Annotated in this window: 112 protein-coding genes, 1 tRNA gene and 1 pseudogene (1 of these 114 only partly in view); 67 read left to right on the top strand and 47 right to left on the bottom strand. The window is 71.6% G+C overall.

The annotated features are described in order from the left end of the window. Positions 1–65: 65 nt before the first annotated feature. Both ACGFZF_RS09105 and ACGFZF_RS09100 read right to left on the bottom strand, forming a co-directional pair. On the bottom strand, positions 66–269 hold the full coding sequence (locus ACGFZF_RS09105; RefSeq protein ID WP_030939356.1) for a cold-shock protein: 204 nt from the start codon (positions 267–269) through the stop codon (positions 66–68). A 318-nt stretch (positions 270–587) separates the two neighbouring features. Further along, positions 588–1,169, bottom strand: a complete 582-nt coding sequence (locus ACGFZF_RS09100) for a DUF5994 family protein (RefSeq protein ID WP_393552305.1) — start codon at positions 1,167–1,169, stop codon at positions 588–590. Between the two features lie 240 nt (positions 1,170–1,409). Between ACGFZF_RS09100 and ACGFZF_RS09095 the strand changes: the two genes are divergently transcribed. Together ACGFZF_RS09095 and ACGFZF_RS09090 are read left to right on the top strand one after the other, a co-directional pair. Further along, positions 1,410–2,678 carry an ATP-binding protein gene (locus tag ACGFZF_RS09095; RefSeq protein WP_393552302.1) on the top strand — a complete coding sequence of 423 codons (1,269 nt, stop codon included), beginning with the start codon at positions 1,410–1,412 and terminating at the stop codon, positions 2,676–2,678. Positions 2,679–3,175: 497 nt separating this feature from the next. After that, entirely contained in the window at positions 3,176–4,384 is a 1,209-nt protein-coding gene (locus ACGFZF_RS09090) for an NAD(P)/FAD-dependent oxidoreductase (protein ID WP_393552299.1), read from the top strand. Positions 4,385–4,493: 109 nt separating this feature from the next. On the opposite strand, the gene ACGFZF_RS09085 is transcribed toward ACGFZF_RS09090, so the two are convergent. From ACGFZF_RS09085 to ACGFZF_RS09070, 4 genes are all read right to left on the bottom strand, one after another. Beyond that, positions 4,494–4,841 carry a MerR family transcriptional regulator gene (locus ACGFZF_RS09085; RefSeq protein ID WP_393552296.1) on the bottom strand — a complete coding sequence of 116 codons (348 nt, stop codon included), beginning with the start codon at positions 4,839–4,841 and terminating at the stop codon, positions 4,494–4,496. Between the two features lie 754 nt (positions 4,842–5,595). Next, positions 5,596–5,868, bottom strand: a complete 273-nt coding sequence (locus tag ACGFZF_RS09080; protein ID WP_393552293.1) for a hypothetical protein — start codon at positions 5,866–5,868, stop codon at positions 5,596–5,598. A 106-nt stretch (positions 5,869–5,974) separates the two neighbouring features. Further along, a complete protein-coding gene (locus tag ACGFZF_RS09075) occupies positions 5,975–6,184 on the bottom strand; it encodes a hypothetical protein (protein WP_393552290.1) in 210 nt (69 codons plus the stop codon). 4 nt (positions 6,185–6,188) lie between these two features. After that, entirely contained in the window at positions 6,189–6,743 is a 555-nt protein-coding gene (locus ACGFZF_RS09070) for a DUF5994 family protein (protein ID WP_393552287.1), read from the bottom strand. A gap of 274 nt (positions 6,744–7,017) precedes the next feature. Between ACGFZF_RS09070 and ACGFZF_RS09065 the strand changes: the two genes are divergently transcribed. Continuing rightward, positions 7,018–7,248 (top strand): DUF5994 family protein, encoded by a 231-nt coding sequence (locus tag ACGFZF_RS09065; RefSeq protein ID WP_393552284.1) that lies wholly within the window; start codon positions 7,018–7,020, stop codon positions 7,246–7,248. 217 nt (positions 7,249–7,465) lie between these two features. Continuing rightward, a complete protein-coding gene (locus tag ACGFZF_RS09060) occupies positions 7,466–7,681 on the top strand; it encodes a DUF6243 family protein (protein ID WP_393552281.1) in 216 nt (71 codons plus the stop codon). A gap of 152 nt (positions 7,682–7,833) precedes the next feature. Here the strand turns inward: ACGFZF_RS09060 and ACGFZF_RS09055 are convergent, their stop codons facing one another. Further along, entirely contained in the window at positions 7,834–8,457 is a 624-nt protein-coding gene (locus ACGFZF_RS09055) for a TetR/AcrR family transcriptional regulator (RefSeq protein WP_393552278.1), read from the bottom strand. 133 nt (positions 8,458–8,590) lie between these two features. Between ACGFZF_RS09055 and ACGFZF_RS09050 the strand changes: the two genes are divergently transcribed. Beyond that, a complete protein-coding gene (locus ACGFZF_RS09050) occupies positions 8,591–9,394 on the top strand; it encodes an alpha/beta fold hydrolase (protein WP_393552275.1) in 804 nt (267 codons plus the stop codon). Then, complete coding sequence (locus ACGFZF_RS09045) at positions 9,391–10,008, top strand: dihydrofolate reductase family protein (RefSeq protein ID WP_393552272.1); 618 nt, start codon at positions 9,391–9,393, stop codon at positions 10,006–10,008. Before ACGFZF_RS09050 ends, ACGFZF_RS09045 begins: the two co-directional genes overlap by 4 nt. Positions 10,009–10,027: 19 nt before the next feature. On the opposite strand, the pseudogene ACGFZF_RS09040 reads toward ACGFZF_RS09045, so the two are convergent. From ACGFZF_RS09040 to ACGFZF_RS09030, 3 genes and pseudogenes are all read right to left on the bottom strand, one after another. Then, positions 10,028–10,549 (bottom strand): annotated as a pseudogene (locus ACGFZF_RS09040) (nucleotidyl transferase AbiEii/AbiGii toxin family protein); the annotation flags it as partial. Then, positions 10,546–10,893 carry a transcriptional regulator gene (locus ACGFZF_RS09035; protein WP_393552269.1) on the bottom strand — a complete coding sequence of 116 codons (348 nt, stop codon included), beginning with the start codon at positions 10,891–10,893 and terminating at the stop codon, positions 10,546–10,548. The pseudogene ACGFZF_RS09040 and the gene ACGFZF_RS09035, both read right to left, overlap by 4 nt. 248 nt (positions 10,894–11,141) lie before the next feature. Continuing rightward, positions 11,142–11,212 (bottom strand) — tRNA-Gly (locus ACGFZF_RS09030). 392 nt (positions 11,213–11,604) lie between these two features. Here ACGFZF_RS09030 and dcd (ACGFZF_RS09025) point away from each other — a divergent pair. Further along, on the top strand, positions 11,605–12,180 hold the full coding sequence (dcd, locus tag ACGFZF_RS09025; protein ID WP_383555364.1) for a dCTP deaminase: 576 nt from the start codon (positions 11,605–11,607) through the stop codon (positions 12,178–12,180). Between the two features lie 13 nt (positions 12,181–12,193). After that, complete coding sequence (locus ACGFZF_RS09020) at positions 12,194–12,691, top strand: phosphoribosyltransferase (RefSeq protein WP_356776177.1); 498 nt, start codon at positions 12,194–12,196, stop codon at positions 12,689–12,691. A 74-nt stretch (positions 12,692–12,765) separates the two neighbouring features. Here ACGFZF_RS09020 and ACGFZF_RS09015 read toward each other — a convergent pair whose 3' ends face one another. From ACGFZF_RS09015 to ACGFZF_RS09005, 3 genes are all read right to left on the bottom strand, one after another. Then, the gene (locus tag ACGFZF_RS09015; protein WP_393552264.1) at positions 12,766–13,641 is read right to left on the bottom strand and encodes a Yip1 family protein; all 876 of its coding nucleotides are present in this window, start codon (positions 13,639–13,641) and stop codon (positions 12,766–12,768) included. A gap of 174 nt (positions 13,642–13,815) precedes the next feature. Continuing rightward, complete coding sequence (locus ACGFZF_RS09010; protein WP_393552261.1) at positions 13,816–16,068, bottom strand: (Fe-S)-binding protein; 2,253 nt, start codon at positions 16,066–16,068, stop codon at positions 13,816–13,818. 180 nt (positions 16,069–16,248) lie between these two features. Then, positions 16,249–16,734: a sugar transferase gene (locus ACGFZF_RS09005; RefSeq protein ID WP_393552258.1), complete on the bottom strand. Its 486-nt coding sequence runs from the start codon at positions 16,732–16,734 to the stop codon at positions 16,249–16,251. A gap of 234 nt (positions 16,735–16,968) precedes the next feature. Between ACGFZF_RS09005 and dnaK the strand changes: the two genes are divergently transcribed. The 4 genes from dnaK to ACGFZF_RS08985 are packed head-to-tail and all read left to right on the top strand — an operon-like array spanning position 16,969 to position 21,162. After that, on the top strand, positions 16,969–18,822 hold the full coding sequence (gene dnaK, locus ACGFZF_RS09000) for a molecular chaperone DnaK (protein WP_393552254.1): 1,854 nt from the start codon (positions 16,969–16,971) through the stop codon (positions 18,820–18,822). Then, the gene (gene grpE, locus ACGFZF_RS08995; RefSeq protein ID WP_356603507.1) at positions 18,822–19,484 is read left to right on the top strand and encodes a nucleotide exchange factor GrpE; all 663 of its coding nucleotides are present in this window, start codon (positions 18,822–18,824) and stop codon (positions 19,482–19,484) included. Before dnaK ends, grpE begins: the two co-directional genes overlap by 1 nt. A 30-nt stretch (positions 19,485–19,514) precedes the next feature. After that, positions 19,515–20,705 carry a molecular chaperone DnaJ gene (dnaJ, locus tag ACGFZF_RS08990; protein ID WP_393552250.1) on the top strand — a complete coding sequence of 397 codons (1,191 nt, stop codon included), beginning with the start codon at positions 19,515–19,517 and terminating at the stop codon, positions 20,703–20,705. A gap of 4 nt (positions 20,706–20,709) precedes the next feature. After that, on the top strand, positions 20,710–21,162 hold the full coding sequence (locus ACGFZF_RS08985) for a heat shock protein transcriptional repressor HspR (RefSeq protein WP_147978884.1): 453 nt from the start codon (positions 20,710–20,712) through the stop codon (positions 21,160–21,162). An 83-nt stretch (positions 21,163–21,245) separates the two neighbouring features. Here the strand turns inward: ACGFZF_RS08985 and ACGFZF_RS08980 are convergent, their stop codons facing one another. Next, a complete protein-coding gene (locus tag ACGFZF_RS08980) occupies positions 21,246–21,719 on the bottom strand; it encodes a hypothetical protein (protein WP_393552245.1) in 474 nt (157 codons plus the stop codon). Between the two features lie 2 nt (positions 21,720–21,721). Then, positions 21,722–22,708 (bottom strand): helix-turn-helix transcriptional regulator, encoded by a 987-nt coding sequence (locus ACGFZF_RS08975; protein ID WP_187282711.1) that lies wholly within the window; start codon positions 22,706–22,708, stop codon positions 21,722–21,724. 128 nt (positions 22,709–22,836) lie between these two features. On the opposite strand from ACGFZF_RS08975, the gene ACGFZF_RS08970 reads away from it, so the two are divergent. Continuing rightward, the gene (locus ACGFZF_RS08970) at positions 22,837–23,088 is read left to right on the top strand and encodes a hypothetical protein (RefSeq protein ID WP_356603513.1); all 252 of its coding nucleotides are present in this window, start codon (positions 22,837–22,839) and stop codon (positions 23,086–23,088) included. Continuing rightward, a complete protein-coding gene (locus ACGFZF_RS08965; RefSeq protein ID WP_147978887.1) occupies positions 23,085–23,405 on the top strand; it encodes a (2Fe-2S)-binding protein in 321 nt (106 codons plus the stop codon). The genes ACGFZF_RS08970 and ACGFZF_RS08965 overlap by 4 nt, the downstream gene beginning before the upstream one ends. A 155-nt stretch (positions 23,406–23,560) precedes the next feature. Here the strand turns inward: ACGFZF_RS08965 and ACGFZF_RS08960 are convergent, their stop codons facing one another. Further along, positions 23,561–23,974, bottom strand: a complete 414-nt coding sequence (locus ACGFZF_RS08960) for a pyridoxamine 5'-phosphate oxidase family protein (protein ID WP_147978888.1) — start codon at positions 23,972–23,974, stop codon at positions 23,561–23,563. A gap of 115 nt (positions 23,975–24,089) precedes the next feature. On the opposite strand from ACGFZF_RS08960, the gene clpB reads away from it, so the two are divergent. Continuing rightward, complete coding sequence (gene clpB, locus ACGFZF_RS08955; RefSeq protein WP_393552239.1) at positions 24,090–26,690, top strand: ATP-dependent chaperone ClpB; 2,601 nt, start codon at positions 24,090–24,092, stop codon at positions 26,688–26,690. Positions 26,691–26,732: 42 nt separating this feature from the next. On the opposite strand, the gene ACGFZF_RS08950 is transcribed toward clpB, so the two are convergent. Next, positions 26,733–27,194 (bottom strand): hypothetical protein, encoded by a 462-nt coding sequence (locus tag ACGFZF_RS08950; RefSeq protein ID WP_393552236.1) that lies wholly within the window; start codon positions 27,192–27,194, stop codon positions 26,733–26,735. Between the two features lie 106 nt (positions 27,195–27,300). Here ACGFZF_RS08950 and ACGFZF_RS08945 point away from each other — a divergent pair, with 106 nt between their 5' ends. Beyond that, positions 27,301–27,843, top strand: coding sequence for a YbjN domain-containing protein (locus ACGFZF_RS08945; RefSeq protein ID WP_356603520.1), 543 nt, complete (start codon positions 27,301–27,303; stop codon positions 27,841–27,843). A gap of 19 nt (positions 27,844–27,862) precedes the next feature. Here the strand turns inward: ACGFZF_RS08945 and ACGFZF_RS08940 are convergent, their stop codons facing one another. After that, complete coding sequence (locus ACGFZF_RS08940) at positions 27,863–29,014, bottom strand: hypothetical protein (protein WP_393552233.1); 1,152 nt, start codon at positions 29,012–29,014, stop codon at positions 27,863–27,865. 321 nt (positions 29,015–29,335) lie between these two features. Here ACGFZF_RS08940 and ACGFZF_RS08935 point away from each other — a divergent pair, with 321 nt between their 5' ends. Further along, on the top strand, positions 29,336–29,821 hold the full coding sequence (locus ACGFZF_RS08935; RefSeq protein WP_393552230.1) for a prevent-host-death family protein: 486 nt from the start codon (positions 29,336–29,338) through the stop codon (positions 29,819–29,821). Then, positions 29,818–30,168 (top strand): hypothetical protein, encoded by a 351-nt coding sequence (locus ACGFZF_RS08930; RefSeq protein ID WP_393552227.1) that lies wholly within the window; start codon positions 29,818–29,820, stop codon positions 30,166–30,168. The genes ACGFZF_RS08935 and ACGFZF_RS08930 overlap by 4 nt, the downstream gene beginning before the upstream one ends. Positions 30,169–30,242: 74 nt before the next feature. Here ACGFZF_RS08930 and ACGFZF_RS08925 read toward each other — a convergent pair whose 3' ends face one another. Next, positions 30,243–31,424 (bottom strand): pyridoxal phosphate-dependent aminotransferase, encoded by a 1,182-nt coding sequence (locus ACGFZF_RS08925; protein ID WP_393552224.1) that lies wholly within the window; start codon positions 31,422–31,424, stop codon positions 30,243–30,245. Positions 31,425–31,545: 121 nt separating this feature from the next. Here ACGFZF_RS08925 and ACGFZF_RS08920 point away from each other — a divergent pair, with 121 nt between their 5' ends. The 18 genes from ACGFZF_RS08920 to ACGFZF_RS08835 all read left to right on the top strand — a co-directional run bounded on the left by ACGFZF_RS08920 (position 31,546) and on the right by ACGFZF_RS08835 (position 49,359). Continuing rightward, on the top strand, positions 31,546–31,788 hold the full coding sequence (locus ACGFZF_RS08920; protein WP_393552221.1) for a hypothetical protein: 243 nt from the start codon (positions 31,546–31,548) through the stop codon (positions 31,786–31,788). 53 nt (positions 31,789–31,841) lie between these two features. Continuing rightward, positions 31,842–32,054 (top strand): hypothetical protein, encoded by a 213-nt coding sequence (locus tag ACGFZF_RS08915; RefSeq protein ID WP_393552218.1) that lies wholly within the window; start codon positions 31,842–31,844, stop codon positions 32,052–32,054. A 309-nt stretch (positions 32,055–32,363) separates the two neighbouring features. Continuing rightward, a complete protein-coding gene (locus tag ACGFZF_RS08910; RefSeq protein ID WP_147978896.1) occupies positions 32,364–32,882 on the top strand; it encodes a DUF2617 family protein in 519 nt (172 codons plus the stop codon). A 75-nt stretch (positions 32,883–32,957) separates the two neighbouring features. Continuing rightward, the gene (locus ACGFZF_RS08905) at positions 32,958–34,607 is read left to right on the top strand and encodes a polyamine aminopropyltransferase (protein ID WP_393552214.1); all 1,650 of its coding nucleotides are present in this window, start codon (positions 32,958–32,960) and stop codon (positions 34,605–34,607) included. A gap of 107 nt (positions 34,608–34,714) precedes the next feature. Continuing rightward, on the top strand, positions 34,715–35,635 hold the full coding sequence (locus ACGFZF_RS08900; protein WP_393552211.1) for an SRPBCC family protein: 921 nt from the start codon (positions 34,715–34,717) through the stop codon (positions 35,633–35,635). A gap of 21 nt (positions 35,636–35,656) precedes the next feature. Then, positions 35,657–36,448, top strand: a complete 792-nt coding sequence (locus ACGFZF_RS08895) for an aldose 1-epimerase (protein ID WP_393552208.1) — start codon at positions 35,657–35,659, stop codon at positions 36,446–36,448. A 90-nt stretch (positions 36,449–36,538) separates the two neighbouring features. After that, positions 36,539–37,078 (top strand): orotate phosphoribosyltransferase, encoded by a 540-nt coding sequence (gene pyrE, locus ACGFZF_RS08890; RefSeq protein ID WP_393552205.1) that lies wholly within the window; start codon positions 36,539–36,541, stop codon positions 37,076–37,078. Between the two features lie 209 nt (positions 37,079–37,287). After that, a complete protein-coding gene (gene fbaA, locus ACGFZF_RS08885) occupies positions 37,288–38,310 on the top strand; it encodes a class II fructose-bisphosphate aldolase (RefSeq protein ID WP_147978901.1) in 1,023 nt (340 codons plus the stop codon). A gap of 90 nt (positions 38,311–38,400) precedes the next feature. Then, a complete protein-coding gene (locus ACGFZF_RS08880; RefSeq protein WP_393552201.1) occupies positions 38,401–39,573 on the top strand; it encodes a MalY/PatB family protein in 1,173 nt (390 codons plus the stop codon). A gap of 145 nt (positions 39,574–39,718) precedes the next feature. Continuing rightward, on the top strand, positions 39,719–41,206 hold the full coding sequence (locus ACGFZF_RS08875; protein ID WP_393552199.1) for an MFS transporter: 1,488 nt from the start codon (positions 39,719–39,721) through the stop codon (positions 41,204–41,206). A 75-nt stretch (positions 41,207–41,281) separates the two neighbouring features. After that, entirely contained in the window at positions 41,282–41,695 is a 414-nt protein-coding gene (locus ACGFZF_RS08870; RefSeq protein ID WP_147978903.1) for a DUF3151 domain-containing protein, read from the top strand. A 200-nt stretch (positions 41,696–41,895) separates the two neighbouring features. Beyond that, positions 41,896–42,780, top strand: a complete 885-nt coding sequence (locus tag ACGFZF_RS08865) for a DUF3152 domain-containing protein (protein WP_393552196.1) — start codon at positions 41,896–41,898, stop codon at positions 42,778–42,780. Positions 42,781–42,891: 111 nt separating this feature from the next. Then, positions 42,892–43,740 (top strand): tryptophan 2,3-dioxygenase family protein, encoded by an 849-nt coding sequence (locus tag ACGFZF_RS08860; protein WP_393552194.1) that lies wholly within the window; start codon positions 42,892–42,894, stop codon positions 43,738–43,740. Further along, complete coding sequence (kynU, locus tag ACGFZF_RS08855) at positions 43,733–44,959, top strand: kynureninase (protein WP_393552192.1); 1,227 nt, start codon at positions 43,733–43,735, stop codon at positions 44,957–44,959. The genes ACGFZF_RS08860 and kynU overlap by 8 nt, the downstream gene beginning before the upstream one ends. Positions 44,960–45,062: 103 nt before the next feature. After that, positions 45,063–45,932, top strand: coding sequence for an alpha/beta hydrolase (locus tag ACGFZF_RS08850; RefSeq protein WP_393552189.1), 870 nt, complete (start codon positions 45,063–45,065; stop codon positions 45,930–45,932). Between the two features lie 233 nt (positions 45,933–46,165). Next, complete coding sequence (locus ACGFZF_RS08845) at positions 46,166–47,473, top strand: sensor histidine kinase (RefSeq protein WP_393552187.1); 1,308 nt, start codon at positions 46,166–46,168, stop codon at positions 47,471–47,473. Further along, complete coding sequence (locus tag ACGFZF_RS08840; RefSeq protein WP_147978908.1) at positions 47,470–48,132, top strand: response regulator transcription factor; 663 nt, start codon at positions 47,470–47,472, stop codon at positions 48,130–48,132. Before ACGFZF_RS08845 ends, ACGFZF_RS08840 begins: the two co-directional genes overlap by 4 nt. 9 nt (positions 48,133–48,141) lie before the next feature. After that, positions 48,142–49,359: a cytochrome P450 gene (locus ACGFZF_RS08835; RefSeq protein ID WP_393552184.1), complete on the top strand. Its 1,218-nt coding sequence runs from the start codon at positions 48,142–48,144 to the stop codon at positions 49,357–49,359. 113 nt (positions 49,360–49,472) lie between these two features. On the opposite strand, the gene ACGFZF_RS08830 is transcribed toward ACGFZF_RS08835, so the two are convergent. Then, a complete protein-coding gene (locus ACGFZF_RS08830; RefSeq protein WP_393552182.1) occupies positions 49,473–51,053 on the bottom strand; it encodes an ABC transporter permease in 1,581 nt (526 codons plus the stop codon). After that, complete coding sequence (locus ACGFZF_RS08825) at positions 51,050–51,982, bottom strand: ATP-binding cassette domain-containing protein (protein ID WP_393552180.1); 933 nt, start codon at positions 51,980–51,982, stop codon at positions 51,050–51,052. Before ACGFZF_RS08825 ends, ACGFZF_RS08830 begins: the two co-directional genes overlap by 4 nt. 63 nt (positions 51,983–52,045) lie before the next feature. Between ACGFZF_RS08825 and ACGFZF_RS08820 the strand changes: the two genes are divergently transcribed. Further along, entirely contained in the window at positions 52,046–52,525 is a 480-nt protein-coding gene (locus tag ACGFZF_RS08820; protein WP_393552178.1) for a GbsR/MarR family transcriptional regulator, read from the top strand. 112 nt (positions 52,526–52,637) lie between these two features. On the opposite strand, the gene ACGFZF_RS08815 is transcribed toward ACGFZF_RS08820, so the two are convergent. Further along, the gene (locus ACGFZF_RS08815; RefSeq protein ID WP_393552176.1) at positions 52,638–53,456 is read right to left on the bottom strand and encodes a diacylglycerol kinase; all 819 of its coding nucleotides are present in this window, start codon (positions 53,454–53,456) and stop codon (positions 52,638–52,640) included. Positions 53,457–53,599: 143 nt separating this feature from the next. Between ACGFZF_RS08815 and ACGFZF_RS08810 the strand changes: the two genes are divergently transcribed. After that, entirely contained in the window at positions 53,600–54,883 is a 1,284-nt protein-coding gene (locus ACGFZF_RS08810) for an adenylosuccinate synthase (RefSeq protein ID WP_393552174.1), read from the top strand. 81 nt (positions 54,884–54,964) lie between these two features. Here ACGFZF_RS08810 and ACGFZF_RS08805 read toward each other — a convergent pair whose 3' ends face one another. Beyond that, positions 54,965–56,815: a serine/threonine-protein kinase gene (locus tag ACGFZF_RS08805; RefSeq protein WP_393552171.1), complete on the bottom strand. Its 1,851-nt coding sequence runs from the start codon at positions 56,813–56,815 to the stop codon at positions 54,965–54,967. A 58-nt stretch (positions 56,816–56,873) separates the two neighbouring features. Further along, positions 56,874–58,412, bottom strand: coding sequence for a substrate-binding domain-containing protein (locus ACGFZF_RS08800; RefSeq protein WP_393552169.1), 1,539 nt, complete (start codon positions 58,410–58,412; stop codon positions 56,874–56,876). Between the two features lie 155 nt (positions 58,413–58,567). Here ACGFZF_RS08800 and ACGFZF_RS08795 point away from each other — a divergent pair, with 155 nt between their 5' ends. Next, positions 58,568–59,521, top strand: coding sequence for an NADP-dependent oxidoreductase (locus ACGFZF_RS08795; RefSeq protein ID WP_393552166.1), 954 nt, complete (start codon positions 58,568–58,570; stop codon positions 59,519–59,521). Between the two features lie 45 nt (positions 59,522–59,566). Here the strand turns inward: ACGFZF_RS08795 and ACGFZF_RS08790 are convergent, their stop codons facing one another. Continuing rightward, a complete protein-coding gene (locus tag ACGFZF_RS08790; RefSeq protein WP_393552164.1) occupies positions 59,567–62,968 on the bottom strand; it encodes a hypothetical protein in 3,402 nt (1,133 codons plus the stop codon). A gap of 362 nt (positions 62,969–63,330) precedes the next feature. Here ACGFZF_RS08790 and ACGFZF_RS08785 point away from each other — a divergent pair, with 362 nt between their 5' ends. Further along, on the top strand, positions 63,331–64,221 hold the full coding sequence (locus ACGFZF_RS08785; RefSeq protein WP_393552162.1) for a glycoside hydrolase family 19 protein: 891 nt from the start codon (positions 63,331–63,333) through the stop codon (positions 64,219–64,221). Between the two features lie 111 nt (positions 64,222–64,332). On the opposite strand, the gene ACGFZF_RS08780 is transcribed toward ACGFZF_RS08785, so the two are convergent. Together ACGFZF_RS08780 and ACGFZF_RS08775 are read right to left on the bottom strand one after the other, a co-directional pair. Further along, complete coding sequence (locus ACGFZF_RS08780; protein ID WP_393552160.1) at positions 64,333–64,815, bottom strand: MarR family winged helix-turn-helix transcriptional regulator; 483 nt, start codon at positions 64,813–64,815, stop codon at positions 64,333–64,335. Beyond that, positions 64,812–65,495, bottom strand: a complete 684-nt coding sequence (locus ACGFZF_RS08775; protein WP_393552158.1) for a DJ-1/PfpI family protein — start codon at positions 65,493–65,495, stop codon at positions 64,812–64,814. Before ACGFZF_RS08775 ends, ACGFZF_RS08780 begins: the two co-directional genes overlap by 4 nt. A 199-nt stretch (positions 65,496–65,694) precedes the next feature. Here ACGFZF_RS08775 and ACGFZF_RS08770 point away from each other — a divergent pair, with 199 nt between their 5' ends. The 3 genes from ACGFZF_RS08770 (at position 65,695) to ACGFZF_RS08760 (ending at position 68,701) form a co-directional block, all read left to right on the top strand. Then, positions 65,695–67,056 (top strand): aspartate aminotransferase family protein, encoded by a 1,362-nt coding sequence (locus ACGFZF_RS08770; RefSeq protein ID WP_393552156.1) that lies wholly within the window; start codon positions 65,695–65,697, stop codon positions 67,054–67,056. Positions 67,057–67,144: 88 nt separating this feature from the next. After that, complete coding sequence (locus ACGFZF_RS08765; RefSeq protein WP_393552154.1) at positions 67,145–67,843, top strand: GntR family transcriptional regulator; 699 nt, start codon at positions 67,145–67,147, stop codon at positions 67,841–67,843. A 207-nt stretch (positions 67,844–68,050) separates the two neighbouring features. Further along, a complete protein-coding gene (locus ACGFZF_RS08760) occupies positions 68,051–68,701 on the top strand; it encodes a hypothetical protein (RefSeq protein ID WP_356603579.1) in 651 nt (216 codons plus the stop codon). Positions 68,702–68,822: 121 nt separating this feature from the next. Here ACGFZF_RS08760 and ACGFZF_RS08755 read toward each other — a convergent pair whose 3' ends face one another. Next, positions 68,823–69,530 (bottom strand): SLATT domain-containing protein, encoded by a 708-nt coding sequence (locus ACGFZF_RS08755; RefSeq protein ID WP_356603846.1) that lies wholly within the window; start codon positions 69,528–69,530, stop codon positions 68,823–68,825. 269 nt (positions 69,531–69,799) lie between these two features. Here ACGFZF_RS08755 and ACGFZF_RS08750 point away from each other — a divergent pair, with 269 nt between their 5' ends. From ACGFZF_RS08750 to ACGFZF_RS08720, 7 genes are all read left to right on the top strand, one after another. Next, on the top strand, positions 69,800–70,135 hold the full coding sequence (locus ACGFZF_RS08750) for a YbaB/EbfC family nucleoid-associated protein (protein WP_158994433.1): 336 nt from the start codon (positions 69,800–69,802) through the stop codon (positions 70,133–70,135). A gap of 84 nt (positions 70,136–70,219) precedes the next feature. Then, positions 70,220–70,819, top strand: coding sequence for a recombination mediator RecR (gene recR / locus ACGFZF_RS08745; protein ID WP_147978922.1), 600 nt, complete (start codon positions 70,220–70,222; stop codon positions 70,817–70,819). Between the two features lie 56 nt (positions 70,820–70,875). Next, on the top strand, positions 70,876–71,538 hold the full coding sequence (locus ACGFZF_RS08740) for a DUF5063 domain-containing protein (protein WP_393552151.1): 663 nt from the start codon (positions 70,876–70,878) through the stop codon (positions 71,536–71,538). Positions 71,539–71,696: 158 nt separating this feature from the next. Then, a complete protein-coding gene (locus ACGFZF_RS08735) occupies positions 71,697–72,977 on the top strand; it encodes an aspartate kinase (RefSeq protein WP_356603583.1) in 1,281 nt (426 codons plus the stop codon). After that, positions 72,974–74,062, top strand: coding sequence for an aspartate-semialdehyde dehydrogenase (locus tag ACGFZF_RS08730; RefSeq protein WP_393552148.1), 1,089 nt, complete (start codon positions 72,974–72,976; stop codon positions 74,060–74,062). The genes ACGFZF_RS08735 and ACGFZF_RS08730 overlap by 4 nt, the downstream gene beginning before the upstream one ends. A gap of 414 nt (positions 74,063–74,476) precedes the next feature. Then, positions 74,477–75,064 (top strand): SigE family RNA polymerase sigma factor, encoded by a 588-nt coding sequence (locus ACGFZF_RS08725; protein WP_393552953.1) that lies wholly within the window; start codon positions 74,477–74,479, stop codon positions 75,062–75,064. Next, a complete protein-coding gene (locus tag ACGFZF_RS08720; RefSeq protein ID WP_393552146.1) occupies positions 75,061–76,248 on the top strand; it encodes a hypothetical protein in 1,188 nt (395 codons plus the stop codon). Before ACGFZF_RS08725 ends, ACGFZF_RS08720 begins: the two co-directional genes overlap by 4 nt. A gap of 74 nt (positions 76,249–76,322) precedes the next feature. Here ACGFZF_RS08720 and ACGFZF_RS08715 read toward each other — a convergent pair whose 3' ends face one another. Both ACGFZF_RS08715 and ACGFZF_RS08710 read right to left on the bottom strand, forming a co-directional pair. Next, positions 76,323–77,063 (bottom strand): SURF1 family protein, encoded by a 741-nt coding sequence (locus ACGFZF_RS08715; RefSeq protein ID WP_393552144.1) that lies wholly within the window; start codon positions 77,061–77,063, stop codon positions 76,323–76,325. A 22-nt stretch (positions 77,064–77,085) separates the two neighbouring features. Further along, positions 77,086–78,900: a prolyl oligopeptidase family serine peptidase gene (locus ACGFZF_RS08710; protein WP_393552142.1), complete on the bottom strand. Its 1,815-nt coding sequence runs from the start codon at positions 78,898–78,900 to the stop codon at positions 77,086–77,088. Positions 78,901–78,970: 70 nt separating this feature from the next. Between ACGFZF_RS08710 and ACGFZF_RS08705 the strand changes: the two genes are divergently transcribed. After that, positions 78,971–79,801, top strand: a complete 831-nt coding sequence (locus ACGFZF_RS08705; protein WP_393552139.1) for a class I SAM-dependent methyltransferase — start codon at positions 78,971–78,973, stop codon at positions 79,799–79,801. Positions 79,802–79,866: 65 nt separating this feature from the next. Here ACGFZF_RS08705 and ACGFZF_RS08700 read toward each other — a convergent pair whose 3' ends face one another. Next, on the bottom strand, positions 79,867–80,166 hold the full coding sequence (locus tag ACGFZF_RS08700) for a DUF6191 domain-containing protein (RefSeq protein ID WP_393552137.1): 300 nt from the start codon (positions 80,164–80,166) through the stop codon (positions 79,867–79,869). A 242-nt stretch (positions 80,167–80,408) separates the two neighbouring features. Between ACGFZF_RS08700 and ACGFZF_RS08695 the strand changes: the two genes are divergently transcribed. Then, complete coding sequence (locus tag ACGFZF_RS08695) at positions 80,409–81,416, top strand: YdcF family protein (RefSeq protein ID WP_393552135.1); 1,008 nt, start codon at positions 80,409–80,411, stop codon at positions 81,414–81,416. 357 nt (positions 81,417–81,773) lie between these two features. Here the strand turns inward: ACGFZF_RS08695 and ACGFZF_RS08690 are convergent, their stop codons facing one another. Both ACGFZF_RS08690 and ACGFZF_RS08685 read right to left on the bottom strand, forming a co-directional pair. After that, on the bottom strand, positions 81,774–83,600 hold the full coding sequence (locus ACGFZF_RS08690; protein WP_393552133.1) for an alkyl/aryl-sulfatase: 1,827 nt from the start codon (positions 83,598–83,600) through the stop codon (positions 81,774–81,776). Between the two features lie 120 nt (positions 83,601–83,720). Continuing rightward, entirely contained in the window at positions 83,721–84,872 is a 1,152-nt protein-coding gene (locus tag ACGFZF_RS08685) for a protein kinase (RefSeq protein ID WP_393552131.1), read from the bottom strand. Positions 84,873–85,181: 309 nt separating this feature from the next. Here ACGFZF_RS08685 and ACGFZF_RS08680 point away from each other — a divergent pair, with 309 nt between their 5' ends. The 3 genes from ACGFZF_RS08680 to ACGFZF_RS08670 all read left to right on the top strand — a co-directional run bounded on the left by ACGFZF_RS08680 (position 85,182) and on the right by ACGFZF_RS08670 (position 87,112). Then, positions 85,182–85,373, top strand: a complete 192-nt coding sequence (locus ACGFZF_RS08680; RefSeq protein WP_393552128.1) for a hypothetical protein — start codon at positions 85,182–85,184, stop codon at positions 85,371–85,373. Continuing rightward, positions 85,370–86,305 (top strand): RNA polymerase sigma-70 factor, encoded by a 936-nt coding sequence (locus tag ACGFZF_RS08675; protein ID WP_393552126.1) that lies wholly within the window; start codon positions 85,370–85,372, stop codon positions 86,303–86,305. The genes ACGFZF_RS08680 and ACGFZF_RS08675 overlap by 4 nt, the downstream gene beginning before the upstream one ends. 111 nt (positions 86,306–86,416) lie before the next feature. Further along, positions 86,417–87,112, top strand: a complete 696-nt coding sequence (locus tag ACGFZF_RS08670; protein WP_393552124.1) for an NAD(P)-dependent oxidoreductase — start codon at positions 86,417–86,419, stop codon at positions 87,110–87,112. 395 nt (positions 87,113–87,507) lie between these two features. Here the strand turns inward: ACGFZF_RS08670 and ACGFZF_RS08665 are convergent, their stop codons facing one another. After that, positions 87,508–87,774, bottom strand: a complete 267-nt coding sequence (locus ACGFZF_RS08665; RefSeq protein ID WP_392582760.1) for a twin-arginine translocase TatA/TatE family subunit — start codon at positions 87,772–87,774, stop codon at positions 87,508–87,510. Between the two features lie 39 nt (positions 87,775–87,813). Further along, positions 87,814–88,389: a TerD family protein gene (locus ACGFZF_RS08660; protein ID WP_392582761.1), complete on the bottom strand. Its 576-nt coding sequence runs from the start codon at positions 88,387–88,389 to the stop codon at positions 87,814–87,816. A gap of 213 nt (positions 88,390–88,602) precedes the next feature. On the opposite strand from ACGFZF_RS08660, the gene ACGFZF_RS08655 reads away from it, so the two are divergent. Genes ACGFZF_RS08655 through ACGFZF_RS08645 form a run of 3 tightly spaced genes read left to right on the top strand, consistent with a single transcriptional unit; the run spans position 88,603 to position 90,365 of the window. After that, complete coding sequence (locus ACGFZF_RS08655) at positions 88,603–89,007, top strand: BlaI/MecI/CopY family transcriptional regulator (RefSeq protein WP_392582762.1); 405 nt, start codon at positions 88,603–88,605, stop codon at positions 89,005–89,007. 4 nt (positions 89,008–89,011) lie between these two features. Beyond that, on the top strand, positions 89,012–89,941 hold the full coding sequence (locus tag ACGFZF_RS08650) for a M56 family metallopeptidase (protein ID WP_393552120.1): 930 nt from the start codon (positions 89,012–89,014) through the stop codon (positions 89,939–89,941). Between the two features lie 58 nt (positions 89,942–89,999). Next, on the top strand, positions 90,000–90,365 hold the full coding sequence (locus ACGFZF_RS08645; protein WP_393552118.1) for a hypothetical protein: 366 nt from the start codon (positions 90,000–90,002) through the stop codon (positions 90,363–90,365). Positions 90,366–90,424: 59 nt separating this feature from the next. On the opposite strand, the gene ACGFZF_RS08640 is transcribed toward ACGFZF_RS08645, so the two are convergent. Next, positions 90,425–90,880 (bottom strand): tellurite resistance TerB family protein, encoded by a 456-nt coding sequence (locus tag ACGFZF_RS08640; protein WP_392582765.1) that lies wholly within the window; start codon positions 90,878–90,880, stop codon positions 90,425–90,427. Positions 90,881–91,432: 552 nt separating this feature from the next. After that, positions 91,433–92,443 carry a sporulation protein gene (locus ACGFZF_RS08635; protein ID WP_392582766.1) on the bottom strand — a complete coding sequence of 337 codons (1,011 nt, stop codon included), beginning with the start codon at positions 92,441–92,443 and terminating at the stop codon, positions 91,433–91,435. Positions 92,444–92,623: 180 nt separating this feature from the next. Between ACGFZF_RS08635 and ACGFZF_RS08630 the strand changes: the two genes are divergently transcribed. Then, on the top strand, positions 92,624–92,938 hold the full coding sequence (locus tag ACGFZF_RS08630; protein ID WP_393552115.1) for an ArsR/SmtB family transcription factor: 315 nt from the start codon (positions 92,624–92,626) through the stop codon (positions 92,936–92,938). A gap of 182 nt (positions 92,939–93,120) precedes the next feature. Here the strand turns inward: ACGFZF_RS08630 and ACGFZF_RS08625 are convergent, their stop codons facing one another. Further along, positions 93,121–93,342, bottom strand: coding sequence for a hypothetical protein (locus ACGFZF_RS08625; protein WP_392582768.1), 222 nt, complete (start codon positions 93,340–93,342; stop codon positions 93,121–93,123). A gap of 209 nt (positions 93,343–93,551) precedes the next feature. On the opposite strand from ACGFZF_RS08625, the gene ACGFZF_RS08620 reads away from it, so the two are divergent. From ACGFZF_RS08620 to ACGFZF_RS08585, 8 genes are all read left to right on the top strand, one after another. Beyond that, entirely contained in the window at positions 93,552–93,788 is a 237-nt protein-coding gene (locus tag ACGFZF_RS08620; protein WP_392582769.1) for a hypothetical protein, read from the top strand. 229 nt (positions 93,789–94,017) lie between these two features. Continuing rightward, positions 94,018–95,355, top strand: a complete 1,338-nt coding sequence (locus ACGFZF_RS08615) for a hemolysin family protein (protein ID WP_392582770.1) — start codon at positions 94,018–94,020, stop codon at positions 95,353–95,355. After that, a complete protein-coding gene (locus tag ACGFZF_RS08610; RefSeq protein WP_392582771.1) occupies positions 95,352–96,368 on the top strand; it encodes a hemolysin family protein in 1,017 nt (338 codons plus the stop codon). The genes ACGFZF_RS08615 and ACGFZF_RS08610 overlap by 4 nt, the downstream gene beginning before the upstream one ends. 124 nt (positions 96,369–96,492) lie before the next feature. Further along, entirely contained in the window at positions 96,493–97,812 is a 1,320-nt protein-coding gene (locus ACGFZF_RS08605) for a hemolysin family protein (RefSeq protein WP_392582772.1), read from the top strand. Next, positions 97,809–98,828: a hemolysin family protein gene (locus ACGFZF_RS08600; protein ID WP_392582773.1), complete on the top strand. Its 1,020-nt coding sequence runs from the start codon at positions 97,809–97,811 to the stop codon at positions 98,826–98,828. Before ACGFZF_RS08605 ends, ACGFZF_RS08600 begins: the two co-directional genes overlap by 4 nt. A 201-nt stretch (positions 98,829–99,029) precedes the next feature. Continuing rightward, positions 99,030–99,596: a helix-turn-helix domain-containing protein gene (locus ACGFZF_RS08595; protein ID WP_392582774.1), complete on the top strand. Its 567-nt coding sequence runs from the start codon at positions 99,030–99,032 to the stop codon at positions 99,594–99,596. Continuing rightward, the gene (locus ACGFZF_RS08590) at positions 99,593–100,321 is read left to right on the top strand and encodes an ABC transporter ATP-binding protein (protein ID WP_392582775.1); all 729 of its coding nucleotides are present in this window, start codon (positions 99,593–99,595) and stop codon (positions 100,319–100,321) included. The genes ACGFZF_RS08595 and ACGFZF_RS08590 overlap by 4 nt, the downstream gene beginning before the upstream one ends. Before the next feature lie 23 nt (positions 100,322–100,344). Next, positions 100,345–101,133 (top strand): ABC transporter permease, encoded by a 789-nt coding sequence (locus tag ACGFZF_RS08585; protein WP_392582776.1) that lies wholly within the window; start codon positions 100,345–100,347, stop codon positions 101,131–101,133. A 34-nt stretch (positions 101,134–101,167) separates the two neighbouring features. Here ACGFZF_RS08585 and ACGFZF_RS08580 read toward each other — a convergent pair whose 3' ends face one another. From ACGFZF_RS08580 to ACGFZF_RS08540, 9 genes are all read right to left on the bottom strand, one after another. After that, the gene (locus ACGFZF_RS08580) at positions 101,168–101,539 is read right to left on the bottom strand and encodes a hypothetical protein (RefSeq protein ID WP_392582777.1); all 372 of its coding nucleotides are present in this window, start codon (positions 101,537–101,539) and stop codon (positions 101,168–101,170) included. Between the two features lie 47 nt (positions 101,540–101,586). Beyond that, positions 101,587–102,717: a hypothetical protein gene (locus ACGFZF_RS08575; protein WP_392627053.1), complete on the bottom strand. Its 1,131-nt coding sequence runs from the start codon at positions 102,715–102,717 to the stop codon at positions 101,587–101,589. A gap of 1 nt (position 102,718) precedes the next feature. Then, positions 102,719–103,354, bottom strand: coding sequence for a DUF4365 domain-containing protein (locus ACGFZF_RS08570; RefSeq protein WP_392582779.1), 636 nt, complete (start codon positions 103,352–103,354; stop codon positions 102,719–102,721). 27 nt (positions 103,355–103,381) lie between these two features. After that, positions 103,382–104,425 (bottom strand): serine hydrolase domain-containing protein, encoded by a 1,044-nt coding sequence (locus tag ACGFZF_RS08565; protein WP_392582780.1) that lies wholly within the window; start codon positions 104,423–104,425, stop codon positions 103,382–103,384. A gap of 112 nt (positions 104,426–104,537) precedes the next feature. Continuing rightward, on the bottom strand, positions 104,538–105,659 hold the full coding sequence (locus ACGFZF_RS08560; RefSeq protein ID WP_392582781.1) for a glycosyltransferase family 4 protein: 1,122 nt from the start codon (positions 105,657–105,659) through the stop codon (positions 104,538–104,540). Continuing rightward, on the bottom strand, positions 105,656–106,192 hold the full coding sequence (locus ACGFZF_RS08555; RefSeq protein WP_392582782.1) for a deoxycytidine triphosphate deaminase: 537 nt from the start codon (positions 106,190–106,192) through the stop codon (positions 105,656–105,658). Before ACGFZF_RS08555 ends, ACGFZF_RS08560 begins: the two co-directional genes overlap by 4 nt. Further along, entirely contained in the window at positions 106,189–106,728 is a 540-nt protein-coding gene (dcd, locus tag ACGFZF_RS08550) for a dCTP deaminase (protein ID WP_392582783.1), read from the bottom strand. The genes ACGFZF_RS08555 and dcd (ACGFZF_RS08550) overlap by 4 nt, the downstream gene beginning before the upstream one ends. Next, entirely contained in the window at positions 106,725–107,951 is a 1,227-nt protein-coding gene (locus tag ACGFZF_RS08545; RefSeq protein WP_392627057.1) for a metallophosphoesterase, read from the bottom strand. The genes dcd (ACGFZF_RS08550) and ACGFZF_RS08545 overlap by 4 nt, the downstream gene beginning before the upstream one ends. Next, positions 107,948–109,194, bottom strand: the 3' portion of a protein-coding gene (locus ACGFZF_RS08540) for a UDP-N-acetylglucosamine 1-carboxyvinyltransferase (protein ID WP_392582785.1). The gene runs 70 nt beyond the window's last position; 1,247 of the gene's 1,317 nt are visible here — the last part of the coding sequence; the start codon falls outside the window, past its right edge; its stop codon occupies positions 107,948–107,950. The genes ACGFZF_RS08545 and ACGFZF_RS08540 overlap by 4 nt, the downstream gene beginning before the upstream one ends.

Raw genomic sequence — 109,194 nt, 5'->3', positions numbered from 1 at the left:
AATGCATGCAGCTGGGGCCCGCACCCCGAAGGATGCGGGCCCCAGCTGCGAAGTGCGTGCCGGCGTCAGGCGGGAACGATGTTCTCGGCCGTCGGGCCCTTCTGGCCCTGCGCGATGTCGAAGCTGACCTTCTGGCCCTCTTGCAGCTCACGGAAGCCCTGGGCGGCGATGTTCGAGTAGTGGGCGAACACGTCGGGGCCGCCACCGTCCTGCTCGATGAAGCCGAAGCCCTTTTCCGCGTTGAACCACTTCACGGTTCCAGTAGCCATGTCATATCTCCTCTGGGGCAGTACATCGGCGTACGCACTGTGCGGACGCCGTGTCGCCGCAATGATTACCCCGTCCGGAAATGACCGGCGATTGTAAAAGCTCTCTCCAGGCGGCGCGATGGCATGCCGGAGCGCTTGAAATTCTTGGGAACCACAACTGCAACTGATATCGACAGTAGCATGCCGAAGTCGCCGGCGGGCTGCACCGAATTTCATTCCGCCCGCCGCGGAAAGAACCCTCATCGCGCGGTTCTTCCAATTCTCATCCGGCGGGCACAGATATTGCGGGCGTGCCGGGCGCCCGCGCCCGACGGAGAGTCAGGCCCAGGTGCCCGCGCGCCTGCGGCCATGGGTGGGCGGGGCGATCATCCGCGCTCCGACGACCGGGTGACGGAGGGGCGGCGGGGCGGACCCGCCGTCGGTCTCCCAGGCGTCCTCACCGCTGCGGGCGTCGTCCCGCAGGCGGCGGCCGGTCGCGGCCTCGTCGGCCAGCAGGGCGCCGGCCGTGAGGTGGCCACCGGGGACGGCGGACGCGGCCATGAGCCGTGCTGCGGCGCCGGGTTCGGCGTCGGGAGGGATCACCAGCAGGTCGCAACGGCCGGTGGCGAGGGAGAGCAGGATGATCTTGTCGGCGTCCTGCTCGGTGAACCAGCCCACGTGCACGGTGTGGCCCGTCGCGGCGACCTTGTGCGGGACGACGGGCCAGCGGGCGGGGTTCACCGTCACGCGGGTGATGCGCCCCCAGCGTTCCTCGAGGGCGTCGACCAGCGCCGGCAGTTCGGCCGGCAGATCGTGCGAACGGGGCCACCAGGCACCGTCGAGCCGGCCCACGAGGGGGCTCGGCGGTGTCAGCGCCAAGCGCGCCGAATGCGCGGGGAGAGGGGGAGCGTAGGTCGTCATGTCGCGGGCCCGTCCCCGGGCCGCCATCGGCGGCCCGGTGTATTGAGCGCCGGAAACGACGTCCGCGTGGGAGCGGGTGTGCGAGTTGCTCCCGGTGCATTCAGCCTACTCCGCGGCGCGGCCGGACGGACGGGATCCACCGGGCGATGCCCTTCGGACGGCCGCGCGGCGCCTCGGCAACGCGGAGTACCGTGAGACCACGTGGTGGTGAGGGAGTGCGGCCGACGCACGGAGCTGGTCATGACGGATTGGCGGGTCAGGGACTACACCCAGGACGATCTCGAAGCGGTGATCCGCGTCGACGCCGAGGGCGGCACGGCGGAGGAGCCGCCTCTGGCTCCGCTCTCGGACGCCGTGGCCGCCCTCCAGGCCCTCCACCCCGCCGTGGTGGCGACGGCCGACGAGGTGGTGGTCGGTGCCGCGGTGAGCAGGGTGGAAGGTGACCGGGCGTCGATCCTGCGGATCTGCCTGGCGCCGGCCTGGCGACACCGGGGACTGGGCAGCAGCCTGATCACGGCTCTGGAGCACCGGCTGTTCACCGGTGGGGTCCGCACGGTGCAGGCGGTCCTGCCCGCGAGCGGGACCGGCGCCGCCGCGCTGCACAACTGTGGCTTCGGCGCCCGCTCGGGCCTGCTCTTCTTCGAGAAGCGCGGGCCGGTGACGCCTCAGGCCGTCAGCATGCTCTCCTCGCTCGGGGCAGAGCTGCCGCCCGGCGGGCTCTGGGAGAAGGTCGCGGGCATGCAGAGGGAGAAGCGGCTCATCGAGCGGCGCCTGGTCCTGCCACTGGCCCACCCGGAACTGGCCGCGCAGCACGGGGTGGAGCCGCCGCGGGCGGTGATGCTGTTCGGTCCGCCCGGGACCGGGAAGAGCACGTTCGCGCACGCCATCGCCAGCCGCCTGGGCTGGCCCTTCCTGGAACTCTTTCCCGCACGTCTGGCCGCCGAGTACGGACTGGCCAGCGGGCTGAACCGGCGCTTCGACGAGATCGCCCAGCTCGACCACGTCCTGGTCTTCATCGACGAGGTCGAGGAGATCGCGGGGACGCGCAGCGGCGCGGACGCGACCGCGGTCGGTGTCGTCAACGAACTGCTGAAGGCGATCGTCCGGTTCCGGGGCCAGGACGGGCGGCTGCTCGTCTGCGCCACGAACGACGTCACCACGCTCGACTCCGCCTTCCTGCGGCACGGCCGTTTCGACTACGTGCTGCCGATCGGTCCCCCCGACCACCGCGCGAGGACCGCGCTGTGGGAGAGCTACCTGGCCCGGGCGGGCGCGGAGGCCGACAGTGCGGCGCTGGCCTCAGTCAGCGAGGGATTCACCCCCGCGGACATCGCCCATGTGGCGCGTACCGTCTCCCAGGTCCAGTTCGAGCGCACCTTCGACACCGGAACCCGGGCCCGCCCCACGACCGACGACTACCTGGCCACCATCGGCGACACCAGGCCCACCGTCGGCGCCGCCACGGCCCAGGAGTTCGCCCAGCAGACCGAGACGTTCGCCCGCATCTAGAGGGCGTGGGGGCGTGTTGCCGATCTTGCCGGGCCCGGGCTCGGTCACCCGTTGCGGGGCCTGCCGAACTCTTCGATCGGCACGGAGCCTCTCCCGCCCAGGCCGAACTCGCCCGGACGATGGCTGAGTCACCCGTCGTCCTCCCGATTCCCGGCACCTCGTGGTGGCCCACGTGGAGGAGGGCATCGCGGCGGCCGGTCTTCGCCTCGACAAGGACGATCTGGCCGAGCCGGACGCGCTGCCCCGCTGAGCGAGAAGCAGGAGCAGGTGGTCGACGCCGGGGAGGGACGCGCGGACCGTGCGCCGTGACGCGTCGGCGGCCCGCGATCTCGTCGATGGAGTGGATCGCCACGGGATCTCCGTGCGGTCGCTCCCCAGCGGTGCGGCGACCGCACGCACGTGAACTCGGTTGTTGCGCAAGTCACATGGCCGTACCTGTCACAGAAGCCGGGTCGTCGGCGTCTTGTGGCCGAACCCCTTGGAGCGGAGGACACACCATGAACGAGAACATCGATGTGGTCGTGATCGGTGGCGGGTACGCCGGCGTCATGGCGGCCAATCGCCTCACGCAGCGCGGCGACGTGACGGTGACGCTGATCAATCCGCGCCGGAGCTTCGTCCACCGGATCCGCCTGCACCAACTGGTGGGCGGTACGGGCGATCCGGTCGTCGACTACCGGGAGGTTCTGGGGGAGGACGTCCGACTGGTGGTCGACACCGTGACCCGGATCGACGCGGTCGGGCGCAGCGTGGCGCTGGCGTCCGGCGGCGCCGTCGGCTACGACTACCTGGTCTACGCGGTCGGCAGTGGCAGCGCCGACCCGAACGTGCCCGGCGCGGCCGAGTTCGCTCACCCGATCGGCACCTTCGAGGAGGCCGGGCGACTGCGACCGGTCCTCGACGCCGCGTCCGCGGCGGCCGCGGTGACGGTCGTCGGAGCCGGTCCGACGGGTATCGAGACCGCCGCCGAGCTGGCGGAGGCGGGCCGCACCGTGACCCTCGTCTGCGGCGGAGAGCTCGGCCCGTACCTGCACCCCCGGGGCCGCCGCTCCGTCGCGCGGCGCCTGGCCGGGCTCGGGGTGACCGTGCTCGACGGCCCCGACACAAGGGTGACGGCGGTGACCCGTGACACCGTCCGACTCGTTGGTGGCCGCGAGCTGCCGAGCGCGGTGACCATCTGGACCGTCGGCTTCGGCGTGCCCGACCTGGCCGTGCGCAGCGGGCTGAGCACCGACGCCTTGGGCCGCCTGCTCACGGACGAGACGCTGACCAGCGTGGACGACGAACGCATCATCGCGGCGGGGGACTCGGCGGCACCGTCGGGCCTGCCGTTGCGGATGAGCTGCCAGGCCGCGATGCCGATGGGCGCGCGGGCCGCCGACACGGTGCTCAGCCGGATCGCGGGGGAGCGGCCCGAGACCCTCAACCAGTCGTTCGCCGCGCAGTGCATCAGCCTGGGCCGCGGCGACGGCATCTTCCAGTTCGCCAACCGGTCCGACGTCGCGGTGTGGTTCAACATCGACGGCCGCCTGGGCGCGAAGCTCAAGGAGGCCGTGTGCACGGGTGTCGTCAAGCACCTGGCCGACGAGGCGGGCAAGCCCGGCGGGTACCGCCTGCACCGCGTCTCGGGAGGCGCCGCGCGACAGCGACTGCTCCAGGCCAGGCAGGCCGAGGCGCCCGCCACCGCGCCGCGTGCAGCGGTCTGATCAAACGCCCGCGGCCACGAAGGATCACGTGCCCGGACGACACGAGAACCGCGGGTCACCGGCCTGGGGAACGCCGGTGTCCGTGCGCGGGGCCCGCCGGCGTACCGCTTCAGTCCGCGGGCGGCGGGTCGGCCGCTTCGGCTGCGCCGGCTGCGCGGCGGTATTCGGCGTTGATGCGCTGCGCTTCCTCGAGCTGGTCCTCCAGGACCACGATGCGGCAGGCGGCCTCGATGGGGGTTCCCTGGTCGACCAGTTCCCGGGCACGGGCGGCGATGCGCAGCTGGTAGCGGGAGTAGCGGCGGTGGCCGCCCTCGGAGCGCAGCGGGGTGATCAGGCGGGCTTTGCCGATGGCGCGGAGGAAGCCCTGGGTGGTGCCGAGCATCTCCGCGGCCCGGCCCATCGTGTAGGCGGGGTAATCGTCGTCGTCGAGCCGGTCGTACGAATCGTCTGCTGTCATCTGCACCTCTCTCGTGGAACGCGTTGAGGGGCCCTGATGCCGTACGGCACCAGGGCCCCGAAGGAACTACTACACCACCTGCCGGCCCTGACAATGCGCCGGCTTTCTGTGTCCGCGGACCCGACCTGGCTGCTGTCGGGGGTGCGGGGATCGCGGTTGCTTGACCGGAGACCACCTCACTATCGATGTCCTGCGGTACCCGGGCTCACGACTTCCGCCCGGGCGATCCTGATGGCGCGGGTCCCTCCGTTCTTCCCTCGGTGATCGAACTGGTGATGCTCTCCTGCGTACTGCTCACTGACTTCACTGCTGGGTACTGCGTACTGCGCTCACGGGTACCGCGTCTGTCATGACCGCGGACCCGCGCCGGCGGCCCCTGATCACTGCGGGCCACCCGGTCCGGCCGTCAGTCCCGTCGCCGTCCTGCAACAGCCCTGGCTTCGAAACTCCACCGCCGCACCGTCCTGCGAACTACAACCACCTGTACTGCTACTGCCGGCAGTTCGTCTCTGCCAGGCCCTGCTGTCTCTCTGCGCTACGAGAGAAACCATAACCACGCCACCGCCCAATGTCTACTCTCGCCAACATAGATTTTTGCGTGTTCGGCAGCGAGGTAATCGACCTCGAACAGTGAGACGAGTGGGGCGCAGGGCGGTCATGCCGGCGTCCGGACGAGCCAGGAGGGCGCGCGGGCCGTCGGGCAGTAGCGCGCGGGCCGTCGGGCAGTAGCGCGCGGGCCGTCGGGCAGTACGGCTCAGCCGCGTGCTTCCTCTGCGGCCTCCATGCGGCGGATTCCCTGGTGGGTGAGGGAGACCATCGTGGGGGTGTTGCCCGGGTCCCAGTCGACGGTGATCAGCTCCTCGCCGGCCAGGTAGGTGCAGGCGGCGGCCAGGTCCTCCTCCGGGATGCGCAGGTCGTTCCGCAGCTTCCGCCCCGGGACTCCGAGGAGACGGTTGCCTTCGGTGGCTTCGTAGAGGGCGGTGAGGACCCGTTCGCGGTAGTCCTGTCGCTCGCGGAGTGTCGCCATGATCGAGTCCTCTCCCTGTGAAGCTGTGAAGGCCCCGCTGCTGCCCGGACCTCGTCGGCGTGGGGCACCCGGGGCCTTCGGCCGGAGGAGTGGTCTGAGGCGGTGGTCAGGGCCAGGTGCCCGTGACCTGGCGGCGGGCGGCCTGCCCTGTCGACGGGTGACGGCCGTGCCCGGGCGGCCGGATGATGGCCGGGAAGGGATCGCTGAACCGGTGCGCCGCGATGCGTGCGTCGTGCTGGGCGTTGAGCCGGTGGATCAGGCGCATGCCGAGTGCGATCAGCAGGGCGCCTGCCGCCAGCGCGATCAGGGTCTCCATGTCGTCATCTCCGCATGCTTCCCGGCATCGCGATCATCCGCGCGCCGACGACCGGGTGCCGGCGGGGTGGCCGGGCGGATCCGCCATCGGTCTCCCAGGCGTCCTCGCTGCTCCGGGCGGCCCGCATACGGCGGCCGGTCCCGGCTTCGTCGGACATCAGGGCACCGGCGGTGAGGACACCGCCGGGAGTGGCGGCGGCGGCCATGAGCCGGGCGGCTGCGTCGGGTTCGGTCTCCGGCGGGATCACCAGCAGGTCGCAGCGGCCGACGGTGTAGGAGAGCAGGATCATCTTGTCGGGATCCTGTTCGGTGAACCAGCCCACATGCACGATGTGCCCGGTGACGGGCACCTTGTGCGGGACGACCGGCCAGTGGGTGGGGTTCACCAGGACACGCGTGATCCGTCCCAGGCGGCCATCCAGGGCGGCGACCAGAGACGGAAGTTCGGCGGCGAGGTCACGCGAACGAGGCCACCAGGCGCCGTCCAGGAGGCCGGCCTTCGTGGTCTTCGGTGTCAGCGACAGGCGCGCCGAGAGTGGGGTCGAGAGGGTGGCGGTCATGATCGCGGACCCGTCTCCGGGCCGCCCTGCAGGGCGGCCCAGTGTCTTGATCGCCGGAAACGACGTCCGCGTGGGAGCGGGTGTTCGAGTTACTCCCGGTGCCTTCAGCCTACTCCGCCCCATGGTCGGACGAGCCGTTCTGACCAGGTGATTTCCCACCGGGAACAGCCGGCCACGGCCGACGGCCGCGGGCGGGACCACAGGCACGCGGAGTACCTCGGCCCCTCACGCGGGTCGGCTGGACGCCACCGCCTGGCAGGAGGTCCCGGCGCGGGTGGTCGTCGACGACCGGGTCGTGCATCTGGACTCCTTCCCCGTCGGTGACGACACCGTGCTCATCACCCGTGGCGACCACGATCACTTCGCGCTGCTCGTGGTCCCGCCGCACGCGACGGCCGACGCGGCGCTCGTGACCAGGGCCCGTGCGATCGACGCGCAGAACGTCACCTCGGCCGCACAGATCCTCGTCGCCCCTGTTCCCGGCATCGCCGAGTCGACTCGGTGAACCTGCCGCACCCGGCCGACCGAGGGCGGCGAGAGTTCGGTGTGCGGGGCCGGCGGAAGCGGGTACCGTCTTTGTCATGTTCTTCCAGACGCCGATTCAGGCGCCGATTCACGAGTGAGAGCGTGACGGGCTCCTGACGTCCTTCGATCGACGTCGCCGCGCCCTTCCCCCACCGATGAATCCGTAGATCACTCCACCTCGTAACCGGGAGAACCCCATGACCGTGAGCAAGAACATCAACAACCCCGTGGGCCAGGGCGGCGGCCAGCGCAAGAGGCTGTCCCGCGCCGAACGCCAGAACAACGGTCCGCACCGCAACCTCGACCGCCAGGGTGCCGCCGACCGGAAGGCGGAGCTGGTGCGCAAGATGCGCGAGAAGGCGGGCGCGACCGAGGGCGCCGCGCAGACGGGCGACGACACCGCGCAGAGCTGACGAAGAGGTCCGGACGACGACGAAGCCCCAGGTCACTGACCTGGGGCTTCTTCACGAGCGGATGACGGGAATCGAACCCGCGCCATGAGCATGTTGCCAGGCGCAGCACGAACGGCGGCGCGGCCGGTGCGGTGGGGCGTGGCCGCCACATCTCACGGGGTGACCGGAGCGCGGTACGCGGCGAGGAAGGCGCGGGCGCCGGCTGTCGCGTAGAGGTCGAGGTCGGCTTCCGTGTGCTGGGCGCTGCCGTGGAACATGGCCTGGTTCACGGGGATCCACAGCACGAGCCCCGCGAAGTGGTGTGCGGCCAGCACGGGATCGTCGGCGTGCAGTACTCCCTGGTCGGTGAGGTGCCGGAAGGTGGCGGCCAGGGTGACCAGGACCCGCTCGAAGCCCTGTTCGTACCAGGCGGCGCCGAGTGCGGGGAAGGCGTCGGCGTTGGCGATGATCAGCCGGCGCAGCCGGATGACCTCGGGGCGGGTGAGGGTCGCCAGGAGCCGGCGGGCGAGACGGGTCAGGTTCTCGTCCAGGCCGTCGGCCGTGACGGGGACGTCGGCCACCAGGTCGATCGTGCTGTCGATGCGGTCGGTGGTCGCCAGGATGATCTCGGAGAAGAGCTTCTCCTTGTCCGCGAAGTGCTTGTAGACGGTCTGCTTGGAGACCGCGGCCAGTTTCGCGATGTCGTCCATGCTCGTTCCCGCGTACCCCTTGTCCAGGAACACGGCGGTCGCGGCGTCCAGGATCGCCTGGTGCTTCTGTGCTGAACGGCTGTCCATCTTCGACTCCTCTGGTCCGTCGTCTTCCCGCCCCGAAGAGTACTGGACTGACCAGTACCCGTGTGAGTACTGTACCGTCCAGTTCCAGAGCGGCGAAGCCTTCCGGCGGACCGCACACGTATGGGGGTTTCACATGGACAAGGTCTTCTCGGCCGACGGCACTGTCATCGTCTTCGAACAGCAGGGCTCCGGCCCCGCGCTGGTGCTCGTCGGCGGTGCCTTCATGACGCGGCACGCGTCGGCGGAACTCGCCGGCCTGCTGTCCGAGCGCTTCACGGTGTTCACCTACGACCGCCGGGGCCGTGGTGACAGCGGTGACGGGACGGTGTACGACGTGCAGCGCGAGGTCGAGGACCTGGACGCCCTGATCGAGCGCGCCGGCGGCGAGGCCATGCTGTTCGGCATGTCCTCCGGTGCCGTGCTGGCGCTGGAGGCGACGGCCCGGGGCAGCGCCGTGACCCGGCTGGCCCTGTACGAGCCGCCGTTCGTCACCGACGGCAGCCGTCCGCCGCTGCCCTCCGACTACGTCGCGCACCTGGAGGAGTTGGTGGGACGGGGCGCGTGCGGCGACGCCGCCGCCTACTTCATGACCGCCGCCGTGGGCCTGCCCGACGAGGCCGTCGACGGCATGCGCCAGGCCCCCTTCTGGGCGGACATGGAGGCCGTCGCCCCCACGCTCCCCTACGACGGCCGGATCATGGGCGACACCATGTCCGGACGCCCCTTGCCCACCGATCGCTGGCAGTCCGTGACCGTGCCCGTCCTCGTCGGCAGCGGCGACGCGGGCGCGCCCCACATGCTCACCGGCGCCCGCGAACTCGCCGGCCTGGCCGACAACTTCAGCCTCCAGGTCTTCCCCGGCCAGGAGCACGCCATCGCCCCCGCCCTCCTCGCCCCCGCCCTGACCGCCTTCCTCACCGCCGAGGAGCAGGCATGAGCAAGGTCTTCGCGAGCCTGGGCATGTCGCTGGACGGCTTCATCGCCGGCCCCGGCTCCGGTCCCGACAATCCGCTCGGCGACGGCGGAATGCGCATCCACGAATGGGTCTTCGGCGTCGAGAGCTGGCGGGAGCGCCAGAGCATCGGCGGCGGGCAGACCAACCAGGACGACGACATCGTCCAGGGCAACTTCGCCCGCGCCGGCGCCTACATCATGGGGCGCCGCATGTTCGCCGAGGGGGAGGTCGGCTGGCCCGACCCGCCGCCCTTCCGCGCCCCCGTCTTCGTCCTGACCCACACCCCTCGCGAACCATGGGTCCGCCAGGGCGGCACCACCTTCACCTTCGTCACCGACGGCATCGACAGTGCCCTCGCTCAGGCCCGAGAGGCCGCAGGGGGCAAGGACGTCCAGGTCTCCGGCGGCGCCGACACCGTACGGCAGTTCATCGAGGCCGGACTCCTGGACGAACTCCAGATCCACCTGGCCCCCCTCGTCCTGGGCGCGGGGGTCCGCCTCTTCGACGGCGTCTCGCCGACCCTCGGCCTCGAACCCGCACGGGTGGTGGCCTCCCCCCGGGTCACCCACCTCACCTATCTGCTCACCGCTCACTAGTGCCTGGAAGATCCGCACAACGACGAAGAAGATCGGAGAGGTCGAAGCTGTCACGGGCGTGGCGGCGGCCGAGCTCTTCGAGCTCGATGTGACTCCAGCGGTCCGTTGCCGCCCGGACGTCGATCAGGTCACGCGCCAGGCCCCGGTCTGCCAGCGCGCGAACCTTCGTGCCGACCACGCCCTCCAGGGAAAGCACTAGGCCGTGCTGAGTCTTCACCGGCGGACGCCAGAGTGCTTCCTTGAGGACATCGACCTCGCACTCCTCGCCGGTAGAGGTGTCGGTGACGATCAGCCGCGCGGACAGCGGGTCGGTTTCCAACGCTCGTACCTGTCAGCCACGTTGTTCCAGTCCTGCGCGCACGGTGGCGGCGATCTTCTCCATCGGCTCCGGGTTCTCGGTGGCAACATCGAGGTCCTTGCTGAGCCGGTCGACCAGTCCGTGTGCCTGGACGGCGTAGCCACCCGTGAGCACGAGCGGGTAGACATCGCCCACGGCGAGGACATCCGCGAGGAGCCGTCGGTGCAGTTCCGTGAGATTCACGCAGCAGCCTGGGCGTCGGGCGTCAGTCCATTGAAGGCGTCTTCCCAGACATCGCGGAGGTCCCGGCTGATCAATGTGCGCAGGACGGGCCACATGGTGACGAGCAGTTCCCGGTTCAGGTAGCGGACCAGGTCATCGTGCTGCCCCTCGGCCAGCACGATCCGGTAGCAGCCCATCCGCAGTCGGGGCTGGTCGAGGTCGAACCGGGACAGGCCGGACCACGCGAGGTGCAGCGGAAGGTCGACATGGCCGTGGGCGGGGCCGCCGAGCTCCGAGAGCTCGGCGGGAAGCCGCCTGGCGAACTTTGCGCGGCGGAGCTCGGGAACGCTGGGCGTGGCTGCCATGCCCTGATTATTCCGCAGGAGGGCGAGGCGGCCCCATGATTCCGGTACGGGTAACACCCGGCTCAGAGCTTCTACCTGGCCGCAGTGGCGGTAACGCCGCCGTAAGGGCAGGTCAGCACCTCCGGCGAGGCGATGCGGTGTTCATGTCCTCCGCGTGCCCCATCTCGTGGGGCCGAAGGGTGTACGCACCGGCGAGGCGGCCTACCAACGACGAAGCCCCAGGCCATTGACCTGGGGCTTCGTAGAAGAGCGGATGACGGGAATCGAACCCGCGCTATAAGCTTGGGAAGCTCATGTTCTACCATTAAACTACATCCGCGCAGCGGCCCGAAGATCGGTACCGCAGACTCCGACACTGTACCCCATGCCGAAGTCGAGACGTGGCTGTCCGTGGCGGAGCGCCGCCTGGAGTCGTGTCCTGTTGATCCCCTAATGTGGCTGTCTCGTCCACCACTTGTCGGGGAAGGGACTTGATGGGTTCGATGGAGCGCACCGTCGTCCGTTGTGCCGAGGGGCACGTGTTCAGTACCGCTTCGTTCCCGTTGCAGCAGCTCGGGTCCGGGCGGATCGGGCCCGGGCGGTTGGTCCGGTGCCCACGGTGTGCGCGATTGCGGCACGCGGTACCCGTGGAGCTTGAGCAGCGCCGATGATGTCCGGGCGCGGAGTCTTCCCGATTGGGGGAGGTCCGCGCCCTCTGCGTATCGTGGGGTCGTGCTTCTCTCAGACAAGGACATCCGGGCCGAGATCGACGCCGGACGGGTGCGCATCGACCCGTACGACGAATTCATGGTGCAGCCCTCGAGCATCGACGTGAGGCTTGACCGCTTCTTCCGGGTGTTCGAGAACCACCGCTACCCCCACATCGACCCCGCCGTCGAGCAGCTCGACCTGACGCGTGAGGTCGAGCCGGAGGGTGACGAGGCGTTCATCCTGCATCCCGGCGAGTTCGTGCTCGCCTCGACCTACGAGGTCATCACGCTGCCGGACGACATCGCGTCGCGCCTGGAGGGCAAGAGCTCGCTGGGCCGGCTGGGCCTCGTGACGCACTCCACCGCCGGGTTCATCGACCCCGGCTTCTCCGGGCACGTGACCCTGGAGCTGTCGAACCTCGCCACCCTGCCCATCAAGCTCTGGCCCGGGATGAAGATCGGGCAGCTGTGCATGTTCCGGCTGAGCTCGCCCGCCGAGTTCCCCTACGGCAGCGAGCGCTACGGCTCGCGGTACCAGGGGCAGCGCGGGCCGACGGCCTCCCGCTCCTTCATGAACTTCCATCGGACCCAGGTATGAGGCGGTGACCGGTATGAGTGAGGTACGCGAGAACCTGACCTACGAGGGCTTCGGGCGGGCCGTGCGCGAGCTGGCGCAGACCATCGCCGACGACGGCTACGAGCCCGACGTCGTCCTCTCCATCGCGCGCGGCGGCGTGTTCGTCGCCGGTGGTCTGGCGTACGCGCTCGACTGCAAGAACATCCACCTCGTGAACGTCGAGTTCTACACCGGCGTCGGCACGACGCTGGAGATGCCCGTGATGCTCGCGCCGGTGCCCAACGCGATCGACTTCTCCGACAAGAAGGTCCTGATCGCCGACGACGTCGCCGACACCGGCAAGACCCTCAAGCTGGTCCACGACTTCTGCGTCGACCACGTCGCCGAGGTGCGCTCCGCCGTCGTCTACGAGAAGTCGCACTCGCTCGTGAAGTGCGAGTACGTGTGGAAGAAGACCGACGAGTGGATCAACTTCCCCTGGTCCGTCGAGCCGCCCGTCGTCAGGCGCGAGGGCCAGGTCCTCGACGCGTGAGCGGATGAACCGCAGACGCGGGAAGGCCCCCACCGGTGTCCGGTGGGGGCCTTCCCGCGTCTGTACGGGCGGGGTTACAGCGTGCCGAGCTTGATCAGCGAGAGCAGGCCCACCAGCTGGATCGCCGAGGCGCCCAGCGCCTTCGGCCAGGGCAGGTCGTGCGAGCGGCTCACCATCAGGGTGAACAGCGCGCCGGCCGCCAGCCAGGTCGCCCAGCCGAGCACCTGCACGAGGCCGTTCTCGCCGCCCAGGAAGAGGGCGAAGAGCAGCCGGGGCGCGTCCGTGATCGACATGATCAGCATCGACAGGCCCACGGTGGGCTGCCACGATCCGTCACCGCCGAGCTGGCGGGCCAGGGTGTGGGTGACGGCGCCGAGGACCAGACCGCCGAGGACGAAGCCGGCGCCCGTCATCAGGACGTACGGGATCGCCGTCGTCAGCGTGGCGTTGATCGCCTCCTCGCGCGCCTGGTCGAAGCCGAAGATCGCCAGCATGCCGTAGAGGAAGGTGACGACCAGCGCCGGGCCCCACACCGCGTGGTCCCGCATCTGCAGGAAGGTCGGGGCGGGACGCAGCACGATGCCGCTCAGCAGTGCCTTCCACGGCAGGCGGGGGCCCGTGGGGACGGGCGCCGCGCCGGAGTGGTACGTCGCGGCGTCACCGTACGGGTCGTCGTGGACGCTGAACATCTGCGTGTGGCCCGGGTTGTTCGCCGCGGCGTGCTGTTGCTGCTGCTGCGCGTACGGGTCGCCGAAGTACTCGGGCTCCCCGTGCCCCTGGGGCGCCTGCCGGTGCCCGTACGGGGCGCCCTGGCCGCCTCCCTGGCCCTGTTGGGGCCACTGCTGCTGCGGGGAGGGCGGCGGGGCCGCGTTGTACCCGTACGGCGCCTGCTGCGGTTGTCGTTGCGGGGGGCGGTTGTCCCTGCCGCGTCCGTTCCTGAATCCAGCCACGTCATTGAACGTACCCGTTCCCGCTGCCAGGTCGCTCCTTTGCCACTGAGCTGTGACATCCCCTAAGGGACATCCCGGGCATCCGCGGGCCGTGGTGGGCCTTGGCGGGCCGGGCATGCGGAAGGGGCCGCCCCGCGTGATCGCGGGGCGGCCCCTTCCGGTGCTCGCGGAGTGCTACTGCGCGGGCTCCGGCTCGGGCTCGGCCGGGAGCTCCTCCACCGGCTTCTTCACCGAGTCGAGCAGCAGCTGGGCCACGTCCACGACCTGGACCGACTCCTTGGCCTTGCCGTCGTTCTTCTTGCCGTTGACCGAGTCGGTCAGCATGACGAGGCAGAACGGGCAGGCGGTGGAGACGATGTCCGGGTTGAGGGACAGGGCCTCGTCGACACGCTCGTTGTTGATGCGCTTGCCGATCCGCTCCTCCATCCACATCCGGGCACCGCCGGCGCCGCAGCAGAAGCCGCGCTCCTTGTGACGGTGCATCTCCTGCTGGCGCAGGCCGGGGACGGCGGACATGATCTCGCGCGGCGGCGTGTAGACCTTGTTGTGGCGGCCCAGGTAGCAGGGGTCGTGGTACGTGATCAGGCCCTCGACCGGGGTCACCGGGATCAGCTTGCCCTCGTCGATGAGGTGCTGGAGCAGCTGCGTGTGGTGGATGACCTCGAACTCGCCGCCCAGCTGCGGGTACTCGTTCGCGATCGTGTTGAAGCAGTGCGGGCAGGTGGCGACGATCTTCTTGGCCGACTTCGGCTTCTTCGTCGACTCGTCCTCGTCGTCCTCGCCGAACGCCATGTTCAGCATCGCGACGTTCTCCTGGCCCAGCTGCTGGAACAGCGGCTCGTTGCCCAGGCGGCGCGGGGAGTCACCCGTGCACTTCTCCTCGCCGCCCATGATCGCGAACTTGACGCCCGCGATGTGCAGCAGCTCGGCGAAGGCCTTGGTGGTCTTCTTGGCCCGGTCCTCCAGGGCGCCGGCGCAGCCGACCCAGTAGAGGTAGTCGACCTCGGTGAGGTCCTCGACGTCCTTGCCGACGATCGGGACCTCGAAGTCGACCTCCTTGGTCCACTCGACGCGCTGCTTCTTGGCCAGACCCCAGGGGTTGCCCTTCTTCTCCAGGTTCTTGAGCATCGTGCCGGCCTCCGACGGGAAGGCGGACTCGATCATCACCTGGTAGCGGCGCATGTCGACGATGTGGTCGATGTGCTCGATGTCGACCGGGCACTGCTCGACACAGGCGCCGCAGGTGGTGCAGGACCACAGGACGTCCGGGTCGATGACGCCGTTCTCCTCGGCGGTGCCGATCAGCGGGCGCTCGGCCTCGGCCAGGGCCGCGGCCGGCACGTCCTTGAGCTGCTCCTCGGAGGCCTGCTCGTTGCCCTCCATGTCCTTGCCGCCGCCGGCCAGCAGGTACGGGGCCTTGGCGTGCGCGTGGTCGCGCAGCGACATGATCAGGAGCTTGGGGGAGAGCGGCTTGCCGGTGTTCCACGCGGGGCACTGCGACTGGCAGCGACCGCACTCGGTGCAGGTGGAGAAGTCGAGGATGCCCTTCCAGGAGAACTGCTCGACCTGGGAGACACCGAAGACGGCGTCCTCGGCCGGGTCCTCCCAGTCGATCTCCTTGCCGGCCGTCGTCATCGGCTGCAGCGGGCCCAGCGCGGTGGAGCCGTCGGAGTTCCGCTTGAACCAGATGTTCGGGAAGCCGAGGAAGCGGTGCCAGGCGACACCCATGTTGGTGTTCAACGAGACCGTGATCATCCAGGTGAAGGACGTGACGATCTTGAGCGCCGCGAAGAAGTAGGTGAGGTGCTGGATCGTGCTCAGGTCCAGCCCGTCGAGCAGCGCGATCAGCGGGTACGAGGCGAAGAAGCCCGGCTCCCAGCCGGTCACGTGGTGCTGGACGCCTTCCAGGGCGCGCAGCGTCATGATGCAGACGCCGACGATCAGGATGACGGCCTCGACGAAGTACGCCTGGCCCGTCTTGGATCCCGCGAAGCGGGACTTGCGGCCCGCTCCGCCCGGCCGGTTCAGCTGCCGGATCACGATCAGGGTGACGATGCCGAGGACGGTCATCAGGCCGAGGAACTCGGTGAAGATCTCGTACGGCAGCCAGTCGCCGATGATCGGGATCAGCCAGTCGGCCTGGAAGAGCTGGCCGAAGGCGTTGACGATGGTGAGCAGCAGCGAGAAGAAGCCGACGGCCACGAACCAGTGCGCCACGCCGACGATGCCCCAGCGGTTCATGCGGGTGTGGCCGAGGAATTCCTTGACCAGCGTGACGGTGCGCTGCGTGGGGTCGCCGGTGCGCGTGCCCGCGGGTACCGGCTGACCGAGCCGCACGAAGCGGTAGATCTGCGCGATGGCGCGGCCGAACAACGCGACGGCTACCACCGTGATGACGATCGACACGACGATCGCGGCGAGTTGCATGAGGGGCTCCTCGGGCGGGCCTGCGAGGCGGAGCGCCGGCACGTTCGAGTGTGGCGCTACTAAGCGGTAACTTATTCAGTCCGTGCTGAGATTACCCCGTCACGGCTCCGCGCTGTAGCGGCGCCCGCGGTGATCTGTGTCGCTCAGGCAAGCCTTGCCCTCCCGCCGGATCCCGCGCGCTCAGGCGGTCCGTGCCGCGCGGCGTCTGCGCACTGCTGGAAGCGTACGCGCCAGGATGGCCAGATCCATCCCGAGCCAGTGGTGGTCCACGTAGTGGAGGTCGAGCAGCTCCCGCTCCTCCCACGGCAGCTCGGAACGCCCGCTGACCTGCCACGGACCGGTCAGGCCGGGCCGGACGGACAGCCGGCGGCGGGCCTCGCCCGTGCACTCCCGGTGTGCCGGGACCAGGGGGCAGGGGCCCACCAGGGACATCTCCCCGCGTACGACGTGGAGGAGCAGGGGCAGGGCGGCGAGCGGGCCGGACGTGCGGAAGGTCAGCATCACGAACGGGTCACCGCCCCGGCCGGCCATCGTCCGGCGGCGCAGGACGCGGCCCGGGCCGCCCGTCGTGAGGGCCGCGGTGAGCGCGACGGCGGCGAGCGGGAGGGTGAAGAGCGTCAGCAGGAGGAGTCCGCCCGTGAGGTCGAGTACACGCTTGGCCGTCATGCCCCACACCCTTTCGCGGGATATTCATGGGATATACCTGCTTTGCCCGGCTGCGGCACTCCGGACTCTCTCACGCCCGGGGGCGTCCGCCCGGGAACCGACGCGCTCGTTCCGCTGTCTTTGAGTGGGATGCAGAGCGAAGAGTTGAGCCCCCTCCACTCAGGTCTGTTGACTCTGTGGGAGCTGTCGTGCATCCTTGAGTCAGTTCCACTCAAGTCAGCTGGAGGAATTGAAATGGCACGTGCGGTCGGCATCGACCTGGGCACGACTAACTCCGTCGTCAGCGTTCTCGAAGGCGGCGAGCCCACCGTCATCACCAACGCCGAAGGCGCCAGGACCACGCCGTCCGTCGTCGCCTTCGCGAAGAACGGCGAGGTGCTCGTCGGCGAGGTCGCCAAGCGCCAGGCGGTCACCAACGTCGACAGGACCATCCGGTCGGTCAAGCGCCACATGGGCACCGACTGGAAGATCGACATCGACGGCAAGAGCTTCAACCCGCAGCAGATGAGCGCCTTCATCCTGCAGAAGCTCAAGCGCGACGCCGAGGCCTACCTGGGCGAGAAGGTCGTCGACGCGGTCATCACCGTCCCGGCGTACTTCAACGACTCCGAGCGTCAGGCCACCAAGGAGGCCGGTGAGATCGCGGGCCTCAACGTCCTGCGCATCGTCAACGAGCCGACCGCGGCCGCCCTGGCCTACGGCCTCGACAAGGACGACCAGACGATCCTCGTCTTCGACCTCGGTGGCGGCACCTTCGACGTGTCCCTCCTGGAGATCGGCGACGGCGTCGTCGAGGTGAAGGCCACGAACGGCGACAACCACCTCGGTGGTGACGACTGGGACCAGCGTGTCGTCGACTATCTGGTGAAGCAGTTCGCCAACGGCCACGGTGTCGACCTGGCCAAGGACAAGATGGCTCTCCAGCGTCTCCGCGAGGCCGCGGAGAAGGCGAAGATCGAGCTGTCGTCCTCCACGGAGACCTCGATCAACCTGCCGTACATCACGGCCTCCGCCGAGGGTCCGCTGCACCTGGAGGAGAAGCTCACCCGGGCTCAGTTCCAGCAGCTCACGTCCGACCTGCTCGAGCGCTGCAAGACGCCGTTCCACAACGTCATCAAGGACGCGGGCATCAACCTGTCCGAGATCGACCACGTCGTTCTCGTCGGTGGCTCCACCCGTATGCCGGCCGTCGCCGAGCTCGTCAAGGAGCTGACCGGTGGCCAGGAGGCCAACAAGGGCGTCAACCCGGACGAGGTCGTCGCCATCGGCGCCGCCCTGCAGGCCGGTGTCCTCAAGGGTGAGGTCAAGGACGTCCTGCTCCTCGACGTGACCCCGCTGTCCCTCGGTATCGAGACCAAGGGCGGCATCATGACCAAGCTCATCGAGCGCAACACCACGATCCCGACCAAGCGGTCCGAGATCTTCACGACGGCCGAGGACAACCAGCCGTCCGTGCAGATCCAGGTCTACCAGGGCGAGCGCGAGATCGCGGCGTACAACAAGAAGCTCGGCATGTTCGAGCTGACCGGTCTGCCGCCGGCCCCGCGCGGAGTCCCGCAGATCGAGGTCGCGTTCGACATCGACGCCAACGGCATCATGCACGTGACCGCGAAGGACCTGGGCACGGGCAAGGAGCAGAAGATGACCGTCACCGGCGGCTCCTCGCTGCCGAAGGACGAGGTCGACCGGATGCGCCAGGAGGCCGAGCAGTACGCGGACGAGGACCACCGTCGCCGCGAGGCCGCCGAGACCCGCAACCAGGGCGAGCAGCTCGTCTACCAGACGGAGAAGTTCCTCAAGGACAACGAGGACAAGGTCCCCGGTGAGGTCAAGACCGAGGTCGAGACCGCCGTCGCCGAGCTGAAGGAGAAGCTCAAGGGCGAGGACACCGCGGAGATCCGCACGGCCACCGAGAAGGTCGCGGCCGTCTCCCAGAAGCTCGGCCAGGCGATGTACGCCGACGCGCAGGCCGCTCAGGCCGCGGGCGGCGACGCCCCGCACGCCGAGGCGAAGGCCGACGGTGCCGACGAGGACGTGGTCGACGCCGAGATCGTCGACGAGGACAAGCCGAAGGGCGGCGCGGCCTGATGTCGGAGGAGACCCCGGGCTTCGAGGAGAAGCCCGACGTCCCCTCCGGCGGCACCCCTGACGACGCCGCCGAAGCCGCCGAGCCCACCTCTGCGGAGGAGGGCCCGGCGGCCCCGGCCGGGGACGCAAGCAGCAAGACGGCCGAGACCGCCGGTCTCACCGCCCAGCTGGACCAGATCCGCAGCGCTCTCTCCGAGCGCACCGGAGACCTCCAGCGGCTCCAGGCCGAGTACCAGAACTACCGCCGCCGCGTGGAGCGGGACCGGGTCACGGTCAAGGAGATCGCCGTCGCGACCCTCCTGACCGAGCTCCTGCCCGTGCTCGACGACGTCGGCCGGGCCCGGGACCACGGCGAACTCGTGGGCGGGTTCAAGTCGGTGGCCGAATCGCTGGAGACCGTCGTCGCCAAGATGGGTCTGCAGCAGTTCGGCAAGGAGGGCGAGCCCTTCGACCCGACGATCCACGAGGCCCTGATGCACTCGTACGCGCCGGACGTCACCGAGACGACCTGCGTGGCGATCCTGCAGCCGGGGTACCGCATCGGCGAGCGGACCATCCGGCCCGCGCGCGTGGCGGTGGCCGAGCCCCAGCCCGGGGCGACGCCGGCCGCGAAGGAAGAGAAGTCGGCAGACGAGGAGAGCGGTGGCCCCGAAGAGGGCTAGCGCAACGATCGTCCGAGAGGAGGGACGTCGATGAGCACGAAGGACTTCGTCGAGAAGGACTACTACAAGGTTCTCGGCGTCCCCAAGGACGCCACCGACGCCGAGATCAAGAAGGCGTACCGGAAGCTCGCCCGCGAGAACCACCCGGACGCCAACACCGGTGACACCAAGGCGGAGGAGCGCTTCAAGGCGATCTCCGAGGCGAACGACGTCCTCGGCGACCCCAAGAAGCGCAAGGAGTACGACGAGGCGCGCGCGCTCTTCGGCAACGGCGGATTCCGCGCCGGACCCGGCGGGGCGGGCGGCACGTTCAACTTCGACCTGGGCGACCTCTTCGGAGGCGCCCAGGCCCCCGGCGGCCCCGGTGGTGCCGGCGGCTTCGGCGGCGGGCTCGGAGACGTCTTCGGCGGCCTGTTCAACCGGGGCGCGGGCGGCGGCGCCGGCCCGCGCACGCAGCCCCGCCGCGGCCAGGACATCGAGTCCGAGGTGACGCTCAGCTTCGTCGAGGCCGTCGACGGCGCGACCGTGCCGCTGCGGATGTCCAGCCAGCAGCCCTGCAAGGCCTGTTCGGGCACCGGCGACAAGAACGGCACCCCCCGGGTGTGCCCGACCTGCGTCGGCACCGGCCAGGTCTCGCGCGGCGGCAGCGGGTCCTTCTCGCTGACCGACCCGTGCGTGGACTGCAAGGGCCGCGGCCTCATCGCCGAGAACCCCTGCGAGGTCTGCAAGGGCAGCGGCCGGGCCAAGTCCTCCCGCACCATGCAGGTCCGCATCCCCGCCGGAGTCTCCGACGGCCAGCGGATCCGGCTGCGCGGCAAGGGTGCGCCGGGCGAGCGCGGCGGCCAGGCCGGCGACCTCTACGTCGTCGTCCACGTCGACAGCCACCCGGTCTTCGGCCGCAAGGACGACAACCTGACCGTCACCGTGCCCGTGTCGTTCCACGAGGCGGCGCTCGGCGGCGAGATCAAGGTGCCCACGCTCGGCGGCCCGGCGGTGACGCTGAAGCTGCCGGCGGGCACGCCCAACGGCCGGACCATGCGCGCCCGGGGCAAGGGCGCGGTCCGCAAGGACGGCACGCGCGGCGATCTGCTGGTGACGGTGGAGGTCGCGGTGCCCGCGGAGCTGGACGACAAGGCGCGCGAGGCCCTTGAGACCTACCGCGAGGCGACCGCGGGCGAGGACCCGCGGGCAGAGCTGTTCGAGGCCGCGAAGGGAGCTTGACGCGATGGACATCAGACCAGGGCGCAGCCGCAACCCCTATGAACTGACCGACGAGACGCCGGTGTACGTCATCTCGGTGGCGGCCCAGCTCTCCGGCCTGCACCCGCAGACCCTGCGCCAGTACGACCGTCTCGGCCTGGTCTCCCCGGACCGCACGGCGGGCCGCGGCCGGCGCTACTCGGCCCGCGACATCGAACTGCTGCGCACCGTGCAGCAGTTGTCGCAGGACGAGGGCATCAACCTCGCGGGCATCAAGCGCATCATCGAACTGGAGAACCAGGTCGCCGCGCTGCAGGCACGTGTGTCCGAGCTGTCGGCGGCGGTGGAGGGCGCGGCGGCGACGCTGCGCCAGCGCGAGGCCCAGGTGCACGCCTCGTACCGCCGGGACCTGGTGCCGTACACCGACGTGCAGCAGGCGAGCGCGCTGGTGGTGTGGCGTCCCAAGCGCGGCGAGTAGCCCGCACGGCGTACGAAGGAGCCCCCTCCCGTCCGGGAGGGGGCTCCTTCGCGTCCGGGGCCGGGAGACGGCCGTGGGGCGCCTCAGGGAATGAGTTCGCCGATCACGTCCGCGGCGGTCTCCCACCAGGGCGCGGCGCCCGTGCCGAAGGCGGCGGCGAGGGCGGTGCCGACGGCGACGTCCCGGGGCTCGACGGGGACGCCCTCGTCCCAGTCGGCGTCCGCCCGTCCGTCACCGGCGGACTCCAGCGCGCCGATCCTGCGCCCGTCGCGCAGCAGCCGGCTCTCCTGGTGGGAGCAGGGGACGAGCCGGTAGGTCACCCCGTCGACGGTGGCGTCCACCCGGTAGGACCGCCGCGAGAGCCGGCCCCGGGCGGGCCTGATGCGGGCGCCCACGCCGTCGACGGTGAGGGTGAGGAGGTCGGGCCTGCGGGTCCCGATGGGGGTGTGCCGGTCGGGTTCGGTGCCGGGCTTCCGTACGAGGTCCACGGTGGGCATCCCGTGTCCGGACACCCGCAGGGTCCCGGCGCGGCCGTCGAGGTCGATCTGTGCGTACATGGTCAGTCGTCCTGCTCCAGGATCCCGGACCGGGCGATGAGGTAGCCGAGTTGGGCGCGGCTGCCGCTGCCGAGGGCGGAGGCGAGCTTGGCGATGTGGGCGCGGCAGGTCCGGACGTTCATGCCGAGCCGGCGGGCGATGGCCTCGTCGACGTGGCCCTCGACGAGGAGTTTGGCGATGGAGCGCTGGACGCCGCTGATGCCGTCGAGGGCGGTGGTGTAGGACACCACTCCCTCCTCCCACGGGACGCCGTGCAGCCAGAACTGGTCGAAGACGCCGACGAGGTACTGCACCAGGCCCTCGTGGCGCAGCTCCAGGGCGACCTGCCGGTCGCTGCGCGCGGGCACGAAGGCGACCTTGCGGTCGACGATGATCAGCCGGTCGATGATCTCCTCGAGCGTCCGCAGCTCCAGGCCGTAGGGGGCGACCCGCTCCACGTAGGCCAGCGTCGCGGGGTGGTGCCGCGCGGTGTGCTGGTACAGGGTGCGCATCCGGACACCGCGGTCGAGCAGCGGCTCCATCCGCTTCAGTGCCTTCTCCAGGGTGTCGGGACGGCGCCCGCTGCCGGGCTGGATGGTGAGCAGCTCTTCGGTGCACTCGGCGGTGACCCGGTCGAGCGTCGCGTTGATCATGCTCAGGCCTTCGAGCACGGTGATGGCGTGCGAGGCCGCCGGATCCAGCCGGTTGATGGTCATGAAAGGCTCGAACGTGTCGGCCAGCGAGATCGCCTCTTGCCGACGCGCCTGGATCTCCTGCTCAAGCGGGTGTATGAGCTGGTTGAGCGCGATCGACGGCGGTACGGGCAGCAGCCACTGACCGTCGTCGGGGTCCGGGTGGAGCAGTGCGAGGCGGACGAGGCAGGGCGCGGCGTCAGTCTCGGAACGGGTGATCCGGCCCATGCGCAACGCGTTCGCGTACAAGGTCTTACCCACGTCGCATAGTTCACCGTGCCTGTGGATATGTCCTGTATCGCCTCTTTCTGTCCGCATGTGCACCCCCCTCAGGGTTTTGAATTACAGGAACATGATGCCTGGGTTCGCTGGTGGAAGGGTCGAGAGTGAGCCATCGTCTTATTCGCGGGGGAGGAGGTAATGATCAAAAGAGGTGGAGATCGGCCATGACCAGGATGGTTCGTGCACTCAGCGCCATAGCCGTTGCGGCGGCTGCTCTCGGCGTACTCGTCGGCACGGGCGAGCCCTCGTGGGAGAGCACCCCGAAGTACGCGGTGACGGCGGACCCGGGCGAGCCCTCGTGGGAGAGCGAGCCGGCGCACTCGGTGCTTGCCGCGCCCGGTGAGCCCTCGTGGGAGTTCGCGCCGACGCAGGAGCACCCCGACCGGGTCTCCGTCGAGGCGGGCGCGGGCGCATGACCTTTCCGCCGGACGACCGGGTCTTCCGTCGCGAGATGGCGACGGCGTACCGATCCGGGTGGCATTTCATCGACCTCGTCACGGCAGTGCCGCACGGTGGCGAGTCGTTGATGGTCACCCTCTTCGGTGAGCCGATCATCATCGCGCGGGGTGAGGACGAGGAGATCCGCGCCTACCGATGCCTGCGGCGCCCCCGTGGCGCCCCGCAACCCGTCCGCTGTGCCATCAGGTACGGCATGATCTTCGTCAATCTCGACCAGCGTGACCACCAGCTGCTCGAACCCGAGACCACCACCGCCACCCCCCGCAGTGCCTGAGCGGTTCCCCCGTCGTTCAAGATCGCTCAGGTACTTCCCCCACACAGCGGCGCCATCGCGGACCTGAAACGCGATGGCGCCGTTGTGCTGCCCGAAACCGGAATCATCGGCTCCGGAGTCGTGCGGCCTCCCGCCCGGCTCGCCCCGCCCCGGGCCTACGCGCGGCCCATCGCCCGGGTCAGCGCGATCTCGATGACGACCCGGTCCGGGTTCGGGGCCGGGGTCCGGCCGTAGCGCGCGGCGTAGCGGTCGACCGCGTCGGCGACGACGTCCTCCTCCGTGCGGACGCGCGCCACGCCCTCCAGCGTCGCCCAGCGGCCCTTGTCCACCTGGCAGACCGCGACCCGCGCGCCCTCCGGGCCCGCCGCCAGGACGTTGGCGACCTTCCGGCTGTGCTTGTTGGTGATCACCCGGGCGATGCCGTTCGAGCCGCCCTCGGGGTCGTAGGTCACGCCCACCGCGACCACGTGCGGAGTGCCGTCCGCGCGCGGCGTGGTCAGGGTGCTCATGTGGTACTCGCGCCAGAAGGCGAGGTACGAGTCTTCGGGGTTCCGCGGGTCAGTCGCCATGTCCCGGAACCTACCCGCGGAAGACACCCCCTCCACACCTTGAGTGGAATAGACTCAACTTTGTGTACGTTGGAGGAGTCATAGTCGACCGACCCGCAAGGAGGAGACCCCGCACGTGGACGCCGAACTGACCAACAAGAGCCGGGACGCGATCAACGCCGCCAGTGGCCGCGCCGTGTCCGAGGGGCATCCCGACCTGACCCCCGCGCATCTGCTCCTCGCGCTCCTCGCGGGTCAGGACAACGAGAACATCGTCGACCTGCTCGCCGCCGTCGAGGCCGACCAGGCGGCGGTACGGTCTGCCACGGAGCGGCTGCTGGGCGCCCTGCCCAGCGTGACCGGCTCCACGGTCGCGCCGCCGCAGCCCAACCGTGAGCTGCTCGCCGTCATCGCCGATGCCGCCGAGCGGGCCAAGGACCTCGGGGACGAGTACCTGTCCACCGAGCACCTGCTCATGGGGATCGCCGCGAAGGGCGGGCAGACCGGCGAGCTGCTCGCCCGGCAGGGGGCGACGCCCGCGAAGCTGCTGGAAGCGTTCGAGAAGGCAAGGGGAGGGCGCCGGGTGACCACACCCGACCCGGAGGGTCAGTACAAGGCACTGGAGAAGTTCGGCACGGACTTCACCGCCGCCGCACGCGAGGGGAAGCTGGACCCCGTCATCGGGCGGGACCACGAGATCCGGCGCGTCGTCCAGGTGCTGTCCCGCCGCACCAAGAACAACCCCGTCCTCATCGGCGAGCCCGGCGTCGGCAAGACCGCCGTCGTCGAGGGACTGGCGCAGCGGATCGTGAAGGGCGACGTCCCCGAGTCGCTGAAGAACAAGCGCCTGGTCTCCCTCGACCTCGGCGCCATGGTCGCCGGCGCCAAGTACCGCGGCGAGTTCGAGGAACGGCTGAAGACCGTCCTCTCCGAGATCAAGGAGAGCGACGGCCAGATCATCACCTTCATCGACGAGCTGCACACCGTCGTCGGCGCGGGCGCCGGCGGCGACTCCGCCATGGACGCCGGGAACATGCTCAAGCCGATGCTGGCCCGCGGCGAGCTCCGCATGGTCGGCGCGACGACCCTCGACGAGTACCGCGAGCGGATCGAGAAGGACCCCGCCCTGGAGCGCCGCTTCCAGCAGGTGCTGGTCGCCGAGCCGAGCGTCGAGGACACCATCGCGATCCTGCGCGGACTCAAGGGCCGCTACGAGGCCCACCACAAGGTCCAGATCGCCGACGCCGCGCTGGTCGCCGCCGCGACCCTCTCGGACCGCTACATCACCTCCCGTTTCCTGCCCGACAAGGCCATCGACCTCGTCGACGAGGCGGCCTCCCGGCTCCGGATGGAGATCGACTCCTCGCCCGTCGAGATCGACGAGCTCCAGCGGTCCGTGGACCGGCTCCGCATGGAGGAGCTGGCGCTGAAGAACGAGACCGACGCGGCCAGCCGGCAGCGGCTGGAGAAGCTGCGCCGCGACCTCGCCGACCGCGAGGAGGAGCTGCGCGGGCTCACCGCCCGCTGGGAGAAGGAGAAGCAGTCCCTCAACCGCGTCGGCGAGCTGAAGGAACAGCTCGACGGGCTGCGCGGCCGGGCCGAGCGGGCCCAGCGCGACGGCGACTTCGACACCGCCTCCCAGCTGCTCTACGGCGAGATCCCGTCGCTGGAGCGGGAGCTGGAGGAGGCGAGCGAGGCCGAGCAGGAGGCGTCCAAGGACACCATGGTCAAGGAGGAGGTCGGGTCCGACGACATCGCGGACGTGGTCGGCGCCTGGACCGGCATCCCGGCCGGGCGCCTGCTGGAGGGCGAGACGCAGAAGCTGCTGCGCATGGAGGACGAGCTGGGCAAGCGGCTGATCGGCCAGACCGAGGCCGTGCGCGCCGTCTCCGACGCGGTCCGCAGGACCCGGGCCGGCATCGCCGACCCCGACCGCCCGACCGGCTCCTTCCTCTTCCTCGGCCCCACCGGTGTCGGCAAGACCGAGCTGGCGAAGGCGCTCGCGGACTTCCTCTTCGACGACGAGCGGGCCATGGTCCGCATCGACATGTCGGAGTACGGCGAGAAGCACTCGGTCGCCCGCCTCGTCGGCGCGCCTCCCGGCTACGTCGGCTACGAGGAGGGCGGCCAGCTCACCGAGGCGGTGCGCCGCCGCCCGTACAGCGTGGTGCTCCTGGACGAGGTGGAGAAGGCCCACCCGGAGGTCTTCGACATCCTGCTCCAGGTCCTCGACGACGGCCGGCTGACCGACGGCCAGGGCCGGACGGTGGACTTCCGCAACACTCTTCTGATCCTCACGTCCAACCTGGGCAGCCAGTTCCTCAGCGGGCCGGGCCCGCTCGACGCGCCGGTGTCCGACGAGGAGAAGAAGCGGCAGGTCCTGGAGGTCGTCCGGGCCTCCTTCAAGCCCGAGTTCCTCAACCGGCTGGACGACCTGGTCGTCTTCTCGGCCCTCGACCGGACCGAGCTGGGGCGGATCGCCCAGCTCCAGATCGACCGGCTCGGCAGGCGGCTGGCCGAGCGCCGGCTCACGCTGGAGGTCACCCCGGCGGCCCTGGAGTGGCTCGCCGAGGAGGGCAACGACCCGGCGTACGGCGCCCGGCCGCTGCGCCGTCTGATCCAGACCGCGATCGGGGACCGGCTCGCGAGGGAGATCCTCGCGGGTGAGGTCACCGACGGCGACACGGTCCGGGTGGACCGGTTCGAGGACGGCCTGATCGTCGGCGCGGCGCAGTAGCGGACGGAGCCGCGGGCCGCCCACGGCGGCCCGCGGCCCCCGTCACGTGTCGAACGCGGAGAGGCGGACGCGGGCGGTGTCCGCGTCCTCGTACGTGACCCGCACGTCCACGTACAGCGCCTCGTCGTACGAGACCTTCAGGCACAGGTCGTCGGCGCAGGAGTACGGTGGTTCTCCGGCGGGATACGTCGCGGCCAGCCAGTCCGCGACCTCGCCCCGCGGCATCAGGAAGTCCGCCGTGACGCGCGTTTCCTGCCAGTAGGCCTCGGTGCACCGGGCGTGCTCGGCGCTCGCGGGCAGCGACCCGCGGGCGAAGTCCATCGCCTCGGTGCAGGAGACGCCCTTTGCGTCCCCGTCCGAGCTCCAGGCCAGCGCGCCCCACACCAGCAGGGCCAGCGGGCCGCCGCAGCACAGCGTCACCAGCACGGACACCCAGATCCACGTCGACCGGCGCGGCCTCACCGGCTTCGCCGGCAGCGCGTTCTCTTCCCTCTGGTCCCCCATGGGCACCAGATCTTGTCAGCCCGCAGCGGATCGCGGGCGGCGGGGCTTGCCACGGACCGGCCGGTATGGGAGAGGATGGCGGCAACCGTACGAAGGGATATTCACGGTGAGCATCGACCCGTCCTCGATTCCGAATTTCGGGGGCCAGCCCCAGCCTCAGGCCGCAGGACCGGCGGGCCCCGTCGTTCCCGACCAGGAACTGGTCAAGCAGCTCCTCGACCAGATGGAGCTGAAGTACGTCGTCGACGACGAGGGTGACCTCGCGGCGCCGTGGGAGGAATTCCGTACGTACTTCATGTTCCGCGGCGAGGAGGACCAGCGGGTCTTCTCGGTGCGGACGTTCTACGACCGGCCGCACTCCGCCGACGACCGCGCCAAGGTCCTCGACGCGATCGACGACTGGAACCGCCGCACGCTGTGGCCCAAGGTCTACACCCACCTGCACGAGGAGGAGGACGGCTCCGCCACCCTCCGCCTCATCGGCGAGGCCCAGATGCTGATCGGCACCGGCGTCGCGCTGGAGCACTTCGTGTCCTCCACCGTCAGCTGGGTCCGCGCCTCCATCGAGTTCGACAAGTGGCTCGTGGAGCAGTTCGGCCTGGAGTCCCCCGAGGACAAGGCCGACGGCGACGCGGGCGACGAGGGCTGAGCGACCGGCCCCCGCCCGCTCACAGGGCCATGCGCGCGATCGTGAGCGCGTACACCCCGTAGCAGAACGACAGCCCGGCCAGGGCGGCGATCACCACGATCGCGGCCCGCGGCCGGGCTTTCGTCATGGCCCCCGCCAGCGGGAGCAGCAGGGGGAACGCGGGCAGCAGGAAGCGCGGTTTCGACTCGAAGAAGCCGGAGCCGCCGACGGCGATGAGCACCAGCACGCCCGTGTAGACCAGCACCGGCAGCGGAGGCCGCTCGACCAGCGCGAGCAGCGCGAAGAGGAGCACCCCGGCCGCCGTCAGGACCAGGGCCGCCACGAATCCGAACTGGGTCGGCCCGCGCAGCAGGTCGCGGACGAAGCGCAGCGACCCGGCGCCCAGGTCGAAGCGGGAGGTCCAGCCGGACTGGACGGCGAAGTACCCGCCGAGCAGATCGCCCCGGCGGCTGCCGACCCACAGCAGGTACGAGAGCCAGCCGGCCGGAGCGAGGGCCGCCGCGGCCCACACCCGCCACACCACCCGGCCCCGCCCGCGCCAGAGCTCGTGGGCGACGGCGGCGAGGACGGCCGCCGCGACCGCGATCCCGCTGGGGCGGGAGAGCCCCGCCAGCATGGCGAGCACCCCGGCCGCCAGCCAGCGGCGTGCCAGGAGCAGGTGCAGCGACCAGGCGGCGAAGGCGGTCATCACCGGTTCGGTGTACGCCATGGACAGCACGATCGAGTGCGGCAGCAGGCCCCAGAGCAGGACCAGGAACACGGCGGTGCGCCGCCCGTGGAGCCGCTCGCCGACCAGGTAGACGCCCCAGGCCGCGGCACCGGCCGCGAGCCACGAGAGCAGCAGTCCCGCGGTGCCGCCGGTGACCGGCAGGACGGTGGTCACGGCCCGGACCAGCGCCGGATAGAGCGGGAAGAAGGCCAGGTCGGACTGGGCGCCGCCGTCCGGCCAGTACAGCGTGCGGCCGTAGCCGTTCGCGGCGATGCGGATGTACCAGTCGGAGTCCCACGAGGTCGCGAGCAGCGCGCGTGGTGAGCGCCCGACGTGCCAGGACCACAGGGCGAGGACGAGCATCCCGGTCAGCCGCGCGGCGGCGAAGAGCCCGAGCGCGGGTGCGGCCCGGTACAGCGCGGTCCACCCGCGGGTCGCCCGCCGGGCGGAGGCGGACGACACCGCCCGGTCGAGGGTCTCGGCGAACAGGGTGCACCTCCGTGCGCACGGGATTCGGGTCGGCCCGATAAATCGGTCTACCCGACGATCCGTGCGGCGCCGCGGGGGCGCGCGAGGGGCACGGGCCCACCCGGGTGAAAACTCCCCGCCCGGGCCGGGCCCGTCGTCCCCGATGCCCGTCCCGGCCCGTCCTCAGGCGGCCAGCGTCCTGAGCCGCGCCACCGCCTCCTCCAGGACGTCCGTCCGCTTGCAGAAGGGCAAGGCATGAGCGTGGAGTGCCCATGATCTGTGGCACTCAGAACACAATCTGAGTACAGTCTGAGTATGAGCCCTGCTTACCTGGGAGCCGAGTCCGAGTCGGTTTCGTTCACGGATCTGTCGAGAAACCCGAAGGCCGTAGCCGCCCGGGCCGCCGCCCTCGGAGCTCTGCGCGTCACGCATCGGGACGCACCCGACATGGTGCTGACGACGGCCGTGCACGCGGAGCGCACCGAGGAGAACCTCACGACGGCGTCCCGACTCTTCCTCGCGCTCATGAAGCACGATGACGGGGCCCGGTCGCTCCTGCTGGCTCTGCCCGAAGTCTTCCCGTGGGTGCGGCACCTGGACGACGAAGAGATGCGCGCCTTCACCGTGGAGCTCCTGGAAGCTCTGTCCGACGCGGCGGAGCTGGGCGCTCGGGAGGCCGTGCACCGTGCGCTGGTGTCCTGGAGGGCGACGGCCCGTATCAACGCTGATCCGGAGCAGCTCAAGGAAGCTCTGCGTCCGCTCGACGGGGATGACCTGGGGCCGGTCGAGGTGGGCGGGTGAGCCCGAAGAAGGGCGATCGTGTCAGTGTCCCACCCCTGAGCGGCTGGAACGTGGTCTTCGGGACCACGGAGGCGGTGACGGGGTGGGAGGAGCTGTGCCGCGCTGCACTGCCCAGCGCCCACCGATGCCTGGAGGCGTTGCGCACCGACCCGCTGTCGCGTGACAACTGGAACCGTCAGCACCAGCTACGCGGGAGGCTCGCCACCAAGGAGTGGAAGGGCTCGGCGCTGGAGCAATGGGAGTTCGAGGTGACGAGTGGCGGCCGCGTGCGCTACCTGGTCAGCCCCGAGACGTCGACCGTCATCCTGGTCTGTGCATCCACGCGGCACCCCAAGGACACCGAGTAGCTCGTAGTTCCCGTACAGCACGGGCTCCGGCCGAAGGGCCGGGCCCTGTGCCTGCACGTTCATCTGGCTCGCGCTCAGTGAGCCAGCCGACCGAGGCGCTCAACCGCCTCTTCCAACACACCCGTCCGCTTGCAGAAGGCGAAGCGGACGAAGGGGGCGCCCGCGTCGCGGTGGTCGTAGAAGACCGCGTTCGGGATGGCGACGACGCCGGCGCGTTCCGGGAGGCCGCGGCAGAAGGCGAAGCCGTCGGACTCGCCCAGGGGGCGGATGTCGGTGGTGACGAAGTAGGTGCCGGCCGGGCGGTAGACCTCGAAGCCCGCGCGGGCCAGGCCGTCGCTCAGCAGGTCCCGCTTGGCGCGCAGGTCGGCGCGCAGGTCCTCGAAGTAGGTGTCGGGCAGCCGCAGCGCCTCGGCGATCGCGTACTGGAACGGTCCCGAGGCGACGTACGTGAGGAACTGCTTCGCGGACCGGACGGCGCCGGTGAGTTCGGGGCTCGCGGTGACCCAGCCGACCTTCCAGCCGGTGAAGGAGAAGGTCTTGCCGGCCGAGCCGATGGTGACCGTGCGGTCCCGCATGCCGGGCAGGGTCGCGATCGGGATGTGCTCGGCGTCGTCGAAGACCAGGTGCTCGTAGACCTCGTCGGTGACCACCAGCAGGTCTCGTTCGGTGGCCAGCTCGGCGACCGCGGTGAGCTCGTCGCGGGTGAGCACCGTGCCGGTCGGGTTGTGCGGCGTGTTGAGCAGGATGAGCCGCGTCCGGTCGGTGACGGCGGCCCGCAGCTCGTCGAGGTCCAGGACGTAGCGGCCCTCGGACGGCCGGAGCGTGACCGGCACGCGCGTGCCGCCCGCCATGGCGATGCAGGCGGCGTAGGAGTCGTAGTACGGCTCCAGGGCGATCACCTCGTCGCCCGGCTCGACGAGGGCGAGCAGCGCGGCGGCGATCGCCTCGGTCGCGCCGGCGGTGACCAGCACCTCCGCGTCGGGGTCGTAGGCGAGGCCGTAGCGCTTCAGCTGGTGGTCGGCGACCGCCGCGCGCAGCTCGGGGACGCCGGGACCGGGCGGGTACTGGTTGCCGTGCCCCTCGCGGAGGGCCCGGACCGCGGCCTCCCGGATCTCCTCGGGCCCGTCGGTGTCGGGGAAACCCTGGCCGAGGTTGATCGCCCCGGTCCGGGCGGCCAGTGCGGACATCTCGGCGAAGATCGTCGTCCCGAACTCGGCGAGCCGGCGATTGAGCAGCGGTCGGTTCATGGGCGCCATCCTGCGGCGAAGCTCTGGAGTTCCTCAAGTGGGCTTTGGCAGGGACGCGGCGAGGGGATCGCCGGGTCATGGAACTTCTGCTCTTCCTCGCGGGCCTCGCGCTCGTCATCGGATGTGTGGTGTGGATCGCCCGGCGTGGCCTGCGGAGCACGCCGCGGAAGGGCGGGGACAGCTGGTGGGCGGGCACGGGGACGGCGTCCGCCGTTACCGCCCCGTCGTCGGGCTCGTCCTCGTCTTCGTCGTTCTCCTGCTCGTCGTCCTCGTGTTCGAGCTCGTCGTGTTCGAGCTCCTCATGTTCGTCGAGCTCCTGCTCCAGCTCGTCCTGCGGCAGCTGAAAGCTCTGCACTTCCTCAACTTCGGTTGAGGCCGGATCCGTGAGGGGCATCCCCCTCACACAGACCAACGGGGGTGACACGGATGGAAGTACTGCTCTTCGGATTTCTGATCCTGTTCGTGGTGATCGGCCTGGTGTTCTCGAAGGCGAGCAGGGCGAGCCGGCGGCGCAAGCGCAGCTGGTGGGCGGGCGGCGGCGGGGGCGGCGGCAGCGGCTCCTGTGCCGGCGGTTCGTCCTGCGGCTCGTCGTCCTGCGGGGGCAGCGGCTGCGGGGGCGGCTGCGGCGGGGGCAGCTGACAAGGGCCGCCGTCCGGCGCGCATCCCGCGCTGTCCGGCCGGTCCCGGGGCCGGCCGGACAGCGCGTGGCGGAGGCCCGCGGTGGATTCCGATTGAACAAGTGAACGTTGGGGTCCCCGGGGGGATGGAAACCACGTCAAGTTGGGTAAAAACGCTGTGAGTCGCTCGAAGTCCGTGATTCCCTCGCTGTTGAGAACATCCAGCCCTCGGACCGTGTGTGGACCCGAGCCGGCGATCCCCCACTCCCGTTGAATCCTTCTCCGGGGCGCCCCCGGCCCACCCGTCAAACCGTGTTTGCGGAGCCGACCCATGCTCACGACCCTGAAGACCTCCTACACCGACACGCGTGCGGCCGATCTGGCCTGGGCCCTGGGGCGCGAGCCGCTGCCCGCGCTCGCCGCTCTCGACCTCGAACTCGGCTCCGCCAAGCTCCAGTTGCGTCTGCTCGGCGCCTCCCACCAGGTGCTTCTGGAAGAGGAGGGCCGCAGCTGCTCCGAGACCGTCGCCTGCATGCCGGGCAGCAGCACGCCGCTGCCGCTGGGCGTCTCCAAGCGCGTCGGCGGCTGGGAGTACGAATTCGCCGCCCGCGTCGAGACGTTGTCGGACGGCTCCTTCGCCGGCCGCGCCCAGGAGCTGCTGGCGCTCGTCGCCGACCATCCCAACGGTCTCGCGGGGACGTTCCCCGGCTCCCCGTACGCCTTCACCGCGATGCTGGCGCAGCGCCACGAGGGACAGGTGCGCTGGCGCACCTGGCACGCCTACCCGCAGGAGGGGCAGCTGGTGGTCACCCGGACGCGGATCGGCGTTCGTATGCCCGCCTCGCTGTGATGCGCCGCCCGAGCGACCCAGGTGCACTCGTGTGGGTGACAGGCGGCGAAAGTTGTGTGACGTAGCGTTACGAACATGATCGATTCGCCCGTGACCGCGCCACCCAAGCGGGTGACGCGGCTGCCCGTGAGGCCGAGCGCGGTGCGGTATCCGGTCCTCGCCGTGGTCTTCGTCTGCGCCGCCTGCGGTCTGGTCTACGAACTGGAGCTGGTCGCGCTCGCCTCGTATCTGATCGGCGACTCGGTCACCCAGGCGTCCGTGGTGCTGTCCGTGATGGTCTTCGCCATGGGCGTCGGCTCGTTGCTGGCCAAGCAGCTGCGCTGCCACGCGGCGGTCGGCTTCGGCCTGGTGGAGGCCGGGCTCGCCCTGATCGGCGGCTGTTCCGCGCTGGTGCTGTACGCGGCGTTCGCCTGGCTCGGCGAGTCGCGGTACGTCCTGGTGGCGTTCTCCCTCGCCATCGGCGTCCTCATCGGAGCCGAGATCCCGCTGCTGATGTCGCTCATCCAGCGTGCGGAGTCGGCGCGTTCGCCCGGCGCACGGGAGAAGGACGACGCGGCCGGGACGGTCGCCGACCTCTTCGCCGCGGACTACGTCGGCGCGCTGGTCGGCGGCCTCGCCTTCCCGTTCCTGCTGCTGCCCTGGCTCGGCCAGCTCACCGGCGCGCTCGTCACCGGCGCGGTGAACGCGGTGGCGGGCGCCGGGCTCGTGCTGTGGCTGTTCCGGCGGGATCTGACCGCCCGCGCCCGGACGTTGCTGATCGCGGTGAACGTGACCGTGCTCGCCGTCCTCGCCACCGCGACCGTCCTCGTCGACGACTTCGAGTCGGCGGCGCGGCGCGCGGTGTACGGCGACAGCGTGCGGGTCGCCGTGCACACCCGGCAGCAGGAGGTCGTGGTGACGGGGGAGCGGGGCACACCGCCGGACCTCTTCCTCGACGGCCGCCTGCGGGTCGCCGGGCAGGACGAGCACCGCTACCACGAGGCGCTGGTGCACCCCGCGATGAACGGAGCCCACGCGCGCGTGCTGATCGTCGGCGGCGGGGACGGCCTCGCCGCGCGGGAGGTGCTGCGCTATCCGGGCGTCGAGGCGGTCACCGTCGTCGAACTCGACCCCGGAGTCGTCGACCTCGCCCGGACCGACCCCGAGCTCGCCGCGCTCAACCGGCAGGCGTTCCGGGACCCGCGCGTCCAGGTGGCGTACGCCGACGCCTTCCGCTGGCTGCGCGGGGCGGGCGCGTCCCACCGGTACGACGTGGTGATCTCGGACCTGCCCGATCCCGGCATCACCTCCAGCACCAAGCTGTACTCGGAGGAGTTCTACGGCCTGGTCGCCCGGGCCCTCGCGGACGGCGGACGGGTGGTCGTGCACGCCGGCTCCGCCTCGGCCCGCCCGCGGACGTACTGGACGGTGGAGGCCACCCTGCGGTCCGCCGGCTTCGCGACGAGGCCCTACGGAGCGAGCGGCCGGGCCGCCGGATTCGCCGCGGGGCCCGACCGGGCCGAGCGGGCGAGCACCGGTGAGCGGGGCCCGCGGGACTGGGGATTCCTCCTGGCGGCCCCGGGGCGGAGGCCGCCCCCGCTGGGGCTGGCGGCGGACGCTCCGGTGCTGCGGTCCCTCACGACAGGACGCCTGGTGACCGGTGCCCGGAGCACCGAGCGGACCCGGGACCCGGACGGCGCCGCGCTGCCGCCCTCGACGCTCGTCCACCCCCGCTACGACGGCTGACGGACAGAGGGGCGGGGGCCGGGGGGCACCTGTGACGGACAGAGGGGCGGGGGCCGGGGCGCACAAACAGGCGACGTCGGCGCCGGGGCTGAGTAGGCTCGGCTTCCATGGAGCATGAGGTGTTCGTTCCGGTTCCGGCCGAGGTCCTGCGCGCGACGCTGACGGACCCCGCACGGGTGGCGCGCTGCGTCCCCGGCCTCCAGCAGGACGCGGACGCGGACGCGGGCCCGCTCTCGGGCCGGCTGAAGGTCCGGGTCGGCGGCAACACCATCACCTATCGCGGCGCCCTGCGGCTGAGGGAGCGCGACGGCGCCTTCGTGGCCGAGGGCGAGGGAGCGGAGGCCCGCGGCAAGGGCACGGCGAAGCTGGTGCTGACGCTCGTGCTCACCCCGGTGGCCGAGGGCACGAAGCTCGCCTTCACCGGCACACTCGCCGCCGAGGGGCGTCTCGCGGACCAGTCGGAGGAGGTCTCGGCGTCGGCCGGCCGCCGCCTGATGGACCGTTTCGCCGAGTCCCTGGCAGCGGCCGCCGCCCGGACGGCCGAAGCCGACGCCTCCGTGCTGGACGCGGCCACCGACGCGGCCACCGACGAGACCATCCACGAGACGCCGGACGGGATCGCGGAGAGCACTCCCGAGGACGGCGCCGCCGCGGTGGCGCCGGACGGCGAGGCGGACAGCGACAGCGACGGCGTCGACGACGGTGTCGAGGAACCCGGTCGTCCGTCCGTCTTCGACACTCCGGTCCCGCCGCCCTCGCTCGACCCCCGGCTCGACGAGGAGTTCGGCGAGACCCCGGTGGAGCTGCCCGCCGAAACCCCGGCCGTCGAAGCCGCGCACGCCCGTCGGACGATGATCGGACGGAGCGCCGAGGAGGTCGACCACGCGCCGCCGCGCGGCCGGTATGCCCCCGTGCCCGCCCCGGACGCCGGCGGTTCGGGAGCCACCCTGCGGTGGATCGCCCCCGCCGCCGCCCTCGCCCTCGCCTCCGCGGTCGTCGTCGGCCGTGCCCTGCGCCGCCGACGCTGACACCCCGTTAGGGTCGGGGGCGTGAGCGAGCAGACGCGACTGACGGCGGGCGACGCCGAGTTGACCATCAGCCCCGACAACGGCTGCCGGATCGAGAGCCTGCGCATCGGCGGCCACGAGCTGCTGCGCCAGGGCGAGCGGTACGGCTGCTTCCCCATGGTGCCCTGGTGCGGGCGCACGGCCGACGGACGCTTCCGGAACGGCGGGACCACCCACCAGCTGCCCCTCAACGCGGCCCCGCACGCCATCCACGGCACCGGCCGCGACGCCGCGTGGAAGACCGCCCGGGCCGGCGAGCGCGAGGCGGCCTTCACGTACGACCTCACCGAGCCCTGGCCGTACGCGGGGCGCGTCACCCAGCTCTTCGAGCTGACCGAGGACGCGCTCACCCTCACCCTCGGCGTCGAGGCCACCGACGACTCCTTCCCGGCCCAGGCCGGCTGGCACCCCTGGTTCCGCCGGAACCTCGGCGACGGCGGCCAGGACGTGCGGGTCGACTTCACCGCCGACTGGCAGGAGGAGCGGGGCCCGGACCACCTCCCGACCGGCCGCCGGATCGGCCCGACGCCCGGCCCGTGGGACGACTGCTTCGGCATGCCCGAGGGTGTCGACGTCACGCTGACCTGGCCGGAGCAGCTGGAGCTGAAGGTGACCAGCCGGGCCGCGTGGGTCGTCCTCTACGACGAGCAGCCGGAGGCGGTGTGCGTGGAACCGCAGTCCGGTCCGCCGAACGGACTCAACACCCTTCCGCGCCTGGTGACCCCCATCGATCCGCTGGAGATCGCGGCCACCTGGACCTGGCGGCGGCTCTGACGGGACACCCCCTAGGGTCGCGTCCGGAAAGTCGCGCCTGCCCTGCGGGCGGACGCCGCTCCTTTCCGGACACGCCCTAAGCTGCTGACCATGACTGACGTACGCGCTGAGCTGCTCCAGCAGATCAAGGACAAGGCCGTGGTGCACGGCAAGGTGACCCTCTCGTCGGGTCTGGAAGCCGACTACTACATCGACCTGCGCCGGATCACGCTGGACGGCGAGGCCGCGCCGCTCGTCGGTCAGGTCATGCTGGACCTGACCGCCGACCTGGACTTCGACTGCGTGGGCGGCCTCACCCTGGGCGCCGACCCGGTCGCGACGTCGATGCTGCACGCCTCGGCCGCCCGTGGGCAGCGGCTCGACGCCTTCGTCGTCCGCAAGGCGCAGAAGGCGCACGGCATGCAGCGCCGTATCGAGGGCACGGACGTCAAGGGCAAGCGCTGCCTCGTCGTCGAGGACACCTCGACGACCGGCGGCTCGCCGCTGACGGCTGTCGAGGCGGTGCGCGAGGCGGGTGGCGAGGTCGTGGCCGTCGCGACGATCGTGGACCGCGGTGCGGCCGAGGCGATCGCCGGCGCGGGGCTGCCCTACCTCACCGGCTACCAGCTGGCGGACCTGGATCTGGCCTGACCGACGCGAAGTCGTGACGTAGGGTCCGCGGCACCGGCCGAGCGGGTCTGACCTGCGGCTTTCAGGAGGGGCGGAGTGTTTCACGTGAAACGCTCCGCCCCTTCGTCATGGTGTCCGTACAAGAGTCTGGAAAGATGGGCCCCGACGATGACGTCGCCCCAGGTCAGGGTCAAGCAACGCACATACCGCACATCACAAGGAGCGGACGAATGCCCATCGCAACCCCCGAGGTCTACAACGAGATGCTCGACCGGGCGAAGGCAGGCAAGTTCGCCTACCCGGCCATCAACGTGACTTCGTCCCAGACCCTGCACGCTGCGCTGCGCGGCTTCGCGGAGGCCGAGAGCGACGGCATCATCCAGATCTCGACCGGTGGAGCCGAGTTCCTGGGCGGCCAGCACAACAAGGACATGGTCACGGGCGCCGTTGCCCTGGCCGAGTTCGCGCACATCGTCGCCGCGAAGTACGACATCACGGTGGCTCTGCACACCGACCACTGCCCGAAGGACAAGCTGGACGGCTACGTCCGTCCGCTGCTCGACATCTCCGCCGAGCGCGTCAAGGCCGGCCGCAACCCGCTGTTCCAGTCCCACATGTGGGACGGCTCCGCCGAGACCCTCGCGGACAACCTGGCCATCGGCCAGGAGCTGCTCGCCAAGGCCGTCGCGGCGAAGATCATCCTCGAGGTCGAGATCACCCCGACCGGTGGCGAGGAGGACGGCGTCACGCACGAGATCAACGACGAGCTGTACACCACGGTCGACGACGCGATCCGCACCGCCGAGGCCCTGGGCCTGGGCGAGAAGGGCCGCTACCTGCTCGCCGCCTCCTTCGGCAACGTGCACGGCGTCTACAAGCCGGGCAACGTCGTGCTCCGTCCCGAGCTGCTCAAGGACCTGCAGGCGGGCGTCGCCGAGAAGTACGGCAAGGCCTCCCCGTTCGACTTCGTCTTCCACGGCGGCTCCGGCTCCACCGCCGAGGAGATCGCCACCGCGCTGGAGAACGGCGTCGTGAAGATGAACCTGGACACCGACACCCAGTACGCCTTCACGCGTCCGGTCGCGGACCACATGTTCAAGAACTACGACGGCGTCCTGAAGGTCGACGGCGAGGTCGGCAAGAAGTCGACCTACGACCCGCGCACCTGGGGCAAGCTGGCCGAGGCGGGCATGGCCCAGCGCGTGACCGAGGCGTGCGCGGCGCTGCGCTCGACCGGCACGAAGATCAAGTAGTTCGAGGCTCCATTCCGAGACCGTGTCCCGGGGGCCCGGTGCGACCGCTTCGGCGGCCGTGCCGGGCCCTCGGCATGTGAAGGGCTGCGCGTGACGACGTACGCATACGACTTCGACCGGGTGATCGACCGCCGTGGCACCTGGTCGGTCCAGTGGGACGGCATAGCGGACCGCTTCGGCGTCGGCGACCTGCTCCCGTTCACGATCTCCGACATGGACTTCGCCTCCCCGCCGGAGGTCCTGGCGGCGCTGCGCGAGCGCGTGGAGCACGGTGTGTTCGGCTACACCGACTGGCGGCTCGGGGAGTTCCGGGAGGCGGTCCGCCACTGGTACGCGAGCCGGTACGCGACCGAGCTCGACGTCGAGACGCTGGTCTACGCGCCCTCCGTACTGAACCAGCTCTCCCAACTGCTCCGGATGTGGACCGAGCCGGGCGACGGGGTCGTCGTGCACACCCCGACGTACGACGGGTTCCGCAAGGCCGTCACCGGGCTCGGGCGGGAGCTGCGGGGCGTGCCGATCGGGGACACCGAGGCCCTGGAGCGTGAGCTGGCGCGCCCGGACTCGCGGATGCTGCTGCTCTGCTCACCCCACAACCCGACCGGGCGGGTGTGGCGGGAGCACGAGCTGGCGCACTTCGCGCGGCTCGCCGAACGGCACGGCGTGGCCGTCGTGAGCGACGAGATCCACGCGGACATGGTCGCGGACGGCCACCGGCACCTGCCCTGGACCCGGTTCGCCGCCGCGGGGCGGGGCCGGCGGTGGGCGGTGGTCACCTCGGGAACGAAGTCCTTCAACTTCCCCGCGCTGAGTGGCTCGTACGGGATCATCGGCGACCCCGACGAGCGCCTGGCGTTCATCCGGCGCATGGAGACCGGGGAGGGCCTCGCGTCGCCGGCGGTGCTCTCGCTGACCGCCCACATCGCCGCGTACCGGCAGGGCGGAGCGTGGCTCGACGACCTGCGGTCCTATGTGGCGGGCACGATGCGCATGCTCGCGGAGCGCCTGCGGGAGGGGCTTCCGGAGGTGGAGTGGACGCCTCCGGAGGCGGGCTATCTGGCCTGGATCGACCTGCGCCCCCTCGGTGTCGACGACAGCGCGCTCCAGCGGGAGCTGGTGGAGACCGAGAAGGTCGCGATCATGCCGGGCGGGGTGTACGGCACGCCGGGGTTCGTCCGGCTGAACGTGGGCTGCCCGCGCGAGAAGGCGGAGCGGGGCGTGGACGCGCTGGTGCGGGCGGCGACGAGGCTGCGGACCGGCTGAGCGGAGCGTCCTCCGGCCGGGCGTGACGACGCGCCCGGCCGCGCCGGAGGATGCCGGGGCGGTCCGCGCCCGCGGTGGGGACCGGTCCCGCGGCCCTCGTCCGGTCGGCAGGCGTGGGCGGCGCGATCGCGGGACGATGCAAAGCATGGACATCAGGCTCGCCACGGGAACGGGACGGTGGATCGTCTTCACGACCGTGCTGGGGTCCGGGATGGCCCTGCTCGACTCCACCGTGGTCAACGTGGCCCTGCCCCACATCGGCGAGGACCTGGGAGCCGACCTGGCGGACCTGCAGTGGACCGTCAACGCCTACATGCTCACCCTGGCCGGGCTGATCCTGCTCGGCGGAGCGCTGGGGGACCGCTACGGACGGCGGAAGGTGTTCGTCGTCGGTGTGGTGTGGTTCGCGCTCGCCTCGCTGCTGTGCGGGCTCGCCCCGAACGCGGGCGTGCTGATCGCTGCCCGGGCCCTCCAGGGCGTGGGCGGAGCGCTGCTGACACCGGGGTCGCTCGCGCTGATCCAGGCCAGCTTCCATCCCGACGACCGGGCGCGGGCGGTCGGCCTCTGGTCCGGCTTCGGCGGCGTGGGCGCGGCGGTCGGCCCCTTCGTCGGCGGCTGGCTGGTCGACGGGCCCGGCTGGCGCTGGGTGTTCCTCCTGAACGTGCCCCTGGCCGCGCTGTGCGTACCGGTCGCGCTGCGGCACGTCCCCGAATCGCGGGACGAGAGCGCCCACGGCCGCTTCGACGTCCTCGGGGCCGTCCTGGGCGCCTCGGGCCTGGCGCTGGTCACCTACGCGCTGATCGGCGCGGCGTGGTGGGCGGCCGTCGCGGGGGTGGCGGTGGGCGCCCTCTTCGTCCTCGTGGAGCGCCGGCGGGGCGAGGAGGCGATGGCGCCGCCGTCGATCTTCGCGTCCCGGCAGTTCACGTCGGTCAACCTGGTGACGCTCTGCGTGTACGCGGCGTTCGGCGGCTTCTTCTTCCTGGCCGCGCTCCAGCTCCAGGTGGTGTCCGGCTACTCGGCGCTCGGGGCGGGGACGGCGCTGCTCCCCACGACGGTGCTGATGCTGCTGCTCTCCGCGCGGTCGGGCGAGCTGGGGGAGCGGATCGGGCCCCGGATCCCGCTGACCGTGGGGCCGCTGCTGTGCGCGGCGGGGATGCTGCTGATGCTGCGGGTCGGCGAGGACCCCTCGTACGTCCTGGACGTGCTGCCGGCGCTGCTGGTCCTCGGTCTGGGGATGACCACGCTGGTGGCGCCGCTGACCGCCACCGTGCTGGCGTCGGTGGACGTGGCCCGGGCGGGTCTGGCGAGCGGGATCAACAACGCGGCGGCGCGGGCGGCGGGTCTCCTCGCGGTGGCGGCGCTGCCGCTGCTGGCGGGGATGGGCCCCGAGGCGTACAAGTCGGCGGCCGAGTTCGGGGAGACGTTCCGGCGGGCGATGCCGATGTGCGCGGCGGTGCTGGTGGCGGGAGCGGTGCTGGCCTGGACGCTGGTCCGGTCGCCGGAGCGCGCGGAGGAGGCGCGCTGCCACCCCGAGTGCAAGGTCCACTGCGGGGTGACCTCGCCGCCGCTGGATCCGGGCGCGCGGGGGGAGTCCGCCCCGCCCTCTGCTCCGGAGGCGCACGGGGAGACGTGACATCCGCCCCGGCCCGGCGGGGCCCGCACCCCGTCCGGCGGACATGCCGGTGCGGCGCTGCGGCAGACTGGGGCCATGGCCATCCACGAGAACCTGCTGGGGGGACCGCCCCCCACCCACCTGCCCGACGATCCCGAGCCGCGCGAGCTGCTCGCGAACGGCGTGGCGCCGGCGGACGTCGCCGCGAAGTACCCGACCTCCTCGCTGGCCTGGGCCCAGCTCGCCGACGAGGCGTACGAGGGCGGCCGGGTCGTCGAGTCGTACGCCTACGCCCGCACCGGCTACCACCGGGGCCTGGACGCGCTGCGCCGCAGCGGCTGGAAGGGCCACGGCCCGGTGCCGTGGGAGCACGAGCCGAACCGGGGCTTCCTGCGGGCGCTGCACGCGCTGGCGCGCGCGGCCGGCGACATCGGTGAGAAGGACGAGTACGAGCGCTGCTCGACCTTCCTGCGCGACTCCTCCCAGACGGCGGCCGACACCCTCGGCTGATGTCCGGTCCCACCCCGGGGTCGCTGTCCGTCCCCGGGGTGACACGCCCTGTTCATGTGCGCAGGAGCGGATCGGGCCGGAGTCCGGGAGTCGTTCGAAGCCGTTCGAAGAGGCGGTTACGATCCTTCGGACCGCAGTAACGAGCGCCGGTCCGGAGGCCCCGCTCTCCCCGCACCGGCCCACGCAGGGGGAGTCCGATCTTGGGCAAGCGTGCCGCCGTCCCCGCGGGACGGCGACGAACACCGAAGCGCGGCCGTAGACGCTCCCGGCGGGGTGCCGTGGCCCGCCTCGCGCTGCCGGCCCTCGCGCTGGCGGCGGTCTCGCTCGGCGGGGGCGCGGCTCTCGCGCACTACCGCGGAGACACCGGCCAGGACCCGGTCACCGCGGCGGAGGCACCGGCCCCCGTGCCCGACCCGACGACGGCGACCCCGAGCCCCCGGGCCACCACGCGCGCCGCGACGCCGAAGGCGACCGTGAAGCCGACGCCGAAGCCCACACCGAAGAAGAAGACGGGGGTGCCCGCCTCGGGCGCCGGTACCTTCAGCACCGCCCGGTCCTCCGGCGCCGCCGTCGGCACCGGGGGGTCCCTGCGCCGCTACCGCGTCCAGGTCGAGGACGGCATCGACCTCTCCGCCCGCGACGCGGCCGCCGAGATCCAGCAGATCCTGGCCCATCCGCGCGGCTGGGCGGCCCACGGCCGGGGCCGCTTCCAGCTGGTCGACGAGAACGAGGACTTCGTCATCCGGATCGCCACGCCCGCCACCGCCGACCGGCTCTGCCTCGCCGGCGGGCTGAACACCCACGGCGAACTGAACTGCGAGACGACCTCGGGCGTCGTGGTGAACCTCCGGCGCTGGATGCTGGGCTCGCCGACCTTCGCCGGGACGCCCGCGGAGTACCGCCACCTGATCATCAACCATGAGGTCGGCCACGAGATCGGCATCCGGCAGCACATGGGCTGCCCCGGTTCCGGGAAGCTCGCTCCGGTGATGATGCAGCAGATCAAGGGCCTGAACGGCTGCCGATCGAACGCGTATCCGTATGACGAAGACGGGAGCTACATCACCGGCCCGATCGTGTCATGATGCGCGTGGGACCGCGTGCGACGTGGCACACGGCCCCGAGGGGACCGGGGCTCCACTTGCCAATCGGAAGGAGCGGACCGCTACCCGGTAGTTCGTATCGAGGAGACAGCGATGTCCACCTTCCCCGATGCCTCCGGAGCCGGTTCGGTCGATGACCCGAACCTCGACTTCGCGGGCACCACGCCGTACGAGGACTACGTCCAGGCGGACGTTCTCACCCACCTCCAGCACCTGCGCTCCGACGACCCGGGCGAGATGGTCTTCCTGGTCACCACCCAGGTCATGGAGCTGTGGTTCACCGTCATCGTCCACGAGTGGGAGACCGCGAGCCGCGCGCTGCGCGAGGACCGCATCCCGGTGGCGATGGACGCGCTGAAGCGCTCCGTGCGCGAGCTGGAGGCCCTGAACCAGTCCTGGCGCCCGCTCGCCCAGCTGACCCCGGCGCAGTTCAACGCCTACCGCGCCGCCCTCGGCGAGGGCTCCGGCTTCCAGTCGGCGATGTACCGGCGGATGGAGTTCCTGCTCGGCGAGAAGTCCGCGTCGATGCTGGTCCCGCACCGCGGCGCGCCCCGGGTCCACGCGGAGCTGGAGAAGGCCCTGCACGAGCCCAGCCTGTACGACGAGGTGCTCCGGCTGCTCCACCGGCGCGGCCTGCCGGTGCCCGAGGCCGTCCTCGGCCGTGACCTGGCGAAGAAGTACGAGCCGTCGCCCGAGGTCGAACTGGTCTGGGCCGGGATCTACGCCGACACCGACCAGAACGGCGAACTCGTCCGGCTGGGCGAGGCGTTGAGCGACGTCGCCGAGCTCGTCTGGCGCTGGCGCAACGACCACCTCGTCGCCACCCGGCGGGCCATGGGCTCCAAGACGGGCACCGGCGGCTCGGCCGGCGTGGCCTGGCTAGAGAAGCGGGCGCAGAAGAACGTCTTCCCCGAGCTGTGGACGGCGCGCAGCCATGTCTGAGGTCTGGCGCGAGAACGCGCTGCTGCGTGACGCCGACGACCCGCTGGGCAAGCTGCGCGAGCGGTTCACCCTGGACGACGCGGTCTACCTCGACGGGAACTCGCTGGGCGCCCTGCCCGCGCACGTGCCCGCCCGGATGGCCGACGTCATCACCCGCGAGTGGGGGCGGCTGCGCATCCGCTCCTGGGACGAGTCCGGCTGGTGGACCGCGCCCGAGCGGATCGGCGACCGGATCGCCCCGCTCGTCGGCGCCGCCCCGGGCCGGATCGTGGTCGGCGACTCGACCAGCGTGAACGTCTTCAAGGCCGTGGTGGCCGCCGCCCGGCTCGCGGGCGACGGACGCGACGAGATACTCGTCGACGCGACGACGTTCCCCACCGACGGCTACATCGCCGCGTCCGCGGCGCGGATGACGGGCCGCCGGATCGTGCCCGTCACGCCGGCCGAGGTCCCCGAGGCCGTCGGGCCGCGCACGGCCGCCGCGCTGGTCAACCACGTCGACTACCGCACCGGCCGGCTGCACGACCTGCCCGGCATCACGGCGGCGGTCCGCGCGGCGGGCGCGCTCGCGATCTGGGACCTGTGCCACAGCGCCGGCGCCCTGCCGGTCGGGCTGGACGAGCACGGGGTCGACCTGGCCGTCGGCTGCACGTACAAGTACCTCAACGGCGGCCCCGGTTCGCCCGCGTACCTGTACGTCGCCGAGCGGCACCAGGCCGCCTTCGACTCCCCGCTGCCCGGCTGGAACTCGCACGCCGACCCCTTCGGCATGACCGCCGGGTACGAGGCCGCCGACGGCGCGCCGCGCGGCCGGGTGGGGACCCCCGACATCCTCTCCATGCTGGCGCTCGAATCGGCGCTCGACGTGTGGGACGGCGTCGCGGTCGAGGACGTCCGGGCCAAGTCCCTGGCCCTGACGGACTTCTTCCTGGAATGCGTCCGGGCGTACGCGCCGGCCGGCCGGGTGGAGTCGCTGACCCCCGAGGCGCATGCCGAGCGCGGCAGCCAGGTGGCGCTGCGCTGTGCCGAGGCGCCCGCCGTCATGGCGGAGTTGATCCGGCGCGGGGTGGTGGGCGACCTCCGTCGTCCGGACGTGCTCCGGTTCGGCTTCACCCCGCTCTACGTGGGCTTCGCCGACGCCGAGCGGGCCGCCCGGACCCTGGCCGAGGTGCTCGCGGAGATCCCCGCGAGCACGGCCGGAGGGTCCACTTCCGCCTGAGGCCGTACGGTCCGGTGATCACCTGACCTGCGGGGCCCCCACTCCTGGTACGGTCCCCGCAGGTCAGGTCGATTCGGCCCCGTACCCGAGAGGTGGGAACAGCATGCCCGACCCCGCCGCGCGCGACGCCGCCGAAGAGGCATCGGCCTTCTCGCACCCGGCCGTCGCCCCGGACGCCTCCGCCGCCTATGGCGAACACCCCGACCAGGTCGTCGACTTCTACGCCCCGCGGGACGGCGCTCGGCAGGCCCCGCTGGTCGTCGCCCTGCACGGCGGCGCCTGGCGGGCGCCCTACGACCGGCAGCACCTGACTCCCTTCGTGGACTTCCTCGCGCGCCGCGGCTTCGCCGTCGCCAGCGTCGAGTACCGGCGGGGCGGCTCCATCCCGCGGCAGGGCGGTACCGGCCCGGTCGCCGGGCGGTGGCCCGAGACCCTCGACGACGTGGCCGCCGCACTGGACGCCGTGCCGCGTCTCGCCGGGGAGCACCTGCCGCAGGCCGACGCCCGCCGCATCGTGCTCACCGGCCACTCGGCGGGCGGCCACCTCGCGCTGTGGGCCGCGGCCCGGCACGTCCTTCCCCCCGACTCGCCGTGGCGGCTCGCCGCCCCGCCGCCGCTGCGCGGGGTGGTCGCGCTGGCCCCGATCGCGCACTTCGACCGGGCCGTGGAGCTCGGGGTGTGCGGCGGCGCCGTCACCGAGTTCCTCGGCGGCGAGGGCGAGTTCGACGTCCGTGCGCGGCACGCCGACCCGGCGCTGCTGCTGCCGACCGGGATCGCGACCGCGGTCGTCCAGGGGCGCGAGGACGTCGTCGTCCCGCAGGCCGTCGCGCAGGCCTACGCCGAGGCGGCGGCCAAGGCCGGCGAGGCCGTCGGCTTCACCCTGCTGGAGGACGTGGGCCACTTCCCGCTGATCGACCCGTCCGCGGACGCGTGCGCGGTGGTGGCGGAGGAGATCGCCCAGCTGGCCTGGTGAACGGAGCCCCCGGGGTCGCCGCGGCCGGTGATCCTCCCGGTGGAGACGTCCGGCCGCACCCCGGCGACCGGCCGCGCCGTCGCGCGCCCGCCGGTCCGGCCCGTCCCCGGCGGGCCACTGGCCGCACCCCGGCGCCCCGGTCCTGATCAGCGACGTAGTACCTGGGACGGACGCGGAAGGATCCCCATTCATGGGGACGACCCCGTCCGTGCCCTCCCCGTACCTTGGCGTACGTGACCCAGACCTCCGAGCAGAGCCGCAGCCCCGAGTTCCGCCTGGCCCAGGGCGCGCTCTCCGGGCTGCGCCAGGACCTCTTCCACGACGCCTTCGCCTACCGCCCGATGCCGCCGATGGCGGTCGACGGGCCGATCACGCGGCGCCTGCCCCGGCGGATACGCCCCCACATGGCGTGGACACCGCACGTGGTGGTCGCCGGCTGCGCCTTCCTCGTCTTCCTGATCGGCGCCTCCGTCGTGCACGGCTCGGCCCCGCCGGTGCTGGCGCTGTACTCCTTCGGGCCCGCCGTGATCGTGCTGCTCACCCTCGTGCGCCCGGTGCTCGCCTTCTGGGCCTCGCTGCTCTCCACCCCCTTCCTCGGCTTTCTCGGCAGTTACGGGGACGGCTGGCCCTGGAGCCCGAACTCCTTCGCCGCGCACCTCGTCGTCCTCACGGTCGTCGCCGCCCGCACCCGGCCGCGCACCGCGGGCTGGATGTGGCTGCTGACCGCGGGGTACGCGGTCCTCGCCGAGGTCTTCCTCGGCGTCGGCCACACCACCGACGGCCCCCCGCTGCTGTTCTGCGCCGCGCTCTCGCTGCTCGTGGTGACCGTCCTCCAGGTCCGCCGGCAGGCCGCCCGCGAGGTCACCGCCCAGCAGTCCGTGACCGCCGTCGAACGCTCCCGCCGCACGCTGCTCGAAGAGCGCACCACGATCGCCCGCGAGCTGCACGACGTCGTCGCCCACCACATGTCGGTGGTCGCGATCCAGGCGGAGGCCGCCCCCTACCGGGTCGAGAACCCGCCGCCGGAGCTGGAGCAGGCGTTCGCCACCATCCGCGAGAACGCGGTCGCGGCCCTGACCGAACTCCGTCGCGTCCTCGGTGTCGTACGGGCGGAGGACTACGAGGCCCCCGACGCTCCGCAGCCCACCCTCGCCGAGCTCGAAGGGCTGGTCGCCAACGTCCGGGAGGCCGGTCTCGCCGTCGAGAAGACGGTGACCGGCGCGGTGCGGGAGCTGCCGCAGGGCGTCGAGCTCTCCGCGTACCGGATCATCCAGGAGGCGCTGAGCAACGTGCTGCGGCACGCGCCCGGCGCGGAGGCGAAGGTCGAGGTCAGCTACGTGCTCGGCGGCCTGGGCCTGCGGATCGTGAACGGTCCGGCGCGCGGGCTGGTCAAGCCGTCGCCGGGCGCCGGGCACGGCATCACGGGCATGCGCGAGCGGGTGGGCATGCTGAGCGGCGAGATGACGGCCGAGACGACGGCCGACGGCGGCTACGAAGTGACGGCGTTCATCCCCGTGGCGCGTGAGGAGGCGGCGGAATGACGATCAAGGTGCTGATCGTCGACGACCAGATGATGGTCCGCGAGGGTTTCTCGGTCCTGCTCGGCGCGATGCCGGACATCGAGGTCGTCGGCGAGGCGGTCAACGGACGCGAGGCCGTCGCGCAGGTCGCGGCGCTGCGTCCGGACGTGGTCCTGATGGACATCCGGATGCCCGAGCTGAACGGCATCGAGGCGACGCGCGAGATCGTCGCGGCGGACGCCGACGCCAAGGTGCTGGTCCTGACGACCTTCGACCTCGACGAGTACGTGTACCAGGCGCTGCGCGCCGGTGCCTCGGGCTTCCTGCTGAAGGACGCCTCCGCGCGGCAACTGGCCGACGGGGTCCGGGTGGTGGCGGCCGGCGAGGCCCTGCTGGCGCCGACGGTGACCAAGCGGCTGATCACCGAGTTCGCCAAGGCGGCGGAGTCGCCGCGGGCACCGGCGCTCGCCCAGGTCGGGGACCTGACCGAGCGGGAGACGGAGGTGCTGGTGCTGATCGCCCAGGGCCTGTCGAACGCGGAGATCGCCGACCACCTGGTGGTCGCCGAGTCGACGATCAAGACGCATGTGAGCCGGATCCTGGTGAAGCTGGGGCTGCGGGACCGGACGCAGGCCGCGGTCTTCGCGTACGAGGCGAGGCTGGTGCAGGTCGGCGGGTAGCGTCCGGTCATGGACGCTGCACCCGAGGACCTCTTCGCCCCCGAATCGCCCGGTTTCATCGCCGACCCCTATCCCGCGTACGCCGCGCTGCGGGCCGGGGGTCGCGCGCACTGGAACGCGCCGACCCGGCAATGGCTGATCCCGCACCACGAGGACGTGTCGGCGCTGCTGCGCGACCGCCGGCTCGGCCGGACGTACCTGCACCGCTTCACGCACGAGGAGTTCGGCCGCCAGGCGCCCCCGGCGGCGCACGAGCCGTTCCACACCCTCAACGACCACGGTCTGCTCGACCTGGAGGCGCCGGACCACACCCGGATCCGGCGGCTGGTCTCGAAGGCGTTCACCCCGCGGACGGTGGAGCGGCTGGAGCCGACCGTGCGCGCACTCGCCGCCGGTCTGGTCGACGGCCTGGTGGAGCGCGGCGGCGGCGACCTCCTCGCGGACGTGGCGGAGCCGCTGCCGGTCGCGGTGATCGCGGAGATGCTGGGGATCCCGGAGGAGGACGAGGAGCGGGCGCGGCTGCGGCCGTGGTCGGCCGACATCTGCGGGATGTTCGAGCTGAACCCCTCGGAGGACACGGCCCGCCGGGCGGTGACCGCGTCGGTGGAGTTCTCCGACTACCTGCGGGAGCTGATCGCGCGCCGGCGCAAGGCGCCCGGCGAGGACCTGATCTCGGCCCTGGTGGGGGTGGAGGAGCTCACCGAGCAGGAGATGGTCTCGACCTGCGTGCTGCTGCTCAACGCGGGCCACGAGGCGACGGTCAACACCACGGTCAACGGCTGGTGGACGCTGCTGCGCCATCCCGAGCAGCTGGCCGCGCTGCGGGCGGACCCGGACCGGCTGCTGTCCACGGCCGTGGAGGAGATCCTGCGGTACGACACCCCGCTGCAGATGTTCGAGCGCTGGGTCCTCGACGACATCGAGGTCGGCGGCCGGCTCATCCCCCGCGGCTCCGAGGTCGCCCTGCTCTTCGGCTCGGCCAACCGCGACCCGGCCCGCTTCGGGCCGACGGCCGACACCCTGGACCTGGCCCGGGCCGACAACCCGCACCTCACCTTCGGCGCCGGCATCCACTACTGCCTCGGCGCCCCGCTGGCCCGCCTGGAGCTCACGACGGTCTTCGAGGCGCTGCTGCGCAAGGCACCGGGCCTCCGGCTCGCCGCCGAGCCGCGCTGGAAGCCGGGCTACGTCATCCGGGGCGTGGAGGAGCTGCTCGTGACGGTGTGAGGGGCCGGGGGAGGCGGACGGGGCCGGGCATGGGCGGCGCCCGCGGCGGGATCGACCCGGGAACGACCGGACCCCCGTCCTCCCCCCGCCCCCGACCTCTCGCCCCCGACCGCTCAGCCGGCGAGGTCGCGGCGGCGCAGCGCCGCCAGGCCCGCCGTCGTCAGCGCCGCGGCGAGGACGGTCAGGGTCAGGACCGGGGACCACGTCATCTCCGGGCCGGGGAGCTTCGGCAGGTGACCGAAGGGCGACAGGTCCAGGGCCCACGAGGGGAGGTCCAGTGCCGGACCGATCCAGCCCAGGGCCAGCGCCGCCCCGGCCGCGCCCCACGCCGCGCTCGCCGCCTTCGGCACGGCGCCCCACAGCAGGACCGCCAGCCCGGCGAGGGTCCAGACGGCCGGGAGCTGCACCAGCGACGCGCCCAGGATCGGACCGAGGTCCCGCCCGTACGAGAGGTACAGGCCGAGGCCGCCGAGCAGCAGGATCAGCGCCGCGCCGCCGAACGCGATCACCAGGTGCCCGGCCGCCCAGCGCAGCCGCCCGACCGCGTTCGCCAGGATCGGCTCGCCCCGCCCCGACGTCTCCTCGCCGTGCAGCCGCAGCACCGACCCCACCGCGTACAGCGCCGCGAGCATCCCGAAGAGGCCGACCATCGTGGCGAGGAACGCGTCCGTCAGGCCGCTCTGCCCGCCCATCCGCTCGAAGATCTCCCGGGCCCGCTCGTTGTCGCCGACGATGTCGGCCGCGCCCTCGACCATGCCGCCGAAGACGATCCCGCCGAGGAGGAAGCCGAGGGACCAGCCGAGGACGGTGCCGCGCTGGAGCCGCACGGCGAGCGCGCCCGTCGTGCCGAGCCGGCCCAGAGCCGGGCCCGGCCGGGAGGGCAGGAAGCTCATCCCGACGTCGCGCCGCTCGGTCAGCCCGTAGGCCAGGGCGGTCTGCACGAGCACGGCGACGGCGATCAGCCCCGGCACCCACCAGCGCACTCCGGCGAAGGCGCGGACGTGCTCGGCCCAGCCGATCGGCGACAGCCAGGTCAGGACGGAACCGCCGTCGGCCCGGCCGGCGTCCCCCGCCGCCCGCAGCACGAAGGCGAGCCCGAGGACGGCGGACGTCAGCCCCCTGGCGAGCCGGGCGCTCTCGGTCAGCTGGGCGGCGATCGCCGCCGTCGTCGCGAAGAGCATCCCGGTCCCGCCGATCGCGAGGCCGAGCGCGAGCGCCCCGCCCGTGCCCTGCCCTGCGAGGGACACGGTGACGAGGAGGGCGAGGGCCGTGTTGGCGGCCAGCGCGGCCAGCAGCGCGGCCGTCAGCGGGGCTCGGCGTCCCACCATCCCGGCGGAGAGCATCTCCTGACGGCCCGTCTCCTCCTCCTCGCGGGTGTGCCGGACGACGATGACCAGGCTCATCACGCCGGCGAGCACGGCCGCGAAGGTGCCGAACCGCCAGGCGACGAGGGCGCCGAGCGAGTCGCCGAAGACGGGCCCGTACAGCGAGCGCATCGAGCTGTTGGCGTTCATCGAGGCGGCCAGTTCGGCGCGCTGGGCCGCGGTGCCGTAGAGCCCCTCCAGCGATCCGGAGCCGCTCGCCACGAGGCCGCCGACGACCAGTACCCACAGCGGCGTCATCAGCCGGTCGCGGCGCAGCGCGAGCCGGGTCAGGGTGCCGGTCCCGGTCAGCGGGACCGCGCGTGCGCTCATCGGGCGCTCACCCCCGCGTCGGACGCGGCGGCGCCCTCGGTGGCGGCGTCCGCGGCGTAGTGCCGGAGGAAGAGCTGCTCCAGGGTCGGCGGCGTGCTGGTGAGCGAGCGGACCCCGGCGGCGGTGAGGGCGCGCAGCACGGCGTCGAGTCCGTCGGTGTCGACCTGGAGCCGGACGCGGTGGCCCCGGACGTCGAGGTCGTGCACGCCGGGGAGGGCCGCGAGCCCCTCGGGTGTGCCGGCGAGTTCGGCCGAGACGCTCGTGCGGGTGAGATGGCGCAGTTCCGCCAGCGATCCGGTCTCCACCGTCCGGCCCCTGCGGATGATGCTGACCCGGTCACAGAGGCTCTCGACCTCGCTCAGGAGGTGCGAGGACAGCAGGACGGTCCGCCCCCGGTCGCGCGCCTCGGAGACGCAGCTCTGGAAGACCTCCTCCATCAGCGGGTCGAGGCCGCTGGTGGGCTCGTCGAGGACGAGGAGGTCGACGTCGGAGGCGAACGCGGCGACCAGGGCGACCTTCTGGCGGTTGCCCTTGGAGTAGGTCCGCCCCTTCTTCGTCGGGTCGAGCTCGAAGCGCTCGGTCAGCTCGGCCCGCCGGGCCGGGTCCAGCCCGCCCCGGAGCCTGCCGAAGAGGTCGATGACCTCGCCCCCGGACAGGTTCCGCCAGAGCGTCACGTCACCGGGGACGTAGGCGATGCGGCGGTGCAGGGCGACCGCGTCGTGCCAGGGGTCCCCGCCGAGGACCTGGGCGGCGCCGGAGTCGGGGCGCAGCAGGCCGAGGAGGACGCGGATGGCGGTGGACTTCCCGGCGCCGTTCGGACCGAGGAAGCCGTGGACCTCACCGGCCTCGACGGCGAGGTCGAGACCGTCCAGGGCGTGCGTCCGGCCGAACGACTTGTGCAGCCCGGCCACGGTGATTGCCTTCGTCATGTTTCCGAACGTACGCGACTTTCACAAACTTGTGAAGTTAAGGAAGAGCATAAAGTGGAGCCCATGACGACGACCAACGACGAGGCGGTCTCGCGCTTCGTGGAGCGCTTCGCCGCCGAACTGACCGAGGCCGGCATGCAGCGGATGGCCTCCCGCGTCTTCGCGGCGCTGCTCGCCTCCGAAACGGCCTCCATGACCTCGGCGGAGCTCGCCGAGCAGCTGAGGATCAGCCCGGCCGCCGTCTCCGGCGCGGTCCGGTACCTCACCCAGGTCAACATGGTCGGCCGCGAACGCGACCCGGGCACCCGCCGCGACCGCTACGTCCTCCACAACGAGCTCTGGTACGAGACCTTCACCCGCCGCGACCAGCTCCTGACCCGCTGGGAGCAGCTGCTGCGCGACGGCTCGGACGTCCTCGGCCCGGACACGGCGGCGGGCGTGCGGACGGCCGAGACGGCCGAGTTCTTCGCGTTCCTCCAGGAGGAGATGCACGGGATGATGGACCGCTGGCGGGCCCGTCGGGCGGGCCGCACCGGCTCCTGAGCCCGCGTGCCCGCGCCCCGGCCGGCGGGCGCCCGCGCCGGGGTTCCGCGCCGGGTTCGCCGCGCGCCCACGGGCCGCGCCGCCTCGGGAGTGCGCCCCCTCGGGGCACTCGTCAGCCGTACGCCTCCGCGTCCTTCGGCAGCGTCAGCCCCCAGGCCTGCGCCCGGACCGTCCACGTCCGGCGCCGCACCGGCCCGGACACCACCGTGTCCGCGCGGTAGCGGAAGTCCGGCCCGGAGACCGTGAGGGTGTGCGCGGTCGCGTGGAAGGCGGGTGCGGCCGGCGGGTGGACCGTGATCTCGGCCGTGCCGGCCAGGGAGCGGACGGTCACCCCCTCCACCGGCGCGTTCACGTCGCTGAGCAGCACGCCGTCCGCCTCCACCCGCAGCCGGTGGGTGCGGATCGCGACCTGCCCCGGGGCGGGGCGGACGAGGGTGCGCACCAGCGAGCGGCAGGTGCCCCAGACCGAGGGCGGGGCGGGCACCGCCGCGGCTCCCTGGGCGGCCGGAATGCTCAGATCGCCGAGCACGACCCCGTCGCTGTCGTCGACGAGCAGGTCGAGCCGGCGGACGGTGCCGTCGAGCACCGCCCGGGCCGCGGCCACCGCGTTCTGCGGCACGCCGAGCGCGTGCGCCACTTCCAGGGAGCCCGGGGCGCCGATCGGCACGAGCGAGAGCGGGCCGTCCCCGAGCTCACGCTCCCGGTGCAACAGGGTCACCGTGCGTAGCAGTGCGCGGTCGTCCCCGATCACCACCGGGCGGCGCGCACCCCGCCTGGCCAGGGCCCGGGAGAATTCCTCCGGGCTGTCCGGGAGGCAGATCTTCGCTTCTGCTCCCGCACACAACACATCCTTCGCGATCCGTACGGACTCGCCGTCGTTCCGGCGGGCGACCGGGTCGATGACCACCAGCAGCTGGTCGTGAGCCGACACCTCGGTCCTTCCTCGGGTAGCATCTTTGTGCAAGAGCCCCTTGTGCTATTGCGCCAGGGGCTTCGTCTATTCCGGGGCACACCGGTGAGGCGGCGTCGGCCCCCTGACCTTGGACATGCCCCGCCCGGAAGGGGTGTACGCCTGTGCCCGCACTTGTGCTGCTCGGTGCTCAGTGGGGTGACGAGGGCAAGGGAAAGGCCACCGACCTCCTCGGTGGATCCGTTGATTATGTGGTGCGCTACCAGGGCGGCAACAATGCCGGCCACACGGTCGTCGTCGGCGACCAGAAGTACGCACTGCACCTTCTCCCTTCCGGAATCCTCTCGCCGGGGTGTACCCCGGTGATCGGAAACGGTGTCGTCGTCGACCCGGCGGTCCTGCTCTCCGAGCTGAGCGGGCTGAACGAGCGCGGCGTGGACACGTCCAAGCTGCTCATCAGTGGCAACGCGCATTTGATCACGCCGTACAACGTCACCGTCGACAAGGTGACGGAACGGTTCCTCGGTAAGCGGAAGATCGGCACCACGGGCCGGGGCATCGGCCCGACCTACGCCGACAAGATCAACCGCGTCGGTATCCGGGTCCAGGACCTGTACGACGAGTCGATCCTCACCCAGAAGGTCGAGGCGGCGCTCGAGGGCAAGAACCAGCTCCTCGCCAAGCTCTACAACCGCCGGGCCATCGACGCCGCGCAGATCGTCGAGGAGATGCTCCAGTACGCGGAGCAGATCAAGCCCTTCGTCGCCGACACCACCCTGATCCTCAACCAGGCGCTGGACGACGACAAGGTCGTGCTCTTCGAGGGCGGCCAGGGCACGCTGCTCGACGTCGACCACGGCACCTACCCCTTCGTCACCTCGTCGAACCCGACCGCGGGCGGCGCCTGCACCGGTGCCGGCGTGGGCCCGACGAAGATCAGCCGGGTCATCGGCATCCTCAAGGCGTACACGACCCGTGTCGGCGCCGGCCCGTTCCCGACGGAGCTGTTCGACGAGGACGGCGAGGCGCTGCGCCGCATCGGCGGCGAGCGGGGCGTCACCACCGGCCGTGACCGCCGCTGCGGCTGGTTCGACGCGGTCATCGCCCGCTACGCGACCCGCGTCAACGGCCTGACCGACTTCTTCCTCACCAAGCTCGACGTGCTGACGGGCTGGGAGCAGATCCCGGTCTGCGTCGCGTACGAGATCGACGGCAAGCGCGTCGAGGAGCTGCCCTACTCGCAGACGGACTTCCACCACGCGAAGCCGGTCTACGAGATGCTGCCGGGCTGGTCCGAGGACATCACCAAGGCCAAGACCTTCGCCGACCTGCCGAAGAACGCGCAGGCCTACGTGAAGGCCCTGGAGGAGATGTCGGGTGCCCCGATCTCCGCGATCGGCGTCGGCCCCGGCCGTACCGAGACCATCGAGATCAACTCCTTCCTGTAGCCGGTCCGCGTCCGCGCGGACGGCTCACGCGCGAAGGCCCGCCCCCACAGCCGCGGGGGCGGGCCTTCGCGCGTGTGGGACCTACTGGCGGAAGAACTCGCCCGGCTCGCTGTCGGTCATCGGGTAGAGGAGAAGCCTCTCCTCGCCCTTGTAGCGGACCAGGGAGAGGTAGCTCGCGATCGAGTCGGCGCACTCGGGGGCCGAGCCCGCCTCGCGCTGGTGCGGGCCGATGACCAGCGGGGTGCCCGAGCCGGCGAGGAGCGCCGTGTAGGAGCACCTGACGGTGTCCGAGGTGAGGTCGCCGTCCGCGTCGGTCCGGGGATAGCCCTGCTCGTAGCGGAAGACGGCGGAGCCGACGGGGCCCTGGGTGAGGGTGATCACGTCGGTGAAGCGGTCGGCGTTCGGCCCGTACATCTGCGGGGCGTTGCGTATCTTCCAGGTGCCGAGGAGCTTCGCCGGGACGATCTCGGAGCCGGTCCGCGCCTTGTGGAAGGTGGCCTTGGCGGCGCCGGAGCTCCACTCCAGGACCTCGGGGGACCGCAGCGCGAGGGTCTGGTGGGCGGCGGGGGTGCAGCGCTGCGGGGGCACGCTGGTGGTGACGTCGGACTCGCCGAGGACGACCTTGTCCTCGTCCGCCGACACGAGCCGGCTGCGGCCCATGCACAGCCGGTCCTCGGTCACGTGGACGTAGACGGCGGTCTTGCTGCCGGCCGCGCCCTGGGTGAGTTCGAGCCGGATGGTCTCGCGGGGATGCTCCGCGGAACCCTCCAGGGTGCCCTCCCAGGCGCCGAGGAAGGCGGCGGGAACGATGCCGGCGGGCCGCGCGGAGACCGGGCCGGTGGTGTCCCGCGCCCTGTTCTTCTGCTCGTCGCGGCCCGTGAGGACGTCGGGCCGGAAGGTGTACACGAGCCCCGCCGCGGCCACCACGACGAGGGCGGTGGCGGCGGCGATCAGCCCCGTGCGCCGACGGCGGGGGCGGTCGGGTTCGCGGCCCTGCGGCAGCGGGGTCGCGGGGGTGGGGTCGCCGGCCGCGGCGGCCGCCTCGCCCTCGGCCTCCAGGAGCCGGGCGGCATGACGGCCGAGCCGGGCCAGGACGTCGGCGGGCAGCCACGGGTCGGTGACGTCGAGGGCGTCGACGAGCTCGGTGGCCGCGGGCCGGGCCGCCGGGTCCTTGGCGAGGCAGGCCCGGATCAGACCGGCCACCTCCGGAGGCACGTCGGTCAGGTCGGGCTCGTCGTGCGCGATGCGGAACATGGTGGCGTGGACGCCGCTGTCGGCTCCGCCGAACGGGGAGCGTCCGGTCGCCGCGTACGCCAGGACCGAGCCCAGGCAGAACACGTCGGCGGCGGGCGTCAGCCGGTCGCCCCTCACCTGCTCGGGCGACATGAAGCCGGGGGAGCCGACGACCGCGCCGGTGGTGGTCAGGCCGCCGTCGGTGACGGTGTCGAGGGCGCGGGCGATGCCGAAGTCGATGATCTGCGGACCGTCGACGGTGAGCAGCACGTTGGACGGCTTCAGATCGCGGTGGACCAGGCCGGCGGCATGGATGTGGGTGAGGGCGCGGGCGAGTCCGGCGGCGAGCGTGCGGACGGTCGCGGGCGGCAGCGGCCCGTGCTCCTTGCCGACGACCGCGCGCAGCGAGGGGCCGGGCACGTATCCGACGGCCACCCAGGGGAGTTCGGCCTCGGTGTCGGCGCCGAGCACCGGCGCCGTGCCCGTGCCGCCGACCCGCTCCAGGGCGGCGACCTCGCGGGCGAAGCGGCGCCGGAACTCGTCCTGCCCGGCCAGTTCGGCATGCACGACCTTCACGGCGACGGCGCGTCCGCCCGCCGAACGCGCCAGGAACACCCTGCCCATGCCGCCGACGCCCAGCCGCCCGAGCAGGCGGAACGGGCCGATGCTGACCGGGTCTTCGGCGTTCAATGGGTCCACGTGAACAGAGGATGCCAGACCGGTCCGCGCGCGCTCACCCCCGTGCGCGCGCCTCTCCTCACCCCTCGCCGCAGATCTTCAGGCCCTGGGGCGTCTGGCACGGCAGGTGGCCGTGGGCGCGGATCACGTCCTGGCCGCTCCCCCGGACGAGATAGGTGAGGAAACTGGAGGTCAGGGAGTCTGCGGGCGGCCGGCCCCAGGTGTAGGCGTACTCGATCTCCCGGTACGGGTAGGGGGACTTGCCGGTCTCGTCGAGTCTGTCGAGTTCGTCGGCGTGCGGCACCCGTCCGTCGATGGCGATGCGGTGCAGGCCCTTCAGGCCGGTGCCGGAGCGGAGTTCGGTGTAGCCGAGGGCCCCGGGCAGCCGCGCGACCGTGGACAGCACCTGCTCCGTGCTGTCGAGCTCGCAGCGCAGCACCCGGGCCCCGGGATCGTCGAGGTGCTCGCAGTCGCGGGAGGAGTTCGCCGGCTCGTTGCGGCCCAGGACGCGGCGCTGGAACACCTCGCGCGTACCGGAGTTGGCGTCCCGGCTGACCAGCCGGACCGGGAGGTCGGGGCCGCCCAGCTCCTGCCAGTTGGCGACGTCGCCCCGGTAGAGCCGCCGGACGGCGTCCCGCGAGAGGTCCTTCAGCGGGACCTCGTCGTTGAGGACCAGCGCGAAGAGGGAGACGGCGACCATGCTCTCCCGCAGCTGCGGATACCCGGCCGGCTTGCGTCCGTCGGACAGCGCGACGACCGGCGGCGAGCCCTTCCCGGCCTTCGCCCCGTCCTCGGCCAGCTCCCGTATCCCCGCGGTGGACCCGTGCGCGTCCACCAGGATCGTCGCCCCCTCGCAGTCCTTCTGGTACTCCTTCGCCAGGTCCCGCACCGCGGGGGCGAAGGCGGTCGATCCGGTCACGGTCAGCGTGCCGCGGGCACAGCCGATGGGCGGCGGGGTGTCGTGCCGGACGATGAGCGTGGCGAGGACGAGCACGCACGCGGCCAGGACGAGGGTGATGTTGCGGGCCGCGGGGCTGAAGGTCGGGGTCCGGTCGTCGACGCTGCGGCTGTGGTTGCGGTGGACGTCGGTCTCCCGCAGCGTGCCCGTGAGCTCGACCTCGTCGGCGGAGACGGCCCCGGAGAGCAGGACGAGCAGCTTGAAGTACTGCTTGCGCGCCAGGAACACCTTGGGCAGCAGGACGGCGCTGCCCTCCTTGCGCAGCCCGGGGTCCGCCTCCAGGTTGCGCTTCACCCGTTCGAAGCCGCGCGGGATGGTGGCGACGACGGCCTGCACCGTCCTGTCGTCGAAGGTGACCCGCAGGCCCTCGAAGCCGTCGGAGCGCTCGTAGTCGCCATGGCTGATGTCGCGCAGGCCGTCGTTCTCGATCCGGAGCAGGACCAGGGTGGAGCCGCCGGCGCTGCCGATCTCGCCGGCCCGCACGGTCAGGTCCCCGGCGTTCTCGTCGCGGTCCCGCAACGGGGTGTTGAGCTGCACGCGGTAGCCGAGGCGGCGGCCGCGCTGCACGAAGCGTTCGTAGAGCACGACACCGGCCGAGACGAGCACGCCGAGCAGTGCGCTGACCACGGCGATGACGTTCTCTGCGGTTATCCACTCCATGGCCGGAACGCTACGGACGCCCGTGCGAACAGGGGGCCGGTGTCGTGGGGCCGCCACCTGGATTTCCCCGTTCGTTCAGGTGGCCGGACAGAGGTTGCCGGTGCAGTTTGACCATGGGTGTAATGGCGACGAGGGGGCCTGTCGGAAGGATCTTCATGCGTGTCGTCGAAGTGACCGCCTACGGCGGCCCTGAGGTCCTCAGAGTGACCCGCAGGCCCGAACCCGAGGCCGGGGACGAGCCGGGCAAGGTCCGCGTGCGGCTGAAGGCCGCCGGTGTGACCGTGGCGGATCTCCGCATCAGGGCCGGCCTCTACGTCGAACAGATGGGTGGCCTGCAGCCCCCCTTCGTCCTCGGCACGGACTTCGCGGGCAGGCTGCTCGACCCGGTGCCGGGCCCGGAGGGTCTGCTGCCGGCCGGGACCAGGGTCGCGGGCTTCGTGCCCTGGTACGAGGAGCTGACGGGGCACGGCACGTACGCGGAGGTCATCTGGGCCGATCCGGACTGGCTGGCCCCGATCCCGGACGAGGTGGACTTCACGGCCGCCGCCTCCCTGCCCCTGGCCGCGATCACCGCCTCGCAGGGCCTCGAACAGCTCGGGCTCCCGCCGGGGGCGACCCTGCTGATCACGGGCGCCAGCGGCGTGGTGGGCCGGCTCCTGCTCCAGCTCGCGGCGGCGGCCGGACTGCAGGTCCTCGCCGTCTCCTACGAGGGGGACGAGAGCGAGCTGAAGGTCCTGGGTGCCAAGCACTGCGTCACGCGCGGCGAGCCGGCCGAGGTGCTGCGGAAGGTGCGGGAGCACGCCCCGGACGGGGTGGACGGCGTCTTCGACGGGGCGCTGGTCGGTGCTCCGATGCTGGCCGCCCTGAAGGACGAAGGCTGCTTCGTCGCCATCGCCCCGGACCGTGTCCCGGCGTCCGAGAGGGGCATCCGCGTCGAGTTCGACCGGGCCCAGCCGCACGCCCACCGCATCAAGGAGGCCCTGGACAAGGTGGCGGCCCGCGAGCTGGTCACCCGGGTGGCCGACGTCCTGCCTCTGGAGGTGGTCGCCGAGGCCCACCGCCGCGCGGAGGCGGGCCGCCGGCCCGGCCGGATCGTCCTGATGATCTGAGGCGACCGTCGGGACGACCCGCCCGGACCGGGCGGGTGCCGGGGACTACTCGGCGTAGAAGCCCTGGACGTCGGCGATCAGGTCGACGCTCCCGGCGTGGTTGTAGAAGGTGACCTTGCCGTCCCGGACCGGTACGACCACGAGGTTCGACACGGTCCGGCCGCCCGGGACGTTGAGGTTCGACGCGCTCGTCCGGGTGGTGCCGTACGGGTACGCGGTCACGAACGTGGCCGCGGTCGCGTTCGTGGCGGTCACGTTGAGCACGACGGCCGTGGCGCCGGTGGCGGGTACGCCGCCCCTGCCCGCGACGTTCAGCGTCACGATGCCCTTCGCGCCCACCTTGGCCCTGGCGACCCCGGTGCCGTCACGGGTGTCCATCAGCCGCGACGGGGCCGAAGGCTCGTACAGCGACCCCAGGTCCGACCCGGTGAAGTAGCCGGCCACGTCCGCGACGAGGTCGACGGTGCCGCTGTGGTTGTACAGGTCGATCCCCCCGTTCACGACCGGCACGACCACGAGGTTCGACACGGTCTCGCCCTGTCCCGGGTTCAGGTGCGAACCCACCACGGGGGCGCCGGTCGCCAGGGCGGCGACGAACGTCGGCCTGGTCACGTCGGTCGCCGTCACGTTGAGCACGACGGCGGTCACGTCGGGGGAGCCCACCGCGCTGCCGGCGAAGCCCAGATGCACGCGGGATCCGCCCTGGACCGGCTTCTGGGGCGTGCCGAGGCCGCTGCGGGTGTCCAGCGCCCGCCACGGGGTCATGGGCCGGTACAGCGCGCCCTTGACGTCGTCGAGCGTGTAGTAGCCGGCCATGTCGGCGATCAGATCCACGTTCCCGGCGTGGTTGTAGAAGGTGACCTTGCCGTTCCGGACGGGGACGATCACCTGGTTGGCCACCGTCTTCCCGGCGGGCACGTTGAGGTTCGACGCGCTCGACCGGGTGGTGTCGTACGGGTGGGCCGAGACGTACGTCGCCGCGGTGGCGTTCGTCGCCGTCACGTTCAGCACGACGGCGGTGGTGGTGTGGTACGGCGCGCCCGCCAAGTCGCCGACGGTCAGGGTGACCGTCCCCTTGGGGCCGAGCTTGGCCTTCGGGACGCCGGTGCCGTCGCGGGTGTCCATCACGCGGGTGGTCGGCACGCTCGTGAACGGGTCGGAGGCGGGGGACTTCCCGCCGCGCAGGACGGTGCTGCCGGTGAGCCGCACCTCGGCACCCGTGCCGTCGGCGGGCCGCGCCGTCAGCGTCCACGTGTACGTGCCGTTCGGCAGGAGGTCCCCGGCCTTGTCCCGGCCGGTCCACAGCGGCCGCAGCGCGCCGCGCGCCTCCGTGCCGGAGGCCAGCTCGCCGACCCGGCCCGTGGCGGTGTGACGGCCGGTCAGGGTCCAGGCTCCGGCGGGCTTGGAGAGCGTCACCGAGGTGACCGGGGCCGTCTCGTCCTTGCCGCGGACGACCGGAGTGTCCTTGCGGTCCAGGACGGTCAGCGGCTGGGTGCCGATACCCGTCGGGACGACGTGGACCTGCTCGTCGGCGTCGAGGTGGGCGAGGTGCCCGCCGAAGCGGTCGACCGTCCAGCGGACGTGACGCTGGGAGACACCGGTGTCGGGCAGCGTGCCGACGGTCCGGCTGACGGGCGCGGCGCCGTCGGCGCCGGTGAGGACGAGCTTCCCGGCGGCCTTGTCGTGGGTGACGACGTAGCCGTCGCCGAGCAGGGCCTCACCGGCCGGGACGCTCCGCGAGGTCTTCGCCGTGCGGTCGTAGACCCCGGCGGGCCCGTCGGCGCCGCAACTCCAGTACAGCCAGCGGCCCACGGCCTGGAGTTCCTCCGGCACGCAGGTGGCCCCGGTGTCCGGGGTCTCGACGGTCCTGCCGGTGGTCAGGTCCTTCGCGGTGACGGAGCCGGGATCGGTGCCGGCGGTCCACAGCAGGGAGCCCCACAGGGCGGAGGCGACCGGAGTGCGCTCCTCCAGCACCTTCTCGCCGTCGAGCGCGACGACCAGTTGCTTCTCCCGAGTGCCGGGCACGTCGACCACCAGGTAGGCGCCGTTGACGTCCCTGATGCGGGCTCCGGTGCCGTAGTAGGGGGACTGGAAGTCGCCCTTGGCCGGGCCGTTGATCACGAAGTAGCCGCCCAGGCGGCGCAGGAAGCGGCCGTCGCCGAGCGCCCGGTACTCGGAGCAGAGGGCGTCCTTCTCCGGGCAGGTCTCCAGCGGGGTGCCCGTCAGCTCGGAGCGGTCCCCGTAGGTGAGGGCCCCGCCGGTGACGCCGAGGTCCCGGACGTACTCCTTGGCGAGGTCGGCGCCGTCGTACTCGCTGTCGTCCACGACGGCGAGACGGCCGTGGGCGAGCGCGATGCCCTGCGCGTGGCCCGGAAAGCCGGGCAGCCGCTTCACCGTCGTCACGACCGGCTTGCCGGTCGCGTCCGCCGTGATGCGCCGGATGGCCCAGTCGGCGGGGCCGGTGCCGCCCACGGCGACGGCGGTGCCGTCGGGCCCGGACGCGATGCCGTAGCTCTGGGCAACCAGCACGACGGGCGCGGAGCCGCCCGCGACGGGCACGGCCACGACGTCGTTGGAGGCGTTGAGGACCAGCCAGTCGCCGACGACGGCGAGGTGGTCCAGCGGGAGGTCGTACGAGGTCAGGTCGGCCTTCACCGGCGGCGCCGCGAGGTCGGTGCGCGAGGCCACGAGGACGGTGCCGTTCGTGCTCTCGGTGCTGTAGAACGCGAGGTGCTTCGGCGAGAGCTTCACCCGGGTGTACGACGCGGGCACCGGCGCGGTGAGGCCCTGGAGCCGGCCCGTCTCCGCGTCGACGACCGCGTGGCGGCGCTTCCCGTCGGTGACGGGCCCGGGGAGCACGATCGAGCGCGTGTCGCCGCCGGCGGCCGTCGTGTACGCGAAGGCCTCCGGCTTCTCGATCTCGACGTCACCCGTCGTTCCGTCCGCCCGGGCCGACAGCACGTGCGCGGTCTTCGCCGCGGTGTCGAAGGCGACGGCCGCGGAGCCGTAGACCTTGGCCCCGGTCAGCTCCTGCGGGACGGTGATCGTGCGCACGGCGCCGTCCGCGTACCGCAGTTCGATCCGGTCGGGGCGGACGTACGCCAGGGCGTCGGTGCCGGTGCCCCGGGGCAGGACCCAGTCCTGCGGCTCGCTGATCGGAACGCTCCTGCCGTCCGAGAAGCGGGTCCACAGGGTCTCCTTGACGTCCTGTTCCCGGTGGAACACGCCCTCGGCGCCGACCGAGTCGGCGTCCCCCTGCGCCGCCTGCTCCTTCTGGTACACGAAGGCGTTCCGCGGGGTCGACTTGTACCCCGGAGGGACGACGACCTCCTGCGGTGACGGCGTGTCCGCGGCGGCCGATGCCGCGAGCGGCACCACCCCGCCCGCCGTGAGTGCGATGCCCAGTGCGGTGGCGAAAGCGCCCCGCACGAGGGTATGGCGAACCAACTGAGTTCCCTCCCCGTTTCCTTCTTCACTCCTGCCACGTCCCCCGCCGCAGGTCAAGGGGAGCGTAACAGCGCTTCACGCCCCCTCCGTACTGGATTTCGAACTCGTTCAACCCCTTGGCCGGCGGGGTGGCCGCGCCTCGTTCGGGCCGGACCGGGTCGCCGTGCCCGCCGACGCGCAGGGCGAGCCGACCCGACTGTGCCCGGCCGAACGGCCCTTGCCGGAAAGCCCGTTGGGGCGCACGCGCGAGCGGCCGCGGGGAGGGGAGTGCGGAGTTCCGTGTGTCACGGTTTCTGGTCTAGACCTTGACAGGTCCAGACCAAAGACGCTTCGCTGGGCTTCCCCCACGGAAGGAAGCGCGCATGCTGCGACGCCTGCTCATCCTGCTGTCCGCACTCTGTACGGCCGTCGGACTGGCCGTCATCGTCCCCGCGTCCGCCGGCGCCGCCCCCGCGTGCGTGGCCGGCTGGAACTCCTCCAGCGTCTACACGGGCGGGATGACCGCCTCGTACAACGGCCGCAACTGGTACGCGAAGTGGTGGACCCAGAACGAACGTCCCGGCACCGCCGACGTGTGGCGTGACGAGGGTGCCTGCGGTGGCGGCGGCGGGACCGACCCGAACCCCGACCCCTCCGGATTCGTCGTCAGCGAGGCCCAGTTCAACCAGATGTTCCCGGGCCGGAACTCCTTCTACACCTACAGCGGTCTGACCGCCGCGCTCGGCGCCTACCCCGGCTTCGCCAAGACCGGCAGCGACACCGTGAAGAAGCAGGAGGCCGCCGCCTTCCTCGCCAACGTCAGTCACGAGACCGGCGGTCTGGTGCACGTCGTCGAGCAGAACACGGCGAACTACCCGCACTACTGCGACACGAGCCAGCCCTACGGCTGCCCCGCCGGCCAGGCCGCCTACTACGGCCGGGGCCCGATCCAGCTCTCCTGGAACTTCAACTACAAGGCCGCGGGTGACGCTCTCGGCATCGACCTCCTCAACAACCCGTACCGCGTCGAGCGCGAGCCGGCCGTCGCCTGGAAGACCGGCCTCTGGTACTGGAACACCCAGAACGGACCCGGCACGATGACCGGCCACAACGCCATGGTCAACGGCGCCGGCTTCGGCCAGACGATCCGCTCCATCAACGGCTCGCTGGAGTGCGACGGCCGCAACCCGGCGCAGGTGCAGAGCCGGGTGACCAAGTACCAGCAGTTCACCCAGATCCTGGGCGTGCCGACCGGCGCGAACCTGTACTGCTGATCCGCGCGGACGCGTGCACGGCGCGGGCCCGGACCGCCACGGTCCGGGCCCCTCGTGCGTCCCGCGGGCGAGGGGGCACGGGACGGGGCCGCCGCGCCGGCCGTCGGCGTCTCAGGGGCCGGGGGGCTCCTGAGACGGGACCTGACCGCTCGCCTCGATCGCGTCCAGGGCCAGGGCGAGCCGTTCCAGGACGCGGACGGTCTCGTCGAAGGCCTCCTGGCCGCCGAGTTCGCGCGTCAGCCGGGCCGCCAGCTCGGCGTGGCCGGGACCGATGCGCTCGATCGCAGCGCGTCCCGCCGGGGTGGGGGTCAGGAGCTTGGCGCGCCGGTGGGCGGGGTTCGGCGCGTACGCGGCGAGGCCCTGGGCCACCAGGAGGTCCGCGATCCGCTGGACGCTCTGGCGGGTGATCCCCATGACGCGGGCGATTCCGGCGACGGGCAGCGGCTCGGGGAGCACGGCTCCCAGGACCTGCCACCAGGCGGCGGTCAGACCCGCCGGCTCGGCCAGCTTCTCCGACAGGGCGAGGAGCCGGCCGTTGACGCGGAAGACGCCGAGGGCCGTCCGGGACAGGGCGTCCTGCTGGTCGCGGCTCACGATCCGGCCGGCCCGTCGTCCGGGGCGGTGCCCGCCTGCTGCCGGTGGTCTCCGTCCGCCGCCTCTTCCCCGTCCGCCTGGAGCGTCTCGTACGCCGCCGCGTCCGAGTCGTGGAAGAGGCGGTACCAGGCGTCGAGCCGCTCACCCTCGAAGGCGCCCATCCTGCCCAGCACCTCGCGGGCGAAGGCGACGGGCTCGGTCGGGCCCGCGGTGATCAGGTCGCCGGCGCCGTCGGCGCCCCGGTCGGTGACCGCGTCCGTCTCGACGTAGTGCGCGGCGCCCTTGTAGCCGGTGGCGGCGAGGTAGAAGGAGACGGCACTCGTGTGGGAGCGGTCGTCGAGCAGCCCCTCCCGCGCCAGGCCCGCGGTGGCGCCGCAGATGGCGGCGACCGGTGTGCCGGCGTCGAGGAAGCGGCGGGCCGCCACCGCGAAGGGGGCGAGGTCCTCGCTCGTGTCCCAGAGGTCGGCGCCCGGGAGGATCAGCAGCGCGCTGTCGGCCGGATCCAGCTCGTCGAGCGCGAGGTCGGGGGTGACGCGCAGGCCGCCGATGCTGGTGACGGGCGTGGTGGCCGGGCCCACGGTGCGGATCTCGTGACCGGTGCGGGCGAGCCAGGCGGTGGCGTGCCCGGTCTCCCAGTCGGCGAAGGTGTCGTAGACGGCGAGGTGAACGGTGCGGGGCATTGCGGGCCTCCTGCGGGACGTCGGTGCCGTGCGGAATGACAGCAGTCTGTCATTATGGCAGCGTGCTGTCAATAGCGGTCTCCCTGGTGTCTCCCCGGCATCTCCCCGGCCCGGGAGAGGCAACGTGTCGGGTCGGCCCGGGTCTCGGTGGACAAGATGGTCATGGCCCGCCCCACCTGCGGTTACCTACTCTCGAGACATGACCCCTCATGTCGTTCCCGATCCCCAGGCCGGCGCGGCCGTGAAGGCCGCAGACCGCGCGCACGTGTTCCACTCCTGGTCCGCCCAGGGCCTGATCGACCCGCTCGCCGTCGCCGGCGCCGAGGGTGCGTACTTCTGGGACTACGACGGAAACCGCTACCTCGACTTCACCAGCGGCCTCGTCTACACCAACATCGGCTACCAGCACCCCCGTGTGGTCGCCGCCATCCAGGAGCAGGCCGCGAAGCTCACCACCTTCGCGCCCGCCTTCGCCATCGACGTACGCTCCGAGGCCGCACGCCTCATCGCCGAGCGCACCCCGGGCGACCTGGACAAGATCTTCTTCACCAACGGCGGTGCCGAGGCCGTCGAGAACGCCGTACGGATGGCCCGTCTGCACACGGGCCGCCACAAGGTGCTCTCCGCCTTCCGCTCGTACCACGGTGCCACCTCCACCGCGATCAACCTCACCGGCGACCCGCGCCGCTGGGCCTCCGACACCGGCTCGGCCGGCGTCGTGCGCTTCTGGGCACCCTTCCTCTACCGCTCGCCGTTCTACGCGACGACCGAGGAGCAGGAGTGCGAGCGCGCGCTCGCGCACCTGGAGGACACGATCGCCTTCGAGGGTCCCGCGACGATCGCCGCGATCATCCTGGAGACCGTCCCGGGCACCGCCGGCATCATGACCCCGCCGCCCGGCTACCTCGCCGGCGTGCGCGCGATCTGCGACAAGTACGGGATCGTGTTCGTCCTCGACGAGGTCATGGCCGGCTTCGGCCGGACCGGCAAGTGGTTCGCCGCCGAGCACTTCGACGTCGTGCCCGACCTGATGACCTTCGCCAAGGGCGTCAACTCCGGTTACGTGCCGCTCGGCGGTGTCGCCATCAGCGCCGAGATCGCCGCGACGTTCGACAAGCGCCCCTACCCCGGCGGCCTGACCTACTCCGGGCACCCGCTGGCCTGCGCCGCCGCCGTCGCCACCATCCAGGTGATGGAGGACGAGAAGGTCGTCGAGCACGCCGCCCGCATCGGCGAGACCGTCCTCGGCCCCGGGCTGCGCGAGCTGGCCGAGCGCCACCCGTCGGTCGGCGAGGTGCGCGGCATGGGCGCCTTCTGGGCGCTGGACCTCGTCCGGAACAAGGAGACCCGCGAGCCGCTCGTCCCGTACAACGCGACCGGCGAGGCCAACGCCCCCATGGCGGCCTTCGGCGCGGCGGCCAAGAAGCACGGCCTGTGGCCGTTCATCAACATGAACCGCACCCACGCCGTGCCCGCCTGCAACGTCTCCGAGGCGGAGGCGAAGGAGGGCCTCGCCGCCCTCGACGCGGCGCTGAGTGTCGCCGACGAGCACACCGCGTAACCGGCGGAGAGCGCGCTCCACGAGGGACGTGGCGGTCCCCTCCGTCTGGACTAGGGTGTCCGACAGCCGGACGGAGGGGGCGATCACGATGCCCGCGAGTGGAGCTGTCACCCGCAGCACCCTTCGACAGCAGATCGCGGACGCTCTCCGTGACGAGGTGCTCGCAGGGCGTCTGCAACCGGGTGAGGAATTCACCGTCAAGCAGATCGCCGAGCAGTACGGGGTGTCGGCGACCCCCGTGCGCGAGGCCCTCGTCGACCTCTCCGCGCAGGGGCTCCTCGACTCCGACCAGCACCGCGGCTTCCGGGTGCACCAGTTCTCGGTCGACGACTACCGGGACATGGTCGAGGCCCGCATGCTCGTCGTGGACGGCATCTTCCGCCGTCACGGCCGCGTGTCCGCCCGCACCACGGAACCCGACGTGAGCCGCGGGGTCGCCCTCGTCTCCATCCGGCGCCGCGGCGAGGCGGCGGTGCGCGCCGCCCGGGCCGGCGACCTGGACGTCCTCATCGGCTACGACATCCGCTACTGGCGCGAGCTGGGGCGCCTGGTGTCCGCCAACGCCTGCATCGCCGACTTCCTGCACCGGCTCCGGGTGCAGGCCTGGGTGTTCTCGGTGCCGTACCTGCGCTCCGACCGCGACGTGCTCGGCTGGCTGTGGAGCGGGCACGTGGAGCTGGTGGACGCGATCACGCTCGGGGACGCGGAGGCGGCGGTCGCCGTGGTCCGGGCCTACAACGCGCAGTCGCTGGAGTGGGCGGACCGCCTGGAGCGGCCCGCGCGGTGAGGCCCGGCCGTCGGCCGCTTCGCGTGGTGAGCCTGGGGCCCCTGTGGTGCCGGTGACGTGCGCCGAAGCCGTCACCGAGCCCGCCGCCGGGGCCCCTGCGGCCCGGGTTGACCGGGTGCGCGGAGGGGCAGGCACCCACCGGGTGTGCGACACGCGCACCGCGCACTACCCTGGCCGTCCCTGCAACTGACGGAGAGCGAGCCTCCCTTGGCCTGTGACCTGTGGCTGGTCCCCCTTGTCGACGTGCTGTGCCACAGCCCCGACAATCCCTTCGCCGAAGAGATCGCCGCCTACGACAAGGCCCTGACCGCGTCCGGTCTGCCGACCGTCCCCGTCTTCGCGTACATGCCGGGGCTGTCCGGCGACGTGGCGCCCGTCGCCGGGTTCGACTACGACGCCCTGCACTTCCTGCGCCGCGCCTACCTGCTGCAGATGTGCGGTCTGCCCGTCGAACCCGTCGACGAGCTGGGCGGGGACTACGAACAGCTCCTGGAGATGTTCGAGGCGACCGCGCAGCAGTCCCACCTCGTCTGGCACTACGACCACGCCGGCGCCTACGTGCCCGTGGACTTCCCGGCTCCGCTGTCCACCGACGAGCTGCTGGAGGGCGGCGGCCCGCTGGGCTCCTCGCACGGACTGCTGCGGGAGCTGGAGTTCGTCGCGCCGGCGATCGGGATAGACCCGCACCACCCGCCCGCCCCGCCGCTGCCGCCGGAGCGGCCGACCTCGCTGGAGGAACCGGCGGGATCGATTCCGTACGACGACAGCCCGTTCGCGCGGGAGCGCCACGTGTGGCTGGGCCTGCACGCGGCGGCCACGCGGAGCCTCGGACAGGGCTCGATGATCATCCTCAGCTGACCGGGAGCCGTGCCGGCCCGCCCCCACCACACCCCACCCACACCCCCTCGGGGCCGCTTCGTGCCGTGGTGGGGGCGCGGGCCCGCCACGGCCGGTCGGCGCGGCTCCGGGTGCCGCCCGGTCAGCGCGGCTCCGGGGGCCGCTGCCGCGGCATGTTCGGGCGGGTGCCGGGAGGCAGCGGGAAGCGGGCGGCCGGGTGGCCGGACTCGGGACGGGCGGTGGTGACGCCGGCCGACTGCAGCGCCAGCGGTGTCGGGCCCGAGCGGAACTCGACCATCCAGTCCGCCGTCTCCGCCCGGACCAGCTCCGTCACGTCCTCCGAGAAGCGCCGCAGCACCCCGAGGCACCGCTCCGCGGCCTCGCTCGCCGTGCCCTCCGTGGGGCCGAGCACCTCGCGCACGCTCTCCGCCGCCCAGTCGAACTGGAGTGCCTGGAGCCGGCGCTGCACCGCCTGCGCGGTCGCCACGTTCCTTATCCACCCGGAGGTCAGCCCGAAGTACCGGTCGCACGCCAGGCAGGCGGCGCCCAGCAGCAGGGAGAGGTACCCCCACCCGACCGCCCCGTCGGCGACGCCGGTCAGGTCGAGCAGCGGCAGCGCGGCCCCCACGATGACGCCCAGCGCCGTACCGACCCGCAGGGCCCGGGCGCAGCGGCGCTTCCAGACGCGGTCGGACAGGTACCACTCGGCCGTCCGCAGGGCGTGGGTCTCGGCCCAGCGATACAGCTCGTCCAGCCGCTCCGCGGGTTCACCCCAGTCGCCGAGCGGGAAGGGCGTTCCGGTGAGATCGCGGTGGACCGGCCCCTCGGGCTGCCCCGGTGGCGGCTGCATCTCCGGCTGCTGGCTCACCGGGGCACTCCTCTGTTCAGCTCAGCGCTCGTGTCCTGCTGTGACGTGCGGTGCACGTGGTGCCTGCCCTTCCTACCGCCGAATGGTGGGCTATGGGCCCGGAATCCCGGGATTTCCGCCCTCAAGGGGGTGTTGATCAGGTAGAGAGGCCCGCAGTTTCTCACTCGAAAGAGTTGTGCGGCAGCCCCGTCACGGACCACGTAGGCTCGGCGTACCGAACAGTCGTCAGTGAATGCCAGGAGTGAGTGATCGTGATTCCCGGTGGTGGCCAGCCCAACATGCAGCAGCTCCTCCAGCAGGCCCAGAAGATGCAGCAGGACCTCGCCCGCGCGCAGGAGGAGCTCGCCGCGACCGAGGTCGAGGGCCAGGCGGGCGGCGGCCTGGTGACGGCGACGGTCACCGGCTCCGGCGAGCTGCGCGGTCTGGTGATCGACCCCAAGGCCGTGGACCCGGAGGACACCGAGACGCTCGCCGACCTGGTCGTGGCCGCGGTCAAGGCCGCCAACGACAACGCGCAGCAGCTCCAGCAGGCCAAGCTGGGCCCGCTGACGCAGGGCCTCGGCGGCATGCCGGGCCTGGGTTTCTGAGCCCCCGCTTCCGGGCGCCGGGCTTCTAAGCCGGGGCTTCAGCTACTACCGTAAGAATCAAGCAGACCCGAGAAGGGCGTTCCGTTGTACGAAGGCGTGGTTCAGGACCTCATCGACGAACTGGGCAGGCTGCCCGGCGTCGGTCCCAAGAGCGCCCAGCGGATCGCCTTCCACATCCTCCAGGCCGAGCCGACCGACGTGCGCCGGCTGGCGCACGCGCTCCTGGAGGTCAAGGAGAAGGTCAGGTTCTGCGCGGTCTGCGGCAACGTGGCGCAGCAGGAGCAGTGCAACATCTGCCGCGACCCCCGCCGCGACCTGTCGGTCATCTGCGTGGTCGAGGAGCCGAAGGACGTCGTGGCGATCGAGCGGACGCGTGAGTTCCGCGGGCGCTACCACGTGCTCGGCGGTGCGATCAGCCCGATCGAGGGCGTCGGCCCGGACGATCTGCGCATCCGCGAGCTGCTGGCGCGGCTCGCGGACGGTGCCGTCACCGAGCTGATCCTGGCGACCGACCCGAACCTGGAGGGCGAGGCCACCGCGACGTACCTGGCGCGGATGATCAAGCCCATGGGACTGAAGGTCACCCGGCTCGCCAGCGGACTGCCGGTCGGCGGTGATCTGGAGTACGCCGACGAGGTGACGCTGGGCCGTGCCTTCGAGGGGCGGCGCCTGCTAGATGTATGACGACAGGGCCGACACGGCTCGTGCGCTCACTCGTGAGCCCAAGGGAGGCACCCTCGATGTCCGACGCCACGCTGCACGCCCTCACGCAGAATCCTGACGACTTCGCGGTCCAGATCGCCGACTCGATCGAGTCGTTCATCGTGGCCACCACGGAAGTGGCCAAGGGCGACGAGCCGGACAGCGCGGTGCCCTTCCTCCTCCTGGAGATCTCCCAGCTGCTGCTCGCGGGCGGCCGGCTGGGCGCGCACGAGGACATCGTCCCGGACGAGCGCTACGAGCCGGACACGGGTCCCGACCTGGACGTCGACGAGCTGCGGGAGCGGTTCGCGACCCTCCTCGAACCGGTGGACGTCTTCTCGGAGGTCTTCGACCCGTACGAGCCCCGCAAGGCTCCGGTCCCCTGCCGGATCTCCGACAACCTCGCCGACATCGTCATGGACCTGCGCCACGGACTGGCCCACTACCGCGCGGGCCGCACCTCCGAGGCGCTGTGGTGGTGGCAGTTCTCGTACTTCTCCAACTGGGGCCCGACGGCTTCCGGCACCCTGCGCGCCCTGCAGTCGCTCGTCTCCCATGTCCGCCTCGACCAGCCGCTGGCCGAGCTGGACGGCCTGGACACGGACGAGGACCTGACCGAGGACGACCTGGCGGAGGAGGCGGGGCGGGTCATGGCCGCGGAGATCGCCGGCCCGTTGGGCCTGGGGTCGCTCAAGAAGTAGCCGCTGCTGCGGTCGGCCGCGGGCGGCCCGGTGACCGGGATGATCACTCTCTGAGCAGCTCGTCTCAGGATGCGATATACGGTCGGCGAATCCGGGCCTCTCGTTAAACTGAGCCGACCGCAGCGATAACTGCGGCAGACACCGAGCGAGGAGCGTACGTGGGCCTTGTCGTGCAGAAGTACGGAGGCTCCTCCGTTGCCGATGCCGAAGGCATCAAGCGCGTCGCCAAGCGGATCGTGGACGCCAAGAAGAACGGCCACCAGGTGGTCGTCGTGGTTTCCGCGATGGGCGACACGACGGACGAGTTGATCGATCTCGCCGAGCAGGTATCCCCGATCCCTGCCGGACGCGAATTCGACATGCTGCTGACCGCCGGAGAGCGGATCTCCATGGCCCTGCTGGCGATGGCGATCAAGAACCTGGGCCACGAGGCCCAGTCGTTCACGGGCAGTCAGGCCGGTGTCATCACGGACTCGGTCCACAACAAAGCGCGCATCATCGATGTCACGCCGGGACGGATCCGTACCGCCCTCGACGAGGGCAACATCGCCATCGTCGCCGGCTTCCAGGGCGTGTCCCAGGACAAGAAGGACATCACCACCCTGGGCCGCGGCGGCTCGGACACCACCGCCGTCGCGCTCGCGGCGGCGCTGGACGCCGAGGTCTGTGAGATCTACACCGACGTCGACGGCGTCTTCACCGCCGACCCGCGCGTGGTGAAGAAGGCGAAGAAGATCGACTGGATCTCCTTCGAGGACATGCTGGAGCTCGCCGCGTCCGGCTCCAAGGTGCTGCTGCACCGGTGCGTCGAGTACGCACGCCGCTACAACATCCCGATCCACGTCCGCTCGTCCTTCTCGGGGCTGCAGGGGACCTGGGTCAGCAACGAACCGCATGCCGAGCAAGGAGCCCGCAAGGTGGAGCAGGCCATCATCTCGGGTGTCGCCCACGACACCTCCGAGGCGAAGATCACCGTCGTCGGAGTGCCGGACAAGCCGGGCGAGGCCGCGGCCATCTTCCGTGCCGTCGCGGACGCCGAGATCAACATCGACATGATCGTGCAGAACGTGTCCGCGGCCTCCACCGGTCTGACGGACATCTCCTTCACCCTTCCCAAGGCCGAGGGCCGCAAGGCCATCGACGCCCTGGAGAAGGCGAAGGGCGCGATCGGCTTCGAGTCCCTGCGCTACGACGACCAGATCGGCAAGATCTCCCTGGTCGGCGCCGGCATGAAGACCAACCCGGGCGTCACCGCCTCCTTCTTCCAGGCGCTGTCCGACGCGGGCGTGAACATCGAGCTGATCTCCACCTCGGAGATCCGCATCTCGGTCGTCACCCGCGCCGACGACGTCAACGAGGCCGTGACGGCCGTCCACACCGCCTTCGGGCTCGACAGCGACTCCGACGAGGCCGTCGTCTATGGCGGCACCGGCCGGTGACGACCCCGAGCCGCAAGCCGACGCTCGCGGTCGTGGGAGCGACCGGGGCCGTCGGCGCGGTGATGCTCCAGATGGTGTCGCAGCACGCCGACGTCTGGGGCGACGTACGACTCCTCGCCTCCCCGCGCTCGGCCGGCCGCAAGCTGGCCGTGCGCGGGGAGGAGAGCGAGGTCCTCGCGCTGAGCGAGGACGCACTGGAGGGCGTCGACCTCGCCCTCTTCCTGGCGCCCGAGGACGTCGCGGCCCGATGGGCGCCGATCGCCGTGTCCAAGGGCGCGGTGGTCGTGGACACCTCCGCGGCGTTCCGGGCCGACCCGGACGTGCCGCTGGTGGTGCCCGAGATCAACCCCCACGCGGTCCGGATGCGGCCCCGCGGGATCGTCGCGAGCCCTGGCTGCTCCACGCTGGCACTGATCGTCGCCGTGGGAGCCCTGCACGCCGAGTTCGGGATCAGCGAGCTGGTCGTGACCGCGCAGCAGGCCGCGAGCGGAGGCGGACAGGCGGGTGTCGCCGCCCTGCGCGAGCAGCTCTCGGCGGTGGCCGGGACCGATCTCGGCAACCGCCCCGGCGACGTGCGGCGGACCGTCGGCGACGACACGGGCCCCTTCCCCGGCCCCCTCGCCCTCAACGTGCTGCCCTGGTCGGGGGAGCTGATGGCCGACGGCTGGTCCTCCGAGGAACTGCGCATCCGTGAGGAGACCCGCAAGATCCTCGACCTGCCCGCCCTGCCGGTCGCCGCCACCTGCGTGCGCGTGCCGGTCGTCACCGGGCACTCCGTGTCCGTGCACGCGCGGTTCGAGCACCCCGTCACGGTCGCCCGCGCGCACGAGATCCTGGCGACCTCGCCCGGAGTGGTGCTGTACGACGACCCGGCCTCGGGAGACTTCCCCACGCCCGCCGACATCGTGGGCACCGACCCCACCTGGGTCGGACGGGTGCGGCGCTCCCTGGACGACGAGCGCTCCCTGGAGTTCTTCGTCTGCGGGGACAACCTCCGCAAGGGCGCGGCGCTCAACGCCGTCCAGATCGCGGAGGCGATCATCGGCCCCGATCGTCACGAGCGTCCGGAAATCGGCGTCGGCTGACCGCTCAGCTTTGTAGGATCTGTGAACGCCTTGTGAGCAATTCGGCGACAGACGCCCCTTGAACTGGGACGATGCCATGTTCGACGATGCTCTTCCGTCTTGCTGCAACCGGTGGTCGGGTGGGGTGCGTCTCTGCGTGCGCCTCTGTGGTGTGCCACAAATCGTGCTGTGAAAACGGGGTATTGGGGAAGAACGGGTGCGCATGAGGGCAATTTGCACACCGTCGAAAACGGTGGCGTACGCGTACAACCCTGACGGGGGGAAGCGTGTCCAACAGGCGTGGCAGAGGTACTCGACATCGCAGCGGTCGTCCCGCTCCGCGGGGCGCAGATCGTTCCCGTCCGGGGCACGGTCGTGGTCCCCGTCCGCGGCGCCGTGGTGCGCCCGCTCCGGCGGCCGCGTCCGGCCGGCGGCATGCCGGTGATCGCACCCATGCCCGCCAGAGCCCGCACGACCGCGGTGGACGGCATCCCCGCGCCGCGCGAGAGCGCTGAAGACGGCATGGCCGCCGGAACCACCGTCGACCATCTGACCGAGACCTACCGTGCCCACTACCGCTCGCTGCTCGGCCTCGCGGCGCTGCTCCTCGACGACACGGCCTCCTGCGAGGACGTGGTCCAGGAGGCGTTCATCCGCGTCCACTCCGCGCGCAACCGCGTGCGCGACCCGGAGAAGACGCTGGCCTACCTGCGCCAGACCGTCGTCAACCTCTCGCGCTCCGCGCTGCGCCGCCGCATCCTCGGACTCAAGCTGCTCTCCAAGCCGATGCCGGACATGGCGAGCGCGGAGGAGGGCGCGTACGACCAGCTGGAACGCGACGCGCTCATCAAGGCGATGCGGGGGCTCCAGCGGCGCCAGCGCGAGGTCCTGGTGCTGCGCTACTTCGCGGACATGACGGAGGCACAGGTCGCCGAGACCCTGGGCATATCGCTCGGCTCGGTGAAGGCGTACGGCTCGCGGGGCATCGCGGCGCTGCGCGTCGCGATGGAGGCGACGGCATGAGTTCCGGCGATTTCACCGGTGACCCGCTCCAGGGCGGGGACTCCGGCGGTACGAATGGGCTGCCCGAGGGCGGTCGCGACGACATGGGACACGGTGTGGACGACGGGCCCGGCAAGGCGCAGGCCGACAGCGGCCTCGGGCGCGAGAACCTGTTCGGAGGCGGCTTCGACGGCGCCCTCGGATCCGACGAGGCCGCGCTGCGGCGGCTCCTGCAGGGCGCGGTGGCCGACATCGCGCCCGCGGACGGGGCTCTGGACCATCTGCGCCGGGCGGTGCCCGCGCGGCGCGCGCGCAAGCGGCAGGCCGTCGTCGGCATCGCCGCGGCGGTGGTGCTGATCGGCACGGCCGTCCCGGCGTTCGTGCACGTCGCCAACTCGGGCGGGACCGTCGACGACCGGTCCGTCAACGCCGGCCACGGCGAGCAGGCGCAGGGCGGCACGGGCACGGAGACCGGCGTCGAGGGCGGGGAGCAGGGCACGGACGCCCCCGGCGGCTCCGGCACCCCCAGCCAGGGCGAGGCGCAGGGCGCGGGTACCTCCCAGGAGCCCGGCACAGGCAAGACGGAGGGCGCCGGCACCGGTTCGAAGCCGCCGGCCGACACCCTGCCGGACTCGGCGCCGGTGTGCGCGGCCGGTCAGCTGGGCGTCAGCGCGGTGCAGGCGGGCGCCCCGGACTCGGCGGGCAAGGTGTACGGCACCTTCCGCATCGCCAACGTCTCCGACCGCGACTGCGTGGTCGGCGGCGCCGGCCGGGTCTCCTTCGAGGCCAGGGGAGCGGCGGATCCCGCGAAGATCACGGTGGTCGCCCACGCGGCCGGGGACGCGGCGAGCGGACTGCCCGATCCCTCGCAGGAGTCGCCCACGCTGGTCCTTCAGCCGCGCAACGCCTACGAGGTGAAGTTCGCCTGGGTGCCGACGGAGACCTGCCCGACGACGGGGACCACGCCGACGCCGACCACGCCGGTGGACAGCGGCGGCACCTCGGCCGGTGCCACGGGGTCGACCGGTGCGGGCCAGTCGGCGAACAACACCGAGCCCCAGCTCGTCGCGGAGGACGGCACGCCCGCGGACGGCAGCGTCGCCGTCAGCCACACGGCCGAGGCGGGCGGCCCGGCCGTGGCGGCGACGATCCCCAACGCGTGCGCGGGCACGATCTACCGGACGGGCGTCCTGGACGCCTCCTGACGCCGGGGCCGCCGCGGGCGGCTCCGGGGGCCGGCAGCTCTCGCCCCGGCCCGGCCAGGCGCCCCTGGCGGAACCTAGAGGCCGAGCTCCGCGTCCTTCGAGGCCTCCACCTCGCGGCGCAGGAAGCGGAACCACATGAAGACCACGAAGCCCGCGAAGACGAACCACTCGGCCGTGTAGCCGAGGTTCTGGAAGGCCTTCAGGTCCAGGGAGGTGCCCGCCGCGGCGGCCGCCGGGACCGGTGTCAGACCCGCCGGCGCGTCGGCGACGGTGACCCAGGCGTCGTAGACCTCGTCCGGGACCAGGTTGACCAGCGTGCCCGCGCTGATCATGCCGAGCTGGCCCTCGGGCAGCCCGCCCGCCGCGTCGACGCCCTTGGTACCGGCGTTCTCCGACGCCTGCAGGGCGCCCTCCACCGTGACCGTGCCGGACGGCGGGGCCGGGGCCTTCGCGCCGGCCGGCAGCCAGCCACGGACCACCGGCAGCGACTTGCCGCCGTCCGTCTTCAGCATCGTCAGCACGTAGCTGCCGGTCCGGCCGTCCAGATCACGGTCCGGCACGAGGAACTGCTCCGCGTACCGCCCGCTCGCCCGCGCGTGCCGGCCGGAGGTCTCCTGGTCGACCGGCAGCAGCGAGTCCAGCGGCTCCGGCTTCAGGGTGCCCGGATCCGGGGCCCGTTCCGCCTTCTGGTGGGAGTCGACGCGCTCCTCGAACTTCCCCAGCTGCCAGCTCCCCATGAACACGCAGAACGGGATCGCCAGCAGCACGAAGACGTGGAGCCCCCACCAGCGGGGCGTTCTCAGGAACCGGTACACCCCTCCACGGTACGCAGCCGTCTCACCCCCCGGCCGCCCGGGTCCCCAGGTGGCGCGCCGCGAAGTCCAGCTCCAGCCGGACCTGCTTGATCCGCTCCTCCACCACCAGGGAGCCGTGCCCCGCGTCGTACCGGTACACCTCGTGGACCGCGCCCCGGGCCGCGAGCCGCTCGACGTAGTTGTCGATCTGGCGGATCGGGCAGCGCGGGTCGTTGACGCCCGCCGAGATGTACACCGGGGCCGTCACCTTGTCCGTGTACGTCAGCGGGGACGAGACCTCGAACCGCTCGGGCACCTCCTCCGGGGAACCGCCGAACAGCGTCCGGTCCAGCGCCTTGAGGGCCTCCATCTCGTCCTCGTAGGCCGTCACGTAGTCCGCGACGGGGACGGCGGCCAGGCCCACCGACCAGGCGTCCGGCTGGGTGCCTAGTCCCAGCAGTGTCAGATAGCCGCCCCAGGACCCGCCCGACAGGACCAGCTTCGCCGGGTCCGCGAGCCCGGAGGCCACCGCCCACTCACGGACGGCCGCGACGTCCTCCAGCTCGATCAGACCGACCCGGTGCTTGAGCGCGTCGGTCCACTCGCGGCCGTAGCCGGTGGAGCCCCGGTAGTTGACCCGGACCACCGCGTAGCCGTGGTCCAGCCAGGCCGCCGGACCTGACGCGAACGCGTCGCTGTCGTGCCAGGCCGGACCGCCGTGCACCTCGAAGACGGTCGGGAAGGGCCCCTCGCCCTCCGTGGGCCGCTGCACCAGCGCGTGGATCCGGCCGCCGGGCCCCTCCACCCAGACGTCCTCCACGGCCACCGAACCCGGAGCCGTCGTGCCCGGCGGGTCGAGCACGACCCCGCCCGCCGTCGAGCGGACCACCGGCGGCTCGGCGGCCGAGGACCACAGGTACTCCACGGAGCCGTCCGGGCGGGCCGTCGCCTCCGACACCGAGCCGGCCGGCGTCTCCACGCGCACCAGGGCCCCCGTCGCGATGTCGTACCGCCACAGCTCGCTGCGCGCCTCGAAGCTGTGGACGACCAGCAGCCCGGAGCCGTCCGGATACCACTCGGCCGACACGTCGCCCGGGAGGTCGAGCCGCAGGTCGGTCTCCTCGCCGGTCGCCACGTCCCACAGCAGCGGCTCCCAGCGCCCCCGCCGCTGGTGGCCGACGAGCAGCCGGGTGTCCCCGTCCACCGGGGCGAAGCCCAGCACCGCCAGGCCCAGCTCCTCGGTGCCGCCCCGGGTGTCGTCGAGCTCGGCCAGCACGGAGGCGTCCTCGGCCCGCAGCACCCGCAGGGCCGAGTGCATGGCGTCGCCGTGCTCGGTGTGCTCCACGGCGATCAGCGACGCGTCGTGGGACAGGTCGCCGACCCCGGCGGACTCCCGGTGGCGGTAGATCTCCACGGGCTCGGCGCCCTTCCGCACGAGATGGACCGTCGACCCCTCCTCGTCCGTCGAACGCCCCACGACCAGCGTGCCGTCCCGGCCGATCGCGAGCCCCGCCGGATAGGAGGCCGCGAGTCCGGGCACCGCGGGCTCGTCCGCGCCGCCCTCGAAGGGCTGGCGCATCCACACCCCGAACTCGTCCCCGTCCTTGTCCGAGAACCACCAGATCCAGCGGCCGTCCGGCGACAGCGTGCCGTCCGTCGTGCCGTTCGGCCGGTCCGTGACCTGCCGCTGCGCGCCGTCGGCCCGGTCCCAGGCGTACAGCTCGTACGTGCCCGTCGCGTTGGACACGAACAGCGAGCGGTCGGGCGCCTCCTCGGCCCACTCGGGGAGGGACACACGCGGTGCCCGGAATCGCTGCTCCCAGCGGGGGAGGTCGGTGATCTCGTTCTTCTCGGTCATGGCCCCATGATGCTCCGATCCGCCGACAATCCGTTCGCATCGTCCGCAACCTGTGGATAACCTCCGGGCCATGTACTCTCCGACCCCCGCCGACTGGCGCGAGGCGAACCGCGCCCGCTGGGACGAACGTGTGCCCATCCACGCCGCCAGCGCGTTCTACGACCTCGACGCCTTCCGCGCCGGCAAGGAGGCGCTGCGCGACTTCGAGCTCGCGGAGGTCGGCGACGTCACCGGCCGCTCCCTGCTCCACCTCCAGTGCCACATCGGCCTGGACACCCTCTCCTGGGCCCGTCACGGAGCCGCGCAGGTCGTCGGCCTGGACTTCTCCGAGCCCGCCGTGGAGACCGCCCGCGCCCTCGCCGCCGACCTGGGGTACACCCCGGACCGGGCCGCGTTCGTCGCCGCCGACGCCTACGACGCCGCCGAGGCCGTCCCCGACTCGTCGTACGACATCGTCTACACCGGCACCGGCGCCCTGAACTGGCTGCCCGATCTCGACCGCTGGGCCGAGACCGCCGCCTCCCTCGTCGCACCCGGCGGGTTCCTCTACGTCGCGGAGTTCCACCCGCTGACCGACTCCCTCGACGACGAGACGGGCAGCCGGATCGTCAACGACTACTTCGTGCGCGAGCCCTGGGTCGACACCAGCCCGGGGACGTACGCGGACCTCGGAGCCGCCACCGTCCACAACCGCAGCGTCGAGTGGGTGCACCCCGTCGGCGAGGTCGTCACGGCGATCGCGCGGGCCGGACTGCGGATCGAGTTCCTGCACGAGCACGACGTCTCGCTGTACTCCCGGTACGAGACGCTCAGGCGGCACGAGGACGGCTACTACCGCTTCCCGGCCGACCGCCCCCGCATCCCGCTGATGTACTCCCTCAAGGCGTCACGGCCCCGCTGAGCCGCCTGGCCCCGCGGTTCGCCGGGTCCGACGCCGCATCGCCCCGGGGCCTCACGACGCACCGCTCACGGCCGCGCGGTCCCACCGAGCCGGATGACCGCGCGCCCGCCCGCCAGGTCCACCGTCGAGCGGTGCGGCGGCGCACCGTCCTCCTCGTCGTCACGCAGGACGAGGGCGCTCTGCCGCTCCTTCAGTTCGTTCTGCTTCCCCTGCGAGAACGTGGCGTGCAGCTGCTCGAAGCCGGTCGAGGAGACCTGGCCGGAGCGTCGGCCGCGGCCGGTCGCGCGCAGGATCTGGTCGGCGAAGGCGATCCCCGTCAGCAGGATGACCAGCCCCGGCAGCGTCACGAACACGGCGAACTCCATGCCGCCATCGTCCCCCACCGCGCCCCGCGCGGGAAGGGCCGGCCGGCCCGCCGGCGCGACCGGTCCGGGGCACGGGACGCCGCCGGGCCGGGCCGGCTCCGCCGCTCCGGCCCGACTCGCCCCGGCCCGACTCGCCCCGGCCCGACTCGCCCCGGCGGGAGAGGGATCCGTGCCCGACGGCCGGCCGGAGACCGCTCCCGGATCCGCGGGACGGTGCCCAAGGGCCGCCCTACGATGACGGCATGCTCGCTTTCGCCGTGGCCGCCGTCTTCCTGCTGCTCTTCGGGGTCGGGGTGCTGCGCGACCGCCGGCGTTTCTCCAACGCCGTCCACCTCGGCCTCGCCGTCACCTTCCTCGGCCTCGGCCTCCTCGCCGGACTCGACGCCGCGCCGCCGGGCGTCGCCACGACGGTGATGGTCGTCGTACTGCTCGTGCTCGGTCTCGGGCCGGTCGTCCTGGCCGGGCTGCTGTGCGCGAACGGCGTCAAGATGGTCCGCAAGGAGGGCCGCCGACCCGCCAACCTGCTGTCGCTGCTGGCCGGTCTGCTGATCCTCGGCCTGCTCGCCCTGATGGCGACCGCCCTGGTCACCCGCTCGAAGACCCTCGGCATCGCCGTCGGGACGGGCGTCGCCGTCCTCGCGTACGTCTCCTTCCTCTTCCTCTGCTTCATCGGCTACGCCTACCTGTACGGCCGGATGGGAGTGCGGCGCGACGCGGCGTTCGTCGTCGTCCTCGGCTCCGGCCTGATCGGCGGCCGGCGCGTGCCGCCGCTCCTCGCGAGCAGGCTGGAGCGCGGACGGCAGATGTACGAGGTCCTCGCCGCGCGCGGCGGCGCGGCGCCCCTGCTGATCACCTCCGGCGGCCGGGGCCCCGACGAGGAGCTTCCGGAGTCGCACGCCATGGCGGACTACCTCGTGGAGCGCGGCTTCCCGGCGGACCGGATCGTGCGGGAGGACCGCTCGCGGACCACCGAGGAGAACCTGCTCTTCAGCAAGGAGCTGATGGAGGAGCGCGCCCCGGGAGCCGGGTGCGTGATCGTCACCAACAACTTCCACGCGTTCCGGGCGGCCCTGATGGCCCGTCGGGCCGGGGTGGACGGCCAGGTCGTCGGCTCCCCGACCGCCGCCTACTTCTGGCCGAGCGCGACCATGCGCGAGTTCGCGGCGGTCTTCCTGCACTACCGGAAGGTCAACCTCGGGATCTGCCTGATCCTGGTCCTGCTGGGGGTGGCGGCGGGGCTGGCCGGCTGAGGGCGGCGGCCCCGGGTGTCCGGTTCCGGACGACGGTGACGGCGACGGCCGCGGCCAGGGCGGCGGCGCCCAGCCCGAGGGCGACGGCGGAGGGACCGGACTCGTTCACGAGCTCCGAGTGGGGGCCGGGATGGCCGCCGTTCCCGTCCCGCGCCCCGGGATGGTCCCCGGCGGGCGCGGGACGGGGGTCCTCGCCCACGGCCGCCGTGCCGCCGGCGAGGGCGAGCACAGCGGCGGCGGGCAGGACGGCGGCCCGGGCTATCTGCTGTGTGCGCATGTCTCCAGGGGACGGGACCGGCGCCGGCAGGGCCACCCGGGGGACCCCGTTCGGGTCATCGCGGCGCGAACGGGCGAGCGTCAGGGCGTGACGATCGGGAAGAGGGGGTCGGGCTTCGTCACGTACGAGAAGAGCCGGGTGAGCAGTGCGGGGTCGCCCTCCGTGCCGATCCCCAGGGACTCCGTCCCCTCGCCGGCCAGGAGCCCGAGGAGCTGCGTCTTGGAGAGGGTCAGGGTGAGTCCGGCGGGGGTGCGGGGCGTGGCGGCCTCGCGATGGGTCAGGGCCCCGTTGTGCAGGGTGAGGCGCCGTCGGGTGCCCTCGTCGGTGAGGACGAGGTCGACGGTCAGGGCGTCGTCCCAGGCGCGCGGCCCGTCGATCCGGACGGCGACCGAGTCGATGAGCATGGGCACGCTGAGCGCTCCCACCATCTCCGGGTTGGTCGAGTCGACCATCTCGCCGCTGACGCCGTGCCGGAGCTCCTGCGCGGCGGTCAGGTAGAAGTTGCGCCACGGGCCGTTCTCCGCGCCGTGCCCGAGCCGGTCGTAGACCCCGGCCAGGGCCTCCTTCGCGGCGGTGTTCTCCGGCTGGGCGAAGACCAGGTGGTTCAGGAGGGTCGCGGCGAAGCGAGGGTCCCCCTCCTCGCCGTACCTGCGGGCCTTGGCGAGGACCTCGTCGGGGCCGCCGGCCACGTCCACGTAGCGCCGGGCGAGTTCGACGGGCGGGTGCTCCCACAGGTGGGCCGCGTTGCCGTCGAACCAGCCGAGGTAACGCTGGTAGACGGCCTTGCTGTTGTGGTGGAGCGAGCCGTAGTAGCCGCGTGCGTGCCAGGACTTCGCCAGGGCGGGCGGCAGCTCGATCCGTTCGGCGATCTCCGGGCCGGTCAGTCCGTCGTTGAGCAGCCGCAGCGTCTGGTCGTGCAGGTAGGCGTAGAGGTCGCGTTGCCCGGTGAGGAACTCCACCACGTTGTCGTGGCCCCAGGTCGGCCAGTGGTGGGAGGCGAAGGCGACGTCGTAGCGGCCGTGGAAGTAGTCCACGGCCTCGTCGAGGTACCGCGCCCAGATCCGGGCGTCGCGGACCACGGCCCCGCGCAGGGTCAGGATGTTGTGCATGTTGTGGGTGGCGTTCTCGGCCAGACACAGGGCGCGGTGGTCGGGGAAGAGGAAGTTCATCTCGGCCGGCGCCTCGGTGCCGGGCGTGAGCTGGAAGACGATCCGCACGCCGTCGACCGTCTCCTCCTGCCCGGTCGCGGTGATGTCCACGGTCGGCGGGATCAGGCTGATGGTGCCGGTGGAGGTGGTGGACCCGAGTCCGGCGCCGATCTGGGCGTCCGGTGCCTTCGGGAGGTTCGCGCCGTACATGTAGGCGGCCCGGCGGGTCATGGCGTTGCCCGCGTAGACGTTCTCGCTGACCGCCTCCTCCAGGAAGCCGGCCGGGGCGAGGACGGGGACGCCGTCCTCGGTGCCCGCGGGCAGCACGCCGCGTGCGCCGCCGAAGTGGTCGCCGTGCGAGTGGGTGTAGATCAGCCCGGTGACGGGGCGGTCGCCGCGGTGCGCGCGGTACAGCGCGAGGGCGGCGGCCGCGGTCTCGGTGGAGATCAGCGGGTCGATGACGACGATGCCGCGCTCGCCCTCGACGACGGTCATGTTCGACAGGTCGAGGCCCCGGACCTGGTAGATGCCCTCGGTCACCTCGTACAGGCCCTGGCGGGAGCACAGCTGGGCCTGGCGCCACAGGCTCGGGTGGGCGGTCTCGGGGCAGTCGGCGGCCAGGAAGGCGTACGCGTCGTTGTCGTAGACCACGCGGCCGTCGGCGGCCTTGACCACGGCCGGTGCGAGTGCGCCGACGAAGCCCCGGTCGGCGTTCTCGAAGTCGGTGGTGTCCTCGAAGGAGGGCAGGGTGTCGCTCATGGGCGTGTGCTCCGCTCCGCGTGGCTGTGACCGGGTATACCGGCCCATCTGACCATCGGGGGAGGTTCCTCGCATATCGGCCGTCCGGCCCAGCCGCGGCTCCGTGCCGCGGGTACGGCCCTACGAGGCGGGGGCGCCGTCCCCGGCGGGTTCGGGGGCGGTCGCGGTCGGGCCGGGACCGGGCGTGCCCGCCGAGCTGTCCTCCGGCGCGAGCCACGACATGCCGATGAGCAGGAAGACCACGAACGCGATCCCGCCGGCCACCGCGGCCGTCTTGCGCGGACGGCGCCGGGAGAGCTCGGCGAGCCCACCGTCGGAGCGCCGCGGCTGCCGTCGCGACGCGGTCTGCGTCCGCCCCGCGGCCCGTGACCCGGAGGTGGGCACGGTGCGGGGCTGGGGGAGGGGCCGGCCGGCGGTGTGCGGCGACGTCGTCCGGTGGGACGCGGGCCGGGGCACGGGCGCCGGGTGGGCCACGGGCGACGGCTGCGGGTGCTCGCGCCAGGCGCCCGATCCGAACCACTCGGCTATCGCCTGGGCGGCGGGCCGGTGTTCCGGCTGCTTCGCCAGCAGCGTGAGCAGGTACGCCTCGAACGCGGCCGGCAGGCCGACGCCGAGCTGCCGGGGCGGCGCCGGCGGGGTGTCGATGTGCTGGTACAGCAGGGCGGTGGCGGTGTCCCCCTGGAACGGGGGTCTCCCGGTGAGGAGTTGGTACAGCACGCAGCCGAGCGAGTACACGTCCGAGGCGGACGAGGCGGGTTGGCCGAGCGCCCGCTCGGGGGCGAGGTAGAGGCCGGTGCCGACGATCTGGCCGGTGGTGGTGAGCGCGGCCGACGGGTCGTCGACGAAGCGCGCGATGCCGAAGTCGGCCAGTTTCACGGTGCCGTCGGTGTCGAGCAGCAGGTTGCCCGGCTTGATGTCGCGGTGCACGACGCCCTGCCGGTGCGCGGCGGCGAGTCCGGCCGCGGCGTGCGCGGCGACGACGGCGACCCGCTCGGGCGGCAGCACGGGGGCCGTCCCCGCGTCTCCGGCGAGGCTGGATCCCTCGACCAACTCCATGACGAGGTACAGCTTTCCGTCCCAGGTGCCGAAGTCGAAGACGCCGACCACGTGCGGATGGCTGAGCCGCGCCGCCGTCTGCGCCTCCAGCCGGAACCGGTCGGCGGCCGAGGGGTCGGTCTCGTGACCGAGCATCAACTTCACGGCCACGGGCCGTCCGAGGACCTCGTCGGTGGCTTGCCACACCTCACCCATGCCGCCTCGTCCGATACACATGTGGAGCCGATATCGGTCCGCGACCAGCACCTGAGACCCAGCCTTTCGACGGTCAGCCAACCTGACAGAACCACCAGAGTAGAGCGCGGTGATCACTCGCGGACGGCCGCCCGGGTCGGATACCCCACCCGGGCTGCCGGGGCCGGGGCGACCCCGCCCACGACCGCCTGCTCGGAGGGCCCGGGACGCGCCCGGCCCCGGCGCGGCCCGTCCGGCCCGCCACCGTGCCGCGCGCCCTCCGCCGGACTCGTCCGTACCCACGCACTCGCTCCCGATGTCACAGATCGAGCGGCCGTCCTGTCTCGGGAGGTGAGGGCTGACGCCGACGAGGAGAAGGTGACGGTTGTGCGGGTGTTCGTGGCAGGAGGGACGGGGGTCCCGGCCGGCGACAGGGCCGTGGTGGTGATGACGGGAGGACGCGGATTCGCCGACGCCGAGCGCGCGCTCGGCCGGCGGCCGCGTCGTCCGTCGTGGCGCAAGGGCTTCGGGGAGGAGGCGTGACCGGGCAGACGGAGAAGGCGGAGGAGTTCGAGGGGCTGCGGCCGCTGCTGTTCTCGATCGCCTACCGGATCCTGGGCAGTGTGGCCGAGGCCGAGGACGCCGTGCAGGAGACCTGGCTGCGCTACCAGGTGTCCACGACGTCGCCCGCGTCGGCCAAGGCCTTCCTGTCCGCCGCGGTCACCCGCCTCTCGATCAATGTCCTCCGCTCTGCCCGGGTCCGCCGCGAGGAGTACGTCGGGCCCTGGTTCCCCGAGCCGTTGCTGACCGATCCGTATGAGGATCCGGAGCGCTCGGCGGAGCTGGCCGACTCGGTGTCGATGGCCACGCTGCTCCTGCTCGAACGGCTCACCCCGCTCGAGCGCGCGGTGTTCGTCCTGCGGGACGTCTTCGCGTTCGGATTCCCGGAGATCGCCACGGCGGTGGGCCGCTCGGAGGCGGCGTGCCGCCAGCTGGTGGTGCGCGCCCGCCGTCACATGCACGAGGGCCGGCCCCGCTTCGAGGCGGACCGGCGCGAGCGAGAGGAGCTCGCCGCGCGGTTCTTCGACGCCGTCCGGGAGGGAGAGGTCGAAGGACTGCGCGAGCTGCTCGCCGCCGACGTGCGGCTGGTCGCCGACAGCGGCGGCAAGGCCCCGCAGTGGGCCGACGGCTTCCTCGGTGACGATCAGGTGGCCCGCGTGCTCGCCGCCCTCCTCCCGCCGTTCCTCGGGATCGGCGGCGCCCTGGAGCCGCGCGAGGTGAACGGCCGACCGGGCGCGATCTTCCGCGACCGGGACGGCAACGTCGTCACCACCTGGAGCCTCGACATCCTCGACGGGCGGATCCAGGCGATCCGCACCGTGAGCAACCCCGACAAGCTCGGGCACGTCGGCCCCGTGGCGGACGCCTGGGCGGTCCTGCACGACTCGCAGCGGGCCCGACAGACCACCGACTGAGACCCGGAGGCCGACGAGCTGCCGTCCGGGGCCGGCGCCCTCGGCCCGCTGCGCGCCGCAGGCCGGCCCGCCCCGGGAAGTGCCGTCACTCCACAAGGAGGAACAACCGTCATGCGGATCACGATCTTCGGGGCCAACGGCCTCACCGGCCGCCTTCTCGCCGACCAGGCCCTCAGCGCCGGACATCACGTCACCGCGGTCACCCGCGCGCCGGACGCCTTCCCGCTGCGCCACGACCGGCTCCGTGTGGTCGGCGCCGACGTGCTCGACCCGGCGGCCGTCGACGCCGCCGTGGCAGGGCGGGACGCGGTGCTGTCCACCCTCGGCGTCCCCGCCGCCAAGGAACCCGTCCACACCTACTCGACGGGAACGTCGCACATCGTCGCCGCCATGCGGCGGCACGGGCTGCGCCGGCTCGCCGTGGTCAGTTCCAGCGGAGTCGACCCGCACCCCTACTCCGACGGCGGAGTCCTCTTCAACCGCGTCCTCCTGCCGTACGTCACACGGGTGCTGGGCAGGACCCTGTACGACGACATGCGAAGGATGGAAGCCCTGGTCAGGGCCAGTGACCTCGACTGGACGATCGTCCGCCCGAGCGGGCTCTACCACCTGCCTTCCCCCACCGACCACACCGTCGTCGAGGGCCACGCCGACGGCAGGTTCACCGCCCGCGCGGACCTGGCCGCGAGCATGCTGGCCCTGCTGGACGGCGACCGCCACGTCCGCAGCACCATCAGCGTCATCACCACCGTGGACAACCCCACCCTGCTCCAGTGGGTGCGCCAGGAAGCACTCACCAGGAACTGAGCGGACCCGGGGGAGCAGGACGAGGGCCCTCGACCGTGGCGTCCCGCCGGAAGTGATCTCCCGCCCTGCCGGGCGTGAAGTGGTCGTCACGCAGATGAACGCGCAGACAAACAGGTGAGGCACCTACCGAAGACGGTAGGTGCCTCACCTGGTGTTTCAGCTGTCGGGGTGGCGGGATTTGAACCCACGACCTCTTCGTCCCGAATGAGGTCCGGCAGGGCTCGCGGCCTGGCCGTTTTGGCAACAGTGCAGGTCAGCGGCTTGGCGTATGTGGGGCTGCGTCGGCCTGCGAGGGAGACCGGGAGGAGATCATCTCCCAGAATTCTCCCAGCGCAGTTACTCGTGCGCCGGCCACTCCCTGCGAACGAGGCGTTGCAGACGCATCGCCGCCGGGCTCAGGGGCGCGCGTTCCCTGAGGAGGGGCCCGGTGAGGCACCGGGGGGTTCGTCGCCGCCCTGGGCCGGGTTCTGGAGGGGGCGGCTGTCGGTCGCCTGGTAGGTGGCCTGCTGCTCCGGGGTGCCTTCGGCCTTCATCGCCTTGGCCTCGCTCTTGAGGATGCGGGCTGCCTTGCCGGCGTTGCGGGCGAGCTCGGGCAGCTTCTTGGCGCCGAGGAGGAGGATGACGACGATCAGAAGGATCGCTATCTCGCTGATTCCGAACACGGTCTTCCGTTCGCTGGAGGGGCTGTCCTGCTCGGTGGGTCAGACGTTGACGCCGAAGTCGGCCGCGATGCCGGCAAGGCCGGAGGCGTAGCCCTGGCCGACGGCCCGGAACTTCCACTCGGTGCCGTGGCGGTACAGCTCGCCGAAGACCATCGCGGTCTCGGTGGCGGCGTCCTCGGAGAGGTCGTAACGGGCGAGTTCGACGCCGTTCGCCTGGTTGACCACGCGGATGAAGGCGTTGCGGACCTGACCGAAGCTCTGGCCCCGGTTGTCGGCGTCGTGGATGGAGACAGGAAAAACGATCTTCGATATGTCGGCCGGTACGGCGGCCAGGTCGACCTTGATGGCCTCGTCGTCGCCGTCTCCCTCGCCGGTGAGGTTGTCGCCGGTGTGCTCGACGGAACCGTCCGGGCTGGTGAGGTTGTTGTAGAAGACGAAGTGCCGGTCGGAGACGACCTTCCCCGTGTCGTTCAGGAGCAGGGCGCTCGCGTCGAGGTCGTAGGCGGCGCCGGTGGTCGTGCGGATGTCCCAGCCCAGGCCGACGGTGACCGCGCTCAAACCAGGGGCTTCCTTGCTCAGCGAGACATTGCCGCCCTTGGAGAGGCTCACTCCCATGTCGTCTTCCTTCCGGAACGTGGCGTGCTGGAGCCAGTAAATCTACAGTGATGTAGAAAAGTCGGGAAGGGTGACCCCGATGCGGTGGCCCCGTTCCCCGGGCGGCGTACGTCGCCACCAACATCACGGAAACGGGCGCGTACCGAAGCGTGTCGCCTCAGTACGATGTACCGCCTCGTAGGAGGCAGGACGAGTCGGTGGGAGGGCGGCGGAATGACGAGGAACACGCGAGAGGGCCAGGACGCCCCTCCCCGGCGTCGGGGACAGGGCGAGCTCGAAGCGCAGGTGCTGGCCGCGCTGCGCCAGGCCGGCGGTGCCCATACCGCAGGGTGGGTGCAGGAGCGGATTGGCGGTGACCTCGCGTACACGACCGTCATCACGATCCTGACCCGGCTGCACGCCAAGGGCGCTGTGTCCCGCGAGCGGGCGGGCCGGTCGTTCGAATGGACGGCGGTCGCCGACGAGGCCGGGCTCGCGGCGCTGCGGATGCGGAGGGTCCTGGACGGCGAGACGGATCGGGAGGCGGTGCTTGCCAGCTTCGTGACGGGCCTCTCGCTCGACGACGAGCGCCTGTTGCGGGACCTGCTGGCTCAGGACCCTGAAGAGGGGGAAGACTGACCGCATGGGGGTCTTCGTCTTCCTGCCGCTGGTTCTGCCCTTAACGGCGTGGCCGGTCGCACGCCTTGCCGAGCACCATCTGCATCCGCGGACGGCCACCTGGCTCCTCGCCGGCGTGTCCGGTGTGCTTGCCGTGTGCAGCACCGTGTGTCTGGCCCTGCTGATGGTGGTCGGCACCGCGCAGCTTCCCGGCAATCCGCTGCCGGACGGCTGGTCCGACCCGGAGGTTCGTGAGGCGGTGCCCTACGACGAGGTCGCGGGGAAGGTCGCCATCCCCGCCCTGTTCGCCGTCCTCGCCTCATGTGTCAGAGCGGGGTGGCGGCACCGTCGAGTCCGCCGCCGCGCCGGCCGCGCGTTGGCGGGCCTGCCCGCCACATCGGTCGTCGTTCTGCCCGACGAGACGCCCTACGCGTACGCGCTGCCGGGCCGGAAAGGACGAGTCATCGTCACGACCGCGATGCTCGCCACCCTGACCGGGTCCGAGCGCCGGGCGCTGTTCGCACACGAGCGTGCCCACCTGGACCCCCGACATCACCGGTTTCTGCTCCTCGTGCAACTGGCCGCCCGTGCCAACCCGTTCCTGCGGCCCCTGCGCACGGCAGTGATGTACACGACCGAGCGATGGGCGGACGAGGAGGCCGCCGCCCGGATCGGCAGCCGCCGCGTCGTGGCGCGAGCGGTCGGCAAGGCCGCGCTGATCTCCCGTGGCGCGCCTTCGGTGACGCTCGCGGGCTTCGCCACGGCCGGTCCTGTGCCGCGCCGTGTGGCGGCCCTCCTTGGCCCCGCTCCTGCCGCGAGCGTCTGGCCGTCTTTGTTCACCAGCGCGGGTCTGGCCGCGTGGGGCGCGGCGGCCGGCACCACGGTCTCGGCGCTCTCTTCCGCGAACTCGGCCGTCACCCTGTTCCTGATCCTGAAGGCGGCGACCCCTCTCTGAGGCGGCCTGCCCGCTCCTATCCTGGCTCCCGTACATACCGGGGGAATGAGGGGGACTGATGGACTGGTTCTGGTGGGTCCTGATCCTGTTCTGGACAGGCGGCTTCGCGTGGGCGGCCGACAATATCCGTACGGCGCTGCGCAATCGCCACGAGCGCAAGTTGGAACTGCTGGAGGGGGCGAAGCAGGAACGCCTCGCACTTGAGGCCGCGCACAAGCCGCCGGAGCCGGTGTGCGGGTGCACGCACCATCTCGCGAAGCACGACAAGCAGGGCCGGTGTCACGAGCGCGTCGAGGTACCGACGGCCTGGGACGAGCACAAGAGGCCGGTCCGGTACGAGGCGGGCCAGTGCAACTGCCAGCAGTACGTGGGACCGCAGCCGCTGTCACAGGTGTTCGCGGAGGAGCTGACGGACCTGGCCTGACAGAGGGGAAAGGGTGGGGCCCGCGACGACGGGGCGGGCCGCACCCTGGAGGTCGTGGACTACAGGTCGAACTCGTGCGGAGGGAGGTCGAGGGCGAAGCACGCCTCCCGTACGACCGCCTGCTCGTCCTTGTCGAAGTCGCCGTCGGCGCCGCCGATGATGATGCCGATCTGGATGACGGCGCGGGCCTCGGCGGCCTTCTTCTTGGCCTTGGCGACCTCCTGGAGGACGCTGACCTTGCCGAAGTCGAAGTCGGCGGTGAGCTTGTCGCAGTTGGCCTCGAAGCGGCGCTGGAGGTCCTCGGCCGGGAAGTTCTGCAGTACCTCGTTGCTCATGATGAGCTGGGCGACCTTCTGCCGCTCGGACGGGTCGATGCTGCCGTCGGCGGCGGCGACGAGTGCGCACATCGCCATGCTGGCGTCACGGAAGGCGCCGCTCTTCAGGTCGTTCTTCTTCGCCATCAGCTGCGTCTGCATCGTCGACGCGGATTCCTTGATGCGGTCCCACAGGGCCATGTCCGAGCTCCGTTACGTGTCGGAGGCGGTCCGGGCCGGATGGGGACGGTCCGGACCACCCACATCTTCTACGTTGATGTAGAAACTACCAGGCGTTGAGCCGCGCCGCGCTGTTCCCGGTCAACTCGTCCGTGGCCGCCCCACGAGAGGGGCGGCTTCTCGGGCGAGCGGCCGTCGATGTCGGCGTCGCGAGTGAGGCCCTTGCCTCCGCAGCCATCCCGCGCTTGGCCCCTCCTGTGGTCTGTTCGCCGGCGAGCGACGCAGGGTCGGGGCTGCATGCCGATGCGGCCAGCGGGGCGGCAGCGATCGCGGCGAGGATGAGGGGGCGTGCTCGCATGGCGGGCTCCTGTGGGGAGAAGCGGTGCCGCTGTATCCCCCAAGCCCGGAATCTACAGTCCCGTAGAGGCAGACCCGGTTGACACTCCCGGGGACGCGCGCCGGATGGCCGTGTGGCCGTACGAGCGCGATCCCGTCCGGTCGGGGAGGAGGGCCCGCGACCGGCATGCGGTCGCGGGCCCAGGAGGGGTGCGGATGAGGCGTCGTCAGGCTGTGTCAGCCCTCGTCGCCTTCCTCCTCGTCGCCCTCGAAGAAGTCGCCGATCTCGTCGACGGCCTCGGCCGCGACCATGCCGCCGACGACGCCGACCGCAAGACCTGCCGCACCGGCCGCGATCGCGGTGCCCATGCCCGGCCCGGAGCGGTGGCCGTGGTCGTCGTGGTGACCGCCGTGGTGATTGTCTCCGTGGCCGTATGCGGCGTGGGATCCGTACGAGGAGTGCGCTCCGTGCGAGGCGCGGTGCTCGACGAGCTGGCGGATCCAGCCGTCGACCTCGGCGTTCCAGTTGGTCTGCTCGACGCCATGGTGGCCGACGGTGAAGCGGGTGACGGTGTCGTGGCCCTCGGAGAAGAAGCCGCCGCGCTTGTCGGCCTCCAGGATCACCTCCAGACCGGCGGGCCCGGCCAGGAAGGTCACCTCGATCTCGTTGATCTGATGGGCGTACTGCGGGGACGGTGCGAGTTCGATCTCCTGGTAGAAGGGCAGCTGCTGGCTGGTGCCCCGGATGTGCCCGAGCTCCAGATCGGCCGACTTGAAGCCGAAGCCCAACTGGCCGAGGGCCTCCAGGATCGCTTCCTGCGCGGGCAGCGGCCGGACTGGGAGCGGGTCCATGTCGCCCTTGTCCTTCGCACCGGCGACGCCCAGCTCGGTGCGTACGCCGAGGACGATGCCGAGGCCCTGCCCGTACAGCTCGGTGATCGGCGTCTCCCACGGCAGCGGGAAGGAGAACGGCACGCTGTGCTGCTCGCCCTCGGCGAGGCGGAAGTTCCCGCCCACCACGTGCTGATGGAAGACGACCACGCCCTCGGACTCGCCGTCGTGGTGCTCGGCCTCGACGCGGGCCACGAGCTCCAGGGTGATGTGCTCGATGGTGAAGTCGGCGTTCCCGCCCTTCAGGTGCACCTGACCGCTCAGGACGCCACCGGGCGTCACCGCGCCGGGATCCAGCACGGTGTCCACCGAGGGGCCGCCCACGCCGAGCGAGCCGAGCAGACGCTTGAACACCATTGGGCGTTCACTCCTTCATATAGCTTGTGTGGTTCAGCACTTGGGCCGGACAACCTCGGGCCATCTACATGCGTGTAGAAGCATAGAGGTGGGATGTCCGTCCTGGAATCAGCCGGAGTCGTGCCGGGCGCACAGATTCGGACAGCGGCACTGCCTTGGGCCGGGGAGGGGTGCGAACAGGTGACGTCGGACGACATACGTGTGCTCGGGGGCGCGTCCGGCGAGGTCCTGGAACGGGCGGCCGTGACCTTCGGGCTGCTGGCGTCCCCGGTGCGTCTGCGTATCCTCCGGGCCTTGGCGCAGGGCGAGAGCGACTTGGCACGTCTGACGGATCAGGTCGGCGGAGCGCCGTCTATGATCAGCCAGCACCTGTCGGCCCTCAAGCGATCCGGGCTCGCCGGAGTGCGCAGGGACGGGCGGCGACAGGTGTACTTCATCAAGGACCCTGCCGACGTCACCGTGGTGCGGATCATGATCGAACGGCTCTCCGCGTGAACTGGAGCACGGCCGGCACCGGCGACTGATCTCCATCGCGGCGGCCCTTGACCGCATGGCTCCTCCCTGCGACGTGGCGGATCCGTCATCTTCAGGGGCTCGCCGGATCGAAGCCGTACCTCAGGTGCTCATCGGCGTCGGCACCTCCGCAAAGGCGGCGGTGCCGACGGAAGTCGTCAGCGCTACTTGGAGGCGGCGTCCAGGTCGGCGAGCGCCTGGGCCCAGCGCACGTACTTCAGGTCCGCGAGGTCGGCGACCGTCTTGACGCCGAACGCCTCCCGAAGAAGTTCGCCGTCCCGGTCGGACACGCCCTTGAGCGCGGCGACAGGTGCCGCGAGGATCTCGGGCAGGCTCTTGTCCGCCCACGCGCCGTCCAGCACCTTGTCCAGGTCGATCGAAGCCATGACGTCCTCCCACGGGTGCAGCGCGGGAACCGGGTCGAGCGTGCAGACACGCACGCGAACCCAGCCCGGCGCTCTCTACAAGACTGTAGAAGAATATAGGGTGAGGGCTTCAGCGGGCTGCTACTCAGGGGATGTTCGGAGAGAGTGTCCGAAAGGTGCTTGTGGGGAACAGCCGTTGCGCCCAGGGTCACCGCGAGGGAGGCAGTGAGATGACGGACGAGCCGCAGGACGCCCGCATGATCGCCAAGGGCGATGCTGCCCGCCGACCCCGCGGCACGGTTGCCGTGTTGGCATTCCCCCTCGGTCTTCTGGGCGGCGTCCCGCTCGGCGTGATCTGGAGAGGCGACCTCGGCCTCGGCGTCGTCCTGGGGCTGGGCGTGGGCGCGGTCGCCGCCGGTGCCGGCTCCAGGGGATGGGGCCGGTCCGGAGTCGCCGCGCGCCGGTAGCCGGGAACTTCCGCGCTGTGGCGCTCCGCGCCCTGACAGATAGCTGGGACATCGGCTCTCGATGCCGGTTTGCCTTTCCTTTACAGTGGTGTAGAGCCTGCGTGGTCGTCTGACCACCGTTTCCGCCGAGGACGAGAAGGAGTGAGCGACCCGCAATGGGTGAGCCTCCCAGTACCAGCCGTGCCACCGCCTGCCCGGACGCGTCGAGCCTGGGAGCGGGGGTGGCACGGTGACCGAGGTGCTTCTGCTGCTTCTGGCCCTGGCCCTCACGCTGGCGTGTGCGGTGTTCGTGGCGGCCGAGTTCTCGCTCACCACCGTCGAGCGCGGTGAGCTGGAGCGGGCCGTCGAGGCGCGGGAACGCGGTGCCGAAGGTGCGCTGCGTGCGGTTCGACGGCTGACCGTTCAGCTCTCCGGAGCCCAGCTGGGCATCACCGTCACCTCGCTGGTCATCGGCATGCTCGCCGAGCCCTCGCTGGCGGCGCTGCTGCGCGGCCCGCTCGAAGCGATCGGTCTCGGCGGAGCGGCTTCCACCGTCGCCACCGTCCTGGGTGTGGCGATCTCCACGGTCGTGCTCATGGTCGTGGGCGAGCTCGTGCCGAAGAACTGGGCGATCTCCCGGCCGCTGGCCGTCGCCAAGGTCGTGGCCGGCCCCCAGCGGGCCTTCACCGCCGCCTTCGGGCCCTTCATCCGGCACCTCAACAACAGCGCGAACCGGTTTGTACGCCGCTTCGGCCTGGAGCCGGCCGAGGAACTGGCCACCGTCCGGACCCCCGCCGAGCTGGCATCCCTCGCCCGGCACTCGGCGGCCGAGGGCGCCATCGAGGCGGACTCCGTCGAGTTGTTCGTCCGTACGCTCCACTTGGGCGAGCTGACGGCCGAGAACGTCATGACCCCGCGTGTCGACGTCCGTGCCTTGGAGGCGCAGGCCACGGCCGCAGATGCCGCGAACCTCACGTATGCCACCGGCCTGTCCCGCTTCCCCGTCTACCGGGTCTCCCTGGACGACGTGATCGGCACCGTCCACATTCGTGACGTCCTCGCCCTCGAACCCGCCGCCCGGGCGGCCACTCCGATCACCGAGCTGGTGACCGAGCCGCTCCTGGTGCCCGAGACGCTGCCCGCCGACCGGCTCCTGGAGCGGTTGCGGGCGAGCCGGACCATGGCGGTCGTGATCGACGAGTACGGCGGCATGGCCGGCGTGGCGACGGTTGAGGACATCGTGGAGGAGGTCGTCGGCGAGGTCCGCGACGAGCACGACCCCGTCGAGGTCCCCGACCTGCTGCCCGCGCCGCCCACCGAGGACGGCCGGGCCACCTGGGAGGCCGACGGCGGCGTACGGATCGACGAGCTGGCCCGCATAGGGCTGCGCGCGCCGGAAGGCCCGTACGAGACGGTGGCCGGCCTGATCTCCACCCGCCTCGGCCGGATCCCCGCCCAGGGCGACGCGATCACGCTGGACGGGTGGCGCCTCGACGTCCTCGACGTCGAGCATCACCGGGCGGATCGAATCCACCTGACCGAACCCGCCCGCATCGCGGAGCCGAAGCGGCACGAGGTGTCCCGATGACCGCCGTCCAGCTCGCCATCGGTTTCCTCACCCTGCTGACGAACGCGTTCTTCGTGGGCGGCGAGTTCTCCCTGATCTCCGTACGGCGCAGCCAGATCGAGCCGTTGGCGCGCGAAGGCGACCGGCGTGCCCGCATGACCCTGTGGGGCCTGGAACACATCTCTGCCCTGATGGCCACCGCCCAGCTCGGCATCACCGTGTCCTCCTTGGTACTGGGCGCGGTCGCCGAACCGGCCATCGCCCACCTTCTGGAGCCCGCTTTCGACGCGGCCCATGTGCCGCATGGCCTCGTCCACCCGGTCGCGTTCGTCATCGCGCTCACTCTGGCCACGTACGCCCACATGCTGATCGGCGAGATGGTCCCGAAGAACATCGCGCTCGCCGCCCCGGTGAAGACCGCGCTGCTCCTCGGCCCGCCGCTGGTCGCCCTCACTCATGCGCTCAAGCCTGTCGTCTTCGGCATCAACGCCTTCGCCAACACACTGCTGCGGCTGCTGCGCGTCGAGCCGAAGGACGAGGTGTCCTCCGTCTTCACCGACGACGAGCTCGCCCGCATGGTCCAGGACACCAGCGAGGCCGGACTGCTCTCGCCCGCCGACGGCGAGCGGCTGCGTGACGCGCTGGAGCTGGGTACGCGGCCGGTGGGCGAGATCCTCGTTCCCGCCGGCAGGATGGTCACGGTCGACCACCGGATCACCCCGGCCGAACTGGAGCGGGCCGCGGCACGCGCGGGCTACTCCCGCTTCCCGGTCGCCGGTCCGGCCGGGGCTGTCCTGGGCTACCTCCACATCAAGGACACCCTCGGCGTCACCGACCGGGACAAGCCCTTCCCGCGCTCGGCGCTCCACCCGGTGACGAGGGTGGGAATCGACACCCCGCTGGACGACACCCTCACCGCTCTTCGCGCCGCCGGCAGCCACCTCGCAGCCGTCACCGGCCAGGCCGGAACCGTCCTCGGCTACGTGACGATGGAGGACGTCCTGGAGGAGCTGGTCGGCCCCGCCGCCGTGTAAACCCGCGCGCCTCGTCACGTCCCCGCAGATACTCAGTTCCGATCACTGCCCGATGAAGGAGCACCTTCTTGTCCGCCAGATCGACGCACCCCGACGCGATGTACGTGACGGGGTGCGGTAGCCGATGAACGCTGCTCTCGGCCTGCTGGCCGTCCTCGTGCTGACCGCCGGCACCGGCTACTTCGTCGCCCAGGAGTTCGCCTACGTCGCGGCCGACCGCATCACGCTCGCCGGCGAGGCGGCAGCCGGCGACAAGCGGGCCGCCCGCGCGCTGAAGGTCCTCGAACGCCTCTCCTTCATGCTCTCCGGCGCTCAGCTCGGCATCACCGTGACCGGTCTGGTCGTCGGTTTCCTGGCCGAGCCGTCGGTCTCGGCGCTTCTGAAACCCGCTCTGGAGGGGACGGGGCTGTCCGAGGGCGCCGTCTCCGCGATCTCCGTCGTTCTCGCCTTCGTCGTGGCGACCGTGCTGCAGATGGTGCTCGGTGAACTGGCGCCGAAGAACCTGGCGCTGGCGGTGCCCGAGCGGCTGGCCAAGTCGCTGGCCTCCTCCACCCTCGTCTACCTGAAGATCGTCGGCCCGGTCGTCCATGTCTTCGACGGTGCCGCCAACAAGCTGCTGCGCAAGGTCGGCATCGAGCCGGTCGAGGAACTGCACCACGGCGCCACGCTCGAAGAGCTCAGCCACCTGATCGGGGAGTCCCACGAGCAGGGTCAGCTGCCGGCCGACACCGCCGAGCTCCTCGACCACGCCCTGGAGTTCTCCGAGCGGACCATGGACGAGGTCATGGTGCCCCGCGTGGACGCCGTGTTCGTACGCAGGGACGCCACGCTCACCGAAGCCGTCGAGCTGATCGCCAAGCACGGCCACTCCAACTACCCCGTCCTCGGCGACCACCCTGACGACATCGTCGGCGTCCTGGGCGTGCGGGACCTCGTTCGGTTGCCCGCCGACCAATTCCCCGACCTGACGGCGGGGGAGTCCGCCCGGCGCCCGTTGCTGCTGCCCGACACGCTTCCGCTGCCGCAGGCCGTCGCCCAGATGCGGGAGCGCGACGACGAGTTCGCCGTCGTCCTGGACGAGCACGGCGGCGTCGCCGGCATCGTCACGTACGAGGACATCGCCGAGGAGCTGGTCGGAGACATCGCCGACGAGACCGACAAGGTCGTCACCGTCGCCGTCCCGGACGGCGACGGCTGGCGGATCGACGCGGGCCGCCGCCTCGACGAGATCGAGGACGCCACCGGCATCGCCCTACCCGAGGACGACGACTACGACACCGTCGCCGGCCTGATCATCGACCGGCTCGGCCGCTTCCCGACCATCGGCGACCACCTCACCGTCGACGACGTGCGCATCGACGTCCTGAGCCTCGACCGCCACGTCCCCGAACGCGTCCGCCTCGAACGCGTCGCCGCCGAACCCGCCGAGGAGGCGCAGGCATGAGCTTCCCCATGGCCCTCTTCGTCACCGTCCTGCTGCTCATCGGCAGCGGCTTCTTCGTCGCCGCGGAGTTCGCACTCGTCGCAGCCAAGCGCCACCGCATCGAGAAGGCCGTCGCCGACGGGCACCGCGGCGCCAAGGCCGCGCTCGCCGGAATGCGCGAGCTGTCCCTGATGCTCGCCGGCGCCCAGCTCGGCATCACCCTGTGCACCCTCGGCCTTGGCGCCATCTCCAAGCCCGCCATCTCCCACGAACTCGACCCGCTCCTGGTCAAGCTCGGCCTGCCCACTGCGCTCAGTTACGGCATCGCGTTCGCCGTCGCCATGATCATCGTGGTCTTCCTCCACATGGTCCTCGGCGAGATGGCCCCCAAGTCCTGGGCCATCGCCCACCCCGAACGCTCCGCCATGCTCCTCACCCCGCCCTTCCGGGCCATGGTCAAGGCCGTACGCCCGCTGCTCTGGCTCCTCAACAAGATCAGCAACGCGCTCGTACGGATGTGCCGCGTCCAGCCCCGCGACGAACTGACGGCCGTCCACAACCGCGAACAGCTCACCCACCTCGTCGAGGAATCCGAACGCCTCGGCCTCATCAACAAGACCGACTCCCAGCTCATCACCCGCTCCCTCACCGAGCCCCAGACCCCGGTCGCCGAACTCCAGACCCCGGCCGCCGACATCGTCGCCGTCCCCGCGAGTGCCGACCTGGAGACGGTCCTGGACCGCGCCGCGGACGCCGACCGCACCCGTCTCCTCGTCCGCGACGGCGACCGGATTCTCGGCTCCGTCCACATCCGCGACGCCCTCGTCGCCGCCGCCCGGGGCCGCACCCTCACGGCCCGCGACCTCGCCCGCCCCGTCCCGGAACTCGCCGCCACCGACACCGTCTCCCACGCCGTCGAACGACTCCGCCAGCGACGCGCCTCCCTCGCCCTCGTACGGGACGAACATGGTGCGCTCACCGGCCTGGTCAGCCTCGACGACCTGCTCGTACGGATCATGGGACCGCAGACGGTCTGACAGCCCCAGGAGGAGCGGCCACCGTCGCGTGGGCGCGGGGTTTCCCGGGGCCAAGCGCTCGGCACGGCACGGTGGCGTCATGGATCGCCTCGCTGCGTCGGCGTCCGAGATCACCAGCCGGTGGCCGACGGAGGTTCTGGAAGCGGGCGCTCGGCGCAGGTACCTCTCGTCGCAATAAATGTTAGCGACTAACATTCAAGGGTGAGCAAATACGACCGCACGCACGAAACCCTGCGCACCGCCGCACTCGAGCTGTTCGCGGCCCAGGGCTATGACGCCACCACGACCGCGGCCGTCGCGGAGCGTGCCGGGGTCAGCGAGATGACGCTCTTTCGGCACTTCGCCACGAAGGAGGCGTTGCTTCTGGAGGACGCCTTCGACCCGGCGGTCGCCACCGCGGTCCGCGCCCGGCCACCGCGGGAACACCCGATGCGCGCGGCCGCCGAAGGCATCCGCGAGGTCTGGCGGCAGCTTCCCGAGGATCAGGTGGAGTCGGTCCGCGAGCGCATCCGGATCATCGCCAGGGCCAAGGGGCTGCACGGCGCGATCGAGCGGAACAGCCAAGCCACCGTCGTCGCCCTTGTCGGCGCGCTGTGCGAACGCGGCACCACGCGGACCGAGGCCAGGGTCGCGGCCAGCGCCGTCGTCGCCGGACTGAGCGTCGCCCTCCTCGACTGGGCGGGCGATACGGCGGAGGCGATGGCGCCTGGTGCGGCAGGACTGCGGGACCTGCTCGACCGTGCTTTGGACACCCTGGGCGGCCGATGATGAGCCTCACCTTCGAGGGCGTCGGCGTCCGCTACCCGGGTGGGGCGGGCGTACACGGCCTCGATCTCACCGTGGCACCGGGGGAGATCGTGGCTCTCATCGGCCTCAACGGCGCCGGTAAGACGACTCTGATGCGTCTGGCTCTCGGCATGCTGCGCCCGGCCTCAGGCGTCGTCCGAATCCTGGGCCGCCCACTCGACGAGCTCCCGCGCGCCCTGTGGGCGCACGTCGGTCAGCTCGTCGAGGTGCCGTCCGCCTATCCCGAACTCACCACGCGCGAGAACCTCGGGATCGCCGCCCGGCTGCGCGGAGCCGCACCTGCGGCGGCGGAGGCGGCCCTCGACGAGTGGCACCTCGGCGAACTCGCCGACCGCCGCTTCGGCCGGCTCTCGCTCGGCAACCGCCAGCGCGTCGGCCTCGCCGCGGCGCTTCAGCACCACCCGCGCCTCATCGTCCTCGACGAGCCGAGCAACGCCCTCGATCCCGCCGCGGTCCTCCTGCTCCGCGATGCCCTCACCGGCAGGGCGCGGGCGGGGGCCGCCGTACTCGTCAGCAGCCACCATCTCGACGAGGTCGCCCGGATCGCCCACCGCATCGTGATCATGAACGCCGGGCGGCTCATCGGAGACCTCGACCCGGTGGGCGCCGACCTGGAACGGGCGTTCTTCGCCCGCGTCCTGGCCGACGACGAAACCCGAACGCGTACGAAAAGGGAGGTCCTGTGACGGTCGCATCCACGGTGACGCCGATGACCGCTCGGACCGCCCTCGCCTCCGCGTTCCACTGTGAGCTGCGCAAACTCGCCCGCTCCCGAGTCGGCGTGCTCGGCACCACGGTCATCGCCGGCGGCATCCTGACGATCACCGCGGGAATCAGCGGGGCCCTCGCGGGAGGCAACCCCGAACTCGCCGCGAAACTCGGCCCGACCGCCACCCTGGACTGGCCGGGGCTGCTCACGGTGATCGCGCAGATCACCGGAGCCGGCGGGCTCCTCGGCTTCGGCACGGTGCTGGCCTGGATGTTCGCCCGTGAGTTCGCGGACGGCACCGTGGTCGGCCTCTTCGCCCTCCCGGTGAGCCGCGCCCAGACCGCGGCCGCGAAGATCGCCGTGTACGCGGTGTGGCTGCTCGTCCTGAACGCGCTGCTGGTCGCCGGTCTCCTCGGCCTGGGACTCCTGCTCGGTTACGGTCTCCCGGACGTCGCCGCCTGGTCCGGAATCAGCCGCCAGCTCCTCCTCGGCCTGTTCACCGGGCTCGTTGCGCTGCCCGTCGCTTGGGTCGCGACCGTTTCCCGCTCGCTGCTGGGCGGTGTCTCGACGGCGATCGGCCTCGTCGTCGTCGCCCAGGTCGGTGTCCTCGCCGGCGCGGCCGGCTGGCTGCCCCTCGCCGCGCCCGCCCTCTGGGCGATGGGGCACGCCGCGCCCGACGGCCCGATCGCACCAGCGACGACGGCTCAGCTCGCGGTCAGCGTCATCTTCTCACTCGCCTTCGCGGCGCTGACCGTTGTGGCCTGGTCCCGTCTCCAGTTGCGGCGATAGGACCAGATCGGACGGCGAGAATCGCCAGGATCGATCAGTCGAGGACTGCGGTGGCCTCGATCTCGACCAGGTGCTCGGGCACGTCGAGTGCCGCGACGCCGATCAGCGTGGCGGGCGGCACCGGGGTGACCCCGAGCTGTGCGGCCGCGCGGGAGATCCCATCCAGGAGCAGGCTGAGGTGACGGGTTTGCGCACGGCCGATCGGCTGGCGGGCCCTCTGATCTCGGGGCGGGTTGCAGTGGGCATGGATGCCGTCGGGTGGCCGTCTCGTTGCTGCCCGTACTTGTTCGCGCGGCCGTCCTTCTCGTGAGGGTGCTACTGCGGCGAGGACCACGCGGCCGCCGTGGGCGTGATGCGGAGCACTGCGCCGTACGGATGTCGCCAGGTCCGTGGCGTCCTCGACCACGACCCCCGGCGGGGCCCGAGTAGGAGGCCCTAGCGGTGAGGCTGCCGTCACTGGCCGAGGGACGGGTCCGGCCCAAAGTCGACGACTTGCATGGTGGCCGATCCCCCGGGTGGGCTGTTGAGCACCCCACGGACGCGCACGGGGATTCCGGAGTCATGGCAGCGGACGGCTTCGTGGTAGCCGGCGTCGGGGAGGTCCATCCAGACCGTACGGCTGCGTCGCTGGATGAGGGCTTGGACGCCCACCCTGCCGGTCTCGTCGTCCGGATGCCGATTCAGGTGGGTGACCAAGCCGAAGATCACGTTCTCGCGGCTGTAGACACTTGTCTTGAGCTGGTCGGACACCCGTTCCACGATGGCGATGGCATCGTGGTTGAACTCGACCTCACGTGGCGTGCCGGGCGGCGCTGCTGCCACCCGGGACCAGTTGAAGGTGACGTCCAGCGTGTCGACGGCGTCGCTGTTCACGACCTTCGACAGGGCTTGGCACAGCTCGTACGAGACGCCTTCCCCGATGGAATCCGTGATCTCGCTGGGAGTAGGCACCCGTTCGGCACCGGCCATCTCCTCCAGCACGCCCAGAGCCCGTGACATCGTCGCGGTGACCCGTCGGTCGAAGAGCGTCTCCTCGATCTTGATGTCGATCTGCTCCTGCCCTCGCTCGTAGACGTCCAGCGGCGACCGCGCCTGGCTGATGATGGGCACGATGTACGAGCCCTCGCGGGTCTGTCCGAGGCGTACGTCGCGCGCCTGCTCCCGAGCGCGGGTGGGGAAATTTCGAAAGTGTCCCTGGCGACGGATGGTTGCCGCAGCCGAGGCCACGCGGAGGCGCTTGGCGGACTGGAACAGCTCGAATCCGGCGTCCAAGGGAATCGATCCGTCGCGGATGGTGGGGTGGGAGGCCCTCAGGTCCGTGACGTCGTGGAACACGGATGCGATGGCGTCCAGCACGGTCCGCGTGTCTGCGGCACTGACGCGCGCCAGGTCGTCGACGAGCATGCGCGCCCGCTTGCCGAAGTCCGGGGCACCCGGCTTCATGGGGACGAGGACGACTTCCTCGGTAGGCCCCGGCAGCCGCCAGAGTTCGGCCACGTCGCCTCCGGACACGGTGGACCAGCCGGTGACCTTGAGATAGCTCCGGATCTCATCTGGCCCGAAGGGGAGCGTGTCGCTAGCCATGTCAGTTCACCCCTGCGCTGCCGGACAGAACCATGCGGCGCGCCATGTCGAACATGCCGCGCATGGACTTCACTGAGAGCTGTTGTTCCTCCGGGAGACTGATCGCGGTCGTGGCTTGGCTGGTCGCCGAGTCTCGACCGTGTAGGCAGGCCCAGTAACCGTGACAGGCGAGCACTACGGAATCGGAGTGCTGGGTGACCCAGAGCTCGAGGTTGGGAGGAACCACCAGGAGTACCAGGTGCCCAGGCGCCGAGCGTTCTGTGCTGCGCAGTTTGTTGTAGGTCTCGATATCCAGGTCGAAGCTGTACCCGCCCCGGATGACCCGCGGACTCTGGGTGCATTTGAGCTGAAAGTCGACCATCAGGCCGCGATCCCGGAGCGTGACGTCCACACCGTCCTTGTCGACGTTCCACTCGCCCACGGTGTAACCACCTTGGGAAGCGAGTGCGTGCACGTACGCGCGGCTGATCTGTTCCTTCTGCCAGCTGGTCGCCTCGCCTGCCACGCGCCCTCCCCCTCGCCGCTTGATCGCGAGGATAGGTGCGGACGAAACATGTGGGAACAGGGCCTCAAGCTCCAGGCCGTCGCCATGAGTTGGTGGCGCACATTTCTCGCCACGCGTGTCCAGCAGAGCCACGGCTCCTCATCCTTGAAGCCGCTTGTGTCAGGCGAACGCCAGCTCGCGGAACGCATTGCGGACGTCGGTCAGCGGCTGGCGGTCGCGGGTGTAGTAGAGCTTGTTGGTGAGCAGCACCGCCCAGCGGTTCTGGGTGGGGGAGATCCACATGCCGGTGCCGGTGAAGCCGTAGTGGACCCAGACGTCCTGCTCGTCGGTGGTGCCGGGGGCCGGGTGCCAGAACAGGCCGCGTTGGGGCTGGAGGCCGCCGGTCTGCACGGTGAGGGAGTGGGCGGTCCACTCGGGGCCGAGGCCGGCGTCGCCGGGGGCTGTGGTGTGGTCGAGCATGTAGCGGAGGAAGGCGGCCAGGTCGTCGAGGACGGTGAAGGTGCCGGCGATGCCGCACACTCCGCCGAGGAGCCGGGCGGAGAAGTCGTGGGCGGTGCCCTTGAGGTGGGTATCGGTGTCCTGGTCGAGCTCGGTGGGGGCGCAGCGGGAGGCGAGGTCCGTGGGTAGCGGGCCGAAGCGGGTTGAGTTCATGCCCAGCGGGCGCCAGGTCCTCGTCTCGGAGAGCTGGTTGAGGGGCTGGCCGGAGAGGTGTTCGGCGAGGTAGCCGAGGATGAGGGCGGCCCGGTCGGTGTACTCGACGGCTTCGCCGGGCGGCCGGTTGAGGGCTTCGTGCAGGACCCCGCGACGGACGCTGGCCGGGTCGGTGCCGTAGAGGTTTTTCAGTTGGGCCCGGAGGGGGAGGCCGGCGGTGTGGGTCAGGAGCTGGCGGGGGGTTACGGCGCCGAGGGGGTGGCCTGTGACCTCGTCCCAGAAGGTGCCGAGCGGGGCGTCGAGGTCGAGGACGTCGTCCTCCCACAGGGCTCCGATGGAGGCCCAGACCGCGAGGATCTTGGTGAGGCTGGCGGCGTCGAAGACGGTGTCCGGCCGCATCCTCACGTCCGGTTCGTCGGGGTCCAGGACGCCGGTGGCGCCCGCCGCCCGGATTCCGCCGGCGTCGCCGACGGCCCACACCGCGCCCGGGTAGACCTTGTCGCGGATGCCTTCGCTCAGCAGGTTCTCGATGCGGTCGGTGCGGTACGGCATGGTCTCCCTCTTCGTGTGGGCATCCCAGCGGCCAGCGTAGTGACGTGGGCCGGGCGGGCCGGGCAATGGCGTGCCGCTGCCCGGCGGGGTGTTGCCCGGCCCCGGACGGTTCTCAGGTGAGCTGGTGGGCGAGGTCGGCCAGTTCTCGGGCGGTCTTCGACAGGGGGTATCGGGCAGCGTTGGTGTATCCGGCCTGCTGCAGGGCGGAGAGGAGACCGGGTTCGGTGCGCAGGCGATCCAGGTCCCGGGTGAGGGCGGTGGGGTGGGTGAAATCGGTGGCCAACCCGGAGCGGGCGAGGACTTCGCTGAGGCCAGGGACGGGCTGGTAGAGAACGGGGAGGCCGCAAGCTTGGGCTTCCAGGGCGACCAGGCCCATGGCCTCCAGCGTCGTGGAAGGCATGACGAGCGTGTCGTACTCGGCGAACGTTTTCCACAGCTGTGGACGGCGGAGCCAGCCGAGGTAGCGGGCTCTCACCCCGGCCCGTTGCAGCCGTGGGGCCAGCGCACGGAACTGGGTGCGCGGGGCGGCGATCGACAGCTCGACGCCCTGGAGCGGAGCCACGCTCCTGATCAGGGCCTCGACGCCCTTCTCCGCGGTCAGCCGGCCCGCGTACAGCAGGCGAAGGTGGCTCCTCGACGGGTGGTTGGTGCGGACGGGCGGGTGGCTGAGGAGCTGGTCGGGGACGCCCCAGGGGATGTGAGTGATCTTGCGGCGGTCGGTCTGCGGGGCGAGCTTGAGGAGGTGGTCGGCCATAGCAGGAGTGGGGACGACGATGGCGTCGGCGGCCCGGGCGGTCGCCCGCAGGACCTGGAGCTGGTCGCGGTGGGCTTCGGCGAAGATCAGGTCGGTGCCGTGTACCAGGGCGATGCGGGGGTGCGTAGGCAGGGCCCTCATCAGGGCGGGGGTGGCACCGAAGGCAAGGTGGTGCAGGTGCAGGACGTCGATCCTGGAGGGGTCGATCGCGGCCGTCAGGGCTCGGCGCAGGCTGGCGACGTACCGGTTGAAGGCCGGTCCCTCCAGGCACTTGCCGCCCACGCTGAGAAGGTCGAGGCCGGCCGGGGTCCGGGGGCGGGGGCCGGCTGGGGTGAGCATGAAGGCTCTCGCGGGGATGAGGGGGTTCTCGCCGGTGTAGAGGTCGAGGAAGAGTTCGACGCTGCCGCCGGGGCTGTCGGCGGGCAGGTCCAGAAGGGTAGCGGCCAGCGGCCTCGAGGCGGGGCTGACGAGAGGGTTCACCGGCCGCCTCCATCGATCTCCTCGTAAAGGCGGGAGATGTCGATGCCGTCGGTGTCGGCGTATTTCGCGAGCTGCTGCTGGTAGCTGGCCGGTGTGCCCTGGGCGGCCAGGAAGACCAGCTTGCCGAACGTCATGCCAGGGAAGACCCGGACAGGCCGAGCAGCCCGGATCTCCAGGGTCCAACGGATCGCGTGGCCCTGGTGGCCGAGCGGGGCGGAGACGTGGACCCAGATGCCGAGGGCGCCGATGGTGCGGTCGCCGTTGAGCATCTGCGCGTATCTCTCCGAGCCCGTCCGCTCGTGGGTGACACCGAGGTAGAGCAGCCCGGGCTGGAGGACAAGACCGGCGCTGGCGATTGTCTGTTCGGTGTAGGCGGTGGGGACGGCGGCGTCGAGATCCCCGGCGCATACGCGGAGGGTGTTGCCGAGGCTCCAATCGTAGGCGTTCGGGGAGACGCGGGCGGGGTCGTACGGGTCGATGGTGATCTCGCCGGCGCGGACGGCGGCGGTGATCGCGGGGCCGGTGAGGATCACGGCGCGACCGCCCCGACGCGGGCGGCGTCCCGCCAGTAGCGGGAGGGCTGGGGGCCATGGGCAGCCTGGTACTTGCCCGCGTACAGGTCGATGTCGCCGGTGGAGACGAAGAAAATGATCTGCCCGATCTTCATTCCGGCGTACACGCGCAAGGGGCGGATCGGGGAGAGCATCAGGGTCCACTGGCCGTGGAAGCCGATGTCGCCGATGGGGGCGGTGATCTCGACGAACAGGCCGAGTCGGCCCACGGAGGAGCGGCCGAACAGCAGCGGGACGAAGGTGTCGGAGCCGACCTGTTCCAGGGTGTGACCGAGGTACAGCTCGCCGGGCTGGAGGACGTACCCGTCCTCGCCTATCTCGACCGTGGCGGTCGGGTTGGGCTGGTGGGCGTCGATGACGGTGGCTGTGTAGGTCAGCAGGGTGGGGCCGAGGCGGACGTTGTAGCTGTTGGGGTTGACTTGCCCGGGTTCGAACGGGCTGATGGCCAGGCGGCCGTCGCGGGCGGCGGCGGTGATCTCTGGGCCGGTGAGGATCATCGGGCACCGTCCTTCTCGGTCCTTGGGTACGGCGTGGCGATGGTTCCGCGGACGGCCTCGCTGAGGCGGAGGCCGGCTTGGTGGGTGCGTCCGCCGAGGTAGGTGTCGGCGAGGTAGTCGGTGGTCAGGACGGACCGGAAGCCCTGCGGCAGCGGCTGGGGGGTGAAGGACAGCGGGCCGACGTGCTCGGTCAGGTGCGTCAGCAGGCCGTCCAGGTCCTGGGCGTACCGGTCGGGAAGGAAGGCGTGGACGAGCTGGTTGTCGAACGGCTCGATGGCCAGCAGGTCTCCGAGCGTCAGGTCGTCGCCCAGGCGGGTGGAGCGCAGGGCGGTTTCGTTGAGGAGGACAGCATCGGCGCCGAGGCCCGTGTGCAGTCGGGTGGTGATGTCCTGGAGGAGCCGGCGGCGGTCGAGGACGGTATCGCGGTAGGGCTCGGCTAGGGTGCCGAGGGGAGTGGCGAGCATCCGGCAGGCGGAGCTGATCCTCTCGTCCAGGGCCGCGAGGTCGTCCGGGACCACCGTCGGGGCGGGGACGACGGCGGTACGGGCGGCCCATCCGGAGCCGACTGGCTCGGCGGCGGCGTATCCGGCGGCCAGCTCACGGCCTTTGACCACGAGGGTGTCGCCGATGTGTACGGGCCCATAGGTGTCGCTGTGGCAGTGCCCGGCGAAGATGACGTCCACGAACGGGCAGGCGCCGGCGAGCTTGAGGTCCTCGTCGAAGCCGGAGTGGGACAGCACGATCCACGAGTCCACGTGGTGGTGTTCCAGCATCAGCTCGCGCAGCGCGGTCACGGGGTCGGTGACGCGGTGACCGGCTCGCTGGTCGGCCGGGATGGTGTGGAACGCGCGCACGCCGATGACCGCGGTGACGGCGACCCGGCGACCGTGCACGTCGACGACGCGGATGCAGCTGAACAGCGGCCGCCCGGTGGCGTCGTCGACGGCGTTGGCGCAGACCGTCATCTCGCGCAGTCCGGGCTCGAAGTAGTGGGGCCAGCCGTGGTTGCCGGGTGCGAGCACGTCGTACAGCGTTGTGAGGATCTCCCGCTCGATGGCTCCCTTGCCCAGCCGGTAGTAGCCGGTGCCCTCGAAGAAGTCGCCGCAGTCGGCGATGAGCGAGGTCGCCTTGAGGTGGTGCAGGTGCGGCAGAAGCCTGTGGGCCTGGTCGAGGGCGGAGTGCAGGTCTGTGGTGGCCACGATCTGGCCGTACGTCCTGCTCATCGCGGTACGTCGGTGAGGTCGGCACCGAGGGCACGGAGCTTGGCGGGCAGGTCGGCGTGGCCGCGGCGCAGCTGGTCGAGCCCGCTGACGGTCGTGGCGCCCCGGGCCCCGAGTCCGGCGATCAGGAGGGTGGATCCCGTGCGGATGTCGGTGGCCTTCACCGCGGTGCCGTTCAGGCGCTGGGGTCCGGACAGACGGCACCGGGTGGGCGTGAGTTCCTCGATCTCTGCTCCGAGAAGGGCGAGTTGGGCTAGGAGGTTGCCGTGGCGGCCGGGGTTGATGTCGTCGCCGAAGAGGTGGATGCCGGGCAGGGTGAGGGCCAGGGCCATCAGCGCGGGCTCGAAGTCGGCGTCCAGACCGTCCGGTGTCAGCGAGGCGACCGCACGCAGCGGCCGTCCGCTCGTGGCGCTGGCCTGGTGAACGGTGATCGCATCTGACGTGAGGGAGACGGGGATGCCGGCCCAGTCCAGCAGATCAGCCAGCACCTGGAGATCTGAACCGGCGACGCCTTCGATGCGGCCTTCGCCACCAGTGGCGGCGATCGCGCAGGCCAGCGTTCCCGCCTCGATCTTGTCGCCGGGCACCCTCCAGGCGACGGTCCCGGCCGAGATGCCCGGTGGCGGGGCCAACGTGATCTTGTCGCTGTCGGCGTGGGCCGTCCAGCTGGCGGACCGTAAGGCGGCGAGTACGCCCGTGGTCTCCGGGGACAGGTTGGGATTGCCCAGTTCCAGGCGGCTGCCGGCCACGACCGCCCGGCAGAGCGCGGCGATGCTCGCTCCCCGCGAGCGGAACGGCAGCGCCAGAACGACCTTGTCGCGGGCTTGACTGGCCGCCAGGACTCGGTATCCGGAATCGTCGAGCAGAACTGCGTCGCCGAATGCCTCGTAGACAGTGAAGTGCAGGTCCATTCCGCGGTTGCCGACCTGGCAGCCGCCGGGCCAGGGAAGGGCCGCCTGTCCGTGAGCGGCCAGCAGCGGGGCCACCAGGTAGTAGGAGGCCCTGATGCGGGCGGCGTCGGTCAGGTCGGGCGCTGCGGCCGGGTGCTCCTTGGGCGCCACGATCACGGCCCCCGGCTCGGCGACCGGGCGGGCGACGCGGTAGCCGGCCTGTTCCAGCAGGCCGAGCATCCGCTGGACGTCGGCGCTGCCCGGGATGCCGGACAGGCGAACGTCGCGACCCAAGGACGCGGCGGCGGCCAGCAGCGGCAGAGCCGCGTTCTTCGAGCCGTCCACCCGAACCGTTC

This window comes from Streptomyces sp. NPDC048338, from assembly GCF_043201055.1.
Taxonomy (GTDB): domain Bacteria; phylum Actinomycetota; class Actinomycetes; order Streptomycetales; family Streptomycetaceae; genus Streptomyces.
Note: the sequence above shows the minus strand (reverse complement) of the source record. Positions and strands in the feature narration are given on the sequence as shown.

What these genes read in the sequence shown, in the direction of transcription:
- ACGFZF_RS08905 (WP_393552214.1), top strand. Translation starts at nt 32,958, where the DNA reads ATGATCGATTCGCCCGTGACCGCGCCACCCAAGCGGGTGACGCGGCTG.
- ACGFZF_RS08685 (WP_393552131.1), bottom strand. Translation starts at nt 84,872, where the DNA reads ATGTGTATCGGACGAGGCGGCATGGGTGAGGTGTGGCAAGCCACCGAC.
- ACGFZF_RS08625 (WP_392582768.1), bottom strand. Translation starts at nt 93,342, where the DNA reads ATGGCTTCGATCGACCTGGACAAGGTGCTGGACGGCGCGTGGGCGGAC.
- ACGFZF_RS08645 (WP_393552118.1), top strand. Translation starts at nt 90,000, where the DNA reads ATGGACTGGTTCTGGTGGGTCCTGATCCTGTTCTGGACAGGCGGCTTC.
- ACGFZF_RS08965 (WP_147978887.1), top strand. Translation starts at nt 23,085, where the DNA reads ATGACCTTTCCGCCGGACGACCGGGTCTTCCGTCGCGAGATGGCGACG.
- ACGFZF_RS09010 (WP_393552261.1), bottom strand. Translation starts at nt 16,068, where the DNA reads ATGCAACTCGCCGCGATCGTCGTGTCGATCGTCATCACGGTGGTAGCC.
- ACGFZF_RS08870 (WP_147978903.1), top strand. Translation starts at nt 41,282, where the DNA reads ATGGCCATCCACGAGAACCTGCTGGGGGGACCGCCCCCCACCCACCTG.
- ACGFZF_RS09050 (WP_393552275.1), top strand. Translation starts at nt 8,591, where the DNA reads ATGGACAAGGTCTTCTCGGCCGACGGCACTGTCATCGTCTTCGAACAG.
- ACGFZF_RS08980 (WP_393552245.1), bottom strand. Translation starts at nt 21,719, where the DNA reads ATGTACGCACAGATCGACCTCGACGGCCGCGCCGGGACCCTGCGGGTG.
- kynU (WP_393552192.1), top strand. Translation starts at nt 43,733, where the DNA reads ATGTCTGAGGTCTGGCGCGAGAACGCGCTGCTGCGTGACGCCGACGAC.
- ACGFZF_RS08925 (WP_393552224.1), bottom strand. Translation starts at nt 31,424, where the DNA reads ATGGCGCCCATGAACCGACCGCTGCTCAATCGCCGGCTCGCCGAGTTC.
- ACGFZF_RS09075 (WP_393552290.1), bottom strand. Translation starts at nt 6,184, where the DNA reads ATGGAGACCCTGATCGCGCTGGCGGCAGGCGCCCTGCTGATCGCACTC.
- ACGFZF_RS08850 (WP_393552189.1), top strand. Translation starts at nt 45,063, where the DNA reads ATGCCCGACCCCGCCGCGCGCGACGCCGCCGAAGAGGCATCGGCCTTC.
- ACGFZF_RS08835 (WP_393552184.1), top strand. Translation starts at nt 48,142, where the DNA reads ATGGACGCTGCACCCGAGGACCTCTTCGCCCCCGAATCGCCCGGTTTC.
- ACGFZF_RS08660 (WP_392582761.1), bottom strand. Translation starts at nt 88,389, where the DNA reads ATGGGAGTGAGCCTCTCCAAGGGCGGCAATGTCTCGCTGAGCAAGGAA.
- ACGFZF_RS08725 (WP_393552953.1), top strand. Translation starts at nt 74,477, where the DNA reads ATGCCGGTGATCGCACCCATGCCCGCCAGAGCCCGCACGACCGCGGTG.
- ACGFZF_RS08950 (WP_393552236.1), bottom strand. Translation starts at nt 27,194, where the DNA reads ATGGGGGACCAGAGGGAAGAGAACGCGCTGCCGGCGAAGCCGGTGAGG.
- ACGFZF_RS08765 (WP_393552154.1), top strand. Translation starts at nt 67,145, where the DNA reads ATGCCCGCGAGTGGAGCTGTCACCCGCAGCACCCTTCGACAGCAGATC.
- ACGFZF_RS09060 (WP_393552281.1), top strand. Translation starts at nt 7,466, where the DNA reads ATGACCGTGAGCAAGAACATCAACAACCCCGTGGGCCAGGGCGGCGGC.
- ACGFZF_RS09095 (WP_393552302.1), top strand. Translation starts at nt 1,410, where the DNA reads ATGACGGATTGGCGGGTCAGGGACTACACCCAGGACGATCTCGAAGCG.
- ACGFZF_RS09070 (WP_393552287.1), bottom strand. Translation starts at nt 6,743, where the DNA reads ATGACCGCCACCCTCTCGACCCCACTCTCGGCGCGCCTGTCGCTGACA.
- ACGFZF_RS08720 (WP_393552146.1), top strand. Translation starts at nt 75,061, where the DNA reads ATGAGTTCCGGCGATTTCACCGGTGACCCGCTCCAGGGCGGGGACTCC.
- ACGFZF_RS08915 (WP_393552218.1), top strand. Translation starts at nt 31,842, where the DNA reads ATGGAAGTACTGCTCTTCGGATTTCTGATCCTGTTCGTGGTGATCGGC.
- ACGFZF_RS08565 (WP_392582780.1), bottom strand. Translation starts at nt 104,425, where the DNA reads ATGCCGTACCGCACCGACCGCATCGAGAACCTGCTGAGCGAAGGCATC.
- ACGFZF_RS08610 (WP_392582771.1), top strand. Translation starts at nt 95,352, where the DNA reads ATGACCGCCGTCCAGCTCGCCATCGGTTTCCTCACCCTGCTGACGAAC.
- ACGFZF_RS08900 (WP_393552211.1), top strand. Translation starts at nt 34,715, where the DNA reads ATGGAGCATGAGGTGTTCGTTCCGGTTCCGGCCGAGGTCCTGCGCGCG.
- fbaA (WP_147978901.1), top strand. Translation starts at nt 37,288, where the DNA reads ATGCCCATCGCAACCCCCGAGGTCTACAACGAGATGCTCGACCGGGCG.
- dcd (WP_392582783.1), bottom strand. Translation starts at nt 106,728, where the DNA reads ATGATCCTCACCGGCCCAGAGATCACCGCCGCCGCCCGCGACGGCCGC.
- ACGFZF_RS08830 (WP_393552182.1), bottom strand. Translation starts at nt 51,053, where the DNA reads ATGAGCGCACGCGCGGTCCCGCTGACCGGGACCGGCACCCTGACCCGG.
- ACGFZF_RS09100 (WP_393552305.1), bottom strand. Translation starts at nt 1,169, where the DNA reads ATGACGACCTACGCTCCCCCTCTCCCCGCGCATTCGGCGCGCTTGGCG.
- ACGFZF_RS09045 (WP_393552272.1), top strand. Translation starts at nt 9,391, where the DNA reads ATGAGCAAGGTCTTCGCGAGCCTGGGCATGTCGCTGGACGGCTTCATC.
- ACGFZF_RS08700 (WP_393552137.1), bottom strand. Translation starts at nt 80,166, where the DNA reads ATGGAGTTCGCCGTGTTCGTGACGCTGCCGGGGCTGGTCATCCTGCTG.
- ACGFZF_RS08820 (WP_393552178.1), top strand. Translation starts at nt 52,046, where the DNA reads ATGACGACGACCAACGACGAGGCGGTCTCGCGCTTCGTGGAGCGCTTC.
- ACGFZF_RS09105 (WP_030939356.1), bottom strand. Translation starts at nt 269, where the DNA reads ATGGCTACTGGAACCGTGAAGTGGTTCAACGCGGAAAAGGGCTTCGGC.
- ACGFZF_RS08875 (WP_393552199.1), top strand. Translation starts at nt 39,719, where the DNA reads ATGGACATCAGGCTCGCCACGGGAACGGGACGGTGGATCGTCTTCACG.
- pyrE (WP_393552205.1), top strand. Translation starts at nt 36,539, where the DNA reads ATGACTGACGTACGCGCTGAGCTGCTCCAGCAGATCAAGGACAAGGCC.
- ACGFZF_RS08605 (WP_392582772.1), top strand. Translation starts at nt 96,493, where the DNA reads ATGAACGCTGCTCTCGGCCTGCTGGCCGTCCTCGTGCTGACCGCCGGC.
- ACGFZF_RS08840 (WP_147978908.1), top strand. Translation starts at nt 47,470, where the DNA reads ATGACGATCAAGGTGCTGATCGTCGACGACCAGATGATGGTCCGCGAG.
- ACGFZF_RS08640 (WP_392582765.1), bottom strand. Translation starts at nt 90,880, where the DNA reads ATGGCCCTGTGGGACCGCATCAAGGAATCCGCGTCGACGATGCAGACG.
- ACGFZF_RS08670 (WP_393552124.1), top strand. Translation starts at nt 86,417, where the DNA reads ATGCGGATCACGATCTTCGGGGCCAACGGCCTCACCGGCCGCCTTCTC.
- ACGFZF_RS08755 (WP_356603846.1), bottom strand. Translation starts at nt 69,530, where the DNA reads ATGCAGCCGCCACCGGGGCAGCCCGAGGGGCCGGTCCACCGCGATCTC.
- ACGFZF_RS08860 (WP_393552194.1), top strand. Translation starts at nt 42,892, where the DNA reads ATGTCCACCTTCCCCGATGCCTCCGGAGCCGGTTCGGTCGATGACCCG.
- ACGFZF_RS09005 (WP_393552258.1), bottom strand. Translation starts at nt 16,734, where the DNA reads ATGACGGCCAAGCGTGTACTCGACCTCACGGGCGGACTCCTCCTGCTG.
- ACGFZF_RS09020 (WP_356776177.1), top strand. Translation starts at nt 12,194, where the DNA reads ATGAGTGAGGTACGCGAGAACCTGACCTACGAGGGCTTCGGGCGGGCC.
- ACGFZF_RS08590 (WP_392582775.1), top strand. Translation starts at nt 99,593, where the DNA reads ATGATGAGCCTCACCTTCGAGGGCGTCGGCGTCCGCTACCCGGGTGGG.
- ACGFZF_RS08620 (WP_392582769.1), top strand. Translation starts at nt 93,552, where the DNA reads ATGACGGACGAGCCGCAGGACGCCCGCATGATCGCCAAGGGCGATGCT.
- ACGFZF_RS08960 (WP_147978888.1), bottom strand. Translation starts at nt 23,974, where the DNA reads ATGGCGACTGACCCGCGGAACCCCGAAGACTCGTACCTCGCCTTCTGG.
- ACGFZF_RS08635 (WP_392582766.1), bottom strand. Translation starts at nt 92,443, where the DNA reads ATGGTGTTCAAGCGTCTGCTCGGCTCGCTCGGCGTGGGCGGCCCCTCG.
- ACGFZF_RS08740 (WP_393552151.1), top strand. Translation starts at nt 70,876, where the DNA reads ATGTCCGACGCCACGCTGCACGCCCTCACGCAGAATCCTGACGACTTC.
- ACGFZF_RS08795 (WP_393552166.1), top strand. Translation starts at nt 58,568, where the DNA reads ATGCGTGTCGTCGAAGTGACCGCCTACGGCGGCCCTGAGGTCCTCAGA.
- ACGFZF_RS08825 (WP_393552180.1), bottom strand. Translation starts at nt 51,982, where the DNA reads ATGACGAAGGCAATCACCGTGGCCGGGCTGCACAAGTCGTTCGGCCGG.
- dnaJ (WP_393552250.1), top strand. Translation starts at nt 19,515, where the DNA reads ATGAGCACGAAGGACTTCGTCGAGAAGGACTACTACAAGGTTCTCGGC.
- ACGFZF_RS08710 (WP_393552142.1), bottom strand. Translation starts at nt 78,900, where the DNA reads ATGACCGAGAAGAACGAGATCACCGACCTCCCCCGCTGGGAGCAGCGA.
- ACGFZF_RS08585 (WP_392582776.1), top strand. Translation starts at nt 100,345, where the DNA reads ATGACCGCTCGGACCGCCCTCGCCTCCGCGTTCCACTGTGAGCTGCGC.
- ACGFZF_RS09055 (WP_393552278.1), bottom strand. Translation starts at nt 8,457, where the DNA reads ATGGACAGCCGTTCAGCACAGAAGCACCAGGCGATCCTGGACGCCGCG.
- ACGFZF_RS08600 (WP_392582773.1), top strand. Translation starts at nt 97,809, where the DNA reads ATGAGCTTCCCCATGGCCCTCTTCGTCACCGTCCTGCTGCTCATCGGC.
- ACGFZF_RS08775 (WP_393552158.1), bottom strand. Translation starts at nt 65,495, where the DNA reads ATGCCCCGCACCGTTCACCTCGCCGTCTACGACACCTTCGCCGACTGG.
- dnaK (WP_393552254.1), top strand. Translation starts at nt 16,969, where the DNA reads ATGGCACGTGCGGTCGGCATCGACCTGGGCACGACTAACTCCGTCGTC.
- ACGFZF_RS08910 (WP_147978896.1), top strand. Translation starts at nt 32,364, where the DNA reads ATGCTCACGACCCTGAAGACCTCCTACACCGACACGCGTGCGGCCGAT.
- ACGFZF_RS08985 (WP_147978884.1), top strand. Translation starts at nt 20,710, where the DNA reads ATGGACATCAGACCAGGGCGCAGCCGCAACCCCTATGAACTGACCGAC.
- ACGFZF_RS09035 (WP_393552269.1), bottom strand. Translation starts at nt 10,893, where the DNA reads ATGGCAGCCACGCCCAGCGTTCCCGAGCTCCGCCGCGCAAAGTTCGCC.
- ACGFZF_RS08800 (WP_393552169.1), bottom strand. Translation starts at nt 58,412, where the DNA reads ATGGAGTGGATAACCGCAGAGAACGTCATCGCCGTGGTCAGCGCACTG.
- ACGFZF_RS08655 (WP_392582762.1), top strand. Translation starts at nt 88,603, where the DNA reads ATGACGAGGAACACGCGAGAGGGCCAGGACGCCCCTCCCCGGCGTCGG.
- ACGFZF_RS08770 (WP_393552156.1), top strand. Translation starts at nt 65,695, where the DNA reads ATGACCCCTCATGTCGTTCCCGATCCCCAGGCCGGCGCGGCCGTGAAG.
- grpE (WP_356603507.1), top strand. Translation starts at nt 18,822, where the DNA reads ATGTCGGAGGAGACCCCGGGCTTCGAGGAGAAGCCCGACGTCCCCTCC.
- ACGFZF_RS08575 (WP_392627053.1), bottom strand. Translation starts at nt 102,717, where the DNA reads ATGGCTAGCGACACGCTCCCCTTCGGGCCAGATGAGATCCGGAGCTAT.
- ACGFZF_RS09080 (WP_393552293.1), bottom strand. Translation starts at nt 5,868, where the DNA reads ATGGCGACACTCCGCGAGCGACAGGACTACCGCGAACGGGTCCTCACC.
- ACGFZF_RS08650 (WP_393552120.1), top strand. Translation starts at nt 89,012, where the DNA reads ATGGGGGTCTTCGTCTTCCTGCCGCTGGTTCTGCCCTTAACGGCGTGG.
- ACGFZF_RS09090 (WP_393552299.1), top strand. Translation starts at nt 3,176, where the DNA reads ATGAACGAGAACATCGATGTGGTCGTGATCGGTGGCGGGTACGCCGGC.
- ACGFZF_RS08690 (WP_393552133.1), bottom strand. Translation starts at nt 83,600, where the DNA reads ATGAGCGACACCCTGCCCTCCTTCGAGGACACCACCGACTTCGAGAAC.
- ACGFZF_RS08785 (WP_393552162.1), top strand. Translation starts at nt 63,331, where the DNA reads ATGCTGCGACGCCTGCTCATCCTGCTGTCCGCACTCTGTACGGCCGTC.
- ACGFZF_RS08935 (WP_393552230.1), top strand. Translation starts at nt 29,336, where the DNA reads ATGAGCCCTGCTTACCTGGGAGCCGAGTCCGAGTCGGTTTCGTTCACG.
- ACGFZF_RS08975 (WP_187282711.1), bottom strand. Translation starts at nt 22,708, where the DNA reads ATGCGGACAGAAAGAGGCGATACAGGACATATCCACAGGCACGGTGAA.
- ACGFZF_RS08705 (WP_393552139.1), top strand. Translation starts at nt 78,971, where the DNA reads ATGTACTCTCCGACCCCCGCCGACTGGCGCGAGGCGAACCGCGCCCGC.
- ACGFZF_RS08695 (WP_393552135.1), top strand. Translation starts at nt 80,409, where the DNA reads ATGCTCGCTTTCGCCGTGGCCGCCGTCTTCCTGCTGCTCTTCGGGGTC.
- ACGFZF_RS08545 (WP_392627057.1), bottom strand. Translation starts at nt 107,951, where the DNA reads ATGAGCAGGACGTACGGCCAGATCGTGGCCACCACAGACCTGCACTCC.
- ACGFZF_RS09085 (WP_393552296.1), bottom strand. Translation starts at nt 4,841, where the DNA reads ATGACAGCAGACGATTCGTACGACCGGCTCGACGACGACGATTACCCC.
- ACGFZF_RS08970 (WP_356603513.1), top strand. Translation starts at nt 22,837, where the DNA reads ATGACCAGGATGGTTCGTGCACTCAGCGCCATAGCCGTTGCGGCGGCT.